Raw genomic sequence first — 115,343 nt, forward strand, 5'->3', positions numbered from 1 at the left:
TTTAAATAATAACCCTAAGTGATATAAATAGGCAAGCCTTTATCGTTAATTTTACAAATATGTTGCAATTTGGTGGTTTTTTTATGGTTTTTAGTTGTTTTTTATGAATTTTGGGTTTACGCGTAAAAATCTGTCTTGCATAATCATGAATACACCTTGCTCCATCATTGAACCATGCTATTCCTACCACTAAAAAACTGAAAACCAGGATACTTCAAGCTAAAAGACAAACGCTGTTTCAAGACAAAAGCACCCTGTCTTCTTCCTGCCAATATCCTTTTTTAATTATCAATACCACGCATGGCGTAATACCGCCACGTTCCTGCGGCGCAATATCCAATGCCTCAAAAGCTGAGCGCTGCTGATGCACGCCATGTACATGGTAAAAGCGATTATCACCCACAAACTGCACCACTGCTTTCATTCTTAACAGGGCTGCGCCGTATTTTTCTGCAATGGCATCCAATGCGGTAATAAAACGCCCTCTTTTGACCGCTTGCTCAAGGGTAAGGGTAATAACATCCACGTCGGTATGACTGGCCACTGGCTTTAACGCTGGCTTTAATGACGCAGAGACGGCGGTTTGCCAACGCACCCCAAATGCCGCCAGTTTTTGTTTACCCAACTGCTTCAAGTCTGCCAGAATACCAAAAAAATCTTCCGCCTCTTCAAGCTCCGGTTTACCAAGCACCGGCACACCCATGACAAGCAACTCAATCCGTTTTTTTAAAGCGGGCACCTTTTCAGGGCATATATCTTCTTTAGACAACAACACCACATCGGCCGCCAGCAATTGGCTAAGCCATTCGGGATTGGCTTGCTGTTGCTGTTCTGCATGGCAACTGTCCACCACACATAAGACACCGGCATTGTAAAAACGCTCGTTCAGAAAGAAATCATGCTTTAAGGTAAAAACAATGGAAGACGGATCAGCCAGGCCAGAAGTTTCAATAATAACGTGCCTGAATGCAGGAATTTTCTTTTGCATGGCCAGCATGAACAGCTCACGCAGCGTCTGGCTCAGGTCCGCATGCAGCTGACAGCACAGGCAACCGCCTTCAAGCACTGCAATCTGTGCACTTAAGTGCCGATATATAAGATGATCCAGCCCGACCTGACCAATTTCGTTAACGATAACGGCCATTTGCCCGGCATCAGGCTGCTTTAACAATTGCCTGATAAAATGACTCTTACCGCTTCCCAGGAAACCGGTAATCACTGTGACACCTATCCCCTGTTTATCCGTGTTGTTCTGACTCATTATGTCCCAAAAACTTCAAATTTCAATACTTGATTCACCCTCAGACCTAAAGGCTGACACCTGGCAGTCATTCTGCCAGAAAAACCCCTTCGCCAGTCCCGATTTCCTGCAAACGCTGCACACCAGCACCTGTGTTGCTCCCGAGTGCGGATGGTACGCACAGTACCTTTATTTGCAAGACGAACAGCAAACGCCCTTGGGACTGATGCCACTATATGTAAAAACCCACTCACGTGGTGAATTTGTTTTTGATATGGCATGGGCCAATGCCTTTGAGCGTCATGGTCTGGCGTATTATCCCAAACTGGTTTGCAGCATCCCATTTACCCCGGTTACCGGGCCACGGCTACTGGCCAACAATGCACAACACAAACGGATTCTGGCTGAGCAGGCCATTGAAATTGCCAAAAGAATGGGAGTTTCTTCCCTTCATATCCTGTTCCCCCACCACGACGATTTAAACATTCTGCGTGAGTGCGGTTATATGATCAGGGAAGATGTACAGTTTCATTGGCATAACCCGGGCTATGCCAGTTTTGAGGACTTCCTGAAGCAGCTCAATTACGACAAACGTAAAAAAATCCGTCAGGACCGAAAAAAGGTACTGGCTGCCGGCGTCAATTTCAGGCATTTGCGTGGGCGAGACATTGAACCGGAAACACTGGATTTTTTTATTTCCTGCTATCAAAACACCTATTACGAACGTGGTCGTGAACCCTATCTAAACCGGGAATTTTTCCATGCATACCTGCAAAAATGCCCCGAAAACGTCTTGCTGGTTCTTGCCCTGAAAAACAACCAGCCCATTGCCTGCGCCCTGAATATTATTGGTGATGATACCGTTTATGGTCGTTATTGGGGTGCGCATGAATTTATTCCAGGCCTGCATTTTGAGACCTGCTACATGCAAGGCATCGAATTTTGCATCGACAACAAATTCCGTTATTTTGAAGGAGGTGCCCAGGGTGAACATAAGCTGGCCCGTGGTTTGCTGCCAGTTACCACCTATTCAGCACATTGGATTGCCAGAAAAGATTTTGCCGCGGCCATTGAAGCGTTCCTGGACGCTGAGACTCGCCAGGTTGAAAAATATGTTGACATGCTGTCAACACATTCCCCATTCAGGCAAACAAACGGTTAAATGAGCCAAAGAGCCGGCAAACCTTATTTTTTCTCTTTATCTTGCGGTGCGACAAAAGGAAAAACCCCAAACATGTTTTGAGTCTGGTTTTGCATTTGTTCCTGCATTTGTACAAACAAATTCTTGGATTGTTCTACATAATTACTCATGGCATTATTCAGGACCGGCGCCTGAATACTCATGAATTGTGCCCAGGCGTCTGGATTGAACTGGGCACCATACATGTTCTTGGACTGATCGGCCAGGCGTTCCTGGATATCCACAAAAGCCTGCATGTTTTTTTCCAGGTATGTACCCATTACCCCCTGCATGGCATTGCCATAGAAACGGATAATATGCTCGAGCATGGTGGAGCTGAACATGGGTACCCCGCCCCCCTCAAGCTCAAGAATAATTTGCAGCAAAATACTTCGGGTAATGTCTTCACCGGTTTTGGCATCCAGCACTTGAAACTTGACATTATCAAGCACCAGTTTCCTGACATCGGCCAGGGTAATATAAGTACTGGATTCAGTGTCGTAAAGCCGGCGATTGGGGTATTTTTTAATAATGCGTGTTTGACCGGTTTCGGATGAATTTATCATAATAATTTATAGAAGGAAGTGTACAACCCCACCCCAAAGGGTGGGGCAAGGAATTACCCCATATGCAAGCCGCCATTCACCGAAAAGTCGGCGCCGGTACTGAAGCCGGCATCCTCAGAAGCCAGCCACGCCACCATTGAGGCGATTTCTTCAGGTGTACCCAAGCGACGAACAGGAATGGTACCCACAATTTGTTCCAGAATTTCGGGACGAATGGCACGAACCATTTCGGTACCGATGTAACCCGGAGAAACGGTGTTAACCGTTACACCGCGACTGGCCACTTCCTGGGCCAATGCCATGGTAAAGCCGTGAATACCCGCTTTGGCAGTCGAGTAGTTGGTTTGGCCAAACTGACCTTTCTGACCATTAACAGAACTGATGTTGATAATACGTCCCCAACGTTTTTCATACATGTGCTCAATCACCTGTTTGGTGACATTGAACAGACTGTTCAGGTTGGTATCCATGACCACTTTCCAGTCTTCAAGGCTCATTTTACGAAAAACACCATCACGGGTAATACCGGCGTTATTCACCAGCACATCTACCGGACCATGCTCTTTTTTGACTTTATCAAAAGCGGCAACCGTTGAATCCCAGTCGGCAACGTTACCTGTAGAAGCAAAAAACTTGTACCCCAATGCGGCTTGCTCGTCGATCCATTTCTGGGCATTTCGGTTAGGCCCGCAACCCGCAATAACCTTGAAACCTTCTTTGTATAAACGCTGGCATATGGAGGTTCCAATACCACCCATTCCACCTGTTACATATGCAATTTTCTGACTCATAAGATCTCCGGTTTTTTATTGACTCATTTACAAAAATTAATACTATACTGCCTTAACTTTTACATATTTTCCGGGCGCTGGCTCTAACTCAGGGTAAGTACCATTACCGGCTGTTTTCTTGGCTCGCACTTTTTTACCGGCATGGGAAGCCAGCCATTCAGACCAGTCTGGCCACCAGCTGCCCTGAACCTGTCTCGTATTGTCAAACCATTGACTGCTAACCGGAAACACCTGCTCCGTCTCGGCACTGGAAACCCAGTAATGACGTTTGTTTTTCGCGGGCGGGTTGATGACGCCAGCAATATGACCTGATGCCCCCAACACAAATCGTTTGGGGCCTTGCAGAATATGCGTGGACGCGTAAGCCGAGTCCCAGGGCACGATATGATCATCTTTGGACGCGTAAATGTACACCGGCATATCCAGCAGACCAAGATCTACAGGCGTGCCTGAAATACTGAGGTAATTGGGCTTTTTAAGATTGTTTTCCAGATAAGTGTTACGGAAATACCAGGTAAAGAAAGGACCCGGCAAATTGGTACCATCGGCATTCCAGTAAAGCAGGTCGAAGGCGGCAGGTGACTGCCCTTTCAGGTAGTTATTAACCACATAATTCCAGACCAGCTCATTAGGGCGCAAAAATGAAAATGTCGTTCCCAATTCAGCGGCTGTCAACAAACCGCCTTGTCCCAACTGCTGCTCACGCAACGAGGCATGTGCCTCATCCACAAATACATCCATGATTCCGGTATGTTCAAAATCAAGGAAAGTGGTTAACAGGGATAAGGCCGCCACTGGATCCTGGCCACGTTTGCGCGCAACGGCCAAGGCACACGCCAGCATGGTCCCACCGACACAAAAACCCAGCGCATTGATTTTTTCTTTACCTGAAATATCGGACACGACCGAGATGGCTTTTAAAACACCATTCTCAATGTAATCTTCCCAAGTGGCATTTTGAATGTCATCCTTGTCTTCCGGCAAGGGATTGCGCCAGGACACCAGAAATACGGTATGCCCTTGGGCAACGGTATACGCCACCATTGAGTTTTCTGGCTGAAGATCAAGAATATAGTATTTATTAATGCAAGGTGGCACCATCAATAAAGGGGTTTCATGTACGGTAGGAGTTTGCGGTTTGTATTGAATAAGCTGAAAGTACGGGTTCTCAAATACCACCGAGCCCTCGGTAATCGCCAGATTGCGTCCCACTTCAAAAACCGTTTCATCAGTTTGGGTAATACGCCCTTTTTGCAGGTCATGCATTAGGTTAGCCATACCTTTTTGCAACGACTCACCCTTGCTTTCCTGAAAAGCTTTCAGGGCATCAGGATTCAAGGCAAAAAAATTGGAGGGTGCAAAAGCGTCCAGCCATTGCGTGATCGAGAACCTTAAACGTTCGCGACTGGCATCGGGAATCTCCAGTTGCTCGACCCATTTGTTCATCGTGCTGGCTGAAAGCAGATAAAGATGGGCCAATGCGGAAAACTGCGGATTTTGCTGCCAGGCCTCACTGCTGAAACGACGGTCTTTGACAGGGGGCAGACTTCCCTGGGAGGCCTGCAACATGAGTTGCCTGAAGTTTTCAGTGAACTCCGTTTGCAATTGCTGGATATGCTCTGGATTGACCATTGGCATCATCCAGGGCATATTTTTTGTAAATTGATCATACTTCATCGTTTGCACCCCCTTTTTATTCCCGAAAAACGTGAACGCGTAAAAAGCGTAACAACGTTTTACTTGCATCAATACCTTTAAGATAAAGGAATAATCAAAGTTATTCAACTTCACAGGGAATAACCTTACCTGGGGTGGCGTTCAGATCTATGGTTTTATCTTCCACACAACAGTCACCATCCGTCCCGTCCGACCCTGTCTGCGATATGAAAAAAAACGTTCCCGATCCGAGAAAGTACAAAATTTGCTTTCCTCAACAGCACTTGCACCATTTTCACTTAAGCGATGCACGGCAAGCCCTGACAAATCGGCCAGCCATTTTCCCTTGTTTTGTGGATGTGGTCGAAAAAACAACGCCTGATTTTTATCACGATTAATAAAAGCGTCATAAACCTCTTGTCCCACCTCAAAAGCCTCAAATCCAATGGCCGGCCCAACCCATGCCCGAAAACATTTCCGATGGGTTTTGCGTTTCATTTTTTCCAAGGTCTTTTCGAGCACCCCATTAAGCAAACCGCGCCAACCGGCATGAGCGGCACCAATCACCTCACCATCCTCCGAAGCCATCACAACCGGCAGGCAATCAGCCGTCATAATGGCCAGTACCCGGTTGCGTTCTGTCGTCACCGCGGCATCAGCCGTTATGGGCCTGTCTTTTGCGTCAAACAGATCCGCATCATATACATCGGTACCATGCACCTGCTCAAGCCACACCACAGGACCTGGCAACATACACTGCAACCGGCTTCTATTTTGTTCCACAGCCTGCGGATCATCCCCCGTATGCATCCCCATATTCAGAGAGTCATAGGGCGACTGGCTGAATCCCCCCTGTCGAGTGGTACAGAAATACTGTACACCGGGCCATTGATGTCCAGTGACCGTTTTGACCAATGCCTGATTTTCATTACAGAACCCCACTTTCGCATCTGTCATTGTGAAGCCTCTTCCCATTGAATATTGGCAATAACCTGCTGCATGTCTTGCGCCAGCGCAGATTCAAATTCACGCATCGTTTCGGTCTCAGGATCAATGAATTGCAAACGCCGTGCATGCAACATTTGCCGTTGCGCCCCCGCCCATGGTTTTCCACCGTACAACTCATCGCCCAGAAGCGAATGCCCGATACTGGACAGGTGCACCCTGATTTGATGCGTCCGTCCGGTTTCCAGTTTGCATCGCACCCATGAAACAGCTTTATCTTCCACCATCCCCGATGCCAGCAAAGCGTAATGAGTACGAGCTTCTTTAGGCGCAATGGGATTATCGGTGGACATCCTTACCGGTACTTTACGGTCGCGCCCAATCGGGGCATCTATGGTTCCCTGTGGCATAACCTTGCCCATGACCAGGGCCACATATTCACGCCCCACTGTGCGGGCCTGCAATTGCCGAACCAGATGGGTTTGCGCCTGCTCTGTACGGGCAACCACCAAAAGACCCGACGTGTCTTTATCCAGCCGATGAACAATACCGGCACGAGGCACATGCACCAATTCGGGAAAACGGTAAAGCAAACCATTTAACAGGGTGCCATGCCAATTACCGGCACCCGGATGGGTAACCAACCCGGCAGGCTTTTCAACCACTATCCATTGACTGCTTTCCTCCAAAACGGTAAATTCAACCGGTTCTGGCGTAAACGCCAGGCTTTCTTCGGCAACGGGCTCACAGACAGTGATAATGTCACTGGCGCCTACAATCTGCCTGACTTTACCTGGCTTTTCGTTTACAGTTACATATCCCGACTCTATCCAGGATTGCAATCGGCTTCTTGAATGTTCGGGAATTAATTGTGCCAGTATCTTGTCAAGGCGATCGCCTTTTACCGAAACGGGCACCCTGAAAATTCGTGGTTCTGTGTCAATAAATTCATCTTGTTGGGAAATTGTGGTATCAGACATGGATTAATAATCATATAATGTTGTGTCGCAATGCTAACATTGTGTAAACCGTTTTGGCCTTTAACTTACTGTAACCCATCTAATTATGCAAAAAAGTATTATTCGTCACTCATTATTGGTGCTGTGTTCCCTGGCTTTGGTCGGGTGCAGTAGTGTGTTCAAAAGCCAGGAAGACAAAACACAAGGCTGGACTGCAGACCAGCTTTACCAAGAAGCCCGTGACAACGTACGCGCCTCTGAATGGAAAAGTGCCAGCCAGCATCTGAAGGCAGTGGAAACCCGTTTCCCATATAGCAGCCAGGCTCAACAGGCTCTTATTGACCAGGCGTATGTCTATTGGAAAGATGACGAACCCGAACAGGCAACAGCAGCCATTAACCGTTTCCTTGCATTGTACCCCAACCATCCCGGCACCGATTACATGCTGTACCTGAAAGGCTTGGTTACCTTTACCCCCCCAAGCGCATTCTTAAGCAGCTATACCGGCCAGGATCCCAGCGAACGTGACCCCAAAGGCCTGCGCCAATCTTATCAGGCCTTCAATGAACTGATAACCCGCTTCCCCGACAGCCGTTACGCTCACGATGCGCGTGCCCGCCTTACCTGGCTGGTCAGTACCATTGCTGAAAACGAAGTGAACGTTGCCGAATACTATTACAAGCGCGATGCCTATGTGGCGGCCATCAATCGCAGCCAGGCGGTCATTCGCGATTTCTCGGGCGTCCAGGCAGCCGAGCGCGCCCTGTATATCATGATGAAATCATATGAAAAACTGGGCCTGACCGAACAAGCCAACGATGCCAAACGTGTGCTTGATCAAAACTTCCCCGACAGTAAATATTATGCACAGGGTCTTGATGGTGACAAACACTGGACCGACATGTTCAAACCGGCCTCGTGGTTTAATAACTAAACCCCAAACCCCGTCACCGGCCAGACAAAACCCCGCAAAATGGCTTTTAAATGGCCAATTTGCCGGGGTTTTGTTTATGAAAAAATAAAAACAAAAAATTCAATACAACGTTGAACTTAGCCTTGGGGGGAAAAGCCCCCAAAAAGATGAAAAACATCCAGATTTTTTTAGGACCGATTCAATAACCTTGAGGTCATTCAGGTTTGAGCAGCTTCATCAACCAGTGGATCGGTCCTGTCAAAAAACTCCACTGCCTCTTCCAGATAACGGGTTCGACTAAAAGAAGGCAAACCCCGCCATAGCAATTTTCCATAAGGTTTTTCAACCAGCCTGCGGTCACCCACCATTAATACACCCCAGTCACTTTCAGTGCGGATAAGGCGGCCGGCTCCCTGCTTCAGGGCAATCGCCGCACCCGGAATCTGGTATTCAAAAAACGGGTTACCCCCTTGCTCACGACATGCCTTGATACGTGCTTCCAACACGGGATCATCAGGTGGGGCGAAAGGCAGTTTGTCAATCGCCACAAGCGTAAGAATATCCCCCGGAAAATCCACGCCTTCCCAAAAACTGGCACTACCCACCAGCACGGCATTGGCATGTTGCCTGAAACGCTGGATAAGTTGCCCGCGAGTGCTTTCCCCTTGCCTCATCACAGGACGGTCGATATCTTCCTGGTCAAACGCCTTGATCAGCAGATGAGCAAAATAATCAACTGCCCTAAGCGTGGTGCACAATACCAATACACCCCCTGGCGAGGCCTTGATCAGGGGCAGCAAGGTATCAACAAAAGCCTGGGCAAAATCAGGAGACTGGGTTTCAGGCAAATGATTGGGCACATATAACAAAGCCTTGTCTTTGTAATTGAAAGGCGATTCCCAGCGTTCGGTGCGGGCATTGTGCAAACCCAGCTGTCTGGTGAAATGGGAAAAATCCTTATAAACGGAAAGCGTGGCCGAGGTAAACACCCAGGCCTGATCCGGTTTTTTATAGTGGGCAAAGGTATGCACCGACAAGGGAGCCGAGTTCAACCGCAAATGATGCAGGCCAAATTCCACCCACCTTACAAGCTCTTCCTGCTGACGGGCTTTCTTGTTGACAAGCCCTGTTTTTTCATCCTGTTCAACCGCGTCAGGCTCCACCTCGGGCAAGGCACTGTGGGTCCAGCGATAAATTTTGGCCCGTAATTCGGCACCACTTTTGGCCGCGGCCATCAGGTCCGGATGCCGCTCTTGCACGGCCACCAGCATGCGAACCAGCCTGTCCAGCTCGTCCTCCAGATTGGCCAGCACCTCATTGAATTTTTCCGCTTCGGGGATTTGCTCACTGGTGGCTCTTTTACCCGGCATTTTATCGATACCGGCAGCTACCAGACGCAAATCCTTCACATAGTATTCAACTTTTTTGCACGCCTCACTCCAGCGCGCCGAATCACGTGCCTGGGCCAGGCAGGCGACTTCGGTTGTTTTCAAGAAATCCATGATTTGCGCGGTGGAAACCGTATCACCCATGAAACGGGTGGCCGTATCGGGCAACTGATGCGCCTCATCAAAAATGACGGTATCGGCGGCCGGCAGCAAGTCGGCAATACCCTCTTCTTTTAACACCAGGTCGGCAAAAAACAGGGCATGGTTGATAACCACCACATCGGCTTCCTGGGCATTGCGCCTTGCCTTGAGCAAAAAACAGTCTTTAACGAAGGGGCAATCCTGGTTCAGGCAGTTCTCGCGGGTGGAAGTGGCTCGACCCCAGATATCGGCGTCTTCGGGCACCTTGGCACAATCGGTCTTGTCGCCTGTATGACTGCGGTCGGCAAATTGCCGGATATGACGCAGCTGTACGACCTCTTCTTTTGAACGCAGGGAACGGTCGTCCTGCTCCATCCTGCTTAAATGATAGTGGCAGACATAATTGCTGCGCCCCTTAAGCAGGGCCACATGCACCGGCAGCGCCATGACTTTTTTCAGTCGCGGTACATCTTTGGCATACAGCTGGTCTTGCAAGGTACGGGTACCGGTTGACACAATTACCTTGCCACCCGATAAAAATGCCGGTACCAGATAGGCCCAGGTTTTGCCTGTACCGGTACCCGCTTCGGCCACCAGCACCGATTTGGCCTGAATGGTTTCATCTATGGCCTGTGCAAGCTGGATTTGTGCATCCCGCACTTTGTACCCCGGGATGGCACTGAAAAAAGGTCCCTCTTGCAGGAACCAATCGGATATATCAAAATCAAGAACTCGCACACGCTTTCCAAACAACAAAAAATGACGGCAACCTGCCCATACGCTATTTTAATGATGGTAACGAAGCTGCGGCACCAATCTGCCAAATGAGGACGAAATAATCCGGCACCATGCGGCAGGCAAGCATACAAATTAATAAATATTACCAAGCCCCTCACTACAAACCTGCCGCTTATGGCACAATTTACAGTTCGTTTTTAATTATTCTTAAGTAAACATGTCCGAAACACCAAGTACCGAAACTGCCACAGGCATTGATGAACAACGCATTATTACGCTACTGGCCCAGGAACTGGACGTACGTCCGGCACAAATTGCCGCTACCGTTTCCCTGCTTGATGAAGGCGCAACCGTTCCCTTTATAGCCCGTTACCGCAAAGAAGTCACCGGTGGTCTTGACGATACCGTTTTGCGTAATCTTGAAGTCCGCCTTTTGTATGTTCGGGAACTTGAAACCCGTCGCCTGGCCATTATCGAGTCTATCAGCCAGCAGGACAAACTGACTCCGGAACTGGAAGCCGCGATTGGCGCTGCCGATACCAAACAGCGCCTTGAAGACCTGTATGCACCCTTCAAGCCCAAGCGTCGCACCCGGGCCCAAATTGCCAAAGAGGCAGGCTTGGAACCTCTGGCTGATGAAATTCTGGACCATAAAAATGCGATACCTGCCGAATTGGCCGAACAGTACTTAAATCCTGAATTAAAAATCAACGATGCCAAAGCAGCACTTGACGGTGCCCGCGACATTCTGGCCGAGCGTTTTGCCGAAAACGCCGACCTGCTGGCCGACATGCGCGACCATTTATGGAACCAGGGTTGGCTCTACTCCAAAGTAGTGGAAGGCAAGGAAGCCGAGGGCGACAATTTCCGTGACTGGTTTGATTTCAAGGAGCCGGTCAAGACCCTGCCTTCACATCGCATTCTGGCGTTACTGCGTGGACGACAGCAGGGTATGCTTGATTTGCGTATTGGCCTGAATGAAGAACAGGACGCTCTGGTGCCCCACCCCTGTGTGGTTCGCATTAGCGATTTCCTGCAACTGGATGCCGATTACACGATTGATGCCAATGCACGTGGCAAATGGCTGGCCGAGGTTTCCCGCTGGACATGGCGGGTCAAGCTGTTGACCGCTTTTGAATCTGAAATGATGGGCAAGCTGCGCGAACAGGCCGAAGAAGAAGCCATCAAGGTGTTTGCCGCCAACCTGAAAGACCTGCTGCTGGCCGCCCCGGCCGGACCAAAATCGGTTCTGGGACTGGACCCGGGCATTCGTACCGGTGTAAAGGTTGCCGCCATTGATCCTACCGGAAAACTGCTGGATACCGCCACCATTTATCCCTTTGAACCACGTCGCGACCGCGAAGGGTCCATTCGCACCCTGGCCGCCCTAATTGCCCGTCACAAGATCCAGTTGATTGCCATTGGCAATGGCACCGCTTCACGCGAAACCGAAAAGCTGGTGGCAGACATGCTGCAGGCCTTCCCCAACCCCGATGTCAAGAAAATCGTGGTTTCCGAAGCCGGTGCATCGGTTTACTCTGCCTCTGAACTGGCCGCCAAAGAGTTTCCCGACCTGGATGTCAGCCTGCGCGGGGCCGTTTCCATTGCCCGTCGTCTGCAAGACCCGCTGGCCGAACTGGTTAAAATTGAACCCAAAGCGATTGGTGTTGGCCAATACCAGCACGATGTCAACCAACGTGAACTGGCCCGTTCACTGGATGCGGTTATTGAAGACTGCGTGAACGCGGTGGGTGTTGATGTAAATACCGCCTCTGCCCCCCTGCTGACCCGGGTTTCGGGGCTGAATGCCAGCCTGGCCAAAAACATTGTGGAATGGCGTGACCAGAATGGGGCCTTCCCCAACCGTTCGGCCCTTATGAATGTATCCCGTTTTGGTGCCAAAGCCTTTGAACAGGCCGCCGGTTTCCTGCGTATCCCCAACGGAGACAATCCTCTGGATGCGTCTGCGGTTCACCCTGAAGCCTACCCGGTCGTCGCGCGCATCCTGGATAAGATCCAGGCCGATGTCAAGTCCATCATTGGCAAAAAAGATGCCCTCAAGGGGGTTTCACCCGCCGATTTTATTGATGAGCGTTTCGGCTTGCCAACGGTCAGGGATATTTTCAGTGAACTTGAAAAACCGGGTCGTGATCCACGTCCCGAGTTCAAAACCGCCACGTTCAAGGAAGGCATTGAAACCATTAACGACCTGTTGCCTGGCATGATCCTGGAAGGCGTGGTCACCAACGTGGCCAACTTTGGGGCCTTTGTGGATATTGGCGTACATCAGGATGGCCTGGTGCATATTTCCGCCCTGGCTGACAAATTTGTCAAAGACCCGCGCGATGTCGTCAGGGTCGGACAAACGGTTCAGGTCAAGGTACAGGAAGTGGACGCGCAACGCAAACGGATTGCCCTGACCATGCGCATGAATGACGATGCCCTGCCGGCAAACCGTGGCAACGCCAGTGCCCCGGCTGGCAACCGTCCCCGCGGGCAAGGCCGTCAGCAACAGGCCGATAATAAACCACCCGCCAACAACGCCATGGCTGCTGCCTTTGCCAAGCTTAAGAAATAGGCAGGTATAACAAGAACAACGTGTGGTTCCCATGCGCCTGCATGGGAATCAGGCGAAGAATGAAATCAGGATTCAGACGCCTCTACTATTTCAGATGCCTGAAACTGCATGGCCCACATACGGGCATAAATGGCCTCTTTTTCCAGCAATTCGCTATGGGTGCCCTGCTCCATGATTCTGCCCTGATCCATCACGATAATCCGGTCGGCATCCACAATGGTGGAAAGCCGGTGGGCAATAATCAGGGTGGTGCGGTTTTTGGCAATCTGGAACAGTTCATCCTGAATCTTGCGCTCGGTTCGGGTATCCAGGGCACTGGTGGCCTCATCCAGCACCAGAATGGGCGGATCTTTCAAAATGGTGCGGGCAATGGCCACCCTTTGCTTTTCACCTCCCGACAGTTTCAGGCCCCGCTCACCCACCTGTGACTCATACCCGTCGGGCAGGCTGGTCACGAACTGGTGAATACTGGCCGATTTGGCGGCTTCGATGACCTCATCATGCGTGGCCGAGGGACGGCCGTAGGCAATATTGTAATAGATGGTATTGTTGAACAGCACCGTATCCTGAGGCACAATACCAATGTGCTGACGCAGACTTAATTGAGTGTAAGAACGGATATCCCTGCCATTGATCAGGATGCTTCCCGAACTGACATCATAAAAACGGAATAGCAAGCGAGACAGGGTGGACTTGCCCGCTCCTGACGTTCCCACCACGGCAACCGTTTCACCCGCCCCTATCTTGAAAGAGACATGATGCAATATCTGCCGTTCGCTTTCATAAGAAAAACACACATCCCGGAATTCAATCTCGGCATGACGGGTGTTCAATTCGATGGCACCGGGATCATCCTTGATTTCCTGCTGCTCGTCCATCAGACCGAACATGCGCTCCATATCAGACAATGAGTTCTTGATTTCACGGTAAATAAAACCCAAAAAATTCAGGGGGGCATACAGTTGCGTCAGGTAAGCTGAGACCAGCACCACATCACCCACCGTCATGCTGCCCTGTACCACCCGGTCGGCCGACATCCACAGCAAAATGGTAATCCCAAGGGTAATAATGACACCCTGGCCCGCATTCAGGAAATTCAGTGAAATCTGGTTCTTGACTGACGAATCCACCCACTTGCCCAGATTCTCGTCATAACGATTGATTTCATAGGCTTCATTATTGAAATACTTAACGGTTTCATAGTTGATGAGAGCATCAATCGCCTGCGTATTGGCCATGCTGTCCAGACTGTTCATGCGCCGGCGCATGACCATGCGTTTTTCAGTCACGGTAAAGGTAAACAGGATATAGGCAACAATGGTAAGCATCGTTACCCCCGCAAACCAGACATCGTAGCGCCACAGCAAAATACCCATTACCATCAATAACTCAAGCAGGGTGGGCAAAATATTGAACAGGGTAAAATTCAGGACAAAACCAATCCCCTTGGTACCCCGATCTATATCCCTGCTTAATCCACCCGTTTGACGCAGCAGATGGAACCGCATGGACAAGCCAAAAAGGTGTTCAAAAATGCGTTTGGCAATTTTCCTGATGGAACCCTGCGTTACTTTGGCAAACAGGGCATCCCTGAGCTCACCGAACAGACTGCTGGAAACGCGCGCCAAACCGTAGGCCAGCAAAGCGGCCACCGGCAAAACCAATGCATTGGTCGGCATGCTCAGCTGATCGACAATATCTTTCAGGAAAATAGGTAAGATCACGCTGGCCACTTTGGCCAACACCAGACACAATAGCGCAAGGCCTACGCGCCACTTGAATTGCCACACATACGGCAACAGGGATAATATAACGCCAAAATTTAATTTATTGGATGCCGCTTTCTGTGGATTCTGCTCTGATTGAATTCTCATATATATTCTTGTAACAACGGACCCATCTTATTGCCTGCTCCGCCCCAAGGCAACGCAAAGGCTGGGCAAGATGACAACCCTCTTCATCCCTGTAATGACAACGGTCATAAAAAAAACAACCACTGGGCAAATGACGGTTACCCGGCAATTCGGGCAAGTCTATTGACCCTGTCATGGTTTGGCTGCCGGCCATATCGGGGACGGCATCCAGCAAAAGTTCGGTATAGGGATGCGCCGGTTTTTGCAATACTTCAGACGTGGGACCCAACTCGACAATTTGCCCCAGATACATCACGGCAATCCTTTTGCTCATATGTTTTATGACTGAAACATTATGGGAAATCAGGATATAGCTTAAATTCCTGGCTTTTTGCAAATCATTCAGCAAATTCAGAATTTGTGCCTGAACCGAAATGTCCAGTGCCGAAGTGGGCTCATCCAGCACAATAATATCAGGATTTGGGGCAAGCGCGCGTGCAATGGCAATGCGCTGACGCTGTCCCCCCGAAAACTCATGTGGATAACGATCCATATATTCTTCACGCAAGCCCACCTGAACCGCCAGATCAGCCGCTATTTGACGCAATTGTGCACGTGAATGTCCCCCTTGAATATGGATGGGCTCGGTAATCACCTTCCAGACAGGCAAACGAGGATCCAGTGAAGACTGTGGGTCCTGGAATACAATCTGGATGTTGGGTTTGCCGCTGCCAGTATGCCAGGTAACCGTACCACGGGTAGGCGGCAGCAGCCCCATCAGAACCTGGGCAAGCGTACTTTTGCCACATCCCGACTCACCCACGATCCCCAGGGTTTCACCGGCATTAGCCTGCAAATTTATGCCGTTCAGGACATGCGCGGTTGACTTGACGTGTCCCAGCCAGTTTTTTTTCACAGGAAAATGAACCTGAATATCGTTCAGGGAAACAAGACAGTTATCGGGCATTTCGTTCATCCTCTTGCTGCACAATCCAGCAGGCCACTTTATGAGACGGGTCTGACGTCAAAGGCAATAAATCAGGTACCTTGCTGCAAATGTCTGCCTTGCGTTCACAACGGTTCATGAATGAGCAACAAACGGGCAACTGCGCCAGGTCGGGCACCTGCCCACCAATCGTTTTCAAAGGCGTACCCGGTTTTACATTTTCCGGCAAACCAGCCAGCAAGCCTTGCGTATAAGGGTGTCGGGGCTGCTTCATGACATCACGGGTGAAACCGTCTTCCACCACCGCCCCGGCGTACATGACATAGACCCGCTCACAAAACTGAGAAACCACCGCCATATCATGCGTAATCAATAAAATAGCAGCGCCGGTTTTACGGGCCCGCTCACGAAGCAAAAGCAAAACCTGTTTTTGCACCGTCACATCCAGCGCTGTTGTCGGCTCATCGGCAATCAACAACTTCGGTTCACAGGAAAATGCCAGGGCAATCATGATACGCTGACGCATGCCACCCGACAGCTCAAAGGGATAACTGTCAAAAACCCGCTCGGGGTCGGCAATATACATGTCCCGCAGCAAAGCCAGGGTTTTTTCTTTCGCCTTGGCCCGGCTGATGGATTGATGCTGCAAAATCACATTAATGATTTGCTTGCCCACTTTCATGACCGGGTTCAGGGCCGTCATGGGCTCCTGAAAAATCATCGAGACCTCACTACCCCGGATATCCCGCATTTGTTTTTCACTCAGTTTCAGAACATCCCTGCCCGACTGATGGATGCTGCCACTCGTGACCCGGTAACTGTCAGAAGGAATCAAGCGCATTCCCATCATGGCACACACCGATTTTCCCGAACCTGACTCTCCGACCAGACCCACAATCTCACCGGCAGCCACCCGCAGGTTAACCCCATTCAGGGCTTTGACCGCCCCTTTGTAAATGGGAAACTCAACACGCAAGTCTTCCACACTAAGCACCCATTCATTGACCTGGCCAGCTTGATTGTCTTGCATTACTTCACCTTCTGTTTGGGGTCCAGCATATCGCGCACCCCATCACCCAACAAGTTAAAGCCAATTGCCGTGATTAAGATGGCCAGACCGGGAAAAGTGGAGTACCACCACTGGTCAATCAGAAAATTACGGCCGGCGGAAACCATGGCCCCCCACTCGGCTGTGGGCTGTTGTGCTCCCAAACCGATGAACCCCAATGCCGCGGCCATTAATATGGCATTGCCAATATCCAGGGTAGTTTGCACAATAATGGGGGGCAAGGCATTTCTAATCACGTGCCATTGCACAATATGATGACGACTGGCACCAAACGTCTGCGCGGCTTTGACATACACCATTTCGCGAATACCCAGTGTTTGCCCGCGTGCCAGCCGGACATAATAAGGAACGCGCACCAGGGTAATGGCCAGCATGGCATTGAACAGGCTGGGCCCCAATGCCGCGGCCAGCGCCATGGTCAAGACCAAAGACGGTACCGACAGCATCACATCCATGATGCGCATAATAGTGGTGTCAACCCATTTGCCAAAAATACCTGAAAAACAGCCAATAATGGTTCCGATGAAACTGGCCACAAAGGCCACGAACAAACCCACACCGATGGATTGTTGCCCACCATACAGAACCCGGCTGAAAATATCGCGTCCGACTTCATCAGTGCCAAACCAATGGGCCATTGAGGGTGGCTGCAATCGCGCCCGCAAATTGATGACATCAGGGTTGTAAGGCGCCAATACAGGGGCCAGCAAGGCCGCCAGGCACATGAAAATAATAATACCCAGCCCCACCATGGTCATGGGACTGCGTCGCAATTGATACCAGAAATAGGAACCCCGGTGTTTAAGACCTGCAACCATCGCCATCATTAACCCACCTCTTTAATACGTGGATCAATCAGTAAATACAGCAAATCCACCAACAGATTCAACAACACATACACAAAAGAAACCAGCACGGCAAAACCCATGACTGCCGGAAAGTCCAGTGCCTGAATGGAATTGACGACATACAACCCCATGCCAGGCCAACTGAACACGGTTTCAGTCAGCACGGCCCCATATAGCAGGTCCCCCAAGGCCAGGCCCAGCACAGTAACTGAAGGAATCAGGGCATTGGGCAGGGCATGCCTGAGAATGACCTGCCATTTGGGCAGACCGTAGGCTTTGGCGGTACGGATATAGTCTTCGCTTAACTGCTCCAGCATGGAGGAACGGATCTGCCGTGAGACCACGCCCAGGTGCACAAAACTTAAAGTAAGCGCGGGTAACACAAGATGCCAGAGTGCATTATAAAAAGTCCGCATTTCTCCGGCCAGCAGCGAATCCACCAGATAAAAACCGGTCACAAACGGCGGAACGGGCACGCCTTGGCTAAGCCGACCACCGGCAGGGAACCACGAAAGGTTGCCATAAAAAATAATGATCAGCCCCATGCCAAGCCAAAAAGCCGGCATGGAAATACCCATGACAGAAACGGTTCTGGTTATTTGGTCAATCCACTTGTTTTTGTAAACTGCCGACAGTACGCCAAGCGGCACACCTATTAGAATGGCCAGTATCAGGGAGACCACCGCCAGTTCCATGGTAGCGGGAAAAAACGCCAGTAAATCCTGCAACACGGGGCGCCCCGTACGGATGGAGGTACCCAGATCACCCTGCAACAAACCCTTCAGGTACAGCCAGTACTGCTCATACAGGGGAAGATTCAACCCCAGTTTTTCACGAATCGCATCAACCATGGCTTCGCTGGCTCGGTCACCGGCAATAAGACGGGCCGGATCACCGGGAATCAGGTGAGAAACGATAAAGGTAATAACCGAAACGCCCAATACCACAAAAACAAGACCTACCAGACGTTTGGCAATAATTTGAAAAACCGGCATACCTGTTGTCCATCGGCAAAAACGTCCGTTAAAAGGGCGTTTTTGCCTGTTAATGTTTATTGATAATCCGATTATTCCTTGTTGATATCTTGCACGTTATAAACGTCATCAAGCATGGGATTATACGCAAAACCTTTCACATTATCACGCAAACCGATTTCCTCACTTTTCTGGAACAGATAGGCATAGGCGAAATCGTCCAATACCATTTTCTGAGCCTGCTGGTACAATTTGGTGCGCTCTTCCTGATCACTGATTTCAGCTGCCTTGCGAATCAGCTTGTCGACTTCGGGATTTGAGTAGAAAGAACGGTTACCAGGCAAGCCGCCTTTTTCAGAATCGAACCAGTAATTCATGAACATGTACGGATCGGCAAAATCGGGACTCCAGTTACCAATGGCAATATCAAACTCTCCTTTACCCAGGCGATCACGCATCGTTGCATTGGCAAGTTTTTCAAGTTTGACATTCACTCCCAGGGCAGCCAGGTTAGCCTGGGTCGTCAGGGCAATGGGCTCCCAGTTGGCATCACGATTTGAATAGAGCAGTATCAGATCCTGTTTGCCCAGATTTGCCTTGGCGAAACTGGCCTTGGCAGCATCAAGGTCCTGTTTGAAATCGGGGTTGGAATCATCATACGCCCACATGCCATCTGGAATGGGACCCTTGAGCTGTTTACCCTGATTATTCAGTACGCCCTCAACAATTCCTTCGTAATCAATCGCTTGCACAACGCCTTTACGGGCATCCAGGTTGGCCATCGGCCCGGTTTTATTGTTCAGGTACAGATAGGTAACCAACAAGGAGGGCACCTTCTCGAAATGAACACCGGGTTTGCCTTTCAAGGACTCAATCTGGTCAACCGGCAATTTGGCCACAATATCCAGATCGCCGTTTTGCAATTGCAGGCGCTGGGCCGATGCATCGGGAATGATTTTCAACAGAACCTTATCCAGTGCCGGTTTTTCACCACCATAGTGAGGATTCCGTTCAAGCTGGATGGCTTGGCCTTTCTCCCACTTTGTCATTTGGTAAGGACCTGAACCGGCCGTATTGCCCGCCAGGAAATTATCTGCCCCACCCTCGGCTTTTTCTACGGCCGGATTAATAATACCCGCCCCGTTATTGGCCAGAATGTAAAGGAAAGGCGCAAACGGTGTTTCAAGTTTGAACTCAACCGTTAGCGGATCTTTCACACTGGTTTGCATGGCAGGAAAAGGCTCGGAAGGCCCCTGTTTGATACGTAAAAGCCGATCAAAGGTATATTTGACCGCGTCAGCATTGACATCGCTGCCATCGGCAAACTTTTGCCCCGGTTTAAGTTTGAAAGTCCATGTCAGGTTATCATCGGAAGCGGTCCAGCTTTCGGCCAGATCGCCTTCCACCTCGGTAGAACCTTTTTTGTATTTAACCAGATGCTGATAACTGGGGTAAGTCACGGTCCAGTCGTTATTATCGATGGTCACAGCCGGATCAAGCGTTTGCGGATCGGCTGATTTGGCAATTACCAGCGTGTCTTTCGGTGTTGCCGCCATTGCACCCGGCATGGCTACTGAAAAACCAAGCGCCGAAGCAAAGACCGTAAGCAGTAATTTTCTGTAAATGCGATGTCCTGACATATGCGATTTCTCCCAATGAATATCGACCGGAACACAGGACATCTTATCAAAATAAATTTAATTCAGAAATAGTTGTTTACCCGATTGGTAAAAATAATTTCCTTTCGGAAAAAAAAGACAGAAAGACCCTCACACTTTTACAAGGTCACTGTCAATCATGGGGTATGCACGGCTATTGGGCAGTTCATAATGCCACCACTCGGAAGGGATGGAGATAAACCCGGCATGTAGCATGATACCCAGCAGCAACAGGCGGTTTTTTTGTACTTCGGATGGCAAGTCCTTGCGGTCATGATGAGACAGTTCCCGCATATCGTCAAAGCCGGTTCCCATATCCAGCTCCTGCCCACTTTCGTTTAACAGCGTGACATCAACAGCGACACCGCGCGAGTGATTGGAGCCTTGTGACGGATCAGAAACATACCGGGCGTCTGATAGAACCGACCAAAAAATTTCCTGGGCCTTGCCAGGACGATAAGCATCAAAAACCTTAAGTGTCAGGCCAGCCTGTAACGCATAGCCAGCCGCCTTGCGCAAACAGGCTTCCGCATCGGGATGAAGGGCACAAACAGCTTCCTGGTAAACCACTTTACCAGCCAGATTATCGGGTGTGGCGTATACCAGGTCAATTACCACGCCATGATCTTGTTCCGTAATTATTGTCAATGCTGTTTGGCCCACGTCACATCCTCTTTATGCTTTCATTGATTCAATCGCTTCATTTAGAAGCTTGATATTAGCATCAAGTTCCGATGAACTGGAAGTGGGAAAACCATTGGCCACTACCTGCCCGTCAAGCTTGACCTCAAAACTGCCACCCAGTTCGTTTTTCGTGATCAGCTCGAGAATGTTTGCAGTCTGCAGACGCTTGGTCACCAACCCGGCATCTTTCGGATTATCAAAAGGAATGGACAGCAGTAACTCCCGTCCGCTTGCCGCAATCAGGCGGAAACGAAAACGTCCGTTTTCATCGCGGAAGCTGACAAATCGGGCAACCTTGGTCGTTTTCTTCTGCTCTTTGGGCGTCGCTTTTACCGCCAAGGCATTGCGCAAGCCAACCGCCTGGCGAATTTCATTCATAAACGGCGTGGCTTCACGGCGCGCTTTTTGGGCGCCCTCCTGCAGGATTTCTTCAATCTGGTCAGGCCTGGACATGAGTTCGTTGTAACGCTCACGCATGGGTGCCAGCGTATTTTCTAGCAAATCACCCAGCGCCTGCTTGGCATCACCCCAGCCCATACCATCCAGTAGCTGCTGCCTGAAAGCCGCTACCTCTTCCTGGCCCGCAAAAGCACGGTAAATCGTGAATAAGTGGGACTCATCAGGATCTTTGGGCTCACCGGGCAGACGGGAGTCGGTCTGAATACGGGCAATAGCTGCTTTCAGCAACTTGCTGCCCCCCTCAAACAGGGGAATCGTGTTGTTATAGCTTTTGGACATTTTACGACCATCAAGCCCCGGCAGGGTTGCCACTTCTTCTTCGATGTGAACTTCAGGCAAAGTGAAATAATCGCGTCCTGCCCCATACTGATGATTAAAACGCTGGGCAATATCACGGGCCATTTCAAGGTGCTGAATCTGGTCACGACCAACCGGTACCTTATTGGCATTGAACATGAGAATATCGGCCGCCATCAGGATGGGGTATGAAAACAGACCCATATTGACGCCATCATCGGGCTCCACGTTCTTGGCCACATTCTGGTCTACCGAGGCTTTGTAGGCATGCGCACGATTCATTAAACCCTTGGGCGTCAGACAGGTGAGAATCCAGCTGAGCTCGGGTATCTCGGGAATATCCGACTGACGATAAAAAGTAACCTTGTCGGTATCAAGGCCGGCAGCCAGCCAGGTGGCGGCAATTTCCAGACGTGAACGTGCCACTCGCATGGGATCATCACATTTGATCAGGGCGTGATAGTCAGCCAGAAAAAAGAAGGCATCCACATTCTCTTCACGACTGGCATTAATGGCAGGCCGGATGGCCCCGGCATAATTGCCCAGATGTGGTGTTCCGGAGGTCGTGATCCCGGTTAGCACTCTTTTGTTTTTACTCATGAATTTTAATTCCCCATTTACAGACTGACCGATTCCCTTCGCTCAGACTCAAGATATTCTTTTGATTGCATTTCCATGATACGTGAAACCGTTCGATGGAACTCATTGGACAACGTGCCTTCGGTATATAACTCATCCGGCTCACATTCGGCAGACATGATGAGCTTGACCTTGTGGTCATATAAGACATCAATCAGCCAGGTAAAACGACGGGCTTCAGAGGCATGTTTGGGACGCATTCTGGGTACGTCAGATAAAATAATCGTATGAAAACGATTGGCCAGCTCAAGGTAATCATTTTGCGAACGAGGCCCGCCACACAAGGTGGCAAATGAAAACCACACCACAGACCCACCCACGGCTTCGGCACGGATTTCACGGTTCTCGATATGCAAGACCGGATCCTGAACAGCCGTATCCGAGAGCTGATCAAACGCCTGCTGCAATTCATGCCGGGTTTGTTCGGTCAGGGGGGTATGATACATTTTGACCTGTTCCAGCGTACGCAAACGGTAATCCACCCCAGTATCCACATTAAGCACATCCATCCGTTCCTGGATCAGCTTGATGGCCGGAAGGATGCGGTCACGGTGCAATCCGTCCGGATACAGGGTAGAAGGTTCGTAATTGGATGTCATCACAAATGAGGTGCCATACTCAAACAGTTTCAGCAACAGACGATACAGAATCATTGCATCGGCAATATCCGATACGTGAAACTCATCAAAACAGATCAAACGATATTTTTTTGCAATACGGCGCGCCACCTCATCAAGCGGATCCTGGGTACCCTTGATTTGCTGCAGTTGCAAATGCACGCCGCGCATGAACTCATGAAAATGAATCCGGGTTTTACGCTTTACCGGCACAGTCAGGTAAAAAGAATCCATGAGAAAACTTTTACCTCGCCCCACCCCACCCCACATGTAGACACCTTTGGGGATAGCCGGTCGGCTGAACAATTTTTTCAGCTTGTTCGAGCGCTGCTCCTTAAAGCCGATCCAATCATCATAATACTTCTGCAAGCGACGGATTGCCTGCTGCTGTGCCGCATCTGCCTTGTAGCCGCGTTCACCCAGCGCTTTTTCATAATACTGCAAAACATTCATGACGATAAATTCAAGTTTAAAAATTCATTATATTAAAAAGGCCTGCAGCCTGGCTGGCTGTTCAGGGAACACCAACCACGAGCCGCAGGCCTGCTATTTCAAGCAAAACTTAAAACAGTACCAACTTGATTAAAAGTTCAATGCACGTTTATCAACCGCAAGGGCTGCTTCTTTCATTGCTTCAGACAAAGTTGGGTGTGCATGGCAGATACGGGCAATGTCTTCAGCCGCACCTTTGAATTCCATGATCGTAACGGCTTCTGCAATCAGTTCTGACGCCATTGGGCCGATAATGTGAACGCCCAGGACTTCATCGCTCTTGGCATCGGCAATGATTTTCACAAAACCGGTCGTATCGCCCAATGCACGTGCACGACCATTGGCCAGGAAGGGGAAGCTGCCCACTTTGATTTCACGTTTTTCGGCCTTAAGCGCCTGCTCTGTTTTACCCACCCAGGCAATTTCAGGAGAGGTGTAAATAACAGAAGGAATCGTATCGAAGTTGACATGACCGTGCTGACCGGCAATACGCTCGGCAACCGCCACACCTTCTTCTTCTGCCTTGTGTGCCAGCATGGGGCCACGCACCACATCACCAACTGCCCATACGTTAGGCAAATTGGTTTTACAATCGGCATCAACCACAATGAAACCACGCTCATCCAGTTGCAGGCCAACGGCCTCTGCATTCAAACCGGTGGTGTAAGGAACACGACCGATAGATACGATCAGCTTGTCAACCACCAGGGACTGCTCCTCACCTTTGGCGGTGGTGTAAGGAATGGTAATTGCTTTCTCGGTTTGTTTGATTTCACCAATTTTCACGCCAGTTTCAATAACCAGGCCTTGTTTGGTGAAGGCTTTTTGCGCTTCTTTGGCAACTTGGGCATCGGCCACTGCCAGGAAATCAGGAGCGGCTTCAAGCACCACAACTTCGGCACCCAGACGACGCCATACGCTACCCAGTTCAAGACCAATTACACCCGCACCGATCACACCCAGTTTTTTAGGGACGGCAGGAATGCTTAAGGCTCCATCGTTGGACAGAACCTGTTTTTCGTCGAAAGCCAGGCCAGGCAAGGCACGGGGTTGTGAACCGGTTGCCACAATAACGTGTGAAGCGGTAATGGTTTCTTCTTTTTTACCACTGATTTTAATGTTGTAGCTGCCATCAGCCGCTTTACCGGCAAATTCGCCTTTGCCAGAAAAGAAAGTGACTTTGTTCTTTTTGAACAGGAACTGGATACCGTCATTGTTTTGCTTGACAACGGTATCTTTGCGACCGATCAGCGTGTCGAGTTTGAGTTTGACACTACCCACTTCAATACCGTGCTCGGCAAAGTGATGATTGGCCTGCTCGAAGTGTTCGGATGATTGCAACAGGGCTTTGGAAGGAATACAACCCACGTTGGTACATGTACCACCGGGTTTTGGATTACCGGCTTCGTCAGTCCAGGCATCGATACATGCCACTTTTTTGCCCAACTGCGCAGCACGGATAGCGGCAATATACCCACCAGGTCCGGCACCAATAACAACCACATCAAATTGAGTAGACATAATAATTCTCTTTAATTTAATTCATTCGCATGCACAATGGGTGCATATAAAGAACCACGCCCCGTAAGGGGGCGTGTGTAGACCATGTATTGATTACAGATCAAGCAACAGGCGTTGTGGATCTTCCAGCGCTTCTTTCATGGCAACCAGACCAAGTACGGCTTCGCGACCATCGATAATGCGGTGATCATAAGACATGGCAAAGAAGTTGATTGGGCGAATAACAACTTGACCGTTCTCGACAACAGCACGATCTTTCGTGGCGTGAATACCCAAAATGGCTGATTGTGGTGGGTTGATGATAGGTGTGGACAGCATGGAACCGAAAGTACCACCGTTGGAGATGGAGAAGGTACCACCTGTCAATTCGTCAAGCGTAAGCTTGCCATCACGTGCCTTGGCACCGAACTCGGCAATTTTTTTCTCGATGTCGGCAATAGACATTTGATCGGCATTGCGCAGGATAGGCACAACCAGGCCACGTGGGCTGCCAACCGCGATACCAATATCAAAGTAACCGTGGTAAACAATATCCTTGCCATCTACAGAAGCATTCAGGATGGGGTATTTTTTCAGGGCGGCAACAGCTGCCTTGACAAAGAAAGACATGAATCCCAGTTTGATACCGTGCTCTTTCTCGAATTTTTCTTTGTATTTGTTACGCAGATCAATAACCGCTTTCATGTTGACTTCGTTGAAAGTGGTCAGGATTGCATTTTCAGACTGGGACTGCAGCAGACGCTCAGCAACGCGGGCACGCAGACGTGTCATTGGCACGCGTTGTTCTGGACGACCGTCCAGGGAAACAGACAGCGGCGCAGCAGGCGCAGCCACTGATTTGGCAGGTGCAGAAGCAGCCACAGCATCAGCTTTGGTGACACGACCGTCACGACCGGAGCCAGCCACATCAGCAGCGCTGATGCCTTTTTCTGACAGGATTTTGCTGGCGGCAGGTGAAGCCACACCACTTACTGTTTTGCTTTCTGCCGCGGCAGGCGCAGCAACAGCCGGAGCAGCTTCAGCGGCTGCAGGAGCAGCTGCCACACCTACCGTTGCCTCGGTGTCAATTTTAGCCAGCAACTGTTCTGCAGTCACGGTGCTGCCATCGCCTTCTACAATTTCAACAATCACGCCTGATGCCGGTGCTGGCACTTCAAGAACCACTTTATCTGTTTCAACTTCGATCAGGGTTTCGTCTTGGGTAACCGCTTCACCTACTTTCTTTTTCCATTCGAGCAGGGTCGCTTCAGAAATTGATTCTGATAATTGGGGAACGATAACGTCAATAATAGCCATTTTTTTTAATCCGTAAAATATGTTAGTCCAATTACTTGGTTAGGATAAAACCTTTTAATTTCGGCGCAAATGCCTGTTCAATAAGCGCTTTTTGCTGCTCTACGTGTTTAGCCATGTAGCCAACCGCTGGAGAAGAAGAAGCATTGCGGCCTGCATAAGACAGTTTCTGACCGGCAGTCATGTTCTCATACAGATGATGCTGAATATAGAACCATGGTCCTTGGTTCTGAGGTTCATCCTGAACCCAAACAACTTCTGTGGCATTAGGATATTTTTTTATTTCCGCTTCAAATGCCTTGTGGGCAAACGGATACAACTGCTCAACACGAATAATGGCCACATCATTGGCTTCGCGTTCAGTACGGGCATTAACCAGATCGTAATAAACCTTACCTGAACAAACCAGAATACGCTTGACTTGCTCTGCCTTGATTTCCGTGTTGACTTCAGGAATGACCGTCTGGAATTCACCAGAGGACAAATCAGTTAACGGAGAAGTTGCATCTTTGTTACGCAGCAGTGATTTTGGTGTAAAGATGACCAAAGGCTTGCGGAACTGACGAATCATCTGGCGACGCAACAAATGGAAAATCTGGGCAGCATTGGTAGGCTGAACCACTTGCATGTTATTGTCGGCACACAGTTGCAGGAAGCGCTCGATACGGGCAGATGAGTGTTCTGGGCCCTGCCCTTCGTAACCGTGTGGCAGCATCATGGTCAGACCGCATTGACGGCCCCATTTTGCCTCACCGGAGGAAATGAACTGGTCAATGACAACCTGGGCACCGTTGACGAAGTCGCCAAACTGGGCTTCCCAGATAGTCAGTGTATTGGGTTCTGAACAGGCATAACCATATTCAAAGCCCAGCACCGCTTCTTCAGACAGCACAGAGTCGATAACGGTAAAGGGAGCCTGATTCTCGGTGACGTTCTGCAGGGGAATATATGTACCATCGTCCCAGCGCTCACGTTTTTGATCGTGCAATACCGCGTGACGGTGAGTAAATGTGCCACGACCTGAGTCCTGACCGGTAATACGCACGGCATAACCTGAAGCAACCAAAGTTGCAAATGCCAGGTGCTCACCCATACCCCAGTCGAGGTTTTGCTCGCCTTCAGCCATTTTGCGACGGTCGTTCAACAGTTTCTTGACCAGATTATGAGGTGTAAAGTTTTCTGGAATCGTGGTGATTTTTTCACCAATACGCTTGAGCTCTGCCAACGGAACGGCTGTATCGGCATGGTCTGTCCACTTGGCGCCCAGGAATGGGGTCCAGTCGATTGCGTATTTGTTTTTGTAGTCTGTCAATACAGGCTCAACGGTTTTCTGGCCGTCTTCCATTAACTGACGATACTCCTTGACCATTTGGTCGGGGCCGTCGGCATCAAGCACGCCTTGGGCAACCAGTTTGTCACCGTACAGTTTACGTGTACCGGGATGAACACTGATGCTTTTGTACATCAATGGCTGTGTCAATGCCGGGGTATCTTGCTCGTTATGACCCAGTTTGCGGAAGCAAATGATATCGATTACGACGTCATGACCGAACTCCATGCGATAGTCAACCGCCAGTTGGGAAACGAAAGCAACCGCTTCAGGATCATCACCGTTTACGTGGAAAACGGGCGCTTCAATCATTTTGACAACGTCTGTACAATACAGGGTTGAACGCACGTCGCGTGGATCAGAAGTGGTGAAGCCGATTTGGTTATTAATCACGATATGAATCGTGCCACCGGTGCCATAACCACGGGTTTGCGCAAGGTTAAGGGTTTCCATAACCACGCCCTGACCGGCAAACGCCGAGTCACCGTGCACCAGTACGGGCAGAACCTGCTGCTTGCCATTTTCACGGCGCTCTTGACGCGCACGTGCACTACCCTCTACGACCGGGTTGACAATTTCCAGGTGGGACGGGTTAAAGGCCAAAGACAGGTGAACCGGGCCGCTAGGGGTAGACAGGTCACTGGAGAAGCCGTTATGGTATTTCACGTCACCATCGGTCAGGCCTTCAGCATGCTTGCCTTCAAACTCGGCAAACAGGTCACCAGGCATTTTGCCCATGATATTGACCAGCATGTTAAGACGACCACGGTGAGCCATGCCTACTACGATTTCGTGCACGCCACGGGCGGCTGAGTGATTGACGATTTCATCCATGGAGGCGATAAAGCTTTCACCACCCTCAAGAGAGAATCGTTTTTGACCTACATACTTGGTATGCAGGAAACGCTCAAGACCTTCGGCTTCAGTCAGCTGCTGCAGAATACGTTTTTTCTGCTCTGCATCAAAATTGGGATTGCTTTGAATGGATTCCAGGCGTTCCTGGACCCAGCGCTTGGCGGCAGGATCGGACATATGCATGAATTCGGCACCAATGCTGCGGCAGTAAGTATCGCGCAGGGCATTGAGAATTTCACGCAGAGTCATGGTTGTTTTCTTGGTGAAGTAGGTATTCGTTGCAGAGTACACATCATCAAGGTCGGCTTCGGTCAGACCGTAAAAGGCTGGATCGAGCTCGCGGATTTCGGGGCGTTCACGACGTTTCAGGGGATCCAGGGTTGCCAGACGCACACCCAATGAACGGTAAGCAGCAATCAGAGACTGCACATGCAGTTGTTTGCTGGCCACTTCAAGGTTGGGAGGTGCAATTTGCTGAACGGCAAAAGCATTGGCTTTGGCACGCTGGGCAAATGAAGTAATGACAGAACTGTGATTTTGATCGCGGGTTCCCGTGGAGCCGTCGGTTGCGGGCAAATGCTGCAACTGATCAAAATAAGCACGCCATTCTTCTGGTGCTGAATCAGGATTGTCCAAGTAAGCTTCATAAAGCTCTTCGACATAGGTGGCATTGCTGCCAAATAAATAAGATGTGGATAATTTCTTTTCAATTTCCGTAGTCATAAACGCTTCACCGGTATGAGTGTTTCACCCTTTGGATGCAGGAATACCTTCCGCGTTACGGCTAGACCGAATAGCGGATAGCGGGGCAGAAGGCACGTACTAGCCTTAAAAGCCAATAACCTAAAAGTATACCCCCATTTAACAAGCTTTTCTCTATAAAGTTTTCAAAAACAAAAGATTATTAATGCTTACTGACTGGCAAATTGGTATATTTGTATAATTCGTTGCTTTATAAACACGATTAGTTTTAATTTATCAAACTAAAAATACAATAGGGTCTTCTCTACTATGAATCACGATTTCACTAAATTGGCACTGGACTATCACGCCCACCCTACTCCCGGCAAGATTTCAGTGACACCAACCAAGCCACTGGCCAACCAGGACGATCTTTCCCTGGCTTATTCTCCCGGTGTGGCTGCGGCCTGTATGGCCATCTTTAATGACGGTGACGAAGCGGCCTCTAAATACACGTCCCGCTCCAATCTGGTTGGCGTGATTACTAACGGTACGGCAGTACTTGGCCTGGGCAATATTGGCCCGCTTGCCGCCAAACCGGTCATGGAAGGAAAAGGATGCCTGTTCAAGAAGTTTGCCGGTGTGGATGTTTTTGACATCGAACTTGCCGAACACGACCCCGACAAACTGGTCGATATTATTGCCGCACTTGAGCCTACTTTGGGCGGGGTCAATCTGGAAGACATCAAAGCCCCCGAGTGTTTCTACATTGAGAAAAAATTGCGTGAGCGCATGCGCATCCCCGTGTTTCATGATGACCAGCACGGTACCGCCATCATTTCTTCAGCTGCTGTTCTGAATGGACTTAAAATTGTCAACAAGAATCCGGCAGACGTCAAACTGGTCTGCTCAGGCGCTGGTGCCGCTGCCATTGCCTGCCTCGACTTACTTGTCAAGGTCGGCATCAACAAAGAAAACATTTATGTTTGTGACTCCCGTGGCGTGATCTGGAAAGGACGCGATGAAAACATGGAAGAGAACAAGACTCGCTACGCCCAGGATACCGATGCGCGCACCCTGGCCGATGTCATTAAAAACGCCGATGTTTTCCTGGGTTGCTCCACTGCGGGTGTTCTTACCAAAGACATGGTCAAGTCCATGGGCAATCAACCCCTGATTCTGGCCCTTGCCAATCCCGACCCTGAAATTCTTCCCGAAGATGCCAAAGAAGCACGCCCCGACTGTATTATTGCCACCGGCCGTTCCGACTATCCCAACCAGGTCAACAACGTACTGTGCTTCCCATTCATTTTCCGCGGTGCGCTTGATGTTGGCGCCACCCGCATTACCGAAGAAATGAAACTGGCCTGCGTTACCGCCATTGCTGAATTGGCTCAAGCTGAACAAAATGATGAAGTCGCCTCGGTTTACCAGGATCAGGACCTGAATTTCGGCCCTGAATACATCATTCCCAAACCGTTTGACCCACGTCTTATTGTACAAATTGCACCCGCTATTGCACAGGCTGCCATGGACTCTGGCGTGGCCACACGCCCCATTGAGGACATGGATGCCTACCGCAGCCAGCTGATGAGTTTTATCTACCACTCCGGACAGTTGATGCGTCCTTTGTACAAACAGGCAAAATCAGCCCCCAAACGGGTTGTTTTCGCGGATGGCGAAGATGAGCGTGTCCTGCATGCCGCCCAAACCGTTATCGACGAAAAACTGGCTTACCCCATCCTGGTCGGCCGTCCTTCCGTCATCAACATGCGTATTGAAAAACTGGGCCTGCGCCTGATTAACGGGAAAAACATTGAGATTGTCAATCCGGAAGATGACGACCGTTTCAATGAAACCTGGCAAGCCTACTATAAACTGAAAGCACGGGATGGCGTTACTCCCAACATTGCCAAAGCCATGGTTCGCAAACACAATACGCTTATTGGTGTCATGCTTATGGAACGCGGTGATGCCGATGCCATGATTTGTGGCGTTTCAAGCAAGTTTGACAACCAGCTTAAATATGTCGAAGAGGTCATTGGCCTGAAACCCGGCGCCCAGACTTTTGCCGCCATGAACGTGCTCATGTTGCCTGATGAAACCCTGTTCATTTGCGATACACACGTTAATGAAAACCCAAGTGCCGAACAAATTGCCGACATTACCATTCAGGCTGCCGAAGAAATGATTCGCTTTGGCATCACACCCAAAATCGCGCTATTGTCCCACTCCAACTTTGGCAGCCGCCCAAGCGAATCATCCCGAAAAATGGCCCGCGCCCGTGAAATTATTGCCGAACGCGCACCATTACTGGAAGTGGACGGCGAAATGCATGCCGACTCTGCCCTGTCAGAAAAAATCCGGCTTAATGCTTTCCCCGACTCTACGCTCAAAGGACGTGCCAATCTGTTAATCATGCCAAACCTGGACACTGGCAATATTACCTATAACATGCTGAAAATGACGGGAAGCAATGGTATTGCGATGGGTCCTGTCCTGCTGGGCGCAGCAAAACCGGTACATATCCTTACCACCAGCGCAACCACACGCCGTATTGTCAATATGACCGCACTGGCCGTTGTTGACGCGCAGCAATCACAAGGAAACTAGGTTTTGTTGAAAAGCGATGATCTTGCCAAACTGCTGCTCAGACTTGGGGTGGGCTTTCTGATCCTGTTTCATGGTTTGATCAAAATCACGAACGGAATCGATCCGCTCATTGGCATGGTAACCGCCAAAGGCTTGCCCGCATTTATCGCCTATGGCGTTTATGCGGGCGAGGTCATTGCGCCAATCATGGTCATTATTGGCCTTTATACACGCCCTGCCGCCCTGGTCATTGCAGTGAATATGCTATTTGCCTTTTTCCTTGTCCATATGGGGCAACTGTCTTCATTCAGCCGCTCGGGCGGCTGGGTACCCGAATTACCCGCTCTTTTTCTGGTGGGTGCGCTGGTTATTTTTCTGGGTGGTGCAGGCAAATACTGCATAAATACGCCTTATAACAACTGATGCCTTATAACAACTGATCGTTTTTTTCCCAAATAAAAAGCCCTTCAGGAATTATCCTGAAGGGCTTTTTCAAACTGGCTGGAAATACCGGGCAAAAAATTAGCGCTTGGAAATTTCCACTACATCACGAGCAATCTCACCGGTAAACAGCTGACGGGGACGACCGATCTTGTATGCAGGATCAGAGATCATTTCGTTCCACTGCGCAACCCAGCCTACTGTACGTGCCAAAGCAAAAATTGCCGTGAACAAAGAAGTAGGAATACCGATTGCACGCTGAACAATACCAGAGTAGAAGTCAACGTTAGGATACAGTTTACGTTCAACGAAGTATGGATCCTCAAGAGCGATACGCTCCAGTTCCATGGCCAACTTGAACAGAGGATCATTCTCGAGACCCAGGGCAGTCAGGACTTCTTTACATGTTTCCTGCATTAATTTGGCACGTGGATCATAATTTTTGTACACACGGTGACCAAAGCCCATCAAGCGAACACCTGATTCCTTGTCTTTAACCTGCTCCATGAATTCGCCCACTTTCGCAATGCCACCATTGGCTTGAATTTGCTCAAGCATGTTCAGGCAAGCTTCATTGGCACCACCATGAGCTGGCCCCCACAAGCAGGCAACACCTGCAGCAATCGCTGCAAATGGGTTGGTACCTGAAGAGCCGCATAGACGCACAGTAGAAGTAGACGCATTTTGCTCGTGATCGGCATGCAAGATAAAGATGCGATCAAGAGCACGCTCAACAACGTCATTAACCTTGTAATCTTCACAAGGTGTTGCAAACATCATGCGCAGGAAATTACCTGTATATGACAAATCATTCTGAGGATAGATGAAAGGCTGACCCTGAGAATACTTATAGGTCATTGCCACCAATGTAGGCATTTTGGCCAACAGCCTAATGGCTGAAATGTGGCGATGCTCTGGATTGGTAATATCGGTAGAATCATGGTAGAAAGCAGCCATCGCACCTACCAGACCCGTCATGATGGCCATAGGGTGCGCATCACGGCGGAAGCCACGCAGGAAAAACTGCATTTGCTCGTTAACCATGGTGTGATAGGTAACCTGATGATTGAAATCGGCTTTTTGTTTCTCATTTGGCAACTCGCCATTCAACAGCAAGTAGCTGGTTTCCATGAAGTCGCAATTAACAGCCAACTGCTCGATTGGATAACCACGGTACAACAATTGACCTTTATCACCATCGATGTAGGTAATGGCAGACTCACATGATGCCGTAGACAGGAATCCTGGGTCATAGGTAAACATGCCTGTCTGACCGTACAACTTGCGAATGTCTATAACATCTGGACCCACTGTACCTTGGTACACTGGAAATTCAACGGGATTACTACCATCGGAAAAGCTGAGCGTAGCTTTTTTTTCAGACAATTTCATCTATATTCCTTATTAGTTTATACAACACGATAATTTTTTACTCACCTTACCCTGCACGCATCAGACCGATCAGACGGTTTATATTAGGCGTATCATAGTCACCTTCTGGCTCTGAACGCGCCAACAAAAGGTCGAGTAAATTGTTATCATCCAGCTCAAAAAGTTGAGTCAGGGACTTTACATCTTCGTTGGTTAACGAAGATTCATAACGATCCAAAAATTTGGTAATGATCAAATCGTTTTCTAGAAGTCCCCGACGAGCCCGCCAACGAAGGCGGGCCCGTTCCAATTCCGTTAATTTGTCCATAAACAAACTACTTAGATTGAACGGCGAACCAGCATTTCCTTGATCTTGCCGATTGCTTTTGTTGGGTTCAATCCTTTAGGACAAACATCAACACAATTCATGATTGTGTGACAACGGAATAAACGGTACGGATCTTCAAGATCGTCCAGACGCTCTGCAGTAGCCTGGTCACGACTGTCTGCAATAAAGCGATAAGCATTCAACAAGCCTGCAGGACCTACAAATTTATCTGGATTCCACCAGAAAGACGGACAGGAGGTAGAGCAGCATGCACAAAGAATACACTCATACAAACCATCCAGCTCCTCACGAGCCTCGGGAGTTTGCAGGCGCTCTTTTTCTGGTGGCGGTGTTTCGTTAATCAGATACGGACGAATTGAGTGATACTGATTGAAGAAGTGCGTCATATCCACGATCAGGTCACGAATAACCGGCAAACCAGGCAATGGACGAAGAACGATCGGCTCTTTCAGGTCACGCAGATTGGTGGTGCATGCCAAGCCGTTTTTACCGTTGATATTCATGGCATCTGAACCACAAACCCCTTCACGGCAAGAACGACGGATTGCAAGACTGTCATCAACGTCATTTTTAATGCGAACAATCGCATCAAGCAACATTTTGTCTGTAGGCTGAAGCTCGACGTCAAGCTTTTGCATGTAGGGACGCTCGTCCTTATCAGGATCGTAGCGGTAAATTTCAAATTTGACGATACGTTTAGTACTCATAATATCCTGCTTAGAAAGTGCGTGCTTTAGGTGGGAATGACTCAACAGTCAGTGGTTTCATGTGAACCGGTTTGTATTCCAGGCGGCCATCTGAAGAATGCCACAAGGTATGTTTCAACCAGTTTTCATCATCACGTTCCGGATGATCATTCAGTGCATGGGCACCACGGCTTTCAGTGCGATTGGCTGCTGATTTAATGGTTGCACGCGCTACTTCAATCATGTTCTCAACTTCAAGCGCCTCAACACGTGCCGTGTTGAACACTTTTGACTTGTCTTTGAAACTGATGCGTTTGACCTGCTCTGCCAGTTCGTCGATTTGACCCACACCTTCGTTCAGCAGTTTCAATGTACGGAATACACCACAGTGCTGCTGCATTGAAACACGAATGCTATTGGCAACGTCCTGTACTTTCTCACCGGAAGTCCGGGTTTCAAGAGCATTGACACGAGCCAGGGAAGCTTCTACAGACTCTTTAGCCAGAGGCTGGTGTTCACGTTGTTTTTCCGGATGAGAGTCAACAATGTGATTACCGGCTGCACGACCGAAAATAACCAGATCAAGTAAAGAATTGGTACCCAGGCGGTTAGCACCGTGTACCGATACGGCCGCACATTCACCAATGGCGTACAGACCGTTAACCACTTTTTCTTCGCCATTTTCCCAGGTAACAACCTGACCATGATAGTTGGCAGGAATACCACCCATTTGATAGTGAATGGTTGGCACAACAGGAATAGGCTCTTTAATGGGGTCGACGTTACCGAACTTGATCGCAATTTCACGAATGGATGGCAAACGTTTGTTAATGACGTCGGCACCCAAGTGATCCAGTTTCAACACAACGTAGTTGCCATCCGGACCACAGCCGCGACCTTCCTTGATTTCCTGGTCCATTGAGCGGGACACGAAGTCACGTGGAGCCAAGTCTTTAAGGGTAGGTGCATAACGCTCCATGAAGCGCTCACCGTCTTTATTGAGCAGGATACCCCCCTCACCGCGAACACCCTCAGTAATCAGCACGCCCGCACCGGCAACACCGGTTGGGTGGAATTGCCAGAATTCCATATCTTGCAGGCAGATGCCAGCGCGCGCCGCCATACCAAGACCGTCACCGGTATTGATGAATGCGTTGGTGGAAGCGGCCCAGATACGACCTGCACCACCTGTTGCCAGAATGGTTTTCTTGGCTTCAAGGATATAAATATCACCTGTTTCCATTTCCAGGGCAGTCACACCCAGAACATCACCGGCATCGTTACGGATCAGGTCAAGCGCCATCCATTCCACGAAGAAGTGGGTTTTGGCTGCAACGTTACGCTGATACAGTGTGTGCAACAAGGCATGACCGGTACGGTCAGCAGCGGCACAGGCGCGTTGCACAGGCTTTTCACCAAAATTGGCGGTATGACCACCAAATGGACGCTGGTAAATTGTGCCATCAGCATTACGGTCAAAAGGCATACCAAAGTGTTCAAGCTCGTAAACCGCTTCGGGAGCCTGACGACACATGAATTCGATAGCATCCTGGTCACCGAGCCAGTCGGAACCTTTGATGGTATCGTACATGTGCCAGTACCAGTTATCTTCGCTCATATTACCCAAAGATGCACCAATACCACCTTGAGCCGCTACAGTGTGCGAACGGGTTGGAAACACTTTGGATAAAACAGCAACTTTAAGACCAGCCTGCGCAAGCTGCAAGGAACAACGCATACCGGCCCCGCCGGCGCCCACAACCACCGCATCAAACTGGCGGCGTGGCAATGAAGAATTAATTGCGACCACGGCTTATAGACTCCAAACAATATTCGCGAAAAACAAGACTGAACCAATTAACCACAATACGGTTAATACATGCAGGGCCACACGAAGGCCTGCCGGTTTCACATAGTCCATCCAAATGTCACGTACACCTACCCAGGCATGCCAGGCCAGAGAGAAAAAAGCCAGCGTGGCTGAGATTTGACCCAAAGGCAAGCCAAAACAGGTAAAGGTGAAGAAACCTTTCCATGACTCATAGTTGATGGATGTGAACAGGGCACAGATCAGGAATAAAACAGAATAAACAGCCAGGATGACCGCAGTCATGCGCTGGACGAGAAAATCAAATGAGCCATAGTGTGCACCCACAACCAGGCGTTTCCTACCGATTTGTTCATGAGTTGCCATTACAGAGCTCCAAACAGTTTAATTGCAAAAATCAGGGTAAGGGCAATACTTGTACCCAAAACAATCGCTGCACTTTTCTGGGCGGATACTTTATCCATGCCGATATGCAAATCAAGGGTCAGGTACCGGATACCGGCACACAAGTGATGCATGAAGCCCCACAAAATAACCAGCAGAATGAGTTTCAGCAAGAAGCCACCAAACCCGCTTCCCAAAGCCTCAAAGCTTTCTGGTGATGCCACACTGGCAGCAAAAAGAGGTATCAGAATAATAGGTAAGCTTAAAAACAGAAGTGCGCCACTGATACGGTGCAAAATTGACACTTTACCGGCAGTGGGCAGGCGGTATTTAACTGCAATAAGCTCTAAATCGAGATTGCGAAATTCCCGACGTGGCTTTGACGTAGAGTCTGACATAACGGCCTCAAAATAATGAAACGATATATAACAAAAAACAAACCCGGCCAATATTACTTCTTTTGAACCGGCACTAACCAAAACGGCCTCTAGTTTAAACTATTTCTGTAATGATATTGATCGGTCAGATAAAATCCCCTGCGAATTTCCATGGGCCGATCTCCATAAGTATAAGAGACACGATCCACCTGCAACAAAGGAAAACCTTCAGAAACATTGAGAAAATCAGCTATTTGCGGACTTGCCGCAACAGCCCTTATCTTCTCCTCCGCCCGAACCATACTGACACCAAATTTTGTCTCAAACAAACCATAAAGCGGCCCTTTGTTATGAATCAGTATCTCGCTGGTAAGCCCTTTGAAGACATCGGCAGGCAACCAGATTTCATCGATAACGCTTGGCCGGTTACCCAAATTCATAATGCGCTTTATATATATAAGCGTATCTCCAGAACGAATTTCGAGCATGCGAGCCATTTCCTGTGTTGCCTTTTGCCGGCTACATTCAAGTATTGTACTTTGTGCACGCTGATTATTTTCGGGATTATCGGGAGTAAGCCGCAAAAAACGGTAGCGAACCTGGGCTTCATGGTGAGTGGCAACAAACGTGCCTTTACCCTGACGTCTGATCAACAGATTCTCGGCGGCCAGTTCATCAATTGCCTTGCGCACGGTTCCCTGACTGACCTGAAACCGGGAGGCAAGGTCTAGCTCACTGGGAATGCTTTCGCCGGGCTTCCATTCACCGGCATGCAAACTTTGTACAAGCAACGCTTTGATTTGCTTATACAAAGGACTGAAAGCGGCACCACTAATGGCGCCACCTTTGCCGGTTAAGGATGATGACACTGACATATTTACAGAATAATGAAAACCTGAATTAACGTGCGACATTATTTCATACCCAAGGGTTTATGTCTATTCTTATATAAGATATAAGTTATAAGACAATTTGACGAAAAACGGATTTTATTCTAAGATTATCGGCAATTATCAATAAGAGTTTTCATGAATAATCCGGTGCCAATATTGGGCTGCCGCATACGCTCTTAAGGCTCTTACCTCTTTACGTTCATACCTATTTTGGAGAAACATTTATGTCCAAGCCAGCCCTGCGCGTTGCCGTTACTGGTGCTGCCGGTCAAATCGGTTACGCATTGTTATTTCGTATTGCCTCAGGCGAAATGTTAGGCAAAGACCAGCCGGTCATTTTGCAATTGCTTGAAATCCCAGACGAAAAAGCACAAAAAGCGCTTAAAGGCGTCATGATGGAACTGGACGATTGCGCATTCCCACTTCTGCAGGAAATAACCGCTCACAGCGACCCCATGACCGCATTCAAAGATGCTGACATCGCTCTGTTGGTGGGTGCACGCCCCCGTGGCCCTGGCATGGAGCGTAAAGACCTGCTGCAAGTCAATGCGCAAATTTTCACCGCCCAGGGTAAGGCACTTAACGCTGTGGCGAGCCGTGATGTAAAAGTGCTGGTTGTTGGCAACCCCGCTAACACCAATGCCTATATTGCCATGAAATCCGCCCCCGACCTGCCTGCCAAAAACTTCACCGCCATGTTGCGTCTGGATCACAACCGCGCGCTTACCCAACTGGCCCAGAAATCTGGCAAAGCAGTTAAAGACATCGAAAACCTCATCGTTTGGGGCAACCACTCTCCAACCATGTACCCAGACACCCGTTTCGCTACTGTCAACGGTGAGTCCCTGGACAAGCTCATCAACGACGAAACATGGAACCGTGAAACCTTCATCCCTACCGTTGGCAAACGTGGCGCAGCAATTATCGAAGCACGCGGTCTGTCTTCTGCCGCATCTGCAGCCAATGCCGCCATTGACCACATCCGTGACTGGGTGTTGGGCTCAAACGGCAAATGGGTCACCATGGGCGTTCCCTCAGATGGCTCTTACGGTATCCCCGAAGGCATCATCTACGGTGTTCCTGTTACGACTGAAAATGGTGAATACAAACGTGTTGAAGGCCTGGAAATCGACGCATTCTCTCGTGAGCGCATGGATTTCACCCTTAAAGAATTGCTGGAAGAGCGTGACGGTGTAGCCGATCTGCTTAAATAATCCCAGTCAATGAATGAAAAATAGCCACCATCAGGTGGCTATTTTTTTCAGGTTTTCCGTATTGATCAAAAACAACAGAAAGTTTGTTTTGCATCAAAAGTCCGATCATACCCGGTACTTTTTCAAGCATCGGGACACAACTCCCCGGTCAACATTGAAAGCACTGTTTCCCCCTCTGTTTCCAACACATATCGACCCAATTTCCCTGCCCAGTAGGATTGAGTACCTGCTTCAGACTTGAACTCCCGCACGCGTCGGGTGTAAAAATGCAAGACATACTCTTCTGTGATGCCAATCGCGCCATGAATCGCATGGGAAATATCGGCGACCTGATCGGACACAAAACTGACCTGGTATTTAGCAATGGCCAATAAATTGGGATCTGGATGATGATTGTTGCTGTTACATGCAATTTGCGCTGCCATGCGTGCGGCCCATACTTGTTCTGCCAAGACGCTGATTTGATGCTGGATTGCCTGGAACTTGCTTAAAGGTCGGCCAAATTGCTGCCTTTGATTGGCATACTCCAGCGTCATTTCAAAAATCCGTTCCATAGCACCCACACTGGGCACCAATGCGGCCAAAGCAGCCAGATTACGCAAATCTTCCAAAGCTTGCGCAGACACCTCCAGCTCAATCGCCTCTTCCAGATGCCAGCTCACGCTGGCAAACAACCCTGCGTGGTAAACCTCATGAACCACGGCTTTTTCCTGGGCCAGTAAATAACATGACTGATTAACCAACACCAAAAACCTGGCTGCCTGGTGACCAAAAGGCAATTTATTAATCACTATCCGCCCCTGCCCTTCGGACACCTGTACCCCCATGGTGGCAATCACAATAGATCCATCAGGTACGGCCAACCCGTTGCTATCCAGCCAACTCCTGGCCAGCAGAGTACTGGAAAAAGGAACAGACAAGTTAAAATATCCTTCCTGCCTGAACAGGTTACCGGCCTCTTTCAGACTCAACCCTGCCCCTCCCTGTTCCTCAGGCAGCATCACATCCAAAAAACCAGAACCCGCTATTTCTGACCAGATCGTTTCATAATCTGTGCACGATAAATTCAGGCGGTTACCTGATTTCTCTGAAACATCGGCAAACAAACGGCCCACAGCCTCATCAAAAAGATTATTCATACTTGAATTGTCCATTTTTATCTCTTCTTATCGCAAGCCCAAGCCCCGGGCAATAATACCTCGCAATATCTCGCGAGTACCGCCACGCAAGGAATAGGAAGGACAAACCTGATCCACCAAAGCCAGGGTCTTGATCAGCTCAACGGAAGGCGTCCATTCGGGATGCCCACCCATGCAGTCAGCAATCAACTTGGAAATATCCTGTTCAAGTCCAGTACCGTAATCCTTAACCAGCGATGCCTCTACCGAAGGGTTTTCACCCTTGGCCAGTTTGCTGGTAATCGCCAATGACATGGTTCTCAATACGGCAAGTCGGGCAACAATGCCACCCAGCGTGACCTGCACTCGCTCAGACTGCCAGCCTTGTTGCCGGCACTCTTTCAGAAAACACTCCACCAGAGCCATACTGGAATAAATACGCTCAGGGCCACTGCGCTCAAAGGCCAGTTCAGCATTCACCTGCTCCCAACCATCGCCTTCATTGCCAATCAGGGCGTCATCAGCCAGCTGAACATCCGTAAAAAACACTTCAGAAAAATGTGCGTCACCGGCCACATCAACAATGGGGCGTACCGTAACACCAGGCAGGCTTAAGTCAATAATCACCTGAGACAACCCTTTATGCCGGTCACCCGCCTCTCCTGAAGTGCGCACCAAGGCAATCATATAATGTGACTGATGGGCATTGGTGGTCCATATCTTGCTGCCATTAAGCAGCCAGCCTTTGTCATTTTTTTGTGCCCTGGTTTTAATGCTGGCAAGATCAGAACCGGAGTCGGGTTCGCTCATGCCTATGCAGAAAAAAGCCTCCCCCTGACAAATCTTTGGCAAATAAAACTGTTTCTGCGCCTCTGTGCCATAACGCAGAATCAAAGGACCGCTCTGGCGGTCGGCAATCCAGTGAGCCGAAACCGGCGCCCCGGCACCCAACAGCTCTTCAGACAATACAAAACGGGAAAAATAACCTTTTTCCGCACCGCCATACTGCTTGGGCAAAGTAAGCCCCAACCAACCTTTGGCAGCCAGTTTTTTGCTGAACCCGGCATCAAAACCCATCCATGAACGGGCCCGTGCGTAAGCATCCATTTCCTGCGTGGTTTCTTTAATAAAAGCCCGCAATTCACCTCGAAATTGGTTTTCTTCTTGAGGAAGATAAGCCAGGTCAAGAACGTCAAGCATAACAAACCACCCACTTAATTTAAATTTAAAATTATTATTGGTAATGCTTCAAATTAACGTCCTGATAACATGCGAGTTACGTCATAACTAATCACCGTTATATCATCCTGGTTCTTGATATTAATATGTGTTGAAACCACGGCACGGTTAAGTTTGGAGGTTGGTCTTACCTTTGTGACCTCTACTTCGGCCCAAATCGTATCACCGGCAACCACAGGGGCCAGCATTTTTTTATGCACTTCCAGCAAAGCAAGGCCGGTTCCCTGAACCATAGTTTGCATCAACATGCCTTCGATAATGCTGTACGTGAGTGCACCGGGCACCGGACGTCCCTTAATGGCACCAGCATTAAAAGTCTTGTCAATAAAAATGGTTTCCAGCATGCCGGTAACGCTTATAAAATTAACAATATCGGTTTCTGTAATCGTACGTTTAAAGGTTTTGAATTTCTGTCCAACTTCCAGATCCTGCCAGTAAAAACCCTCGCCCAATAATTTTGCTTCCTGTGTCATGTTCCATCTCCTGTTTTATGTATTTTTCACCAGCGATTGCTGATGCATTCTTGTTCATATTTATAGCTACTGTACCGACCAGCGCTTGGCGTGTATCAAATAAAAAATAAAAGAATCATGGCAATATCAATACCCGCCTGATATAAATTAAAAATCCTATGATATTGAATGAATATCACCAAAAAAACAAGTCGCCCAACTTCGGTTAAAATCCTTCGTTAATTTATTATTTACAAGCCAACCCGAGATTTATTCCCTTTCTTATGATTGAATTGATATTGACCTATGCCATTGCAATACTCATGGCCTGTTTCCTGATTGCATCATTTTCCGGCCTCTACCTGATTTTCTTTTCCCTGAAACCCACCAATGAAATGCTGAAGCACCCGTATTTAAGCATGCAGCCTTTTCACCGGTTTTCCCTGTCCGTTCGCTGCTCGATTTTGCTGGACTATTTTTTCAGGCTGTTTTTCCCCAATGTGCAGTTCTGGCTGATTGGCCATGCCAATCGCATTTTGCCTCATGTCATTCCATCGCAAGTGCCCGTTAAAATCAAATGGCCCCTGCTTGGTCTGTGGGGTTGCTGTTTTATTGGCATTCTTTGCATGTGCGTGGTGTGGGGTATTTTACTCACCCGCTAAAACGGCATAAACCCTTGCGGCAGCAAGCACATATTGGCCTGCTGCCATATAAAGTATTATCATGATCATATTCTTATCCCCAGCCAAGGCAAGCCAATGAGTTTAACTATCCAGCACCTTCCCGAACAATCCCGTTTCCAGGCGGTAATTGATGGCCATACCTGCCTGATTGAGTACCGGCTTGATAACAATGTGATGCATGTTTTACATACCCTGGTTCCCAAAGAAGTGGGCGGACGTGGTATTGCGGCAGAAATGACCCGTTTTGCCCTGGAAACCGCCAGCAACAACAACTGGAGAGTCCACCCCGTCTGCTCATATACCGTTGCCTACCTCAAACGGCACCCTGAATACACCAATGTCATTTGAATATTTCTCTCGTGACCACAAAAAAAGCGTTCAGGATTGAACGCTTTTTTCATGCTGGCTTAAGATCGCACTATATATTAATTTTTCAATTCAATGTTCAGGTTTTGGAAAAGCTGATTGGCGTTAGCCACACCCGCGCCAGACAATAACTGAAAAACCGACATAAGCTCGAATGGAGGCGTTGGATTCATGGCAAATGAAAGGCTGTCTTTTTGATTGGTCACATACTTATAAATCGCATCACAAGAAGCCTCTGTTTTGTTGACACCAAAAACAATCGCCCCCTGCTTCATGCAGGCCTCTTTTTGCTGAAGCATTTTTGCCTCATAAGTCGCATTTTGTGCTGGCGTAGGTGCCTCACCCAAAGCTGCCCCTTTTTCTTTGGCAATCACTCTTTTCACAAGACCTTTGTCATCAATATTGAATGACAGGGAGTTAATACTGACAGGCGCCAGAAATGGAAGCACAGCCATGGGGTTTTGCTGTATCGCCTGTGAATTGGCACGCACCTGTTCAAGCAAGCCCCCAATTTTATTGGCATCAAGTTTGACACCAAAACTGACCAGCTCGGGTTGATCAATACTGATTTCATACATAGAACGATCTGTGCTGCTGTCAAAACTGACCTTCAGGCTGCCATTGACTTTGGGCAACTCGGTATAACCCAGATCGGCCAATCGATTGTCTGAAACTTTACCTATGGGACTTTTACCGGTTTCATCAGCAAAGCCCTCAAAAGAAATATCTATTTTCTGGACTTTCTCTGTATTCTCGAGATCATTCAGAATCACTTTGCTGAAAGTGAAATAATGCGCGGGATTTTGTTTGTCGACAAGTTTGACATTACTCATTGAGCCCGTACCGCTCACATTCGCATCAAGACTTTCCCAAAACACATTATCCTGCAAATCGTTTTTTACCAAAAAAGCCTTCAGCTCTTCCTCTACCTTGCCTTGAGCCAGTTTATTACCACCATACCAGGCTGCACCCGCAGCAACAACCAGAACCCCTGCCGTTGCAATAGCAAGCTTCTTCTTAGAAGACATACGTTTCCTTTTGCTTGTAATTAATTGAAAATGTAACGGCAACACTATACATGACGTTCACAACAGTGCAAATATAATTGACTATAAAAGTCATGAATAATGCCGCAAAAAGATAATTAAACCAATAGCCGGATTATAACCTGTTGAGCAGGGCAACAAGGTAGATGTGTCCGCTGATATCGGAACTTTCATGCACCGAAAGAAACAAAAAAAACAGACAGCCGTGTAAAATTCAACCTGAGCTTGCATTGCCTTCATTTTCCAAAAACCACCTGAATTTTTTCGGAAACAAAATGTTACGCTCATTTTTGGAAAATATGTTGCTGCAAGCAGTCAACTCTTATATAAGACATAAGACTTTTTTACGAAAAAGCCTTATAATGGTCATGTTGTCTCTAATATTTTTTAAGGTCACGTCATGTTGGAATCATATCGTCAACACGTTGCCGAGCGCGCTGCGCTGGGCATCCCTCCTCTGCCTTTGTCAGCCAAACAAACCGCTGATTTAATCGAACTGCTCAAAGCTCCTCCCGCCGGAGAAGAAAACTATCTGGTAGATCTGATTACCCACCGTGTACCAGCAGGTGTGGATGATGCCGCCAAAGTCAAGGCTTCTTACCTGGCCGCCGTTGCTTTCGGCACCGAAAAATGCCCCCTGATCACCCCTGAAAAAGCCACTGAATTGCTGGGCACCATGCTGGGTGGCTTCAACATCAGCCCGCTAATCGACTTGCTCGACAACCCAACACTGGGCACTATCGCTGCCGATGGCCTGAAAAAAACCCTGCTCATGTTTGACGCCTTCCATGATGTGAAGGAAAAAGCAGACAAAGGCAATGAAAACGCCAAAGCCGTTATTCAAAGCTGGGCCGATGCCGAATGGTTCACCAGCCGTCCTGAAGTACCAGAAAGCCTCACTGTCACGGTTTTCAAGGTCAGTGGCGAAACCAATACCGATGACCTGTCACCCGCTCCCGACGCCACAACACGTCCTGATATTCCTTTGCATGCCTTGGCAATGCTGAAAAACAAACGTGAAGGCGCGGCATTCGAACCCGAAGAAGACGGCAAGCGCGGTCCGGTTAAATTCATTGAGTCCCTGAAAGAAAAGGGCCATCTGGTTGCCTACGTCGGTGACGTTGTCGGCACCGGCTCTTCACGCAAATCCGCCACCAACTCCGTATTGTGGTTCACCGGTGAAGACATTCCTTTCGTACCCAACAAGCGCTACGGTGGTGTTTGTCTGGGTGGCAAAATTGCGCCTATCTTCTACAACACCATGGAAGACGCTGGTGCATTGCCTATCGAACTGGACGTTTCCAAAATGGAAATGGGCGATGTCATTGAACTGCGTCCATACGAAGGCAAAGCCCTGAAAAACGGTGAAGTCATTGCCGAATTCCAAGTCAAATCCGATGTCCTGTTCGACGAAGTACGCGCCGGTGGCCGTATCCCCCTGATCATCGGCCGTGGCCTTACCGCCAAAGCCCGTGAAGCACTGGGTCTGCCTGCATCAACCCTGTTCCGTCTGCCTGTTGAGCCTGTTGACTCAGGTAAAGGTTACACACTGGCACAGAAAATGGTGGGTCGCGCCTGTGGATTGCCAGAAGGCAAAGGTGTGCGTCCAGGCACTTACTGCGAACCCAAAATGACTTCTGTTGGCAGCCAGGATACCACTGGCCCAATGACCCGCGACGAACTGAAAGACCTGGCCTGCCTGGGCTTCTCTGCCGACCTGGTCATGCAGTCTTTCTGCCATACAGCGGCCTATCCAAAACCTGTCGACGTTAAAACCCACCACGAGCTGCCAGACTTCATCAGCACCCGCGGTGGTATTTCCCTGCGTCCTGGTGACGGCGTCATTCACTCATGGTTAAACCGCATGTTGCTGCCTGATACCGTTGGTACCGGTGGTGACTCCCATACCCGTTTCCCAATCGGCATCAGCTTCCCCGCCGGTTCAGGCCTGGTTGCTTTTGCAGCTGCGACCGGTGTAATGCCACTGGATATGCCAGAATCCGTTCTGGTTCGTTTCAAAGGTAAAATGCAGCCCGGTGTGACCCTGCGTGACCTGGTTAACGCCATTCCTTTGTACGCCATCAAAAAAGGCCTGTTAACTGTAGCCAAACAAGGCAAGAAAAACATTTTCTCCGGCCGCATCCTTGAAATTGAAGGTCTGCCCGATCTGAAAGTGGAGCAGGCATTTGAATTGTCTGATGCCTCTGCCGAGCGTTCAGCCGCCGGTTGTACCGTTCGCCTGAACAAAGAGCCCATCATCGAATACCTCAACAGTAACATTACCCTGTTGAAATGGATGATTGCCAACGGCTACGAAGACGAACGCTCACTGGCCCGACGCATCAAGGCCATGGAAGCCTGGCTGGCCGACCCGCAACTGCTTGAGCCCGACGCCGACGCCGAATACGCTGAAGTGATTGAAATTGACCTGGCCGACATCCACGAACCTATCGTGGCATGCCCGAACGACCCTGATGATGTTAAAACACTGTCTGAGGTTGCCGGTGAAAAAATCGATGAAGTGTTTATCGGTAGCTGCATGACCAACATCGGCCACTTCCGCGCCGCTTCCAAGCTGCTGGAAGGCAAACGCGACATCCCGGTCAAACTGTGGGTTGCTCCTCCAACCAAAATGGATCAAAAGCAACTTACCGAAGAAGGCCACTATGGCGTTCTGGGCGTAGCCGGTGCCCGCATGGAAATGCCAGGCTGCTCTTTGTGCATGGGTAACCAGGCACAGGTGCGTGAAGGTGCTACCGTCATGTCAACCAGCACCCGTAACTTCCCGAACCGTTTGGGTAAAAACACCAATGTTTACCTGGGTTCCGCAGAGCTGGCTGCCATCTGTTCCCGTCTGGGTCGCATCCCAACACGTGAAGAGTACATGGCTGACATTGGCATCATCGACCAAAACAGCGATAAAATCTATCGCTACATGAACTTTGACCAGATCGAAGACTTCAAGGAAATTGCAGATACTGTTGGTATCTAAATACTGAAGTCAACGCCGTTCCGTTCCATACGGAACGGCTTGGTTCAATGTTAAAACAGGCCTTGAAAAGGCCTGTTTTTTTTAATTTATCACTGCTGCCAATGCAAAATCATCCATGTATTGCACATTTGCTTAAATCCGGCAAGCAAACATCTTCCAGCTAGTGCTATCATTGGAAACAAACAATCAAAACAAGACCCATCCACCCCAATATTCTTTTGCCAATTAACTCAAACAGCGAGGTTGCCATGCCTTTTTCCAGCACTGTCAAAACACTCACGGTCAACAATAAAACCAGGAAATATTATTCCCTGCCCGCCCTGGGTAAAAAACTGGGCATCAAAATCAACAAACTGCCCGTTTCCATCCGCATCGTACTCGAATCGGTTTTGCGCAACTGTGATGGCAATAAGGTAACCGAAGAACATGTGCGCCAGTTGGCCAACTGGCAAGCCAACGCCAAACGTGAAGAGGAAATTCCTTTTGTGGTGGCCCGCGTCGTTTTGCAAGACTTTACCGGTGTTCCTTTATTAGCCGACCTGGCCGCCATGCGTTCGGTCGCCGATAAAATGGACAAAAACCCAAAAGCCATCGAGCCACTGGTCCCCGTTGACCTGGTGGTTGACCACTCTGTCATGATTGACTACTTCGGCACCAAAGATGCGCTGGACCTGAACATGAAGGTTGAGTTCCAACGCAACAAAGAGCGGTATCAATTCATGAAATGGGGCATGCAGGCTTTTGACACCTTTGGCGTTGTCCCTCCAGGCTTTGGTATTGTTCATCAGGTTAACCTGGAATATCTGGCACGTGGTGTTCACAAAGACGCCAACGATGTTTACTATCCCGACACACTGGTTGGCACTGACAGTCACACCACCATGATTAACGGCATTGGGGTTGTGGGCTGGGGCGTCGGAGGCATTGAAGCCGAAGCGGCCATGCTGGGGCAACCCTATTACATGCTGACCCCCGATGTGATTGGTGTTGAGATGACCGGCCAATTACGCGGTGGCGTGACCGCCACCGACCTGGTGCTAACCATTACCGAAATGCTGCGCAAGGAAAAAGTGGTTGGCAAATTTGTGGAATTCTGTGGTCCGGGCACTGCCAGCTTAAGTGTTACCGACCGTGCCACCATTTCCAACATGGCACCCGAATACGGTGCCACCATGGGTTTTTTCCCGGTTGATGAACACACGCTTGATTACTTCAGGGGCACCGGTCGTACCGATGAAGAAATTGAAGCGCTTGAAACCTATTTCAAGGCCCAGAAAATGTTTGGCATTCCCAAAGCCAAAGACATCAACTACACCAAAGTCCTGAAGCTGGACCTGAAAACCGTTTCTCCCTCACTGGCCGGCCCTAAACGTCCCCAGGACAGGATTGAGCTGGGCAATGTCAAAAAAACCTTTGCCAAGCTGTTTACCGCCCCCCCCGAGCAAAACGGCTTCAATCAGCCGGCAGAAAAATTCACGGCCGCTTATGAAACCCCCAGTGGTGTCACACTTGGAAACGGTGACATCCTGATCGCCGCGATCACCTCTTGCACCAACACTTCAAACCCAAGTGTCCTGCTGGCAGCCGGCCTGTTGGCCAAAAAAGCGGTCAAGGCGGGTTTAAGCGTACCCAAACACATCAAAACCTCACTGGCGCCCGGATCCAGGGTAGTGACCGAATATCTGGCCAAAACAGGCTTGCTGCCCTATCTTGAGCAACTGGGCTTTGATGTGGCTGCCTACGGCTGCACAACCTGTATCGGCAACGCCGGTGATTTGCTGCCCGAGTTCAATGAAGCGATTGTCAAAAACGATCTGGTTTGCGCTGCCGTCCTGTCAGGCAACCGCAACTTCGAAGCCCGCATTCACCCCAACATCAAAGCCAACTTTCTCGCCTCCCCCCCCTTGGTCGTGGCCTATGCACTGGCAGGCACATTGAATATTGATTTAATGACCCAACCGGTTGGCAAAGGCAAAAAAGGAGATGTTTGGCTAGGCGATATCTGGCCAAGCGATGAAGAGGTTGAAAAACTGCTGGGTAAAGCCATGAATCCAAAGGCCTACCGCAACAACTATGCCCAGGTCAAATCCAATCCTGGCGATTTGTGGAAAAAAATCAAGGGTGTATCCGGTGACGTTTACAATTGGCCAACCTCCACCTATATTGCCGAGCCGCCTTTCTTTAACGACTTCAGCATGACACCGGCTGCCCTCCAGCCGATCAAACAGGCACGCGCGCTGGGCATTTTTGGTGACTCGGTCACCACCGACCATATTTCACCGGCCGGCTCTATCAAGGAAACCTCACCGGCAGGCAAATGGCTGCTGGCCCACGATGTCATGAAACCCGACTTCAACAGCTATGGCTCACGCCGTGGCAATCATGAGGTCATGATGCGTGGCACCTTTGCCAACGTTCGTATCAAAAACCTTATGATTCCCGCCCTGCCCAATGGCAGCCGCTTTGAAGGAGGTGAAACCATTCACAAACCCAGTCAAGAGCAAATGCCCATTTACGATGCCGCCATGCAATATATTGCCAGTGGTACACCAACAATCGTCTTTGGGGGTGAAGAATACGGCACAGGCTCTTCCCGTGACTGGGCGGCCAAAGGCACCCAGCTATTGGGTGTAAAAGCGGTAATTGCCCGCAGTTTTGAGCGCATTCACCGAAGCAATCTGGTGGGCATGGGTGTCCTGCCCCTGCAATTCAAAGGAGATGACTCGGTGCAGTCCCTGGGGATTACCGGTGATGAAACCTACGACATCAGCGGCCTGGAAGAAGGTATCAAGCCACAACAGGATGTCGTGTTAACCGTGCAGCGCCCCGATGGCAGCAAACAGGACATCCCTTTGCTGCTACGCATAGATACACCTGTCGAAGTAGAATACTACCAGCACGGCGGTATTCTTCCCTTCGTTCTTCGACAACTTCTTTCTTAATTAAAAAACCTGGCTCCTTTCATCATCGTCCGTGAAAGGAGCCAAACAAAATATGAGTAAAACCGCATTCACGAAGTTAAGCAAGGCAAGCCAGGTTCTTATTGACGCCTGTAAAGCCTTAAAACAGTCCGGCTGCATTATTGAAGACCGCTACTGGGAAAACCTGATCGATCAAAAAGTGGTCGATATTTTCAACAGCAATAAAAAAAACCAGGTCGACCGTGCACTTGATTTTCTGGCCTCTACCGATACCGAAACCCATGATATCTTGCTGGAACATGCGGAAACCATGTCCGAGTCCTGCACGCTGGAAAAAGATGGCGTGTATTTTGACTGCCTGTTCATTGTGATTCCTGTGGTGGCCTGGACCCGATTCCACATCCCATCACCCACCCTTAATCTGAAAACACAAACCGCGCTTGTCAATCTGCTAAAAAAACATATCAGTGCCACAGCGGTGGAAATAGCCATTCATCCGCAACTGTGTTCAGTTGACCAAATGCCAAAATCCTTTGATCAAACCCATCTATGGTGCGATACGCTGGCCAGGCAGGCACTGAATCTGCCTGTTAACCCGCTTTCCAGTCCCAAGCCGCCCGCCGAAGACGCCCATATGCTGGCCGATACCCGCTATATCATGGCTGCTTTCTGTGTCATCCAAAACCAGCCTATTTTCAAATGGCAACAGGCCAGCGAACACTTTGCCGAACAACGACAACGCTGTCTGCAAGACTGGCAAGAAGAAGCCCTGCCCTTGTTCAGGGAACTGTTACCCGCCTGTGGCCTCGAACTTCCCCTACCCGATGCGTTTTATATCGCCAATCGCGAAGCTGATAAACGAATCCGTTTCGCCGCGCTGAGCGCTTCGGTGCAATGGTTGCAAAACACCCTGAATATCCCTGCCCAATCCTTCCGCGCCACGATTGCCGGCATCGGAGAAGACCAAATCAAGGAATATCGAATCGGCTTTACCTTCCTGGACTCCCATCAGGTTATTTATGGCTGCATGTGGCCTCTTTTCAGTGAGGAACAGGAAGAAACCATCCCTGAAACCATTACCGAATCGCCACAGGTTCTTAATATCATTGAGCAACTGCAGGCCAATGGCATCAAACATATCATTTGTATCAATGAAATGCTCAAACCCGGCCTTCATGAAGAAACCGATGAGCCACTTTTTCCCAACCCTGCCGGAGAACTGACGTATATCAGTGCGCCCGATGATTTTGATGATGTAGACACTTCCAGTGAACAGTTCCATTAAACCCGCTTACCCCAAAAGCATTGATATTTTCTGCAAAGTCATAGATAACTACGGAGACATTGGCGTGTGCTGGCGCCTTGCCCGTGATTTGAAAACACAAAGCCAGGCCACCATCCGCCTGTGGGTTGATGATCTGCGCAGCTTTGGGAAAATCGCCCCTGAACTGGATCCCATGCTTAACGAGCAAATCGTTCAGGGCATCCATGTCCGTCATTGGGTAAACGATCAGGCTTTCACTGAACAACCGGCTGAAATAGTGATTGAAGCCTTTGCCTGTGACCCGCCACCCGATTTTGTACAAGCCATGAAAGGCAATACACGTTTATGGCTGAACCTGGAATACCTGTCAGCCGAACCCTGGGTGGAAAGCTTTCATGCCCAACCCTCGCTACAGCCCAATGGCATGGTAAAACTGTTCTTTTTCCCCGGGTTTACCGCCAAAACAGGGGGGTTGCTGCGTGAAGAACACCTGCTGTCAGAGCGTGACCAGTGGCAAAATGACCGGCAGGCACAAGAAAAATTCCTGGCTCCGTTTTTAAATGCCCAACAACTGGCACTTTGGCAACAGGGTGCCCCCATCATTAATTTATTTTGTTATCCGAGCGCCCCGGTGCATGAACTGGCCCAGGCTCTTGTCAAGGCCAATCAGCCGGTTCTGTTGTTGGTTCCGGAAGGCGTGGCCCCCTCATTGGAAGAAGAAATTACCCGGCTGGAGGCGGTTGCTCCCGCCCCGTCCCCGCTGCACATTATCCGCCTGCCTTTCATAGACCAGCGCGACTATGACCGCCTGCTTTGGCTAGGCTCGCTGAATTTTATTCGTGGTGAAGACAGTTTTGTCAGGGCCATCTGGGCAGCCAGACCATTCATATGGCAAATTTATGAGCAAGAGGAAAATACACACCTGATTAAGCTGGATGCCTGGCTTGCCAGCAGCCAAACCTGCCCTTCTGTTGCCAGCATAATACGAGCCTGGAACAACGCCGCAGCTCCCGGTTCATTTACCAGTCTTTTTCAGGATATTTTCTTCAATCCCGACAAATGCGCCCAATGGAAACAGCAAACGCGCGAATATTGCCAAAATCTTTCTGAAAACAAGACTTTATCTTCATCCATTTTTGATATTCATTATAAAATGTCGCAAAAAGTATAAAATATGCGTTTTCCGATTTTTATCGGTTAAATTACTGTAGATATACACTACCCATTATTCCTGGAGTTATTATTAATGAAGACCGCACAAGAACTGCGCGTAGGCAATGTAGTCATGGTTGGCTCAGAACCCTTGGTTGTACAAAAAGCCGATTACAATAAATCTGGCCGAAACGCTGCTGTTGTCAAACTGAAATTCAAGAATCTGTTAACAGGCTCCGGCAGTGAATTGGTTTACAAAGCCGACGAAAAATTTGAAGTGGTCATGCTCGACAAAAAAGAATGCACCTATTCTTACTTTGCCGACCCCATGTATGTATTCATGGATGAAGAATACAACCAGCACGAAGTTGAAGCCGACAGCATGGGTGATGCGCTGCACTACCTGGAAGAAGGCATGACTGTTGAAGTGGTTTTCTACGAAGGCCGTGCCATTTCTGTCGAACTTCCAACCATCATTGTCCGTGAAATCACCTATACCGAACCCGCAGTTAAAGGCGACACCTCCGGTAAAGTGTTGAAACCCGCCAAAATCAATACCGGTTTTGAAATTGCAGTTCCCCTATTCTGCAACATTGGTGACAAAATTGAAATTGACACACGTACTCACGAATACCGCAGCCGTGTTATGTAATTCCAATGGTCTCCAACCATAGAAAACAAAAAAACCTGAAGCAATAGCTTCAGGTTTTTTTTCAAGTGCTGGTTTTGCAGGGTGACTTTACTTACCTTTTAACCAGGGAATATTTAAATGTCCCGACCGCTGTTGCCAGCAGCAAATCATCATCAAGCCACACCTCGGAACGGGCAAAAAATATGCTACGTCCTTTTTTTTCCACAAAACCCCTGGCCTTTAACATGGCACCATCACCCGCACCAATGAAATTGGTGGTCAACGACAAGGTGAGGGCCTTTAATTCGGGATCTCCGGGTGCTGAATAAATACCACTGTAACCGGCGACCGAATCAAGCAAGGTACACAACACTCCGCCCTGCACACGACCCGTACGATTGCCCAGATTGGGACCCATGGGCAAATGCATTTGTGCATACCCTTCAGACCAGTCACTTAAAGTAATGCCCATCCATTCCAGGAACGGATTATTGATGGGATGAACCGATACACAAGCATCCACGATTTAGTCCCTGAAATTATTAAAAGCCAGCGGTGCGTCTGCCACCTCTTTTTTCAGCAAGGCAATGACATCTTGCAATGTGTCCCGTTTTGCACCACTCACCCGCACGGTGTCGCCCTGTATGCTGGCCTGTACCTTGAGCTTGCTGTCTTTAATGGTTTTAACGATTTTTTTGGCCAGATCTCCGGTAATCCCTTTGCGAATAGTGGCATATTGCTTGAGTTTGTCCCCAGACATCTTTTCTTTTTTACCATATTCAAGAAAACGCAAATCCACTCCACGCTTGGCCAGTTTGTTAATCAGCACATCCTGAACCTGCCCCACCTTGAATTCGTCATCGGCAAAAATAGTCAGTTCCAGTTCTTTTTGTTCGATCCGGGCATCCGAGCCCTTAAAGTCAAAACGGGTTGAAATTTCTTTATTGGCCTGCTCAACCGCATTCCTGACTTCAACCATGTCCGCTTCACTCACGACATCAAATGATGGCATATTTTCTCTTTCCTTTTAATAGTCATATAAATATCCACGTCAAGATTAGCATATTTTAACCGCTCTGGCTGAAGCGCAGACATGCATAAGGCCTGTCTTAAGTTAAGACAAGCCTTATATGCCCATTTTGCCAGATACAGTCCAGAACATGAACAGGCATCCCTGGTTGACCAACAGGGATGAACGTTTTTTATCTGAAACGGTTAGGGGAAATCAGTGCCGGATCGACTTTTTCTTTAAGCAATGTATCCGACAGGGGCTGGTTCAGGATTAATGCGCAGGCCAGCTCGGACACACCGGCAGATGATTGAATCCCGTAACCGCCTTGCCCCGCCAGCCAGAAAAACCCTTCGGCAGTCTGGTCAAATCCCACTACCAGGTCCCCATCTTTGACGAATGAACGCAAACCGGCCCAAACATGATTGGGGCGACGAATTTTGAAAGTGGTGGCCTCTTCAATATAGTAAATCCCGGTGGCCACGTCCAGTTCCTCGGCCACTACATCCTGTGCTTCTACCGGATCAGCATTGGCCGGTGAGCCCAGCACCTGACCGGCATCGGGTTTGAAATAATATTGTTCACTAACGTCCACAACCATGGGCAAAGTCGTCAGATCAAGCCCTTCAGGCGCATCAAAGGTAAAAGCGGTACGACGGCAGGGTTGCAATCCCACTGGGGCAACGTTGCTTGCACGCGCAATGTGATCAGCCCAGGCACCGGCTGCATTCACCAATGTTTTACATTGAAAACTTTCTCCGCTGGCCAGCTTAACCTGCCACTTGTCTTCAAGACGCTGGCATTGAACAACTTCGGCATTGTTTTTCAGTTCCACTCCATTTTTTCTCATTCCCTTCAGATACCCCTGGTGCAAAACATCCACATCGATATCTTCAGCATGACGCTCAAGCATCCCGCCATACAGCTGTTCTTTTTTCATGCACGGCGCCATTTCAACAATGGAGTCCGGATCAATAAACTCAACATTGGGCGATAGGGCCAACGCTTCGGCAAGCATGTTATCCAGTTCTTCTTTCTGATCTGGCCGTGCCACGTAAATGCAACCACGAGGATGCAAAACAGGCTGCTCGGTAAATCCGCTTGACTGGGCCTGCTCAAAAAAACCACGTCCGGCACGGGTTAATGCCTGGATCTGGGGTGTGCCATAGGTTTCCATAAACATGGCAGCAGAACGACCGGTTGAATGATAACCGGGCTGTGATTCCCGTTCAAGCACCAACACGCGTACGTGTGGGGACAGACGATACGCAACCGAAGCACCGGCTATACCGGCACCGATAACAATGACATCAAATTCATTTTCACTACTCATGCTTTGAGCTCCAGAACAGGAAGGGTTATTATCAATATCGGTTTATTGATTCTGTTTTTCATTATACCTATACGAAATTTTATACCGTATAGGAAAAACACTTATTGAAGCTGATTATCATCCAGAAAGTCCGGAATTGGCAACACTTCAATCCCCTCTTCCCGCAAAGCCTGTCGTTGCTCAGGCGTGGCGTTGCCACGAATCGCCCTGTCCTTCGCCTCGCCATAATGAATACGTCTTGCCTCTGAGGTGAATTGATCACCCACATCTTCGGTTTGTTTAACATAGGCCCGCAATTGTTGCATGACAGTGGCCTGTATTTTGGCCAGATCCTTGTCGGTAAGGCTTGCCGCTGCTTCTGTCACAGGCACCGGTGAGACCGTTTTCGCCTGCTTTGCTTTTTTAAGATGGGAAACATTCAGATGCGGGGCCGACAACATTTTACTGATTTTGGCGTTACCGCAGACAGGGCAGGTCAAAAGCCCCTTTTCCTGCTGTGAATCATAATCCTCGTGGGATGAGAACCAGCCCTCAAAGATATGTTGTGCCTCACATTGAAGATCAAAAACTTTCAAAGCCATAATTACCCGGTTAAAAATAAACTTGCTTGCATACCTGTCATGATAACGCTTATTTTGAAAACACGTACCACGCCTGGGCGCCAGAAGCCATGCGCAGGATCACTGAAGAAAGCCGTTTTCCCTATAACCAGCCTGATTTTTTAAAACGCCAGTACAGATAAGCACAGACACCAAACATCAGCACCAGCACAAAAGGATAACCCAAAGACCAATCCAGTTCAGGCATATCCTTGAAGTTCATGCCGTAAATACCGGCAATTGCCGTAGGTACCGCCAAAATGGCAGCCCAGGCAGCCAGCCTTTTGGCAATATCAGTTTGGTTGTTTTGTCCAATCATCATGCCCGCCTCAAAAGCAAACGCCAGGGCTTCACGCAAGGAGTTGATCTGCTCCACCAAACGTGCCACACGATCTGAAACGATACTGAAATTTGAACGGGAATCCATTTCCACCACATCGATCCGTACCAATGACAGTTTACGGCAAATTTCTATCATGGGAGAAATGGCCGTATGAACCCTTAGCAAATCGCGTCGCTGTTTATACAATTTGCGAATATCACTTTCCTTAAGCCCTTGCAGCAGCATTTGATGCTCTGACTGCTCAACTTCATATTCCAGTCTGGTGGTTAAGTGAGTATAGCTGTCAGCCAGCACATCCAGAATTTCAGCCGCCACATAATCACTTCCCCGGGCAATCAAGTCGGGCCATCCTTCCAGCCTTTCCCGAAGAGAACTATTGGACAGGGCATCGCCACGCCGGACCGTTAGCAGAAAACCAACCCCGAAAATAATCTGCATTTCGCCAAAAACCGGTTTTTTACTGTTTTCTTTAGTCACCGTCATAGCCACAATCTGGATATATTCCCCATAATCAATCATTTTGGGACGCCCATGTTTTTTAATAATTTCTTCCGTGGCGTCCGCACTTAGTGACAGCTGCCTGCAAATATGCTGCAACTCGTCATTAGTGGGATTTTTCAGGCCAACCCACAACAGGCGGCTGGGGTCTTTGACATAACCCGAAATCTGGTCTATGGTCATCTCACCAAGACGCCTGCCATGCTCATATTCAACTGAAGCAACGACAGATGCCGCCGATGATTTTTCAGCAGATTTTGGATCAGGTTTCACTGCAGACTTTGAATTGGCTTTAACGCCCGGCACCCCTGCAACAGGTTTTGTTGACGCATTCACTGTTTCTTCAACTGTCATGATTCCCTCCTGTGACATTCAGGAGGGATCATACCATTAGCCCAGATACTTAACCCTGGTAATCAACCAGGCTGCGGGCAATCAGCATGCGCTGGATCTCGCTGGTACCTTCATAAATTTGCGTAATACGGGCATCACGGTAATAACGCTGAACCGGATAATCTTCCAGATAACCGTAACCACCATGTATCTGAATGGCCATTGAGCAGACTTTCTCCGCCATTTCAGAGGCCATCAATTTGGCCTGGGCCGCTTCGTTAAGGCATGGGATACCTCGATCTTTAAGGGAAGCCGCATTAAGAACCATCAAGCGGGCAGCATTGATTTGGGTATGCATATCTGCCAGCATATTGGCAATACTTTGATGCGCCAGCAGGTTTTTGCCAAACTGCTCACGTTCCTGCGCATATTTAAGAGCGGCCTCAAACGCGGCACGGGCAATGCCTACTGCCTGGGCACCTATGCCAATCCGGCCATTTTCAAGATTGGACAGGGCAATCGACAGGCCCTTGCCCCTTTCACCCAACAAATGATTTTCTGGAATGGTGCAGTTTTCAAGGGTAATGGCACAGGTATCTGATGCCCGAATACCCATTTTATGCTCCACCCGACTGACACTGAAACCGGCGGTATCGGTGGGCACCAGAAAGGCGGAAAGCCCTTTCTTGCCCAGATCGGGATCAGTCACGGCAAAAATAATGGCGATCCTGGCACGCTTGCCGTTGGTCACGAATTGCTTGGCGCCATTCAGTATCCATTTCCCATCTTGCAGGATGGCACGGGTTTTCAGGTTATGAGCCTCCGAACCGGCCTGCGGTTCGGTAAGACAAAAACTGCCGATCGCCCGGCCCGAGGCCATGTCTGGCAACCACTGCCTTTTCTGCTCATCGTTACCCGCATTCAACAAGGTGCCACAACCCACTGAATTATGCACACTCATCATGGTACCGGTTGCCGCATCTGCTGCAGAAATTTCCTCAATCGCCAACGCATAGGAAACGTAATCGGACAGTGAACCTCCCCACTCTTCGGGTACCACCATCCCCATCAGGCCCAAGTCCCCCATTTTTTCAATGATGGCATCGTCTATCCAGCCCTCTTTTTCCCACTGTTCTGCCCTGGGGGCTATTTCATTTTGCGCAAAATCGCGAGCCATGTCACGAATCATGCTTTGTTCTTCGCTTAATGCGGTATTAAACATTCCCATTCATTCCTTACTGTTACCCTGTCATTACCGTTTCTGAGCCAACCCAGACAGCGGTTCTGTTTACTGATTGGAAAAAAGCTTGATAATGCCTGAAAAATCCAGTTTCCCATGCCCTTGGGAACTGAATGTTTGATACAACTGCTGGGCGGCAGCGCCCATGACCACAGGAACTTTGGCAGCACGGGCCGCCTCGGTGGCAAGCCCCAGATCCTTCAGCATTAAGTCTGCACCAAATCCACCCGCATAACCCTTTGAAGCAGGCGCCGTTTCCACGACACCCGGATAAGGGTTGTAAACCTCGGTGCTCCAGCAACGGCCCGAAGAGGTATTGATGATACCTGCCAGCACTTTAGGGTCCATGCCCAGGGAGACCCCCAGATTCATGGCTTCGGCGGCACCAATCATGGAGATGCCCAACAACATGTTATTGGCCACCTTGGCCACCTGACCATTACCGGCGCCACCGCAGTACACAATATTTTTACCCATGGCCTGCAACACGGGCCGTGCCTTTTCAAACACGGCTTCATCGCCGCCCACCATGAAAGTCAAGGTACCGGCCTGCGCCCCTCCCGTGCCACCGGAAACCGGGGCATCCAGCATGTCATTGCCTTGGGCGGCCGCCTGGGCAGCCACTTCACGGGCGGTTTGCGGATCTATGGTGGAAGAGTCTATGAGCAACACCTGTTTGCCAACGGCTGCCAGTACCCCTTCATCACCCAGATAAACCTGTTTTACATGAACCGAAGCGGGCAACATGGTTATTAATATATCGATTTCCTGCCTGGCTACCTGTGCAGGCGAACTTTCACGGCTGGCTCCTGCCGCTTCCAGCATTTGCACCGCCGACTCAACCAAGTCATAAACATAAACATGATGACCCGCTTTCAGCAAATTAAGCGCCATGGGGGCACCCATGTTGCCCAGACCAATAAATCCGATATTCATGTAAGTCTCCGTGTATTACTGTTTTATTTTTGAATAAATGAAGTATGACAACCATACTGAGAATATGCGTTACAGACTGTCATTTTAAAGACGTTTTTCCATCATTTCGGGAAACCTGACTGCTTGCGGGAAAGCACCAATACCGACACCGGTTCCCATGCGAAGCATGGGAACGTGGATTTTTTTTTACTTAAACTTTCCAGCCTGCACTTTCCACACACCCAATCACACCACTCTGCTCAGCATCTTCCCATCATGAAAAAAACCATCCAGATTATCAATCACCCGTTGCGACATGCGTGCACGGGTTTCCACCGTGGCACTGCCCACATGCGGCATCAGCACGACATTGTCCATCTTCAGCAAAGCCTCGGGAACATAGGGCTCGTTTTCAAAAACATCCAATGCGGCAGCGCCCAGACGCCCTTCCTGCAAGGCCTTGATCATCGCCACCTCATCAATGACCGTTCCGCGTGAAACGTTAATCAGCAAACCTTTCGGTCCCAGGGCGCTCATGATTTCATCGTTGATCAGGTGATGGGTGCTTGGCCCGCCAATACAGATGATGATTAAAAAATCACTCCATTGTGCCAATGCTTTCAATGACGGCTCATAGCGATAAGGCACGCCCTGCTTTTCAGAGCGGTTATGGTAACGAATCTCGCAATCGAACCCGCTTAAACGTTTGGCAATGACCTGACCGATATTGCCCAGGCCAACAATACCCGCTTTTTTACCCGATACACTATGGGTCAGCGGAAAGTCTTCTGTTGTCCAGCGGCCTTCACGCACAAAACGATCAGCCCGAACCAGACCGCGCGCCGCCCCCAATAAGAGTGTCATGGCGGTATCTGCCACGCAATCATTCAGGACATCCGGTGTATTGCCCAGTTGAATGCCGCGTCGTTTCAGCTCGACGGCATCAATCGAGTCATAACCCACCCCAAAACTGCTAACCACTTTTAGTTGAGGCAAGTAATCCAGCCACTCATTCCTGAAACCATATTTGGCTGAGGTAACGGCAGCCACGCATCCCTGCCCGTGTGCTTTCAGGGCTTCAATGGCGTTTTCCTGCTCCCACAACCTGAGGACATCATAATTATTCTCAAGATGCTGACTAACCAGCAATGGTGCTGGCCCAACCTGTAACACACGATGTTTGGTCATTATTTCTGTCTCCTCACGGTGGCGGCACCCCAGGTAAACGCACCGATAATATCCAACGTTGCCAATAATAAAGCACTCATTTTAAAAAAAATATAACAATTCATCTAACTCGTTGTAGAATATCAGGTTTTAGGCTCAATTCAGGGCAAACTTACTTCAATCATCAAGATGTCTCTATTCGTCCATAAATACGGTGGCACCTCCATGGGTTCCATCGAACGCATTCAAAATGTTGCGAAACGTGTCGCCAAATGGCATGCAGAAGGCCATCAGGTAGTTGTGGTTCCTTCAGCCATGTCAGGCGAAACCAACCGTTTGCTTGGCCTGGCCAAGGAACTGTCAGAAACCCCCGATCCTCGTGAAGTCGATATGCTTGCCTCAACAGGCGAGCAAGCCAGCAGCGCCCTGCTGGCCATGGCATTGCTGGCACAGGGCGTTCCTGCACGCAGCTACACCGGCTGGCAGGTTCCTGTCAAAACAGACAGCGCTTTCGGCAAGGCCCGTATCACCTCTATCGATGACCAGCGCGTTCGCGCAGACCTGGACGCAGGCAAAGTGGTTATTGTGACCGGCTTTCAGGGCATAGACCCCGATGGTCATATTACAACGCTCGGACGTGGTGGCTCAGACACCTCGGCCGTTGCCATGGCTGCTGCCCTGAAAGCCGATGAATGCCTGATTTTCACGGACGTGGATGGTGTTTATACAACAGATCCACGTGTTGTTCCCGAAGCGCGCCGCATGAATGTGGTGTCATTCGAAGAAATGCTTGAAATGGCATCACTGGGCTCAAAAGTACTCCAGATCCGCTCTGTCGAGTTCGCCGGTAAATATAAAGTTCCGGTTCGTGTCCTGTCATCGTTAACCGACCCCTTAATTTCGCTCGAAGAAGAAAAAAATTCGGGAACCCTTATTACTTTCGAGGAAGATTCAAAAATGGAAGCAGCAGTAGTTTCTGGTATCGCCTTCAGCCGCGATGAAGCAAAAATCACGCTTTTGGGCGTACCTGATAAACCAGGCGTTGCCTTTGCCATTCTGGGCCCTGTTGCCGATGCCAACATCGACATCGACATGATCATCCAGAATCAGTCTGTTGATGGCACCACAGACTTCTCTTTCACTGTCAATCGCAACGACTTCAAACGCACCCTGGACGTTATTCAAAAAACCATCGTGCCCAATACCGGTGCCCGCGAAGTCATCACCGATGAAAAAGTCTGCAAGGTATCCATCGTTGGTATTGGCATGCGCTCACACGCCGGTGTCGCCAGCCTGATGTTCCGCACCCTGGCCGAGGAAGGCGTTAACATCCAGATGATCAGCACCAGTGAAATCAAGACTTCCGTACTGATTCAGGACAAATACATGGAACTGGCCGTTCGTGCCCTGCACAAGGCATTTGGCCTGGATGGCAACCCAGCCGAAACCGCTGTTGAAGAGTAAATGGAGAAAAATGCTGTTTTTTAGCTAAAAAACAGCATTTCCAATACAAACAGTTGACAGAAGTAAACTATATTAGTTAGAATCCTTTTTTCTTTGGAGATGTGGCCGAGAGGTTGAAGGTACTCCCCTGCTAAGGGAGCATGCGGCTTATACCCGCATCGAGGGTTCGAATCCCTCCATCTCCGCCAAAGATACTGAAAAGCCCTTGAATTTATTTCAAGGGCTTTTTTTATTATCTGCAGCACGGGATGGAAAGGAACCATCCCAAAACCTTCAACTAATCCAGACGCTGTACTATCGTTGCCGTTGCCATACCATGACCGATACACATTACTTGCAGACCAAGCTCTCCGTCAACATGACGCAATCCTGATAACATCTTGGCCATCAAACCCGCGCCTGTCCCGCCTAAAGGATGACCATGCGCTATGGCACCACCCCAAGGGTTAAGAATCGCTGTATCGGGCTTAAATTCACGCTCAAAAGCAAGTGCCACACTGGCAAATGCTTCGTTGACTTCTATCCAGTCCAAATCATTAATTGTTAAACCGGCTTTTACAAGTGCCTGGCGTGTAGCTGGAATAATCCCGGTGAGCTGCATGACAGGATCGGAACCGAGCACAACGCGTGCCAGAAATTTCGCCTTGGGCTTAAATCCCAGCTCAATGGCGGCACCATAACGCCCCACCAATACCGCCGCTGCACCGTCAGACATCTGGCTTGCATTGGCTGCGGTCACTTTACCCGTTTCCGCAGACCTGAAAACAGGCGCCATCGCATCCATACGGACTCTATCAATCACCTCCCTGATGCCTTCATCGCGATCCAGTGTGATGGTATTACCTTCCTTATCAACACCTGGTAAAGGGATGATTTCAGCGTGTAAGCCTGCATCACGTGCAGCCTTGGCGCGTGCGTGACTTTCGACCGCGTAATCATCCAACTGTGAACGCGTTAAGGACCAATGGTCAGCAATAAGTTCGGCACTTTCTACCTGATGCGGAATAGCAAAACGTTTGACCAGGTCCGGATGCAAATTATCAAAGCCGGTAAAGTCATGCTGCCCTAAAGTCATATCCAGAAACATCGGAACCCGACTCATGCTTTCCACACCACACGCAATGGCAAAATCCATGTCTTGCACACCGACAGCCTGAACCGCTGCATGAAGCGCATACTGACTGGAACCACACATACGGTTCATCGTAACCCCAGGCACACTTTCAGGAAAACCGGCAACCAATAAAGCCTGGCGTGAGATATTTCCGCCCTGCTCACCTGCCTGGCTAACGCAGCCTGCCAATACATCACCTACCATGGAAGTCTGCACACCAGAGCGACTGACAAGTGCTTCAAGTGCGGTGGCAAGCAACGTATCGGGGCGCGTATTTCTTAATGCACCACCACGACGACCAAACGCCGTACGCACAGCTTCAAGAATCACCGCTTCATTAGAATCTATCTTATTCATATGTTTAACCTTTATATGATGAATTAAATCAACTCACTCGCGATGATATTGCGTTGTATTTCTGAAGTGCCTTCATAAATTTGCAGTACCTTCGCATCACGGAAAAGCTTTTCTGCAGGGTACTCGGTTGAATAACCCATACCGCCAAATATTTGTATGGTTTCAGTGGCCGCCCACATCGCCGAGTCCGCCGCATTCACTTTAGCCATCGACGCTTCTAACGTATTATTCAGCCCACAATCCAGGCGCCATGCTGATTGATAAGTCAGCAAACGTGCCGCCTCCAGGCGCAAACGCATATCGGCCAGTTTATGGGCAATGGCCTGATGGCTCATCAAGGACTTGCCCATAGACTGACGCTGGCTGGCATAGGCAAGCGATTCGTCAAAACAACGCTGTATCAAGCCAACACCAAAAGCCGCAACCATTGGCCTGGTGCGGTCAAACACTTTCATGGCGATTGAAAACCCACTGCCTTCTTCACCTAAAAGCTGACTATCGGGCACAAATACCCCATCCAGAAACACTTCACACGTTGGTGCAGCCTTTTGTCCCATCTTGGGAAGTGGCGTACCCACAGATAATCCCTCACTATCCGCCTCCACAATGAAAGCGGATAAGCCCTTATGGCCTGCCTGGGCATCCGTTTTGGCAAACACCACAAAAAATTCCGCCATATTAGCGTTGGAAATCCATATTTTGCCACCTGTTAATCGATAGCCGCCCGATACCTTTTCCGCCTTGGTTTTAATGGAGGCAACATCCGAACCCGCTGAAGGCTCTGTCAGTGCGAAACTTGCCATCGCTCCCGAGGTGAGACGTTTAAGGTATTTTTCTTTTTGTTCGTGCGTTCCAGCTATAACGATAGGTTCTGCGGCCAAGGTATTGATACATAAAGCAGCACCAATGCCCAAACAAGCATGGCAAAGCGCCTCTGTTATCAGCACCAACTCCATGCAACCAAGACCGGCACCACCATATTGTTGTGGCAATACTGAATTTAGCAGCCCCAAGGAAAATGCATCGCTATAAATATGCATGGGAAATTGTGCAGCCTTATCTGCCTGACTCGCTATGCCTTGTATTTCCTTCTTCGAAAACTGTTGCGCCAAGGCCTGTATTTGCTTCTGCTCTTCAGTCAATTCAAATTGCATCTTATTACTCCTGAATACTGGCGCATGTCACAAAACGCAAGCAACAGACACCCTTACAGCCATGTTTTGGCTGCTATTAATCATAAAAAACCCAAAGACCTAAACGGCGTGAAAAACTAGGCGTACAGAGCTTCTATTTCTGTCTCGTAAGCCTTATGAATGCTGCTACGCTTTACTTTCATGGTTGCAGTTACCTCACCATCATCATGATCAAGTTCCTTCGTCAATAAATGAAAGCGTCTGATGTTTGCAACGGGTGCCAACAGGGCGTTGCCTTTAGCGACCTCGGACTCGATGAGTTCTTTTACCTCATCAAGCTCTGTAAGCGAGCGAAAATGCGTAAAAGCTATTTGACGTGTTTCCGCCCACTTTGACACGGTTTCCAAGTCAATTTCTATCAATGCAGAAACAAACCGGCGACCGTCCGCAATAACGATACACTCTTTGATGTAAGGGCTGCCCTTCATCGTATTTTCTATTTCTGATGGCGTGATGTTTTTGCCACCCGCGGTAATCATGATGTCCTTCATGCGATCAACGATATAAAGCTGACCGTTGCGCTCGTTAACAACGTCCCCCGTATGCAACCATCCATCAACAATGGTTTTAGCCGTTTCAGTTTCATTTTTATAATAACCGGCAAAGACCATCGGCCCACGTAACAATAATTCACCCGTATCCGGCTCTATCTTGTACTCGGCACCATAAGTAACCTTGCCTACAGAGGCAGGATGGGGGTCATCAAGAGGTTGCCCTGTTACCATTCCCGTGGACTCTGTCAGACCATACACTTCTACAATAGGCACACCTATGGTACGAAAAAACCTGACGACAGCAGGTGGTACGGGCGCTGCCCCCGTCAAGGCCACCCGGCAATTACGCAAGCCGATAAAGTTTTGCAAGGCACGCAGAATAATCCAGTACCAAAACCCGTAAATCACATTTTCTTTTAGACTGCGGGCACTTTTTGGTTTGTATCTGAATGGTTCACACGCCGCGATGGCTTTATTAAACAACCACCGGCGAAAGCGTCCGGTTTCAGTGATTTTGATCGCGATGGATGAATAGAGTTTTTCCCAAATACGTGGCACACCCAAAAACAGGGTAGGCGCCAGCTCACGCAAGTCTTCCTGGACAGTACGTATGGATTCACCAAAACAAACCACCGACCCCAGATAAATGGGAACAAAAGTGGTCAGCATTTGCTCGGCCACATGACACAAAGGCAAATAAGATAAATGGTTTGAGTCAGGTTGCAGCTTCAGGCGTTCTATGATGCCTGGTGTCACGCCATGTATGTTGGCGTAACTGATCATCGCCCCCTTGGGCTTACCCGTAGAGCCGGAGGTATAAATGACAAGCCCTATGTCTTGCATCGTTTGTTTGGCCAATACCTCATCAACAAGCCCGGAATGCGTCTTTTCATACGCTTTGCCGGCTTGCTCAACATCACTATACAGTACGGCAATATCGGCAATACGTTCGTCAGTATTACGAAAACCATCAGGCTCGATAATAATGACATGCTTAAGCTGCGGCAGTTCATGCAAAGACTCAGCAACTTTGTCGGCCTGCTCCTGATCTTCACACACGACGATTTCAGAGTCAGAATGGTTCAAGATATAAGCAACCTCGGGGGCGGGGCTGGTTGGGTAAACACCAACGGTGACCACGCCCACCATGCCACAGCCTAATTGTGCCAACACCCATTCTGAACGGTTTTCAGAAATTATTCCAACATGGCCGTTGTCAGAAAGGCCCAGTGACTTCATGCCCAAGCCAAACCATACAGCACGTTGGTAATAAGTAGCCCACGTCAGGGGCTGCCATATACCGTAATCTTTTTGGTGCAAGGCAACTTTATCAGGCTCTTGTTGCGCGCGCTGACGCAGCATTTGCGGCAACGTTAATTGTGAAATGAAATGATGACTCATAATTATGACAACCAGCGTTTACGGCGTTTGTAATGTTTAATGTTCTTGAAGCTTTTGGCCTCACCCCCACTACCAACACCTAAATAGAATTCACGAACGTCCGGGTCATTCGCTAAAAACCCGGCCGACCCATCGGTAACTATTTTGCCCATCTCCATGATGTAACCATAATGAGAGATGGCTAAGGCAATCGATGCATTTTGCTCGACGAGCAACATAGACACCCCCTGTTCAGCATTAATCCTGGCGATAATCTGAAAGATGTTTTCCACCAGCAAAGGTGCCAAACCCAGCGAAGGTTCATCCAATAAAATAAGCTTTGGTTTCGCAATTAAGGCCCGTCCAATAGCCAACATTTGCTGTTCGCCACCAGACAAATAACCGGCCAAACCATGACGACGCTCATAAAGCCGTGGAAAGTACTCATACACCAGTTCAAAGTCCGGTTTCAGCCCTTGACGACCATTCAGTGCATAAGTCGCCGCCACGAGATTTTCTTCTACCGTCAAGTCTTCAAACACACGGCGGCCTTCCATGACATGAAACAAGCCGGCACGGACTAATTCATGCGGTCGCTTTTGTGATACCGGCTTGCCGTCAAAGCGAATGCGTCCATCCGTAAGCTCACCATTTTCCAGCGCCAACAACGCTGATATGGCTTTAAGCGTAGTGCTTTTACCTGCCCCGTTGGATCCCAGCAAAGCCACGATTTGGCCTTGCTCAACGCGCAGCGACAGCCCACGTAGAGCCTGAACACTCTTATTGTAAAAAACCTCAATATTATTTAGTTCCAGTACGGAAGCTGTCGCTTGCATAACATTACTCCAAAACGATCCAGTCAGATACAGGTACCATTTGCCCCTTGCTTGCGTCAGCCTGATAAATACGGCCAACAGGTATAGAGTTGCCACTGATGGTGATAGGAACACCGATAAGGCCTCCTGTATCAAAATCCTTAATGGTATTCAGTGCCGCTTTCATATTTTCCGCCGTTAACTCTTTACCTTCGGCTAACACCCGACGGGCTGATTCGGTATAAAGCATGGCAGATAAAAAGCCCTGTATATAAGGTACGTTTTGATACTCGGGACGCATTTCACGAATCTTTTCCAACATGGGCGCAGGCGCAGACTCGTCATAGTAGTAACGGTATGGCATAACCCCCATAAACCCGTCTCCGACTTCGCCCATTTGCATAACGGTAGAATTATCCATGGTCCAGAACGTACCCATGAATTTTGTATCCAACCCCATTTTTCGAGCCTGTTCAATAAACTCCGGAATGGGGGCCAGGATATAACCGTGGAAAATGGTGTAGTCTGGTTTGGCGCGGCGCATTTTTGCCGTTTCCGTAGATACATCAACACTACCGGGTGGTGTCATCAGCTCTAGCGCCACTTTCAAGCCAAGATCTTCTGCCACCTTGCGGCTGGCTTCAATCGGGTCACGACCAAACTCCGTATCTGAGTATACAAAGGCAACCTTGGCGCCTGGTTTTTCCTGGGCGATATAGCGCAGCAAAATACTAAACATTTCGGTATAGTCCGGGCCCGCTAAAAATTGGTACGGGTATTTTTCCGGATCATTAAGTTCAGTGGCAAATGAGGCCCCGGACATTAGTATGGAATCCATACGATTTAATTCAGGGTTAATTGTTTTACTGAAACCCGTCGAGTCACCGTAATAAAAATCAACTTTATTCTGGCTGGTTATTTTTTTAAATGCCGCTACAGAGACATCCACTTTATAACCGCTGTCCTCTGGCACATATCTAAGCTTGTATCCCTCGATGCCCCCCGAATCATTAATGATTTTTACGTAATCCTGTATACCCGCGTGAATACCTATACCAGCGAAGGAGAACACGCCACTCATTGGTATAGAACCACCGATTACAATTTCTTTATCATTGGCTTGGGCAATACCAGCCACTCCTAACAGGCTGGCAACAACAGAACCCGCAAGCCAGTTTTTCACAGTTTTAATTTTCATGATGTCTCCTGCTGTTATAACGTTTATGATTTAAAAGGCCATAAGTGAAAAAAACGTCGTATCCGCTGCCAGATTTCCTGAAGACCCAGCGGTTCTAAAATTAAAAACCCTATAATTAACAGACCAAATACGATCGTACGTACGGGCGATAAAATAAGGGTTGCATCTGCCGAGATAGGCAACCACCCTACGATGAGCTTGAGGGCCTCGGGTATCATCGTCACAAAAACAGCCCCCAGAATACTTCCCAGGATAGAACCCATACCTCCCACAATAATGGCGGTTAAAAAGAAGATGGACATACTTAAAGGAAAACTCTCGGGAGTAACGATACGAAAGAAATACGCCCATAAGCCACCCGCCACACCCGCATAGAAAGAAGACAGGCCAAATGACAAAAGCTTATAACGTAACAATGGTATGCCAAGCACCTCTGCTGAAATATCACGATCACGAATTGCGATAAATGCCCTGCCGATGCGTGTGCGAAACAGATTCGCTGCACCCAATAACATCACCACCATAACGGGCACCACCATCCAATAAAACAGGAAAGAGGTGTTCAGGGAAAAACCAAACAGCACCGGTGGCGCTACCGTTAGACCTGCCGTACCCCCCGTGACAGAACTCCAATTGGCAAAAATAAAATGCAATATCATTGATGCGGCAATCGTCGCAATGGCAAGGTAAAGGCCTTTTACCCTTAACGATGGAATGCCAACCACAACCCCGCCCAACATCGTGATGCCACCTGCCATCAATAAATTAAAGATAACGGGTGTACCAAGATGGTTATCCATATAGGCAACCGCATACGCACCAATACCCATAAACGCCGCCTGCCCCAGACTGACCAGGCCTGTGTAGCCGGTAAGGATATTCAGGCCCGTGGCGCTAACGATATTAATCATCACCAAACACGCCAGGTATAGCCAATACTCATTGGCAATGAAGGGAAATACAACCAGGCTGCAAGCCAATACCAACAACCACGCATATTGTGTACGACTGTCAAATAAAGCTTCGTCATGTTTATAACTAAATTTTGCCGTTCCTATACGCATTACAACCTCTCGATTTCACGGGTACCAAACAGGCCATAAGGTCTGATCATCAGTACAATTATTAGTATCAGGAAAGTGACAACAACTTTATACTCACCTCCTAAAAAACCGCTTGCCCACGCCTCTATAAGCCCGATGGCCATCCCAGCGACTAAGGCCCCAAGCACGCTATCAAGGCCACCCGCAATCACAACCACCAGTACTGACAAACCAAAGATGCCCATAGAAGGTGAGATACCGCCAATAGCGCCGACAATCACGCCGGCCACGGTCGCAATCATGGCCCCAATAACCCAGGAAAGCGAAAAAACGCGAGGCACATTAATACCCATTGAGTAAGCAGCCCCCTGGTCAAAAGCGGTCGCCCGTAACGCCACACCACCACGCCAAAATCTAAACACAAGTAACCCTAAAGAGATCAGGATGAGGGTCACAAAAAAACCATAAAACACTTTAGACGAAACAAACGCCTCTCCGATAAATATGGCTTCATCGGGCATAATGGGTGGCATACGTCGTTGATCTGCCGTCCAAACCAGCTCAACGGCCCCCACAAGTACAGAGGCCAAACCCACGGTAATCATAAAGGTTGAGATAGGTGATTCTCCCACCATGGGCCTAATCGCCAATCGTTCTATCACCCCACCCGCCAGGCCACTGCCAAGGACGCCAACGATGATTGCCAGCCAAATTGGCAGACCGAAACCGGTGGCCAGCCCATAAACCAAATAAGCGCCAACCATCAACATTTCGCCAATCGCCAGGTTAACCACACCCGTGCTTTTAAAAATAATGACAAAGGCCAGGGCAGTTAGCGCATAAAGGCCACCAGTACCAAGCCCGCCCAAACTGATTTCCACAAAAAAGAGCCAATCAAAATCCATTGTTCCACCTACTGTGTGATGGGTTGGCGCAAACGCTGACGCAAATCGGCTACATCGCCCGATCCGAGATAGGCACGTATGACTTCCGGGTTTTGCTGTACTTCTTCAGGTGTGCCATCCGCAATCACCTGACCGAAATTAAGCACCACCACATGGTCGGATAAATCCATAACCATACCCATATCGTGTTCGACCATTAACACGGTAATACCCCACTCTTGGCGCACATCTAAAATAAAACGCGCCATGTCTTCAGTTTCTTCGCGGTTCATACCCGCAACGGGCTCATCCAGCATAAGAATCTTGGGCTGGATGGCCAGTGCCCTTGCCATTTCCACGCGTTTTTGTAAACCGTAGGACAGGGCTGAAACAGGGTGATGCCTTATATGATCAATCTCAAGGAAGTCGATGATGCGCTCCTCAACCTCACGGCGCAGCTCTAATTCTTCACGTCTTGCACGACCTACATAGAGAAAAGAATCTAAAACATTGGTGCGCAAATGCGCATGGCGTCCCAACTTGATATTGTCCAATACGGTCATGCCGCGAAACAGGGCAATATTCTGGAAGCTTCGTGCCAAACCTAAACGTGCACGCTCTGGTGCGGGGGTCGAGGTGATGTTCTTGCCTTCAAAGAATATTTCACCTGCCTGTGGTTTATAAAAACCGGAAATAGTATTGAACAACGAGGTTTTACCGGCACCATTAGGACCAATCACTGTCGTAATGGTATTTGGTACAACGTTAAAACCCACATCAGTTAATGCTTTTACACCGCCAAAGGCGAGCGTAATATTGCCAAGCGTTAGCAACGGCTCAATAACAGTTTGCTTCACGATGTCTCCTCTCGTAACCGTTATATGTTTTTTTAATACCGACTTATTCTATTTTTTTGTCTGAATTTATTTCTTATCTGACTCAGTTATGTGATTCATTTTAGGACAGTAATTTATATTTTCAAATGACAGAAAAAGACTAAAACTATGCAAAAGCTGCCACCTTCCAGCCCCCCTATGTGTTTACCCTAAGTATTTAGCATCTAAAGTGGACCCGGTCACCTGGTCGTGTATTCTATTCATTATCTACCCCATGTTTGTCTCTCAACCCGTAGAAACCGCGTCAATCAAGGTGATAATTCATGGAAGTTCAAACCATTTCAATCCATTTTGTTAATGCTTTATTAACGGGGGCATCAAAGCATTCTACCTATAATAAAAAATGGATTACCAAAACAGGACTATCCCCCACTCTTTTAGCGCTTGAAGGAACACGTATAACCATGAGCAAATTTGCTCAACTATATCGTGTTTTGGCAATCGAGCTTAACGATGAAACGCCTGGTCTTTTCTCACGCCCACTGCGTAATGGAACGCTTAAATATTTATGTATGATTATGCTGGACGCCCCAGACCTTGGTGTGGCGCTTAACAGATTCCGTAATTTTTTCCACTTGGTCAATGACGATGTTGAATACAAAGTCAGAACGTGCCCAAACGGTCTCATTAAAATAGAGCTGGAAGAAAAGAATAATTTAGGACCTACGCGCACATGGGCGCTTGAGCTGCTACTGATGCTTGTACAAGGAGTCTCATCCTGGCTTATAAGACGCAAAATACCCTTCGTATCCATCGCCTTTCCCTTTAGCAAACCCGGTCATGCTGCTGAATACGAACAGCTCTATCCTGGTCCGGTAACATTCAATCAAAATGAAACGGCCCTGTATATGGATCCTATTTATTTGCATGAGCCCATTCGTCAAGATCAATCTGAGCTAAATGAGTTCATCCGTAACGCACCCCTTAACTGGTTTTATTTTTCACCCAATGACAGACCCTATACCCACCAACTACGTCACTACTTGCAAAACCGGTTACATGAAAATGTAACCATCAATGATGTCGCCCTGATTCAGCATATTTCGCCCCGTACGCTTGCAAGGCATCTTGCCTCTGAAGGCACGACCTTTCAGAAAACCAAGGACAAACTACGACGGGATATCGCCATCGATTTATTAAATAAAACCGATACACCCATTGCCACTATTGGTAATAAGCTGGGCTTTGAGGATCCTGCCGCCTTCAATCGCGCTTTTAAAATGTGGACAGGCAGTACACCTGGTGCCTATCGCAAACAGACCATTTTGCAAATTTAGTCTTTGAATATATATCAACTTAATTGAAAACGCCTTCACTGGAAAAAACGTATTTTGCCAGTGCACATCAAGATCAGATCAAACCTTTTCTGGAGATAAAATGGGCACCTTAGACCTTAACAACAATCATCATTCGGATATTAAAGCACTTCATTTTAGTATTAATGCCGGTATTGCCACCATTACGCTAAACAGGGAAGATCATGGGAATGCGCTCAACCTTGACATGGTTACATTATTTGCTGATGCAATAAATGAAATTTTGAATACTGCGTCGGTAAGGGCCATTTTACTGACCGGCGCCGGGAAAAATTTTTGTGTGGGCGGTGATATACGTGCATTTATAGAAGAACAGGCAAATCTGCCTGCCTATGTTGATTCGCTCGTTACACCCTTGAATAATACGATTTTGAAACTAACGGACTCTGGCATTCCTATTGTATCTACCCTGAATGGCGCTGTGGGTGGTGCGGGTATCGGCTTAGCCCTGCTGGCTGATTTTGTACTGGCAGCAGAGTCGATGAAATTGCGTTGTGGCTATACGGCTATTGGATTATCACCCGATGCAGGCAGTTCCTGGTTATTGGCTAATCGTGTGGGTGTATATAAAGCCAAACAATTGTTTATCTCAAATACAACCTTGGATGCTCAAATGTGCTTACGTCTGGGAATCGTTGATGAAATATACCCAGACTCTGAATTAATGACACAAGCGCATGCCTTGCTCAAGATGCTACAGAACGGTCCATCAAAAGCAATATCAAGGGTAAAGCGCTTACTCGATCACACTTTTACCCAAAGAACATTGGAAAATCATTTAGCACAGGAACGTCGCTTCATTATTGAGAGTGCGGGTGAGGAGGATGTACAAGAAGGTATTTTTGCTTTCACACAAAAACGCAAAGCGTCTTTTTCCTAATGATTGACTGTGACATGAGATTTTAAGCCTTATCCACGAGAAGCAATGATGAAGAGCACCATCTGCGCCAGAGATACTGAAAAGCCCTTGAATTTATTTCAAGGGCTTTTTTTATGCTATATTTTTTATGCTATAAATCCCTATCCAACAGCGTTCCTGGACAATGTGGCGCCCAATAACATGATGTAGTCTCAAACAAAGGAAAAACATGAGCAAGAAAAACACGCCCGATCCGGACGAAGTGGCACTCATTGAATGGTGTATTGAAGTGGAAGGCTTTTTGGTAAAGGCGGGAGCAACCCCGCGCGAAGCTCAGGACTACATCGAAGAGAATGCCGAGTGGTTTACAGACCAATTCTACGAAGGATTAACACCAGAAGAAGCGGCCAATGAAGCGCTAAATTAATAGATATACTTTTTACCCTGGTGGGATAACTTGCATCCCAGCCCTGCCCCTGCCTTCAGTAACGAAAATATCTTCCGAGTATTATTCTTCCGGGTATTAATTTATCCATAGGGGAGTAATAACCATAAGTTCAGGGCTTTATGTTAATTTCAATAATTATTAAAAGCTTATATATAATTTCAGAATTCTATTTCCTGGAAAAAAAATGGGCATACTTAATTTGAACTTTTCAGAAGATATTCTCATCCAGTATGCTGTTGGTGCTGTGTTGGCACTTGTCTGCCTGCTGCTTTCCATCGGCCTGCGTTTTTACTCCCATCGTCATCGCCAATTAAAACGCAGCATCATTTTTCACCTGATGCAGGTTGCTGTGCGGTGCGCCTTCGTACTAGTCGTGAAACAATACACACAAATGGCTATTGCGGAATTTCACTGGAAGTATGTTTCCACCAAGGATGTGGAGTTTTTGGCAACCCTGATGATTGTACTGATTATTATGCGGGAACTATTCTTGCTGATTAATCGCCTTGAGCACAACCAGATCCAGAAGGGCAAGAATCAGACTTCATCACGGATGGTATCGCGAGTATTAAAGCTGACGACTTTCGTTGTCATCATGTTGCTGTTTGGTGAACATTTCGGCATGAGCATGTCTGGCCTTATGGCCTTTGGCGGTATCGGTGGCCTTGCCATTGGCCTGGCGGGCAAAGATATCTTAAGCAATTTTTTCTCAGGCATCATGCTGTACTTTGACCGGCCATTCAATATTGGCGACTGGGTATGCTCGCCTGACAGGAGCATCGAAGGCACGGTAGCCGAGATCGGATGGAGACTGACTAAAATTATTACTTTCGATAATCGGCCCCTGTACGTGCCGAATTCGGTTTTTTCCACAATCATTGTAGAAAACCCGGGGCGCATGACCAATCGCCGCATCGAGACAGAAATTGGTCTGCGTTATGAAGATGCCAATAAGGTAGCTGTCATTGTTAACGATATCCGGACTATGCTGCAACAGCACGACGGAATCGACAACAGCCAGACGCTGCTGGTGAATTTCAACCAGTTTGACAGCTCTTCGTTGAATATCATGGTGTATTGCTTCACCAAAACGGTTAAATGGGCTGAGTGGCTGGACATTCAAGAAGACGTTTACTTGAAAATCGTCGATATTGTCCATGGGCACGGCTGCGACTTTGCCTTCCCGTCCCGTACCATTTATATCAAAAAAGAGGCCAGTTGATACGGCCAAAGAGGGGGCTCACCTTTTTAATATCCAACCCAAGCCCCGAAAACACTGAATTAAACCAGCTCGATCAATTAAATCGGCTCAATCAACTCAATCAAATAATCATCCGGATCCAACACAAACGCAATAATGCGTTGCCCATGATTCATTTTTTTGGGTGGCGTCTTGATTCTGACACCGGAGTGAGCCAGTTTGTCCACGGCTTCATGAATATCATTCACCATCAATGCCAGGTGCCCAAAAGCCTGACCCTTTTCATAAGGATCTTTCTGATCCCAGTTATACGTCAACTCAAGACTGGACTCGGTATTCTCATTAAAACTTAAAAAAACATTGGTGAATCTGCCCGATTCATAGTCGGTATGGCGCAGCACTTTCAGGCCAGGAGCAGAGACCAGCTCTCCTTCCATGTTATAGACCCAGGCATGCAAAGGACAGCTGATCCGACGTGCATTGCCAGCGCCTTCCAAGAGCAGCATATTGCGATGACGGCACACGTTTGACAACACGTTGATCTTGCCTTCACGGGTACGGATGGCAAACAGCGCATCATCGCCCACCTCAAAGGTAAAGAAATCACCGGCCTTGGGAATATCACTGGCCCGCCCCACACAGAACCACTGCTTTTTCCATACCGCATTCATTTCAAACTGAAAAAACGCTTCCGAGGTGAAGCAGGCAGGCGGCAAAGCATACACTTCATCCGTCTCATGCTGGAAATAGCTTTGATCAAACTCTTCAATAGCAATGGGTGAACGTACGGCAGTATTCATCTTTGTGTCTCCTTTAAATTCATGTAAACACCATTCAATGGTTTTTTTATTCAATTGACAGTAATCATGCGACAGATATGCAATCTTGAAAATTGAGCAAATTTGATGGATAGATGAATTTTTTTAAAGATGGGTACTTTACCTGAGAGCCAATATGCAGCCTCTGACGCCAAAATGATGCCATTTAATTTCGGGTAGCAGACGACAGAAAAAACAAAAACGCCTGCAAAATGGCAGGCGTAAAGTCATGAAAAAATCTGGTGTGAGGATATCTTCACGTTATCGCGATCGAGGCCACCCAATCAATGAATTCCCGCTCCTGGCGACTTAAATTGGCCTTTGTGGGATAGGCCAGAAAATAGGCGTACTCATCCAGATACACGTCAAACAACTGGACAATTTCTTTTTTCTCCATTAATGGACGCAACAACACAGGACAGCCCAGCATTATTCCCTGACCATTCAACACCGCATTCATGCGTACATTCGTGTCATCAATATGAAACCCCTTAATGGCCGTCATTTCCTTTCCGGTTGCTTTTAAAAACCATTGCTGCCAACCCAAATGGTTTTCTTCATGAATCAGGATATGCCGGTTTAAATCAATCGCCGTCTCGATATTGCCATGTTCCTGTAAATAAGAAGGAGAACACACCGGCGTAAGATTACCGGGAATGATCCGCAAGGTATTTAAATGAGGCCAATCTGCCTGCTTGCCCCACACAATGGCAAAGTTAATGTTGTCACGAAAAAAATCCGGTGCCTGCAAACTGTGTATCAGATTGATTTCAATCTCTGGATGTTTCAACCACAAATCACTTAATTGCCGGGTAAACCACATACTGGAGACAAATGGCCGCAAAGACAGATTGATACGGCTTTTACCATGCGGCATGCGCAATTCGCTTAAAGCCTGGTTAATCTCATAAAACGGTCTCCTGATCCTGAATTCTGACTTCAGAAAATTAATCATTATCTTCGCAACAGAATATACCCGACAATGCCACCTGTCATCACAAGCGCACACATCAGGAAAACCGAGGCAAAGACATCCAGGCCATTAATGTTCAAAATGGAATGCGCATTACCTGACAGGGACTGCATGAATGACACCCCTAAAAAGAAGGCACTGTTGCCCAAGGCCAGGGCCCTGCCCTGCATTTCCTTGGGATAGATATCACGGATATCAGCCACCTGCCAGACACTGCAGCTGTTGACAATGGCAATCACAACGGTACAGGCCACACTCATCCACAGCGAAGTGCTGAAAGCCAGCACGACAAAGCCAATGACCATGATCCATGGAATAAAGCACAGGAACCGGTAACGATTACCTGTACCCGGATCAAGACGCCCAAAAAGCGAAGGACTGAACAATGACAGAATTGACAGCGCCAGTGCCAGGTTTCCGGCAAATACCAGACTTTGCCCGAAACGCTCTACCAGCAAAGGCCCCAGCCACAAGCCACGCAGGGTAAGAAAAGCGGCATAACAAACAAACAGCAATGAAAAAATACCCCAGGTGTGCCTCATTTTAAACAGCACTTTATAGCCAGAGACAGCCTGCCACGCATTCAGCATTTTTTGTTTAAAGCTCAAAGAAAAGTCAATATTGTCGTCAATATCCCTGACCGTAAAATAAATAAGCAGCCACGACAGGAAACTGCCAGCCGCCAACACATAAAAACAGGCACGCCAGCCAAACGCCTCACTAATCATGGCTACAGGGGTAGAGGTAAATATCAACCCGAGACTGCCCAAGCCGAGTGCAATACCATACATGGGTGCAAATTTCTGGGCCGGAAAATTTCTGGAAATAAGCACAATACAAACCAAAAATGCCGGCGCACAGCCCAGACCCAGCAAAATCTGTCCCAGCAGCAGCATCCCGGGGGAGGTGGCCATGCCAGACAAGATGGCACCAATAACGGTGAAGGGAGCAAAAGAAAGAATCGTTCTGCGAATACCAAAGCAGTCAACCCAAATACCAATCAGCAATTGCAGGCTGCCAAAAGTAACGTGAAATGAACCGACTATACTGCTCAGGGTTTCATTATCAAGCTGAAATTCGTTTTTAAGGGGAACTGAAAGCACACCACCAATGGTTCGATATGCCTGACTGAGAATGAAACCGGTTAACAGAAAAGCCAGCATCAATCTTAATTGTTTCAAGGGAAGGGTTTGCATTACTATTGAATTGTTGGATTAAATTTTGAGATGGCACAACGAGATTTTGTGCATTGCAATAGCTGTCATTGTATGTGTCACCCGTGACATTGACAAGAATACCCGGCAAAACAGGACGGAAACGCTATTAAGCACTATTGATAGGCAAATTCACCAATTTCCAGTCACGTACCGTTTTTTTTAATTCGTTGTAAAAATAAAACAAAAAGAAGCCCTCTCATACAAAAAAGCATCATTTCCCCTATTATTTCTTATTCCCCACATAAATTGCTTGCCTAATCTTTAGATATTAGTCATAATAGCTTTCTTTAAAGATGCGCCCGTAGCTCAGTTGGATTAGAGTACTTGGCTACGAACCAAGGGGTCGTGGGTTCAAATCCTGCCGGGCGCGCCAACAATCTTTAAGTAAATGCGCCCGTAGCTCAGTTGGATTAGAGTACTTGGCTACGAACCAAGGGGTCGTGGGTTCAAATCCTGCCGGGCGCGCCAGTTTTTCTAAAAAGCCACTTCATTTGAAGTGGCTTTTTTTATTGCCTGATTTTTCTTCCAGGGCATTCTCAAGCTGCAGACAATGCAAACACCTGCTTCTCCCGCCATAAATTACAAAGCAATATCAAGCGCACACACAAATAATAGTCGGTTCGCAAACAATGGATTACACTTCTTTTATCTGAAACAACCCAAAAAGAGACATCATGCGAACAGAACGGATTTTATTAAGCCTGGTTTTGGCAAGTGCAACAGCATTGGTCGGCTGTGACAAAAAAGCTGAATTTACGCCCTACCCCGAGGAAGTCAAGGCCAATATGACCAATGAATGTATCAGGAGCTATGCATCGTCAAGCACAACGCAATACTCCGAAGAGCAAGGCCGTACTATTTGTGAATGCTTCACCAAAGAAACCGAGAAAGCACTGCCCCTGGAAAAAATGAAGCTTTACGAAGAAATGATTGCCAAGAATGATCAAAGTCCGGAACGCAAAAAACTGGATGAGGTTTTTACAAAAATCAGCCAGCAATGTCTGAAAAACTGATTTGAACTCAGGCCGGTTTCAAAAACACCTGTGGCAGGACAGTACCAGGAAATCGCTTGCTTGTCCTGACACAGGACGTCTCATAAGGGCTTCAAAGTCGTCAAATCCAGCAAGGTCATGCCATGCTCCCTGTCCAGCAGGAAAGCACCGGTTTCGATGTAGTAGGTATTGCCCATGATCTGCATGCCTTCAACCACGTTATGCCCAACCACCAAGGCACGCACGCCCTGTATGGGAGTTTCATCCCGTTCTTTAAAGCGCCTTCTGGACCAGCACAGCTTTTCTTCCAGATGCAAGGCATCCTGCTTGCCTTCTTTCAGCAGAAAAATCATGTCATCCCAGGAGTCCAACGGGCACTCGGCATGAACCAGACCAACCTTTCCGGCCAGCGTTTGCACCTGGATTGCCAAAGGCAAAGCATCAAAAACCTGCCGAATCCTGGCCTGTTCTTTTGGGGGTTTATCCATTAACCAGGCACCACCGATTCTTAACATCAAATCCATATAATCCGGATCTGTCGCCGAACGTATCGCGATATCTTCATGATTACCCTTGATGGCATGAAACCAGGGTTGTTCCAGAAAAGACATGACACGGGACGATTCCGGGCCCCGGTTCACCAGGTCACCCACCGAAAACAGGCGATCTTTTTGTGGATTGAAATTAACAGCTGCCAGTTTTTGTTCCAGCAGGCTATACATGCCGTGGATATCACCTACCGCAAAATCACGACCAAGGGTATTTAAAGGAAAAGACTTGAACGAAGAGAATGGCATGAAACTTGACGACCGTATTTATATTAACGAAAAGCCAGGTTTCATTTTAATCCTTTGACTGGCCAGGAACCATGACAACCCGGCCATTAAGCACACGTACCTCATAATTGCCATGTTTTAACCGCAGGTTACGATCAGACCCCATTTGGTGAAGCTGACGCAGCTGCTTTATCCACTCGCCGAGCCGTGCTTCGGTTGGCATGGCGATATTTTGCAGATCAAGCCAATAACGTAGCAAATTAGCTTGTCGATGCTCGGGCAACTCACGCCATTTTCTTAAAGAAAAACTGCGATTATCACTATCGGCATCCAGCATTGCATAATCATATTGCGCCAGATCCTTTAACAACAAGGTGTTTTCCGCCATTAAGCGACTGTGCCGGGCCAGATTTTTACGCCATCCTGGCCAGCGCTCATCAAGCGCGGGCACCAGCATTTCACGCACGGCGGCACGGGTATATTTAGGGTCCAGATTGGTAGGGTCGTGCACGGCCTGCCAGCCGGTTTCCAAGGCAAATTGTTCGGCCGCGTCCAGAATGTTCTGACGACTCACTTCCAGCCAGGGGCGATAAAAATGCAACGCCCCCCTTTGCGTATGTGCACCCATAGCCGCCATCCCCTGCACACCGGCGCCCCGCAACAAACGAAGCAAAACAGTTTCCGTCTGGTCATAAAGATGGTGAGCCAACAAAAAATGACGGATACCGGTTCTGGCCGAAAAGTCCTCATAAGCCCGGTAGCGTGCATTTCTGGCTGCGGCTTCTGTACCCAGGCCTGATGCCGCATCTACCCTGACATATTCAATGCTGCAATCCACCTCTAGCATTTTAGCCAGCGCCCGCGTATGCAAGACCCATTGATCGGCAATCGCCTGCAAACCATGGTGTACGTGCACCCCCTGAACCTTTACCTGATATTGGCGGGCAATATGTGCGGCATAAACCAGCAACATGGCCGAATCGGGCCCGCCACTGACGCCCACCGCCACTACCGGTATGTGCTGGCGTTTGGCCATACGAAAAAAGGCATGCAGAGGGGGCGATAAAAAAGCGTCTTTAAGAAAAGACGCTTTTGACTGACCGGGCTGTTTATTCTTGAATCCGGCCATATGACAACAAACGTTCCAGGCGCTTATTAATGAGTTCCTGGGGATCTACATTGGCAACCTGACGCAATGCCTCGCTTAAGGCACGACGCAGGGTTCGTGACATGGCAGTGACATCACGGTGCGCCCCCCCCACGGGCTCGGGCACAATCCGGTCGATCAGGCCCAGTTCAAGCAAACGGTTGGCCGTGATGGACAGGGCCTCGGCGGCAACAGGAGCCTTATCAGCACTGCGCCATAAAATGGATGCACAACCTTCGGGAGAAATAACACTATAGGTGGAATACTGCAGCATTTGCACCACATCACCCACGGCAATGGCCAAAGCACCGCCTGAACCGCCCTCACCAATAATAGTGGCAATAATAGGCACTTTCAGTTCGGCCATGGCATACAGGTTATGTCCAATGGCCTCTGACTGACCACGTTCTTCGGCATCAATACCGGGATAAGCACCCGGGGTATCCACAAAAGTAAAAACAGGCAAATTGAATTTTTCAGCCAGACGCATCAAACGCAATGCCTTGCGATAGCCCTCAGGACGCGGCATGCCAAAGTTACGCCTTGCCCGCTCTTTGGTGTCACGCCCTTTCTGGTGACCGATCACCATGCAGGCTTCGCCATTAAAACGTGCCAAACCACCCACAATGGCCTGGTCATCCTTGAACATGCGATCACCATGCAGTTCATGAAAATCGGTAAAGATTTCACGGATATAGTCAAACGTATAAGGGCGTTGTGGATGACGTGCCACCATGGCCGTCTGCCAAGGGGTGAGCTTGGCATAAATATTAGTGGTCAGCGCTTCGCTTTTTTGCTGCAAACGTCCAATTTCTTCAGAAATATCTACAGCTGAATCTGAAGAGACATGACGCAGTTGTTCAATTTTCTGCTCAAGCTCGGCAATGGGTTTTTCAAAGTCTAAAAAAGTAAATTTCATGGTTTTTGATTTTAATATGAATCTGGCTGGAAGTGGGCTTATTCGGCAACGGATTCCTGGCTACGCCATAAATACCAGGTTGCCACTGTTCGCCAGGGTTGCCACGTTTGCGCCACCTCTCTGGCTTCATAGCGGGATACCGGCTCTCCGCTAAAGTAATGCATTGAGATTGCTTTTAACAGCCTTGGGTCATCCAAAGGTAAAACATCCGGCCTATGCAGGTTGAATATTAAAAACATTTCTGCCGTCCAGCGACCTATGCCACGAATGCTGCACAGCTCATCAACAATTTCCTCATCGCTCATTTTAGACCATTTTGCCGGATGCACCTTCTTTTCATTGAAGTGCATGGCTAAATCCAGAATGTACTCCGATTTTCTTTTTGCCAGACCGGCAGCCCGAAGCTGCTCGACATCATATTCCAAAACCTTGGCCGGTGCAGGACGACTGCCGCACAAGGCGGTAAATTTTTTCCAGGTCGCTTCAGCGGTATTGACAGATACCTGTTGGCCCACAATGGCACGCGCCAATGTAACAAAAGGCGTTTTATTGCTGGCCAGCCAGACTCCGTCATGATCGGGAATGATCTTGCGCAAAATGCGATCCCGTTTCATTAAATAGTTAACCGCCTCATCCCAGTAATCAGGTTTGCAGGCCTGCCCGGGTATTGCTTGTGTCATTTTTTGCCCCTATACCCTGCGCCATTGTGTGAGTCCGCCCGGTTTATCTTCCAGTTCCACGCCAGCTTCTTTAAGCGTGTTACGAATCTGGTCGGCCAGGGCAAAGTCCTTGTCTTTTTTGGCCTGCAGGCGTTGTTCAACCATGGCGTTGATCTGGTCTTCACCAAGCACGTCAATATCGGCTGACCCAGGATTTTTACGGGTATAGCGGGTTACCGAACGCAGATAGGTTTCAGGATCATGTGACAACAAACCCAGAACGCCCCCCAATGCCTTGATCTGACCCGCCAGCTCTTTGGACTTCAGGCGATTGGCCTCGGTGGCCATTTCAAACAGCACAGAAACCGCCACTGCCGTATTGAAGTCATCATCCATGGCAGCCTTGAAAGCGGCTGCGTAACTGGAAGACCAGTCTATACCTGCTTCCTGCACGCCCACATTGTTCAGCGTCTGGTAAATGCGATCAATGGCAGCCTGGGCATCGAACAGGTTATCAGGCGTAAAGTTTTGCGGACTGCGGTAATGATTGCGCACAATAAAAAAGCGCAACATTTCGGCTTCACGCAAATTCCACTCGTAATCCGCCGACTCGCTGGCCTCTTCCCGGACACCCACGGTTTGACGAATGGTACGGAAATTGCCCAAAGACTTCGACATTTTGTCGTTATCCACCATTAAAGGACCGCAATGCATCCAGAAATTGGCCAGATTGCCGCCATAAGCACCTTCGGTCTGGGCTATCTCATTTTCATGGTGAGGAAATTTCAGGTCGGGACCACCCCCATGGATATCCAGGGGCAAGCCCAGCAATTCTTTACTCATGGCCGAGCATTCAATATGCCAGCCTGGACGTCCGAACCCATAAGGCGATGCCCATTTGGAGTCATCGGGTTCATCTTCCTTGGCTGATTTCCACAGGACAAAATCAAGCGGATCCTGCTTGCTGGAGGAAACCGCCACCCGCTCACCCGCGCGCATATCGTCCAGTGAACGGCCTGACAATTTGCCATAACCGTCAAATTTACGGACAGCAAAATTGACATCACCATCATCAGATTGATAGGCCAGACCCTTGTCTTGCAAACGCTGGATGATTTCAAGCATGCCTGGCACGTGCAAAGTGGCACGAGGCTCGTGATCGGGCGACTGGACACCCAGGGCCCGCTCATCGGCATGCATGGCATCGGTATAAAAACCGGTCACTTCAGCCAGGGTTTTATTGGTGGCCACCGCTTTGCGAATGATTTTATCGTCAATATCCGTAATGTTACGCACATAGGTAACTTCGTATCCCTTTTCCCGCAACCAGCGCTGCACGACATCAAAGCTGACCAGCATCCGGGCATGCCCCAGATGGCAATAGTCATACACCGTCATCCCGCATACATACATGCGCACCTTATTGGGTTCAACCGTCCTGAACGGCTCTTTCGTACGGGATAAAGAGTTATAGATATGCATAGAAAAAAGAAACAGAAAATCATCCGGCAAACATGACGGATGCAGTTAATCGAAGAATTTAATCAGGTTCAGTGAGAGTTTAATACGTTCTAATCTGAACTGAGGCTAAAATACGCAATAACGGAAGTATAGCAATTCCATCTGCATATCTGCACCTGGTTTAATTTATGGATCAATTATTTTTTGGATGATCAGTGAGACAACGATTAATTTTTTTCAAATGGGCCGGTATCGCTGCAATTTCACTCTTCATGCATGGGGCAATTGCACAGGAACCCTCGGCCATCAAACCCGATGGTGGCTGGCAGGCGCTGGCCGATGTGCTGAAAAAGCTTGAACCCTCGGTTGACACCTCGCTTCCTGAAACACCGGTGCAGGCCAGCCTTCGCATCAACCAACTCATTGCCAGCGGAAAATTCCAGCAGGCCCTGAATGAAATTGAAAAAAAACAGCCAACGGTTTCTTATATGGAACAACCCGGCACCGATGTGCAGCTGCGTTTCTTGCGCGCGCGTGCCCTGACCGGTCTTGGAAGAACCACCGAGGCCATTAACGTTTACCTGGACATGACCGGCAAATATCCTGAGCTTGCCGAGCCCTGGAACAATATGGCCACCCTGCAACTGCAAGCGGGTTTACTGGATCAGGCTTATCAATCCCTGAAAATGGCCGTTGGCATCAACCCCAAATATGGTATCGCCCATCGCAACCTGGGGCTGGTTCAGCTCATCATGGCCAACCACTCTTTTGACCAGGCCGTACAAAACGGGGTTGCCGGTGCCGCGAAACAGGCCGCGGCAACCAAACAAATCATCAACGGAAACTAAGCATGCATTTATTTTCCAGGGCAAGCCTGCTTGCCCGTTCACTAGTATTGCTCAGTGGGCTGGCAATTATGCCTGTTTCACTGGCTGCTGAAACCTCACTATCAACAAAGGAATCAACAATGAGCACACTACCCCGTGTCAAACTGGAAACCAATCACGGCGATATCGTTATTGAACTGAATACCGAAAAAGCCCCCGTGACTGCCGAAAACTTTCTGGGCTATGTCAAGGAAGGCTTTTATGACAACGTTATTTTTCACCGCGTCATTAAAAACTTCATGATCCAGGGCGGTGGCATGCAACCGGGCATGAAAGAGAAAAACACCCGTGACCCCATCAAAAACGAAGCCGACAACGGTCTGAAAAACGACAAATACACCATTGCCATGGCACGCACCCAAGACCCTCATTCTGCCTCGGCCCAGTTTTTCATCAACTCCCGTGATAACGACTTCCTGAATTTCACCGCTCCCACCACCCAAGGCTGGGGCTATGCCGTTTTCGGTAAAGTCGTGGAAGGCACTGAAGTCGTTGACCAGATTGAAAACGTGAAAACCGGCAACCGTGGTTTCCACCAGGACGTCCCTGTCGATGACGTGGTTATCCAGAAAGCCAGCATCGTTGAATAAACTTTCGCTTGACGGAACCCTCTGGCTCGCCTCGGATATTCATCTGGGCGAGCATATTCCCAGGACCAGACAGGCTTTTTATGCTTTCCTGGACAGTGCGCGGGCCCAGGCCAATGCACTGATACTGGTCGGGGATATTTTTGATTTCTGGGCCGGTGACGACATCGCCCTGAAATCACCCGAGCCCTGGCTGCAAGAGGCCCTTGGCCAACTCGAAAAAACAGCCACCCGGATTCCCCTGTATTTAATGCATGGCAACCGCGATTTTCTTATCCGGCACAAACTGGCCCAACAGATAAACGCGACCCTCCTGGCAGACATGGTTGTCATAGAATCGGCAGCCGGCCCTATCCGTCTCAGTCACGGAGATGAATACTGTACCGATGACCCGGGCTACCTACGATTCAGAAAAATCGTGCACAACCGCTTTATCCAGGCCACATTCCTTGCCCTACCCCGCCGTTTGCGTCATCGTATAGCCAACCACATTCGCAACAAAAGCAAAAACTCGCATCAATATAAAAACAACGCCATGATGGACGTCTCTGCTGCCGCGATAGAACAGGCCTTCCTTGAAAACACCCAGGTTCATACCCTGATCCATGGCCACACCCATAAGCCGGGCCATCACACAAGCACACTTCATGGCAACATAGTTGAACGCTGGGTGTTGCCCGACTGGGAATATGACCGCGAACCGGTTCGCGGTGGCTATATAGAGATAAAAAAAAACGGTGTTTGTTTACACCGCTTTGACTGGCCTGCCAGCCCCTAAGGTCGGGGCAATGAACAAAGACTAGGTGCCCCGAAACACAGGAGGCCGTTTTTCAAGAAAAGCCACGGAACCCTCCCGATAATCTTCGGTTGCTCCCATTTCCCGCTGCAATTCGGTTTCCAGGTCAAGCTGCTGTTCCAGTGAGTTTTCACTGCTGGCATAAATCGCCTGTTTGGTGGCTGCCAAAGCTTTGGTGGCCCCACTCAACAGGGTTTGATGCATTTGCGCAATTTCATCCTGCAAGGACTCATCTGGAATGCATTTCCAGATCATTCCCCACGCCTGGGCCTGTTCGGCAGAAATCGGCTGGGCCAGCATGGAAGCGGCCATGGCGCGTTGCGTACCAATAAGACGCGGCAGGAAGTGGGTTGAGCCGGCATCGGGAATCAAACCGATTTTGGCAAACGCCTGAATGAATTTGGCTGATTGTACGGCATAAATAATATCACAGGCCAATACCAGGCTAAACCCGGCACCCGCCGCTACCCCATTGACAAAACACACCACGGGTACTGGCAAGGCACGCAAACGCAAAACCAGTGGCTTGTAATTATTCTCAAGGCTTTCACCCAAATCACGCACTTCACCCGGTTGCAGGGGCTTACGCTCACTTAAATCCTGACCGGCACAAAACCCCCGCCCGGCACCGGTCAAAATAACGCCTCGCAAATCCACCCGGGACTCCAGCAGGGAAAGGACATCCTTAAGCTCATCATGCATTTTTGCCGTAAAACTGTTCAAGCGCTCGGGACGGTTAAGGGTAATGTAAGCCACGCCTTCGCGATAAGCAAACAGAATGGTTTCATATAATTTGGCAATCATTCCAGGGCCTCCAGCTGTTTCAGATGATATTGGGTATCACCCAGTAAATAATCAATAAATATCAGACGTTTGAAATAATCGCCCACCTCAAGCTCATGGGTCATGCCCATACCGCCATGCAACTGCACGGCACTCTCACCAATAAAACGACCGGCCATCGCCACCTTGATCTTGGCCGAAGACAGCATGCGACGCTTTTTATCCTGGTCAGGCTCACCTGCCCCGGCCGCTGCCACATAGGCCATGGACAAGGCCACTTCTTTCTGGATGTACATATCAGCCAGACGGTGTTGCAGCACCTGGAACTGGGCCAGTGGTTTGCCAAATTGCTGACGGGTTTTAAGATACTCAACCGTGATCTGCAACAGATGATCCATGGCACCGGCGGCATGAGCACACAAGGCAACAATACCGTCATCCAGCCCCTGGTTCAGCAATTGCAAGGCAGCCTCACCGTTTGCCAGCAAAGCAGATTCATCAAGCCGCACGCCAGCAAAATCCACATTGCCACAACGGCTGCCATCCATGGTGGGGTAGTCGTTAATGACAATCCCTTCCACGCCTGCAGGCACAACCAGCAAAGCCAGTTCATTATTGAGCAAAGCGCTCACGACAAATGCATGGGCAGCACCGGCATGCCATACTGCCTGCTTCTGCCCAGACAACACCAACTGGCCATCCTGGAGGACGACCTGTGTGTCAATGTTTGCCAGATTGTCGCTACGCTGGCTTTCCTGATACGCCAGGCTGAAAATGGTTTGTCCACTGGCAATCGCACTCAAGTATTGCTGCTTGAGCGCTTCGTGATCGCTGTTGGCCAGAATTCTGGCACAAATAACCGCGCTGGGCACAACCGGCTCGGAAACCAGACCACGCCCCAATTCCTGATGAATGGCCAGCAAGGAAGACGCAGACTCACCAAAACCGTCATACTCGGCCGGTACGCTCAGACCCAGCACCCCCAGCTCGGCCAGGGTGTTCCAGCTGTTGCTGTCCAGTTCATTGTTCTGCTGGCGCTGGCGCCGTTTTTCAAAACTCCAATCTTCTTTAACTACCCTGCCCAGGCTTTCCGCCAGCATTTGCTGTTCTTGACTATATGCAAAATCCATTATTTTCTCCAAAATCCCTTAGTTCTTTGTTCTACGTTCAACAACCCTTCATACATCCAGAATCTGCTTGGCAATAATGGATTTCTGAACTTCTGTCGTACCACCGTAAATCGTGGTTTTGCGCATATCAAAATAATTGGCCGATGCGGCTGCCGCAAACGGGTGTCCCGGTCCAAACACATCCTCTCCGGCTTCCAGCCAGGACGGGCTATAAGGCCAGCTGTTCAAGCCCATGACTTCAAGCTGCAGGCGTGCCAGATCCTGCTGGATTTCCGAACCACGGATTTTCAGGACGGACGCCTGTGGGCCCGGACCTTGCGTACTGTCTGCCGCCACGCGCAACAACATCATTTCAAGGGAAAGAATATCCGCCTCAATCAGGGAAATCCGGTCTTTCATGCGAACATCCTGGTTGGCCGGCTTGCCATTCCACTGTACTTCAGCGGCCAGGTTTTTAAGGATCTGCAACTCGCGATAACATAAACCGATACCGGCAATACCGGTACGCTCATGACCCAGCAGATATTTGGCATAAGTCCAGCCTTCGTTTTCGTTACCCACCAGGTTTTCATAAGGCACTTTGACATTTTCCAGCCAAACCTCATTCACGTCATGGCCGCCATCCAGCGTTTTAATGGGGCGCACCGTCACGCCAGGCTGTCGCATATCAATCAACAGCATGGAAATACCGCGTTGTGGCTTGGCATCAGGATCGGTACGAACCAGGCAGAACATCCAGTCGGCATACTGACCAAGCGTGGTCCAGGTTTTTTGCCCGTTCACCACATAACCTTCAGGGGTTTTCTCGGCACGGGTTTTCAGTGAAGCCAGGTCAGAGCCCGAACCCGGTTCGGAATAACCCTGGCACCACCAATCTTCAATTCTTAACATGCGAGGCAAAAAGCGCTGCTGCATTTCAGGACTGGCATATTTCATCAAGACAGGACCAATCATGCTTAGGCCAAACGGCAGCAGGCGAGGGGCCCCACCCTTAAAGCTTTCAATTTCAAAAATCAGTTTTTGCAATGCACTCCAGCCGGTCCCACCGAACTCGACCGGCCAGCTGGGTGCACCCCAACCATGATCATCCAGCACACGATGCCAACGGATGTAATCATTGTTATCCAGCCTTTGGTGTTTGAACACCTTGTCTTTAATGTCCTGGGGCAAGGACGTTGCCACAAACTGCCTGACCTCTTCCCGAAATGCAATATCTTCCTGCGTTAAATTCAGATCCATAATGTCCTCCATTTTTTAATTCATGCTATGACACTACAAAAAACAGGGTTTCACAATTTACTTTTTTGGAACCCCCCATTCAAGAAAGGCTGAAGCGAAAAACATATCAGTATCCCGTCGTATTAGTAGAAACCATAATTAAATCCGTCTTAAGACAGACTTCATAAAAACAAGATTGTCTTAAATTTCATATAGAGGAATACTGTAGCCCACTATGAATACGTTTATTATCACTTTACGAGAATTTTCATGACGCAAAATAAATCTCTAAGCGTGGGTGCCGAAAAGCATTACCACGATCAACTTGCCCAGGGAAACTTCCTGATTCAACGCTGCAGCGATTGCAGCAAAAGTATTTTCTTTCCACGCATGGTCTGCCCAAACTGTGGTTCGGATGAACTTGAATGGTACGCACCCTCAGGTAAGGGAACCGTTTACTCCACCACTGTTATCCGCCGCAAACCGGACGCAGGTGGTGACTATAACGTTGCCCTGATCGACCTGGATGAAGGTCCGCGCATGATGGCGCATGTGGAAGGCATTGCACCCGATGAGGTGAAAATCGGCCAGAAAGTCCAGGCAGGCATTCGCCAGTCTGGCGACCAGAACATCGTTATTTTCACACCAGCAGGAGCATAAAAATGATTGACAAAAAACTAAGGGGTGCTGCCGCTGTTGTCGGTGTAGGGCAAGCAGGTCTGGGTATGGCAACCGGTTACACCGAAATGGAAATCCTGATCCAGGCGGCCAAGCGTGCCGTTGATGATGCAGGCCTGACCATGCAGGATATTGATGGCATTGCCACCGCCAGCGTAGCTTCCACCATGTGGGTCATGCCGGTTATCGAACACCTGGGTATTCGTCCCACCTTTATTGACAGCACCATGATTGGCGGCTCCAGCTTTGTAGCTCATTTAATGCCGGCGATCCAGGCACTGGAATCCGGTCAATGCAATGCCGTACTGGTCTGCTATGGCAGCACACAGCGCACCTCTACGCTTAGCCGCAGCGCCATCGGCAATATGCGCAAGCAAATGGATCCACAGCCTTATGAAAATCCGTACAACCCGCTGAGTCCGCTCAGCTCCTACGCTTTGGCTGCAGCACGTCACATGCATCAGTACGGCACCACCCGTGAAAACCTGGCTGAAGTGGCCGTTGCAGCACGTAAATGGGCACAAATGAACCCGGAAGCCACCATGCGTGATCCACTCACGATTGAAGACGTCCTGTCCTCAAAAATGGTTTCCGACCCACTCACCGTTCGTGACTGCTGTCTGGTCACCGATGGAGCCGGTGCATTCGTGCTGGTACGTGCCGACCGCGCCAAAAACATGAAACAAAAACCAGTGTATGTCCTGGGTAACTCAACCGCCTGCTGGAACCGCCAGATTTCCTCCATGCAAGACCTGACCGTTACCGCGGCACAACAATCAGGCAAGATCGCCTTTGAAATGGCCGGCGTAAAACCGTCTGATATTGATGTGGTCGAAGTATATGACGCCTTTACCATTAACACGATCCTGTTCCTGGAAGACCTGGGTTTCTGCAAAAAAGGCGAAGGCGGTGCATTCGTGAGCAATGGCAATATTGCCCCAGGCGGCATCTTGCCAGTCAACACCAACGGCGGTGGCCTGTCCTGCGTTCACCCCGGCATGTATGGCATTTTCATCCTGATCGAAGCAGTACGTCAATTGCGTGGCAGCTGTGGCGAGCGCCAGGTGAACGGTGCTCAACTGGCAGTTGTCCATGGCAATGGCGGTACGCTGTCAAGCCAGTCAACCGCTATTCTGGGCACCGCTGAAACACTTTAAGTGTTAATAAAAAACTTAAATTCACCCAACCGGCCCTTTCCAGAAAAGGGCCGGCAAACCCATAACCATAAGACCGGAGACATTATGAAACGTATTAAATCAGTACTGGCCCTTTCGCTTGGCATTTTGTTCAGCACCTCTGCCATGGCTGAATGGCCAGAACAAAATATCACGATTATTGTGCCCGCCGCGCCTGGTGGTACCACGGATATTGCGGCCCGTATCCTCAGTGAAAAAATGGGCAAGGAACTGGGTCAAAGCGTTGTGGTTGAAAACAAGGCGGGTGCCGCTGGCATTATCGGTACCCAGGCACTGGTACGATCCAAACCCGATGGTTATACCTTGATCATGGGTAACATTGGCCCCAATGCCATTAACTACAGCCTGTACGATTCACTTCCCTATAAAAAAGAAGATTTCGCCCCCATCTCCCTGGTTATTTCAGTACCCAATGTACTGGTTGTCAATGAGCAAACACCTGTCAATACGGTTGACGAACTGATCAAGTACGTTTCCGAGAACAAGCAGCACCAAACGTTTGGTTCATCTGGCAAAGGCCAGTCTCCGCATATGTCGGCAGAAATGTTCATGCAACGCGCCAACCTGAAAGCCGAGCATATTCCCTATAAAGGCGCTGGCCCTGCCGTCAGCGCCCTGCTTGGCAATCAATACACCTTCATGATTGACAACCTGCCCAGCTCACTGCCTTCCATCAAGTCTGGCAAGTTCAAGGCACTGGCAGTGACCAGCGATGAACGGGTTGCCGAACTGCCCGACGTGCCCACCATGAAAGAAGCCGGTATTGACAACATGGTGGTGACCGCATGGTTTGGCCTGCTGGCACCGGCCGGCACCCCCGATGATGTGGTTAACAAGCTTCATAAAGCCGCCAAAAATGCCCTGGAAAGCGAGGACGTAAAAGCCCGTTTTGCCGCCATGGGCGGCCAGCCGGGTGGCAACACGCCCGCAGAGTTTGCCAAATTCATTGAAGACCAGCAAGCCTTGTGGGCCGATACCGTTAAAGCGGCCAATCTGAAAATGGACTAACACTTAGCATGATCAATAAAATCGTTTCATCCCATCTTGAAGCGCTGGAACAAATCCCCAACGGTGCCTCCGTCATCGTTGGCGGTTTTGGGGATGCCGGCATTCCTTTCGAGCTGCTGGCCAGCCTTCAGAAGATCGGCACCAAAGACCTGACGATCATCAGCAATAACGCGGGTACCCGCGAAATCGGCATAGCCGGCCTGATCAAAAACGGACAGGTTCGCAAGATCATCTGTTCGCACCCACGCCCGCCTTTATCGGATGTGTTTGCCCAAGCCTACCGTGCCGGCAAAGTGGAGCTTGAATGCATGCCCCAAGGCACACTGGCCGAGCGCCTGCGCGCAGCCGGTGCCGGTCTGGGCCCCTTCTTTACACCCACCGGTTATGGCACCCGTGTTGCCGAAGGCAAAGAACAACGTGTTGTTGATGGCGTAGGCTATATTCTTGAACAACCCCTGCACGGTGATTTCGCCCTGATCAAAGCCCATTTGGGGGATCGCTGGGGGAACCTGACTTATCGCTGGGCCGCCCGCAATTTCAATCCCGTTATGAGTACGGCAGCCAAAAACACGATCGCCCAGGTTGACCGGATTGTAGAACTGGGGGAAATTCACCCCGAACACGTCATGACACCTGGTATTTTTGTCAAATCAATTGTTCTGGCAGGAGCTGGCAATGTCTAGTATTACTTCATTGAACCGGGCCCAGATTGCCAAACTTGTCGCCCAAACCCTGCCCGATGGCGTCTACGTGAACCTGGGCATTGGCATGCCAACCCTGGTTGCCGATTATCTGCCCGAAGACCGGGAAATCATTCTTCACAGCGAAAACGGCATTTTAGGGATGGGTCGCACGGCCATTGATCATGAAATTGATTACGACATCATCAATGCCAGCCGCACACCCATCACGCTTCTGGAAGGCGCTTCCATCACCGAGCACACCAATTCTTTTGCCATGATGCGAGGCGGTCACCTGGACTATTCCATTCTGGGTGGCTTTCAGGTAGCCGTAAACGGAGACCTGGCCAACTGGATTACCGATGCACCTGATGCCATCGCAGCCATTGGCGGTGCCATGGACCTGGCTGTTGGCGCCAAAAATGTCATTGTCATGCTGGATCATACCACCCGGGACGGACAGCCCAAATTGCTGAATGCCTGCACTTATCCGCTTACCGGTATCAGCGTGGTTGATTGGGTCTATACCGACTTGGCCGTGATTGAAGTGAAAGACAATGCCTTTCACGTACATGCCATGGTAGACGGTTTAAGCCTTGAAGACCTGCAGGCAAAAACCGAAGGCAAGCTGGTGGCGGAAACACCACCCAAAAAAATCCTTCTGGACAAGAACCAGCAACCTTATTACAGCAACTAAGCGGTTCCAAAAAATAAATCGAGGAGACATAAAATGAAAGCATCAAAAACGATCGTTGCAAAATTATTGGCAGGCATGGGAACCGTATTATTTTGTGGCGGATTGACGGTTGCCCACGCACAAGCCGACAATTTCCCAACCAAGCCAGTCACCTTGCTTATTCCTTACCCTCCTGGTGGCAGTGCCGACATGCTGGCTCGCCCGGTTGCCGCGCAAATGCAAAAAGCCCTGGGCCAGCCCATTGTGATTGAATACAAGCCGGGTGCTGGCGGCAGCATTGCCACTTCCCAACTGGCAAGATCAAAGCCTGATGGTTATACCGTCCTGATGGTACTGGCTGCGCATGCCATCAATCCAAGCATGTACGCCTCATTGCCTTACAACACTGAAGAGGATTTTGCACCGGTATCCCTGTTGGCCACCCTGCCCATGCTTGTTGCTGCGCCCCACAAGACACCGGCTAACAATATCAGTGAACTCATCGACTACGCCAAAAAGAATCCGGGGGCCCTTACCTTTGCCTCGGCAGGCAATGGCAACACCAGCCACCTGGCCGCAGAACTGTTCAAGGCAGCCACCGACACCGATATGATTCATGTTCCTTACAAGGGCAGTGGCCCGGCAGTCGTCGCCTTGTTGGGCGGGGAAGTCTCCCTGATGTTTGACAGCATTTCCACTTCCATGCCACACGTTAAAAGCGGCAAGCTAAAAAGCCTGGCCGTAACCGGGAAAAACCGTTCAAACGTATTGCCCGATGTCCCTACCGTTAGCGAATCTGGCCTGCCCGACTTTACGGTTGACGGCTGGTACGGAATTATTGCCCCGGCCAAAACACCTGATGCGATTGTCGAGAAACTGAACAAGGCATTTGTTGATGCGGCCAATGATCCTGAAATTAAAAAACAACTCAACAGTTACGGCTACGAAATCACCGGTTCAACACCGGATGAATTTAAACAACATATCAGCAGCGAAATCCAGAAATGGAAAGTGGCCGTTGAAAAATCAGGTGCCAAAGTTCAATAACTTTTGGCACATCTAAAATTTTAATTTTGAACTTTTTTAAGGCATTTGCCTTAAGATTGTATCTTCTGGAGACCCTATGTTAGTCAAGAAACTATTGGTGGCAGCAACTGCCCTTACTGCCCTGTCCGCTTCAATGTCTGCCTTTGCGGCAGAATGGCCGGATCGTCCCATCAAACTGCTGGTTGGTTATGCGGCAGGCGGACCGGTTGATACCGCAGCCCGTTCATTTGCGAAATTCCTGTCCGATGAACTCAAGCAATCCGTCGTGATTGAAAACAAAACCGGTGCCAGTGGCATGATTGCCGCCGAAACCGTCATTCGTTCCAAACCCGATGGCTATACCCTGTATTTTATTGCCAGCCCTACCCCCACCATCACGCCACATATCCAGAAATCAGCCAACCTCAATCTTGACAAAGACTTTACCTATATTGGCAATATTGTTGACTACACCAACGTTCTGGTCGCCAACAAGGACCTGCCCATCAAATCCGTCAAGGAACTGGTTGAATACGCCAAGGCCAACCCCAACGCCATTTCTTTCGGTTCTGCCGGTATTGGTTCTTCCAACCAGCTGTCTGCCGAGTTAATGAAGCAAAAAACGGGTACGGAAATGCTGCATGTACCTTACCGCGGCAATGCCCCCGCCATGGTTGACGTGATGAGCGGCAAGATTTCTTTCATGTTTGACATTAGCGGCACCGCCATTTCTTATATCAACGGCGATAAAGTCCGCCCGCTGGCCGTCACATCAGCCACTCGCAACAAGGCACTGCCCGATGTACCGACCATGATCGAAGCCGGTATTGAAGACTATGCCGTAACCGGATGGTATGCCCTGGTTGGCCCCGCAGGCTTGCCGGAAAATGTTGTAAAGCGTCTTGAAGTGGCCCTGCAAAACATTGACCAAAACCCCGAGTTTGACAAACTGATGGAAACCGGTGGCTACACCCGAACATTCAGTAACGGCGCTGACCTGAAAGCCAAAGTGGATCGTGAGTACAAGCTTTGGGAAGCAGTGATTGAGAAAGCGGGTATCCAGCCAAATCAATAATCCGGCGAACCTGTTCCATATAAAAAAATCCGGCCATATGGCCGGATTTTTTATCGGGTGGCAAAACTCAAACTTTAACCCTGAACTTTAATGTTGGCATTCTGGATCGTATCGCGCCACTTCTTGATTTCAACATCCAGGAACTGGCCAAACTCTTCAGGCGTTGTAGGCATGGGCTCAGAGCCGGAACCGTTCATTTTTTCAATAATCTCGGGCGTATTCAGGCTTTCATTCATGTCTGCATTCAGCTTTTTAATAACATCAGCCGGTGTGCCTTTGGGGGCAAACAGACCACTCCAGGAATAAGCCTCATAGCCAGGCAAACCGGATTCAGCAATGGTGGGGACATCAGGTGCCAAGGCAGAGCGCTCTTTATTGCCCACACCCAACGGGATCACCTTACCGCTTTTAATAAAGGGCAAGGCAGAAGTGGCATCGGCAAACATTAACTGTACCTGCCCACCCACCAGATCCTGTACCGCAGGTGCACTGCCTTTGTAAGGAATGTGCTGCAACTGGACATCCGCCATACTGGCAAACAATTCGCCTGCCAGGTGCGTACCGCCACCCGTACCTGATGAACTGTAAGAAATGGTATTGGGCTTTTCTTTGGCCAGGTCAATCAATTCCTGGACCGACTTCACATTCAGCGAAGGATGGGCCACCAGAATTAACGGAAAACGCGCAACACCCCCGACAGGCTCAAAATCTTTCTGGGCATCGTAACCCAGATTGTCGTTCAGACTGGGCAAAATGGCATGATGAATAGCTGTAAAGAAATAGTTGTAACCATCGGGTTTGGCCTTGGCGGAATATCGGGCACCCACAATACCACCTGCTCCCGCCTTGTTATCAATCACGATGGGCTGCTTCCATTTATCATTCAAGGGTGCAGTCACAATGCGGGCTGCCGTATCAACCGGACCGCCTGGTGCAAATGGCACCACAAAATTAACCGCCTGCTCTGGCCACTTGTCGGCATCCGCCCAACTGGCGCCAAAAGGCAAACCTGACACCACTACGGCTGCCAATGTTTTAATAACTGCTCTGCGATGTTTGAATAAGACCGGCATGATTAACGTCTCCTTTATTTACTTAACCGCCAATTATGCCGTTTCTTTTTATCTTTTAACCCTTTTCTTTTTAAAAGACATCCCTCATGAAATTGAAAGCCATGCTTATTGCCGCTTGATGTTACCGGCAATTTTCATCACGTGTTCGATGAACTTCTCGGCAAAGGCAGGAATATCCTTGCCCCCCGGGCGACAGATGAAGCGCTCGCGATTGGCCCAATCATTGCTGATGCGCACAATATTCAAACGCTCTGACTTGCTGTAATTACGGGCACATTCTATAGGCACGATTGCCAGGCCAATCTTGGCGTCAACCATGCGGCAGACCGTTTCAAAACTCCCCACATACACACGCTGATGAATGCGCTTGCCCAATTTGTATGCTTTTTCTTCCAGGAATGACTGAATGACGCTTTCTGGGTGAATCCCGACAAACTGATATTTTTCGATCAAATCCTCAAACCTGATTTCTTCAACATCTTTTAATTCATGTTCAAGATCGGTAATAACCACCAGTTCGTCCTTGAAAAGGGGAACAATATCCAACCCATCCAGATTGATGCTGCCAGATGCAATACCCAAGTCGGCAGACCCGGCCCGAATGGCGGAAACGATGTCTTTGGTCAGTTTTTCTTCCAACTCGATATCAACATCGGGGTTTTCAAGCAGGAAAGAAGAAAGGGCTTCAGATAAAAAAGAATGGGTGGCAGTCATGTTGGCAAGAATTCTCAGCTTGCCTTTGATGCCGGTTGAAAAAGGCTGCAGTTCGGAATGCAGACAATCGAGCTGCTGAAAAACCCCTTTGGCATATTTAAGCAGGATCTCACCAGCGGGGGTCATTTTTACCCCGGTCACCTGACGGATCAATAATCGCACCTTCAACGACTCTTCAAGATTCTTGATTCGAGCACTGGCCGCTGGTAAAGAAAGAAAGGTCTTTTCGGCAGCACGGGTCAGATTCGATGTCTCACCAATATTGATAAATAATTTTAAATCCGTTAAATCGTAGCGCATCTTAAATAAATTGAAAGGGGGTAGTTAAAAAATATGAATAAGTAAAATTCATTTTATGGCCTACTATACTCCAACCATATGTGTAAACCATGAACACATCGTGTTTTTATGGTTGCATTCTTATTTATATCCTAAAAAAACCTCGGAGATCAAAAATGAGCGGAATTGCAGAAGGAAAAGTAGTTGTTGTAACCGGTGCCGGTGGCGGTATTGGCCGTGATATTGCCCTGGCTTATGCCAAAGCAGGTGCCAAAGTTGTCGTTAATGACATTGGCGTTTCCCTGACCGGTGAAGGCGGTGGCGACGGCCCGGCCAAAACAGTTGCTGATGAAATCATCAAGGCCGGTGGTCAGGCAGTTCCCAACCTGGATAGCGTTGCCAGCTACGAAGGTGCCAACAATATCATCCAGACCGCGATTGACAGTTTCGGCAAAATTGACATTATCGTGAATAACGCCGGTAACCTGCGTGACCGTCTGTTCCACAAAATGAGCGAAGAAGAGTGGCGCCAGGTGATTGATGTTCACCTGCATGGTTCATTCTTCGTCAGCCGTGCCGCTGCGCCTTACTTCCGCGAACAGGAATCCGGTGCTTTCGTACACATGACCTCTACTTCCGGCCTGATCGGCAACTTTGGCCAGTCCAACTACTCTGCCGCCAAAATGGGCATTGTTGGCCTATCCAAGTCTATTGCGCTTGACATGGCCCGCTACAACGTACGTTCAAACTGTATTGCTCCGTTTGCCTGGAGCCGCATGACCAGCTCCATTCCAGCCGAAACACCCGAAGAAAAAGCACGCGTTGCAAAATTGCAAAAAATGGAAGCCAATAAAATCGCGCCAATGGCCGTTTATCTGGGCAGTGACGCCGCTTCTGAAGTAACCGGCCAGATCTTTGGTGTACGTGCCAACGAAATCATGCTGTTCAGCCAGCCTCGTCCTATCCGTTCAGTTCACATGTCTACCGGCTGGACCCCTGAACTGATTGCCGAAGTGGCCGCACCTGCACTGAAAGGCAGCTTCTTCAAACTTGAGCGCTCTCCCGAAGTCATCAACTGGGATCCTATTTAATTCCTGTTGATCAACAAGGAGACAAGAATGGCTTTAGACTATAACCTTATTAAAAACTGGACTTTCCCCGATGTCGTGCAGGAATATACCGTTAAAGACAGTATCCTGTACGCGCTGGGCATTGGCCTGGGGCAAAACCCTCTTGATGAAAACCAGCTTCAGTTCGTTTACGAAAAAAACATCAAGGCCTTCCCCACCATGGCGGTTGTTCTGGGTTACCCCGGCTTCTGGATGCAAGATCCGGCCGCCGGCATTACCTGGGTAAAACTGGTTCACGGCGAGCAACGCACCACGATTCATCAACCGCTGCCTGCCAGCGGAAAAATCACCGGTAAAATCAGGGTATCCCACGTAATTGACAAGGGTGCCGACAAAGGCGCCCTGGTGATTACCGAGCGCAAGCTTTACGATGAGGCAGGTACCTTGCTGGCCACCATCGAACAAACCACCTTCTGCCGTGCAGATGGTGGCTTTGGTGTTAGTGATGAACCGCCCCCAGCCCTGCCCAAGGTCCCCGATACGGCACCGGATCAGGTCTGTGAATTACCCATCCTGCCGCAGGCGGCCATTTTGTATCGTCTCAATGCCGACCCGAATCCCCTGCATATCGATCCGGCCGTTGCCAGTGCAGCTGGTTATCCACAACCCATTTTGCACGGCCTGTGCACCTATGGCGTAGCGGCTCATGCTATCATGAAGACCTTCTGCGACTATGATCCTGCGCGTCTGGTTCGTTTTGATACCCGTTTTTCAGCACCTGTTTATCCGGGTGAAACGCTGGTATGTGAAATGTGGAAACGCAATGAGCACGAAATCCAGTTCCAGGCTAAAGTCAAAGAAAGAAATATTATTGTATTAAGCAATGGCTTTGCCGAGATTAAATAAATGACTAAACGTGGATTACCATTAGAAGGCATCAAGGTGCTTGACCTGTCGCGTGTGCTGGCAGGCCCCTGGTGCTCACAAAACCTGGCCGACCTGGGTGCCGATATCATCAAGGTTGAACGCCCCGAAACGGGCGACGATACCCGTGCCTGGGGGCCTCCATACCTGAAAGATGCGCAAGGTAACGACACCAGTGAAGCGGCCTACTATTTAAGTGCCAACCGCAACAAGCGCTCTATCGCCATAGATATTGCCAGTGAAGAAGGCAGCAATCTGGTTCGTGAACTGGCCAAATCATGCGATATTCTGGTTGAAAACTTCAAGGTCGGTGGCCTGAAAAAATACGGCCTTGATTACGATAGCATCAAGGAAATCAACCCCAGGCTGATTTATTGCTCCATTACCGGCTTTGGCCAGACTGGCCCCATGGCCAAGGAGCCCGGCTATGATTTCATCATCCAGGGAATGGGCGGCCTGATGAGCATTACCGGTGAACGCGACGACTTGCCTGGCGGTGGCCCGCAAAAGGCAGGCGTGGCGGTTACCGATCTCATGACGGGTATGTATGCCACTATTGGTATCCTGGGCGCCTTGCAAGAACGCAACAAAAGCGGGCTTGGCCAGCACATTGATGTTGCCTTGCTGGACTGCCATATTGCCATGCTGGCCAACCAGAACCTGAACTACATGACCTCGGGTGTTGCCCCCAAACGGGCAGGTAATGCTCACCAGAACGTCGTGCCCTATCAGGTTTTCGCTTCCAGCGACGGGCATTTGATTGTCGCTGTCGGCAACGACCGTCAATTTGCAGCATACAGCAAAGCCATTGGCCGCCCTGATCTGGCAGAAAATCCGGATTACACAACCAATAGCAGTCGCCTGAAAAACCGCAAGGAATTGATTGCCATTCTGGAGCCCATCATGCGTACCGATACCCGGGACAATTGGCTGGACAAACTGAAAGCGGCAGGCGTGCCTTGTGGCCCTATCAATACCATTGACCAGGTTTTTGAAATGCCACAAGTCAAGGCAAGAAATATCTGGAAAACGGTTGAGCACCCGATTGCCGGAGTTGCGCCTACCACGGCCAACCCGATTAACTATTCAGCAACGCCCATTCAATATCGCATGGCCCCGCCTTTATTGGGGGAGCATACTGAAGAAATCCTGCGCGAATTCAATCTGGATAAGCAGTATAAGCTGAACAAATAATCGCCCTTCTGCTGGTTCCCACGCTCCCGCGTACTCGTTCCCACGCTCCCGCGTGGGAATGCAAACCGGAGCGGTTCCCACGCGGAAGCGTGGGAACCAGAAAGCGTGGAAACCAGAAAAAAATCCCCCTGAAACCAGGTTTCAGGGGGATTTTTTCACTGCCGCTTCCTTATTAACAGAACCCCGGGAGTCGCAGAGAACCTTAAGCGGCTGCCGACCACACCCAGAGGCCGACAATCAGGCCCAGCACAATACGATACCAGCCAAACGGCCGATAAGAATAAACGCTGATAAACTTAAGCAAAGCACGAACCAGCAACAGGGCACTGACAAAAGCTGCGATAAAACCGATCACCACGGCCAGCATATTGCTGTCGCTAAGCTCGCCACCGTATTTATACATACTTAAGACCGTTGCTCCCAGCATGGTAGGCATGGCCAGGAAAAATGAAAACTCGGTCGCGGTTTTACGGTGTATGCCCGCCATCATGCCGGCAATAATCGTGGCACCGGAACGGGACGTACCGGGAATCATGGCCAGGCACTGGGCAAAACCCACCACCAGCGCCTGTTTCCAGGTAATATCTTCCAGACGTTTCACCTTGGCATTTTGAGCATCAGAATCGGCTGGTGCATGCTTGGCCATATCGGGGCGGCGTTCAACCCACAACATCAGAATACCACCCAGTACCAGGGTAAAGGCATAAACAATAAACTTGCCATCAAGCAGCTGGGCAATCTGCTTGATCAGAATAAGCCCAATAACCGCAGCCGGCAAAAATGCGAGGATCAGGTTACGCGTAAACAGCAGCTCGGTACGGTCACCGGTAAACGTACCCCGTATGACCTGCCACAGACGAAACCTGAAAATCCACATAACCGCCAGAATGGAACCCAGCTGAATGACAATCTCATAAACCTTGAAATCACCCGAATCAAAGTTGATCCAGTCACCAAGAATTAACAAATGCGCCGTACTTGAAATAGGCAAAAACTCGGTCAGGCCTTCCACCACACCCAGGAAGGCCGCCTTCAGTAAATAAATAAACTGTTCCATTCACGTTTTCTTGGCGTTATTCTTGCAAAGCAGCAATCATTTGAGTAAATACTTTGGGACTACCTGCCAGCAAATTGCCGGTTTTCATCCAGGTTTGCTCACCTTCAAAGTCACCAATCAGGCCACCGGCTTCCAGAACCAGCAGACTGCCTGCCGCGATATCCCAGGGTTTCAGGTTGACACCGCAGAAACCATCAAGACGCCCGCAAGCCACATAGGCCAATTCAAGCACCGTGGCACCCAAACGGCGAAAACCCGTACTTTCATCAATCAGGGGATAAAAACGCTCGGCCCCTTTACGGTTGGAGCTGGTCACGGAAGGGAAGCGGCCAGCCAGCATGGCGTCGGAAAAACGGGTACGGTTGGCAACGCGGACACGACGGTCGTTCAAAAAGGCGCCACCACCACGGGTAGAGGTAAACATTTCATTACGGGCCGGATCATAAATAACGGCCTGTGTAATAACGCCACGATGCGCCAGGGCAATGGAAACCGCGTAGTTGGGCAAGCCATGAATGAAATTTTTGGTGCCATCCAGTGGGTCGATAATCCATTGATACTCAGGTGCAACACTTGTGTCGCCTTCCTGTGCGGATACAAAACCGGACTCTTCCCCCAGGAAAGCGTGATCAGGATAAGCCTCACGCAACACATCAATAATCGCCTCTTCGGCCGCATGATCAATGTCGGTCACATAATCATTATGGCCTTTACGGGCGATTTGAACTTTATCAATATCAAGACTGCCGCGATTGATGATTGCGCCGGCACGTCTTGCTGCCTTGATGGCAATGGTGAGCATTGGATGCATATTTGTTCTGTTTTAGTCGAGTTGGGTAAAATAGGCATTTTAAATGACAACCGCCACAAGTTCTAGCCAAACACCTGTTTTTCACTAGAATATATGGTTTTTGAAGGAATATCATGCTTCCCAGCTTTGCCCATACCCGTTTTATCATGGTGGCACCCAGTCATCCCGGCAATGTCGGTGCCGCCGCCAGGGCCATCAAAACCATGGGCTTTAACGAGCTGGTACTGGTGTCTCCCAAAGACCCGGACATCAAAAACAACCCCGAAGCCATTGCCCTGTCCAGTGGCGCAACCGATGTCCTGCACAATGCCCACCTTGTTTCAACCCTGGATGAAGCCCTGGCCCCGGTCACGCTGTCATTCGCGCTGACCGCACGTAGCCGGGACATGGGCCCGCCAGCCCTGGACATCCGCCAAAGCGCCCAATTAAGCGCCCGTCATTTGGCCAGCGCCCCCGAAAACCGCGTGGCAGTGGTATTGGGTACGGAAAGAACCGGCCTTGAAAATGAGGAAATCAGCCGCTGCCACCGGATCTGTCACATTCCGGCCAATCCGGCCTACAGCTCCCTGAATGTATCCCAGGCACTGCAACTGGCCGCCTGGGAACTGCGTTACGCCCTGATGGAAAACAATCCGGCGGCCACCCAGGCCAATGAAACCCAAAATGCAATCGCGTATGCTCCCAGTGAAAAAGTGGAAGCCCTGCTTAAACACTGGGAACAGGCCCTGGTCACCATTGATTTCCTGAACCCGGCACACCCGAAAAAACTGATGCCCCGCATGCGCTACCTGTTCACCCGCATTCATATGAACCAGGAAGAAGTGGACATGATGCGCGGTGTCTGCACCAACATTATCAAACACGCCAGCAAAAAATAATGGGGGTGCTGTCATTGTCATAATATGCCGCTATACTGTCTGGAAAGAAAAACCCCTTGAATTCCAATAACAAAATACGACAATGACATATACGCATCTTACCCCCAAAGCCATCTCCACACCCGAGCATATTGCTTTTATGGCTTTTGACAATGCCGAAAAGGCCTATGAGCAGCTGGTGTATATATATCAACGCAATACCCGGTTTATTCGCACGGCTTTCTACGATTTCATCAACAATGAAAACCCGCCCGAATACAGCGTGCGGGCATTTTATCCGGCCATCCGCCTGCGTGTTACCGATCACCGGGAAATTGACTCGCGCCTTTCCTACGGTTATGCCACCGAACCGGGTATCTACGCCACCACTATTACCCAGCCCGAGCTGTACAAATCCTATTTACTGGAACAAATCAGCCTGCTCATCAAAAACCATGGGGTGGCGGTTGAGATTGGCGAATCCAAAACCCCCATTCCCCTGCATTTTTCTTTTACGGGCAGCCAGTATGTGGAAAGGGTCTATGACGATACCAACAACCTGACCCTGCGCAATTATTTTGATGTGCCCGACCTGGCGATCATGGATGACGCCATCGTTAACGGCACCCTGAAAACCGACACCAATATGCCAGAACCACTGGCCCCCTTTACCGCGCCGCGCATTGATTATTCCCTGCACCGCCTGCAGCATTATACGGCAACCGCCCCTGAACACTTTCAGGGTTTTGTCCTGTTCACCAACTACCAGTTTTATGTAGATGCCTTCTGCAACAAGGCCCGCGAACTGGTCCGTGACCCCGACAGCGGTTATAGTGAACTGGTTGAGCCAGGCAATCTGGTTACCACCGCCACCCACACCCCCGAAACCGGCAGTCAACCGGTGCGCCTGCCGCAAATGCCGGCCTATCACCTTAAACGCCCTGACGGGCTGGGCATTACCCTGGTCAATATGGGCGTAGGACCGTCCAATGCCAAAACCATTACCGATCATATTGCCGTGCTGCGCCCCTCTGCCTGGATCATGCTGGGCCACTGCGCAGGCCTGCGCAACACCCAAAGACTGGGCGACTACGTACTGGCACACGGTTATGTGCGCGATGATCACGTACTGGATGCCGACCTGCCTTTATGGGTACCCATCCCCCCCCTGGCTGAAGTCCAGGTTGCCCTTGAAGAAGCCGTCGCCCAGGTATCCGGCCTGGATGGCTGGGAACTCAAACGCATTATGCGCACCGGCACTGTCGCCAGCATCGACAACCGCAACTGGGAATTGCGCGACCACGATGAACCGGTTCAACGCCTGTCGCAATCGCGTGCCATCGGGCTGGATATGGAATCGGCCACCATTGCCGCCAACGGTTTTCGCTTCAGGGTACCGTATGGCACCTTGCTATGCGTGTCAGACAAACCCCTGCATGGTGAACTGAAGCTGCCCGGCATGGCCACCGATTTTTACCGCACCCAGGTAAACCAGCATTTATACATTGGCATGCGCGCATTGGAAATTTTGCGTGAAATGCCACGCGAACGCCTGCAATCGCGTAAACTACGCAGCTTTATAGAAACCGCTTTCAAATAACAAAGGAATTTTCAGCTTGACGGCTGTTGTCAATGCGGTAATACCGATTTTTGCCCTGATCCTGATCGGTTACCTGGCTGCAAAAAAGAAAATACTCAGTCATGAGGCCACCCACCACCTGAATCTTTACGTGGTGTGGCTGGCCCTGCCTGCGCTGCTGTTCCAGGCAATGGCAACCACCCCCTGGCAAGACCTGTACCAGCCAGGATTTATTGCGGCCTCTATGGGCGCCATGCTGATCGTCTTTCTTGTCTATCTGGTCTGGCAGAAAAAAACAACGCCACTGGCCGACCGGAGTGTTAACAGCCTAAGCGCCGCCTACAGCAATACCGGTTATATGGGCCTTCCTTTATGCACCCTTGTGTTTGGGCCGGAAGGACTGATACCGGCGATCATTTCCATGATCCTGACCGCCTGCGTACTGTTTGCAATGGCCATTATTTTTATCGAGTTTGGCGTGCAGTCTTCGCCCAAATTAAGTGAGACCCTGCGCAAAACCGCACTTTCCCTGGCTAAAAATCCACTGATTGCCGCACCGGTTCTGGGTGGTTTGATGGCGGCAAGCCCTGTCAGCATGCCAGTACCACTGCTGGAATTTACCCGTTTGCTGGGTGCCTCGGCAAGCCCCTGTGCCCTGGTTACCATTGGCCTGTTTCTGGCACAAACCCCCAATAAGGATCTGCAAACCCGCACGGTAACCGTACTTACCCTGAAGCTGTTGCTCCTGCCCGCCTTTACGGCGCTTCTGGTGTTTTACGTTTTTGATATGCCGCCGGTTTACCGGCAAGCCGCCATCCTGCTGGCCGCCCTGCCAACCGGCACGGGTCCTTTCATGCTGGCCACCCTGTACAAGCGCAATTCACAGCTGGTTTCCCAAAGCATTTTCCTGTCTACCGTCATCTCGGTCCTGACCATTTCATTGCTTATTTCCTGGTTCGAACCGCTACAATAACCCCCTATGAGTACAAAATCCCCCTCTTCCAAAGCAGAAACGGCCAGCAACCGTTTTGCCGGCCACACGCCCATGATGCAGCAATACCTTGCCCTTAAAGAAGAAGCAGGCTCAATATTGCTGTTTTACCGCATGGGCGATTTTTACGAAATGTTCTATGACGATGCCATTAAAACGGCACGACTGCTGAACCTGACCCTCACCAAGCGCGGCACCTCCAATGGCGAGCCGATTCCCATGGCCGGTGTACCCATGCATGCCATGGAGCAATACCTGGCACGTCTGGTGGCCATGGGCGAATCAGTCGCCATTTGTGAACAGGTGGGTGACCCGGCTGCCAGCAAAGGCCCGGTTGAGCGCAAGATTGTACGTATTGTCACCCCCGGCACCCTGACCGATGAAACCCTGTTGCCATCCAAGTCCGACCGTCCTTTAATGGCCATTTACCTGCCCCATAAAGGTCGCCAGCCCAAATATGGCCTGGCTTGGCTGAACCTGGCCAGTGGCGAGTTCCGCCTGACCGAATGCGATGCGGCCTCGCTGGACTCCGAGATCCACCGCATTGCTCCGGCTGAAATCGTGCATGCCGACTCTTTCCAGCCGGAAACCAGCTGGCAAGGCACCTTAAGCACCACCGCAGACTGGCACTTTGACCAGAACGAAGCCAATGCCTTGCTGTGTCAGCATTTTGGTGTTGATTCCCTGGCCAGTTTTGGTATTCACGACATGCCTTCGGCAGTGACCGCAGCCGGCGCCCTGCTGCGTTACACGGAAAGAACACAAACCCAGTCGCTGTCCCATGTGCAAGGCATTAGCATTGACCAGGCCAGCGATTACCTGGTGTTGGATCCGGTAACCCGCAAAAATCTGGAAATTACCGAAACCATTAGTGGCGAAGAAAGCCCCACCCTGTTCTCTTTGCTGGACGCCTGCGAAACCCCCATGGGCAGTCGTCTGCTGCGCCGCTGGCTGCACCACCCGCTACGCGCCAATGAGCCGATTGCCGACAGACAGGCCTGCGTTCATGCCTTCCTGACGGGCAAATCAGACAGCCCCTTGCACCCGGCTATTGTGCTGGAAAAAATCAACCAGCTGTTCAAATCCTTCCCCGACCTGGAGCGCATTGCCACCCGTATCGCCCTGCAGTCGGTGCGCCCTCGCGAACTGGCCAGCCTGCGCGATGCCCTGGCCCGCCTGCCCGATTTGTATCAGTTGCTTAACGAACACATTGCCTCTACCCCCCGCATGGAAACGCTGTTTGCGTCCCTGACCATAGACCCTGCCCTGCAGCACCGCCTGCACCAGGCCATTGATGAGGAACCTGCTGCGCTTATCCGTGAAGGTGGCGTGATTGCCCCGGGTTTTGATGCCGAACTGGATGAACTGCGTACCCTGGCCAGTGATAATGGCGCCTTCCTGCTGGAGCTGGAAGCCCGGGAACGCACCCGCACCGATATTGCCAACCTGCGGGTTGAATACAACCGGGTACATGGTTTCTTTATTGAGGTATCCAAAGGGCAAATTGACAAAGTCCCCGATGATTACCGCCGGCGCCAAACCCTTAAAAATGTTGAACGCTACATCACACCCGAACTGAAAGCCTGGGAAGACAAGATCCTGTCGGCCAAGGACCGCTCATTAAGCCGGGAAAAATGGCTTTATGAGCAGTTGGTGGAAGAGCTGACCCAGTCCGTCCCAGCATTACAGCAATGCGCCCAAGCCGTTTCTGAAATTGACGTGTATTTATCGCTGGCGCAACATGCCCGCAACAATGAGTGGGTGGCCCCTGAATTGTGCGAGGCCCCCATTATTGAGATTGAGGCGGGCCGCCATCCGGTGGTTGAACGCAGCATAGAACGCTTCACCCCCAACAGCTGCCAAATGAACCCCAACCGACGCATGTTGCTGATTACCGGCCCCAATATGGGGGGTAAATCCACGTACATGCGGCAAATTGCCCTGATTGTTTTGCTGGCTCGCATGGGCAGTTTCGTACCGGCCCAGTCTGCCCGCATTGGCATGATAGACCGTATTTTCACCCGCATTGGCGCTGCCGATGACCTGGCCGGCGGCCGCTCCACCTTCATGATGGAAATGACCGAAGCCGCTGCGATCCTGGCCGCCAGCACGCCACACAGTCTGGTACTGATGGATGAAATCGGGCGCGGCACCTCGACCTATGACGGCCTGTCATTGGCCTGGTCAATTGCCTGCCGCCTGTTAACCCACAACCAGGCACTGACACTGTTTGCGACCCATTATTTTGAAATTACGCGCCTGCCCGAGCAAAACGAGGCTGCCGTTAACGTTCATCTGGCCGCGGCCGAATCACCCGGTGGCATTGTGTTTTTACATGAGGTCCAGGAAGGCCCCGCCAGTCGCAGCTACGGGATCCAGGTTGCCCAGCGGGCCGGCATTCCCGCTGCGGTTATCCGCCAGGCCAAGCGTGAATTGGAACGCCTTGAAAACCAGGCCAGCAACACCGCACAACTGGATTTATTTGCCGAAACCGCCCCGGCCAATGACCAGGCCAGCGATGACCAGCTTGAACTGCAGGCCCTGCGGGAAGCCATTAACGATCTTGACCCTGACAGCATGAGCCCACGGGAGGCTTTGGATGCCCTGTATAAACTGCGTAATCTTTTTGGGCAGAAGGAGTAGGCATTCCCACGCAGGAGCGTGGGAACGAGTCAGCATGTGAACGAGGCCAGGTTTCGTTCTGGCTCCCATGCTCCTGCGTGGGAGCAAATCATCCACTAATACGCATCTTCTGAACAAAAAACCCGTTTTGCTGCCACCAGCATTCAAAACAAGTGAGTTATTTTCAACGATCTATAAAAATCCATCACTTGCCGCTCAACATGAACTTTGCTTATCATAAGCAAAGACATTTACTATACTGAAATCGTGGCGGCAAACAAAACAATATAAACTGCATAATGCCTATGCGAATTTGAAAACATTATAAATAAGCATTACAAAGGATGAGACATGCAACCGGCTACCCTTCATGAGCCCCGGCACACGCACGGCCAACTATTAAACCAAATACTGGAAGAACACCAACACAAAGAGGGAAACCTCTTGCCCATCTTGCATGCCGTACAAGACCAGCTTGGCTACATTCCAGAAGATTTGATCGCCCCCATAGCGCAGGCGATCAATCGTTCCAGTGCCGAGATCTTTGGGGTGATCAGTTTTTACAAACACTTCAGGACGCAAGCCTGTGGCGATATTCATATTGAATTTTGCCAGGCTGAAGCCTGTCAGGCCCGCGGTTCAAAAAAGGTAGAACAAGAAGTCAAGCATTTGCTTAACGCCCATTGGCCCGATGCCACGGTTGAACCCGTCTATTGCCTTGGTTTATGCGCCCAAGGTCCTGCCGCCATGATTAATCAACAACCGCTTGCCCGTGTCACGCCCAGCAGGATCAAGGCAAAAATTGAAGGGGTGGTCACATGCAAAGCATAAAAATATATATTCCCATGGACTCAGCAGCCGTTGCAATGGGTGCCAACGAATTAGTCGCCCCCATTCAGGAAATGGCGTTGGCACAAAATATTAACGTTGAAATTATCCGTAATGGCAGCAGAGGCCTGTTATGGCTAGAGCCCCTGGTTGAAATTGAAACCCCGCAGGGCCGAATAGGCTATGGCCCAGTCACCCTTGAAGACCTGCCCGACTTATTCAACGCTGGGTGGCTCTCTGGCCACGATCACCCCTTGTCACAAGGCATAACCGATGATATTCCTTACCTTAAAAACCAGGAACGGCTAACCTTTAAACGAGTGGGCATCATTGACCCATTAAACATTCAAGATTATGCCAACCATGGCGGCTGGCAAGGCTTATTGAAGGCCCTGACCCTTAACGATGAAGCCATCACCAACATGGTTACGCAATCAGGTCTGCGGGGGCGTGGTGGCGCCGCCTTTCCAACCGGCATCAAGTGGAATACCGTCAGGCAGGCGCAAGGCCGGCAAAAATATATCGTTGCCAATGCCGATGAAGGCGACTCGGGCACTTTCTCGGACAGAATCCTCATGGAGGGTGATCCTTTCAGCTTGATTGAAGGCATGATCATTGCCGGCCTGGCGGTCAATGCCAACAAAGGCTATATCTATGTGCGCTCAGAATACCCCATCGCCATTGACACCTTGCAAAAAGCCATTGCCATTGCCACCAAGCACCACTATTTGGGATCCAACATTTTAGGCTCGGGTTTCTCATTTGCACTGGAAGTCAGAAAAGGCGCCGGTGCTTATATCTGCGGCGAGGAAACCTCACTGCTTGAAAGCCTGGAAGGCAAACGTGGCGTGATCCGATACAAGCCGCCCTTGCCTGCCATCAAAGGTTTTATGGGCATGCCAACTGTTGTCAATAACGTAGTATCGCTGGCCACCGTTCCTGTCATTCTCGCCAACGGCGCAGACTTTTATAAAATTTTTGGCAGCGGCAAATCGTACGGAACCCTGGCTTTCCAGCTGGCTGGCAATATCAAACGCGGCGGCCTGGTTGAAAAAGCCTTTGGAGTGAGCCTGAAAGAATTACTCTACGATTACGGCGGTGGAAGCGAAGACGGCCTGGCCCTGAAGGCTGTCCAGGTTGGCGGGCCACTGGGGGCTTATTTATCTGAAAAAGAATGGGACATTCCCCTGGATTATGAGGCCTATTCACAAATTGGTGCCATGGTTGGTCATGGCGGTATTGTGGCCTTCAGCGAAAATACGGATATGGCTGAAATGGCCGAATATGCCATGGCATTCTGTGCCCATGAGTCCTGTGGAAAATGCACACCCTGCCGGATTGGGTCAAAGCGAGGCGTGGAAACCATTGTCAAAATCCGCCAGGGCATTCAAACACAAGAAAACCTGGCGCTCTTGGAAGAGTTATGTGACACCATGATTGCCGGTTCTTTATGTGCCTTGGGCGGTATGGCCCCGTACCCGGTCATGTCGGCCGTCAACAAATACCCGCAAGACTTCCGAAAAGAAAAAGTACAACTTTAAAATATAAAAAAACACAAGTTTCCAGGAGACAGAAAATGTTAGAAACGGTTCTCAGGCGCGAGCAGGATTTTGGTACCCCGGCCATCACCGGTAATCTCAAAGAAGTCAGCCTTCAAATAGATGGACAAACCATTCAGGTTCCGGAAGGCACCTCCATTATGCGCGCGGCCTCGATGCTAGGGCTGGCTATCCCCAAATTATGCGCCACCGATTCTTTGGAACCTTTCGGCTCCTGCCGACTGTGTCTTGTCCAGATCGAAGGACGCCGGGGATACCCTGCCTCATGCACCACCCTGGTTGAGGAAGGCATGGTGGTGACAACAGAAAACAAGCGCCTTGCCGACCTGCGCCGCAATGTCATGGAGCTTTATATTTCAGAACACCCGCTGGATTGCCTGACCTGTTCGGCAAACGGCGATTGCGAACTGCAGGACACCGCAGGGCAAGTGGGACTCAGGCAGGTCCGCTTCGATGGCTACGATAAAAAACAGGCCAATAAAACCAGTGACAATTCAAACCCCTACTTTACCTTTAATCCCGATTTATGCATTGTCTGCAATCGCTGCGTCAGATCCTGTGAAGAAACACAAGGCACGTTTGCCTTAACGGTTGACGGCAGGGGTTTTGAATCTCAAATCAGCACAGGTTTAAACACCAACTTCAAAGACAGCGACTGCGTCTCTTGCGGTGCCTGTGTCACGGCCTGCCCAACGGGTGCACTCATGGATAATAGTGTGATACAAATGGGTCAGCCCAATCATGCGGTCATCACCACCTGTGCTTATTGTGGGGTTGGCTGCGGCCTTAAGGCAGAGCTTAAAGGTGAGGAACTGGTTAGAATGACACCCTGGAAAAACGGTAAAGCCAACGAAGGCCATGCCTGTGTCAAGGGCCGCTTTGCCTGGGGATATGCCACACACCCGGACCGCATTACCACGCCAATGATCCGTGCGTCAATCAACGAACCCTGGCGCAAGGTATCCTGGGAAGAGGCCATCAATTATGCGGCCGGCGAAATAAAACGCATCCAGGCCAAATACGGAAAAATTTCGGTGGGCGCCATTTCTTCATCCCGTTGCTCAAACGAAGAAGTCTATCTGGTGCAGAAAACCGTGCGGGCGGCATTGGGCAATAACAATATAGACACCTGTGCCCGGGTTTGCCATTCACCCACCGGATTCGGTTTAAAACAAACGCTGGGTGAGTCTGCAGGTACGCAAACATTTGAATCCGTCGCAGACAGCGATGTGATACTGGTCATGGGCGCCAACCCCACCGATGCTCATCCGGTGTTCGGATCGCGTTTGAAGAAACGTTTACGCCAGGGTGCTAAACTGATTGTCATCGACCCAAGAACCATCTCCCTGGTGTCCACGGCGCATGCCAGGGCCGATTTTCACCTGCCCCTGAAACCCGGCACCAATGTGGCCATGCTTAATGCCTTTGCGCATACCATCATTTCAGAAGGCCTTCAAGACAAGGCGTTTATCACCGGACGTTGCGATTCGGACACCTTCAAAGAGTGGCTTGAGTTTATCCTGCTTGATGAAAACTCACCCGAATCAGCCGCCACCATAACCGGGGTTCCTGCCCAAACCATCCGTGCAGCGGCACGCCTGTTTGCCACGGGTGGCAAAGCCGCGATTTATTATGGCCTGGGTGTCACCGAACACAGCCAGGGCTCAACCGCTGTCATGGCCATTGCCAACCTGGCCATGATCACCGGCAATATTGGCCTGAGTGGCGTTGGCGTCAATCCGTTACGGGGCCAGAATAACGTCCAGGGATCTTGTGACATGGGCTCATTTCCCCATGAGTTTCCCGGTTACCGCCACGTATCCGATGCGGCAACCCGCAAGCAGCTGGAACAGGCCTGGCAAGTCAAGCTTGACGAAAATCCGGGCCTGCGCATTCCCAATATGTTCAATGCAGCCATTAGTGGCACATTCAAGGGACTGTATTGCCAGGGAGAAGACATTTTGCAGTCCGACCCCAATACACAGCATGTCGAAGCTGCTTTAACCAACCTGGAATGCCTGATTGTCCAGGATCTGTTCCTGAATGAAACGGCCAAATATGCCCATGTTTTTTTACCCGGTGCATCTTTTCTGGAAAAAGACGGGACATTTACCAATGCCGAGCGCCGTATTTCGCGCATCAGAAAAGTCATGCGTCCCAAATCGGGAATGGCAGACTGGGAAATCACCCAGGCCCTGTCCAACGCCCTGGGCTACCCCATGCAATACGAAAATCCAAGCGAAATCATGGATGAGATTGCGCGTCTGACTCCCACCTTCGCCTCGGTCAACTATGCCCATATCGATAAAATGGGGGGTAGCGTTCAATGGCCCTGCAACCCCCAGAACCCCGAAGGAACACCGATCATGCATATCGACAGCTTCCCTCATGGAAAAGGAACCTTTGTACCCACCCAATATATCCCCACCAGCGAGCGCACCAATAAACGCTTTCCGCTTATTCTTACCACGGGCCGTATTCTTACCCAATACAATGTGGGGGCACAAACGCGTCGAACCGGCAATACCGCCTGGCATGAAGAAGACCTGCTGGAAATCCATCCTCATGACGCCTCAGACAGGGGGATTGAAAATGGCGACATTGTGCAAATTGCCAGCAGGGTCGGACAAATTGCCATGAAAGCCAAAGTGTCCACACGCGTACAGCCGGGTGTGGTTTATACCACTTTCCATCACCCAGTCTCCGGCTCGAATGTCATTACCACCGACAATGCCGATTGGGCCACAAGCTGCCCCGAATACAAGGTAACGGCAGTTCAAATCAGCAAGGTGGAAAACCATGCTTCAGAATGGCAAGATCACTGGGCCAGCACCGATAAGAAACAGCATGATTTTTTGAAATCGGCAGAATCGGGCACACATGAACACACATGAACAGGCCAGTTGGTTATCCAGGCACAAATAGCCATTAAACCCGGAGTCCCCTAAAATCCGTAATCAGGACCCGTTAAGGGACTTGATTGCGGTTTTTGCATGCCTGCTTTGTTTTTATCAATACGGCAGGAATCTTTTTTGCCCTTTGAAGCAGAGCATCAAAGGCTTTTAGTTGGCAATTTATTATTATATAAGTCACTAGCGCAAAAAAAAGACGAAAAAAAACCGCACCAGGCGGTTTAATTTTTTTGGGGTGACCGATGGGGCTCGAACCCACGACAACCGGAATCACAATCCGGGACTCTACCAACTGAGCTACGGTCACCACTGAATAAAGATAGAACTATAGCAAGACCTTTCAGATTTTGCAAGCACGCTTTACAATAAAGTACATTACTGTTGTTTATTTGTTGGATTTTTATCTATGACCGCTTTGTGGGCTTTTCTGCTTGAATACCAAACACACCTGTTATTTGGAGTAGGTTTACTTGTTGGCTTACTGGCCACCATTCATGCAGCAATGACCAAACGCGATGTAAGGGCAGCCATTGCCTGGGTGGGTGTGGTGATTCTATCGCCATTTTTTGGGGCTTTCTTATATTTCCTGGTAGGTATCAACCGCATCAACCGCAGCAGACGCCTGCAACACAATGAATATTTGCTTCAAGAACAAGTCAACGGCAAACACCAGGTAACCACCAATATTGCCGAGATATCCGGGTCCCAGTTCGAGTCCCTGAAAAAAGCCGGCAACCAGCTAAGCCGCTTTCCCATCTGGAG

At 49.5% G+C, this 115,343-nt stretch carries 102 protein-coding genes and 4 tRNA genes (1 of these 106 cut by a window edge); 43 read left to right on the plus strand and 63 right to left on the minus strand.

The genetic code is table 11. The annotated features are described in order from the left end of the window. Window positions 1-238 precede the first annotated feature (238 nt). Window positions 239-1,261 carry a GTP-binding protein gene (locus HCX92_RS11565; protein WP_169295121.1) on the minus strand — a complete coding sequence of 341 codons (1,023 nt, stop codon included), beginning with the start codon at window positions 1,259-1,261 and terminating at the stop codon, window positions 239-241. Between the two features lies 1 nt (window position 1,262). Between HCX92_RS11565 and HCX92_RS11570 the strand changes: the two genes are divergently transcribed. Next, on the plus strand, window positions 1,263-2,402 hold the full coding sequence (locus HCX92_RS11570) for a GNAT family N-acetyltransferase (RefSeq protein ID WP_169295122.1): 1,140 nt from the start codon (window positions 1,263-1,265) through the stop codon (window positions 2,400-2,402). Window positions 2,403-2,425: 23 nt separating this feature from the next. On the opposite strand, the gene phaR is transcribed toward HCX92_RS11570, so the two are convergent. The 5 genes from phaR to HCX92_RS11595 all read right to left on the minus strand — a co-directional run bounded on the left by phaR (window position 2,426) and on the right by HCX92_RS11595 (window position 7,358). After that, entirely contained in the window at window positions 2,426-2,986 is a 561-nt protein-coding gene (gene phaR, locus HCX92_RS11575; protein WP_211182381.1) for a polyhydroxyalkanoate synthesis repressor PhaR, read from the minus strand. A 53-nt stretch (window positions 2,987-3,039) separates the two neighbouring features. Continuing rightward, a complete protein-coding gene (gene phbB / locus HCX92_RS11580) occupies window positions 3,040-3,777 on the minus strand; it encodes an acetoacetyl-CoA reductase (protein ID WP_169295123.1) in 738 nt (245 codons plus the stop codon). Window positions 3,778-3,819: 42 nt separating this feature from the next. After that, window positions 3,820-5,454: an alpha/beta hydrolase gene (locus tag HCX92_RS11585; protein WP_246587359.1), complete on the minus strand. Its 1,635-nt coding sequence runs from the start codon at window positions 5,452-5,454 to the stop codon at window positions 3,820-3,822. A 147-nt stretch (window positions 5,455-5,601) separates the two neighbouring features. After that, entirely contained in the window at window positions 5,602-6,390 is a 789-nt protein-coding gene (gene pgeF / locus HCX92_RS11590; protein WP_169295124.1) for a peptidoglycan editing factor PgeF, read from the minus strand. Next, on the minus strand, window positions 6,387-7,358 hold the full coding sequence (locus HCX92_RS11595) for an RluA family pseudouridine synthase (protein WP_169295125.1): 972 nt from the start codon (window positions 7,356-7,358) through the stop codon (window positions 6,387-6,389). Before HCX92_RS11595 ends, pgeF begins: the two co-directional genes overlap by 4 nt. A gap of 85 nt (window positions 7,359-7,443) precedes the next feature. On the opposite strand from HCX92_RS11595, the gene HCX92_RS11600 reads away from it, so the two are divergent. Beyond that, a complete protein-coding gene (locus HCX92_RS11600; RefSeq protein ID WP_169295126.1) occupies window positions 7,444-8,271 on the plus strand; it encodes an outer membrane protein assembly factor BamD in 828 nt (275 codons plus the stop codon). A 197-nt stretch (window positions 8,272-8,468) separates the two neighbouring features. On the opposite strand, the gene HCX92_RS11605 is transcribed toward HCX92_RS11600, so the two are convergent. Beyond that, window positions 8,469-10,517: an ATP-dependent DNA helicase gene (locus HCX92_RS11605; protein WP_169295127.1), complete on the minus strand. Its 2,049-nt coding sequence runs from the start codon at window positions 10,515-10,517 to the stop codon at window positions 8,469-8,471. 217 nt (window positions 10,518-10,734) lie between these two features. Between HCX92_RS11605 and HCX92_RS11610 the strand changes: the two genes are divergently transcribed. After that, on the plus strand, window positions 10,735-13,095 hold the full coding sequence (locus tag HCX92_RS11610) for a Tex family protein (RefSeq protein WP_169295128.1): 2,361 nt from the start codon (window positions 10,735-10,737) through the stop codon (window positions 13,093-13,095). Window positions 13,096-13,160: 65 nt separating this feature from the next. On the opposite strand, the gene HCX92_RS11615 is transcribed toward HCX92_RS11610, so the two are convergent. The 12 genes from HCX92_RS11615 to HCX92_RS11670 all read right to left on the minus strand — a co-directional run bounded on the left by HCX92_RS11615 (window position 13,161) and on the right by HCX92_RS11670 (window position 29,353). Further along, window positions 13,161-14,969 carry an ABC transporter ATP-binding protein/permease gene (locus tag HCX92_RS11615; RefSeq protein ID WP_169295129.1) on the minus strand — a complete coding sequence of 603 codons (1,809 nt, stop codon included), beginning with the start codon at window positions 14,967-14,969 and terminating at the stop codon, window positions 13,161-13,163. Beyond that, window positions 14,923-15,915 (minus strand): oligopeptide/dipeptide ABC transporter ATP-binding protein, encoded by a 993-nt coding sequence (locus HCX92_RS11620; protein ID WP_169295130.1) that lies wholly within the window; start codon window positions 15,913-15,915, stop codon window positions 14,923-14,925. The genes HCX92_RS11615 and HCX92_RS11620 overlap by 47 nt, the downstream gene beginning before the upstream one ends. Next, a complete protein-coding gene (locus HCX92_RS11625) occupies window positions 15,905-16,924 on the minus strand; it encodes an ABC transporter ATP-binding protein (protein ID WP_169295131.1) in 1,020 nt (339 codons plus the stop codon). The genes HCX92_RS11620 and HCX92_RS11625 overlap by 11 nt, the downstream gene beginning before the upstream one ends. After that, entirely contained in the window at window positions 16,924-17,790 is an 867-nt protein-coding gene (ddpC, locus tag HCX92_RS11630) for a D,D-dipeptide ABC transporter permease (RefSeq protein WP_169295132.1), read from the minus strand. The genes HCX92_RS11625 and ddpC overlap by 1 nt, the downstream gene beginning before the upstream one ends. After that, window positions 17,790-18,806, minus strand: coding sequence for an ABC transporter permease (locus tag HCX92_RS11635; protein WP_169295133.1), 1,017 nt, complete (start codon window positions 18,804-18,806; stop codon window positions 17,790-17,792). Before HCX92_RS11635 ends, ddpC begins: the two co-directional genes overlap by 1 nt. A 71-nt stretch (window positions 18,807-18,877) precedes the next feature. After that, window positions 18,878-20,425, minus strand: coding sequence for an ABC transporter substrate-binding protein (locus tag HCX92_RS11640; RefSeq protein ID WP_169295134.1), 1,548 nt, complete (start codon window positions 20,423-20,425; stop codon window positions 18,878-18,880). Window positions 20,426-20,554: 129 nt separating this feature from the next. Next, on the minus strand, window positions 20,555-21,091 hold the full coding sequence (ddpX, locus tag HCX92_RS11645) for a D-alanyl-D-alanine dipeptidase (protein ID WP_211182382.1): 537 nt from the start codon (window positions 21,089-21,091) through the stop codon (window positions 20,555-20,557). 27 nt (window positions 21,092-21,118) lie between these two features. Continuing rightward, on the minus strand, window positions 21,119-22,483 hold the full coding sequence (locus HCX92_RS11650) for a tryptophan--tRNA ligase (protein WP_169295136.1): 1,365 nt from the start codon (window positions 22,481-22,483) through the stop codon (window positions 21,119-21,121). 17 nt (window positions 22,484-22,500) lie between these two features. Then, window positions 22,501-23,592, minus strand: a complete 1,092-nt coding sequence (gene zapE, locus HCX92_RS11655) for a cell division protein ZapE (RefSeq protein WP_169295137.1) — start codon at window positions 23,590-23,592, stop codon at window positions 22,501-22,503. Between the two features lie 129 nt (window positions 23,593-23,721). Beyond that, window positions 23,722-25,152 (minus strand): dihydrolipoyl dehydrogenase, encoded by a 1,431-nt coding sequence (gene lpdA / locus HCX92_RS11660; protein ID WP_169295138.1) that lies wholly within the window; start codon window positions 25,150-25,152, stop codon window positions 23,722-23,724. A gap of 93 nt (window positions 25,153-25,245) precedes the next feature. Continuing rightward, window positions 25,246-26,448, minus strand: a complete 1,203-nt coding sequence (odhB, locus tag HCX92_RS11665) for a 2-oxoglutarate dehydrogenase complex dihydrolipoyllysine-residue succinyltransferase (protein ID WP_169295139.1) — start codon at window positions 26,446-26,448, stop codon at window positions 25,246-25,248. Window positions 26,449-26,479: 31 nt separating this feature from the next. Continuing rightward, window positions 26,480-29,353, minus strand: a complete 2,874-nt coding sequence (locus HCX92_RS11670) for a 2-oxoglutarate dehydrogenase E1 component (protein WP_169295140.1) — start codon at window positions 29,351-29,353, stop codon at window positions 26,480-26,482. A 288-nt stretch (window positions 29,354-29,641) separates the two neighbouring features. Here HCX92_RS11670 and HCX92_RS11675 point away from each other — a divergent pair, with 288 nt between their 5' ends. Continuing rightward, window positions 29,642-31,924 carry an NADP-dependent malic enzyme gene (locus HCX92_RS11675; RefSeq protein WP_169295141.1) on the plus strand — a complete coding sequence of 761 codons (2,283 nt, stop codon included), beginning with the start codon at window positions 29,642-29,644 and terminating at the stop codon, window positions 31,922-31,924. 3 nt (window positions 31,925-31,927) lie between these two features. Next, window positions 31,928-32,326: a DoxX family protein gene (locus HCX92_RS11680; protein ID WP_169295142.1), complete on the plus strand. Its 399-nt coding sequence runs from the start codon at window positions 31,928-31,930 to the stop codon at window positions 32,324-32,326. A gap of 99 nt (window positions 32,327-32,425) precedes the next feature. Here HCX92_RS11680 and HCX92_RS11685 read toward each other — a convergent pair whose 3' ends face one another. The 7 genes from HCX92_RS11685 to HCX92_RS11715 form a co-directional block, all read right to left on the minus strand. After that, window positions 32,426-33,736, minus strand: a complete 1,311-nt coding sequence (locus tag HCX92_RS11685) for a citrate synthase (protein ID WP_169295143.1) — start codon at window positions 33,734-33,736, stop codon at window positions 32,426-32,428. Between the two features lie 46 nt (window positions 33,737-33,782). Next, window positions 33,783-34,043, minus strand: a complete 261-nt coding sequence (locus HCX92_RS11690) for a succinate dehydrogenase assembly factor 2 (RefSeq protein WP_169295144.1) — start codon at window positions 34,041-34,043, stop codon at window positions 33,783-33,785. Between the two features lie 11 nt (window positions 34,044-34,054). Further along, entirely contained in the window at window positions 34,055-34,771 is a 717-nt protein-coding gene (locus tag HCX92_RS11695; protein WP_169295145.1) for a succinate dehydrogenase iron-sulfur subunit, read from the minus strand. A 10-nt stretch (window positions 34,772-34,781) separates the two neighbouring features. Next, complete coding sequence (gene sdhA / locus HCX92_RS11700) at window positions 34,782-36,560, minus strand: succinate dehydrogenase flavoprotein subunit (RefSeq protein WP_169295146.1); 1,779 nt, start codon at window positions 36,558-36,560, stop codon at window positions 34,782-34,784. A 3-nt stretch (window positions 36,561-36,563) separates the two neighbouring features. Then, on the minus strand, window positions 36,564-36,944 hold the full coding sequence (gene sdhD, locus HCX92_RS11705) for a succinate dehydrogenase, hydrophobic membrane anchor protein (protein WP_169295147.1): 381 nt from the start codon (window positions 36,942-36,944) through the stop codon (window positions 36,564-36,566). Continuing rightward, window positions 36,944-37,360, minus strand: a complete 417-nt coding sequence (sdhC, locus tag HCX92_RS11710) for a succinate dehydrogenase, cytochrome b556 subunit (protein WP_169295148.1) — start codon at window positions 37,358-37,360, stop codon at window positions 36,944-36,946. Before sdhC ends, sdhD begins: the two co-directional genes overlap by 1 nt. Window positions 37,361-37,449: 89 nt before the next feature. Next, window positions 37,450-38,214, minus strand: coding sequence for a GntR family transcriptional regulator (locus tag HCX92_RS11715; protein WP_169295149.1), 765 nt, complete (start codon window positions 38,212-38,214; stop codon window positions 37,450-37,452). A gap of 242 nt (window positions 38,215-38,456) precedes the next feature. Between HCX92_RS11715 and HCX92_RS11720 the strand changes: the two genes are divergently transcribed. Continuing rightward, entirely contained in the window at window positions 38,457-39,446 is a 990-nt protein-coding gene (locus tag HCX92_RS11720; protein WP_169295150.1) for a malate dehydrogenase, read from the plus strand. On the opposite strand, the gene HCX92_RS11725 is transcribed toward HCX92_RS11720, so the two are convergent. The 4 genes from HCX92_RS11725 to HCX92_RS11740 are packed head-to-tail and all read right to left on the minus strand — an operon-like array spanning window position 39,439 to window position 42,276. Then, window positions 39,439-39,576 carry a hypothetical protein gene (locus HCX92_RS11725; RefSeq protein WP_169295151.1) on the minus strand — a complete coding sequence of 46 codons (138 nt, stop codon included), beginning with the start codon at window positions 39,574-39,576 and terminating at the stop codon, window positions 39,439-39,441. The two genes, HCX92_RS11720 and HCX92_RS11725, sit on opposite strands and share 8 nt — an antisense overlap. After that, window positions 39,569-40,600 carry an acyl-CoA dehydrogenase family protein gene (locus HCX92_RS11730; RefSeq protein ID WP_169295152.1) on the minus strand — a complete coding sequence of 344 codons (1,032 nt, stop codon included), beginning with the start codon at window positions 40,598-40,600 and terminating at the stop codon, window positions 39,569-39,571. Before HCX92_RS11730 ends, HCX92_RS11725 begins: the two co-directional genes overlap by 8 nt. A gap of 12 nt (window positions 40,601-40,612) precedes the next feature. Further along, entirely contained in the window at window positions 40,613-41,764 is a 1,152-nt protein-coding gene (locus HCX92_RS11735) for an acyl-CoA dehydrogenase family protein (RefSeq protein WP_169295153.1), read from the minus strand. 53 nt (window positions 41,765-41,817) lie between these two features. Beyond that, the gene (locus tag HCX92_RS11740) at window positions 41,818-42,276 is read right to left on the minus strand and encodes a MaoC/PaaZ C-terminal domain-containing protein (protein ID WP_169295154.1); all 459 of its coding nucleotides are present in this window, start codon (window positions 42,274-42,276) and stop codon (window positions 41,818-41,820) included. A gap of 263 nt (window positions 42,277-42,539) precedes the next feature. Here HCX92_RS11740 and HCX92_RS11745 point away from each other — a divergent pair, with 263 nt between their 5' ends. Beyond that, window positions 42,540-42,917 (plus strand): hypothetical protein, encoded by a 378-nt coding sequence (locus HCX92_RS11745; RefSeq protein WP_169295155.1) that lies wholly within the window; start codon window positions 42,540-42,542, stop codon window positions 42,915-42,917. 96 nt (window positions 42,918-43,013) lie between these two features. Next, window positions 43,014-43,286, plus strand: a complete 273-nt coding sequence (locus tag HCX92_RS11750; RefSeq protein ID WP_169295156.1) for a GNAT family N-acetyltransferase — start codon at window positions 43,014-43,016, stop codon at window positions 43,284-43,286. 77 nt (window positions 43,287-43,363) lie between these two features. On the opposite strand, the gene HCX92_RS11755 is transcribed toward HCX92_RS11750, so the two are convergent. Continuing rightward, the gene (locus HCX92_RS11755) at window positions 43,364-44,332 is read right to left on the minus strand and encodes a hypothetical protein (protein ID WP_169295157.1); all 969 of its coding nucleotides are present in this window, start codon (window positions 44,330-44,332) and stop codon (window positions 43,364-43,366) included. 418 nt (window positions 44,333-44,750) lie between these two features. Here HCX92_RS11755 and acnB point away from each other — a divergent pair, with 418 nt between their 5' ends. The 5 genes from acnB to efp all read left to right on the plus strand — a co-directional run bounded on the left by acnB (window position 44,751) and on the right by efp (window position 53,331). Next, complete coding sequence (gene acnB, locus HCX92_RS11760) at window positions 44,751-47,342, plus strand: bifunctional aconitate hydratase 2/2-methylisocitrate dehydratase (RefSeq protein WP_169295158.1); 2,592 nt, start codon at window positions 44,751-44,753, stop codon at window positions 47,340-47,342. A gap of 248 nt (window positions 47,343-47,590) precedes the next feature. After that, window positions 47,591-50,284, plus strand: a complete 2,694-nt coding sequence (gene acnA, locus HCX92_RS11765; RefSeq protein ID WP_169295159.1) for an aconitate hydratase AcnA — start codon at window positions 47,591-47,593, stop codon at window positions 50,282-50,284. A 52-nt stretch (window positions 50,285-50,336) separates the two neighbouring features. Next, on the plus strand, window positions 50,337-51,548 hold the full coding sequence (locus HCX92_RS11770) for a DUF2863 family protein (RefSeq protein ID WP_169295160.1): 1,212 nt from the start codon (window positions 50,337-50,339) through the stop codon (window positions 51,546-51,548). Further along, window positions 51,532-52,698: an elongation factor P maturation arginine rhamnosyltransferase EarP gene (gene earP, locus HCX92_RS11775; protein ID WP_169295161.1), complete on the plus strand. Its 1,167-nt coding sequence runs from the start codon at window positions 51,532-51,534 to the stop codon at window positions 52,696-52,698. The genes HCX92_RS11770 and earP overlap by 17 nt, the downstream gene beginning before the upstream one ends. A 75-nt stretch (window positions 52,699-52,773) precedes the next feature. Further along, the gene (gene efp / locus HCX92_RS11780; protein WP_169295162.1) at window positions 52,774-53,331 is read left to right on the plus strand and encodes an elongation factor P; all 558 of its coding nucleotides are present in this window, start codon (window positions 52,774-52,776) and stop codon (window positions 53,329-53,331) included. A 91-nt stretch (window positions 53,332-53,422) separates the two neighbouring features. Here efp and HCX92_RS11785 read toward each other — a convergent pair whose 3' ends face one another. The 8 genes from HCX92_RS11785 to HCX92_RS11820 form a co-directional block, all read right to left on the minus strand. Further along, the gene (locus HCX92_RS11785) at window positions 53,423-53,833 is read right to left on the minus strand and encodes a PaaI family thioesterase (protein ID WP_371808420.1); all 411 of its coding nucleotides are present in this window, start codon (window positions 53,831-53,833) and stop codon (window positions 53,423-53,425) included. Between the two features lie 3 nt (window positions 53,834-53,836). Continuing rightward, the gene (locus tag HCX92_RS11790) at window positions 53,837-54,322 is read right to left on the minus strand and encodes a YajQ family cyclic di-GMP-binding protein (RefSeq protein ID WP_169295163.1); all 486 of its coding nucleotides are present in this window, start codon (window positions 54,320-54,322) and stop codon (window positions 53,837-53,839) included. 190 nt (window positions 54,323-54,512) lie between these two features. Further along, window positions 54,513-55,652: an FAD-binding oxidoreductase gene (locus HCX92_RS11795; RefSeq protein ID WP_169295164.1), complete on the minus strand. Its 1,140-nt coding sequence runs from the start codon at window positions 55,650-55,652 to the stop codon at window positions 54,513-54,515. 101 nt (window positions 55,653-55,753) lie between these two features. Then, on the minus strand, window positions 55,754-56,233 hold the full coding sequence (locus HCX92_RS11800; RefSeq protein WP_169295165.1) for a DUF1178 family protein: 480 nt from the start codon (window positions 56,231-56,233) through the stop codon (window positions 55,754-55,756). A gap of 121 nt (window positions 56,234-56,354) precedes the next feature. Then, window positions 56,355-57,446 carry a magnesium and cobalt transport protein CorA gene (locus tag HCX92_RS11805; RefSeq protein WP_169295166.1) on the minus strand — a complete coding sequence of 364 codons (1,092 nt, stop codon included), beginning with the start codon at window positions 57,444-57,446 and terminating at the stop codon, window positions 56,355-56,357. A gap of 49 nt (window positions 57,447-57,495) precedes the next feature. Further along, window positions 57,496-58,647 carry an acyl-CoA dehydrogenase family protein gene (locus tag HCX92_RS11810; protein WP_169295167.1) on the minus strand — a complete coding sequence of 384 codons (1,152 nt, stop codon included), beginning with the start codon at window positions 58,645-58,647 and terminating at the stop codon, window positions 57,496-57,498. Window positions 58,648-58,713: 66 nt separating this feature from the next. Further along, the gene (gene mmsB, locus HCX92_RS11815; RefSeq protein ID WP_169295168.1) at window positions 58,714-59,601 is read right to left on the minus strand and encodes a 3-hydroxyisobutyrate dehydrogenase; all 888 of its coding nucleotides are present in this window, start codon (window positions 59,599-59,601) and stop codon (window positions 58,714-58,716) included. Window positions 59,602-59,826: 225 nt separating this feature from the next. Beyond that, the gene (locus HCX92_RS11820) at window positions 59,827-60,771 is read right to left on the minus strand and encodes a 2-hydroxyacid dehydrogenase (protein ID WP_287810676.1); all 945 of its coding nucleotides are present in this window, start codon (window positions 60,769-60,771) and stop codon (window positions 59,827-59,829) included. Between the two features lie 165 nt (window positions 60,772-60,936). Between HCX92_RS11820 and HCX92_RS11825 the strand changes: the two genes are divergently transcribed. After that, window positions 60,937-62,211, plus strand: a complete 1,275-nt coding sequence (locus tag HCX92_RS11825; RefSeq protein WP_169295170.1) for an aspartate kinase — start codon at window positions 60,937-60,939, stop codon at window positions 62,209-62,211. Window positions 62,212-62,306: 95 nt separating this feature from the next. Beyond that, a tRNA-Ser gene (locus HCX92_RS11830) sits at window positions 62,307-62,399 on the plus strand. 89 nt (window positions 62,400-62,488) lie between these two features. On the opposite strand, the gene HCX92_RS11835 is transcribed toward HCX92_RS11830, so the two are convergent. The 8 genes from HCX92_RS11835 to HCX92_RS11870 all read right to left on the minus strand — a co-directional run bounded on the left by HCX92_RS11835 (window position 62,489) and on the right by HCX92_RS11870 (window position 71,546). Beyond that, window positions 62,489-63,682, minus strand: a complete 1,194-nt coding sequence (locus HCX92_RS11835; protein ID WP_169295171.1) for a thiolase family protein — start codon at window positions 63,680-63,682, stop codon at window positions 62,489-62,491. Between the two features lie 23 nt (window positions 63,683-63,705). Further along, window positions 63,706-64,836, minus strand: coding sequence for an acyl-CoA dehydrogenase family protein (locus HCX92_RS11840; protein WP_169295172.1), 1,131 nt, complete (start codon window positions 64,834-64,836; stop codon window positions 63,706-63,708). Window positions 64,837-64,952: 116 nt separating this feature from the next. Then, entirely contained in the window at window positions 64,953-66,770 is a 1,818-nt protein-coding gene (locus tag HCX92_RS11845) for a long-chain fatty acid--CoA ligase (RefSeq protein ID WP_169295173.1), read from the minus strand. Between the two features lie 2 nt (window positions 66,771-66,772). After that, a complete protein-coding gene (locus tag HCX92_RS11850) occupies window positions 66,773-67,585 on the minus strand; it encodes an ABC transporter ATP-binding protein (RefSeq protein WP_169295174.1) in 813 nt (270 codons plus the stop codon). A 4-nt stretch (window positions 67,586-67,589) separates the two neighbouring features. Beyond that, window positions 67,590-68,762, minus strand: coding sequence for an ABC transporter substrate-binding protein (locus tag HCX92_RS11855; RefSeq protein ID WP_169295175.1), 1,173 nt, complete (start codon window positions 68,760-68,762; stop codon window positions 67,590-67,592). A gap of 23 nt (window positions 68,763-68,785) precedes the next feature. After that, window positions 68,786-69,826, minus strand: coding sequence for a branched-chain amino acid ABC transporter permease (locus tag HCX92_RS11860; protein ID WP_169295176.1), 1,041 nt, complete (start codon window positions 69,824-69,826; stop codon window positions 68,786-68,788). Then, window positions 69,826-70,710 carry a branched-chain amino acid ABC transporter permease gene (locus tag HCX92_RS11865; protein ID WP_169295177.1) on the minus strand — a complete coding sequence of 295 codons (885 nt, stop codon included), beginning with the start codon at window positions 70,708-70,710 and terminating at the stop codon, window positions 69,826-69,828. The genes HCX92_RS11860 and HCX92_RS11865 overlap by 1 nt, the downstream gene beginning before the upstream one ends. 8 nt (window positions 70,711-70,718) lie before the next feature. Next, the gene (locus HCX92_RS11870) at window positions 70,719-71,546 is read right to left on the minus strand and encodes an ABC transporter ATP-binding protein (RefSeq protein ID WP_169295178.1); all 828 of its coding nucleotides are present in this window, start codon (window positions 71,544-71,546) and stop codon (window positions 70,719-70,721) included. 302 nt (window positions 71,547-71,848) lie between these two features. Between HCX92_RS11870 and HCX92_RS11875 the strand changes: the two genes are divergently transcribed. The 4 genes from HCX92_RS11875 (at window position 71,849) to HCX92_RS11890 (ending at window position 75,430) form a co-directional block, all read left to right on the plus strand. Then, entirely contained in the window at window positions 71,849-72,862 is a 1,014-nt protein-coding gene (locus tag HCX92_RS11875) for an AraC family transcriptional regulator (RefSeq protein ID WP_169295179.1), read from the plus strand. Window positions 72,863-72,962: 100 nt separating this feature from the next. Then, entirely contained in the window at window positions 72,963-73,781 is an 819-nt protein-coding gene (locus HCX92_RS11880; protein ID WP_169295180.1) for an enoyl-CoA hydratase/isomerase family protein, read from the plus strand. Window positions 73,782-73,989: 208 nt separating this feature from the next. Continuing rightward, complete coding sequence (locus tag HCX92_RS11885; RefSeq protein ID WP_169295181.1) at window positions 73,990-74,187, plus strand: hypothetical protein; 198 nt, start codon at window positions 73,990-73,992, stop codon at window positions 74,185-74,187. A gap of 205 nt (window positions 74,188-74,392) precedes the next feature. Beyond that, on the plus strand, window positions 74,393-75,430 hold the full coding sequence (locus tag HCX92_RS11890; protein WP_169295182.1) for a mechanosensitive ion channel family protein: 1,038 nt from the start codon (window positions 74,393-74,395) through the stop codon (window positions 75,428-75,430). A 77-nt stretch (window positions 75,431-75,507) separates the two neighbouring features. Here the strand turns inward: HCX92_RS11890 and HCX92_RS14920 are convergent, their stop codons facing one another. From HCX92_RS14920 to HCX92_RS11905, 3 genes are all read right to left on the minus strand, one after another. Further along, a complete protein-coding gene (locus HCX92_RS14920) occupies window positions 75,508-76,209 on the minus strand; it encodes a Rieske 2Fe-2S domain-containing protein (protein WP_169295183.1) in 702 nt (233 codons plus the stop codon). Between the two features lie 274 nt (window positions 76,210-76,483). Next, window positions 76,484-77,182 carry a LysR substrate-binding domain-containing protein gene (locus HCX92_RS11900; protein ID WP_248290049.1) on the minus strand — a complete coding sequence of 233 codons (699 nt, stop codon included), beginning with the start codon at window positions 77,180-77,182 and terminating at the stop codon, window positions 76,484-76,486. Further along, the gene (locus tag HCX92_RS11905) at window positions 77,182-78,396 is read right to left on the minus strand and encodes a nitrate/nitrite transporter (protein WP_169295184.1); all 1,215 of its coding nucleotides are present in this window, start codon (window positions 78,394-78,396) and stop codon (window positions 77,182-77,184) included. Before HCX92_RS11905 ends, HCX92_RS11900 begins: the two co-directional genes overlap by 1 nt. Window positions 78,397-78,712: 316 nt before the next feature. Here HCX92_RS11905 and HCX92_RS11910 point away from each other — a divergent pair. The 3 genes from HCX92_RS11910 to HCX92_RS11920 all read left to right on the plus strand — a co-directional run bounded on the left by HCX92_RS11910 (window position 78,713) and on the right by HCX92_RS11920 (window position 79,430). After that, a tRNA-Arg gene (locus HCX92_RS11910) sits at window positions 78,713-78,790 on the plus strand. A gap of 17 nt (window positions 78,791-78,807) precedes the next feature. Then, a tRNA-Arg gene (locus HCX92_RS11915) sits at window positions 78,808-78,885 on the plus strand. 206 nt (window positions 78,886-79,091) lie between these two features. Further along, the gene (locus tag HCX92_RS11920) at window positions 79,092-79,430 is read left to right on the plus strand and encodes a hypothetical protein (protein ID WP_169295185.1); all 339 of its coding nucleotides are present in this window, start codon (window positions 79,092-79,094) and stop codon (window positions 79,428-79,430) included. A gap of 80 nt (window positions 79,431-79,510) precedes the next feature. Here HCX92_RS11920 and HCX92_RS11925 read toward each other — a convergent pair whose 3' ends face one another. From HCX92_RS11925 to cysS, 5 genes are read right to left on the minus strand one after another with little or no spacing between them, the layout of a single operon-like run. Further along, window positions 79,511-80,206 carry a metallophosphoesterase gene (locus HCX92_RS11925; protein WP_169295186.1) on the minus strand — a complete coding sequence of 232 codons (696 nt, stop codon included), beginning with the start codon at window positions 80,204-80,206 and terminating at the stop codon, window positions 79,511-79,513. Between the two features lie 46 nt (window positions 80,207-80,252). Next, window positions 80,253-81,314 carry a tRNA lysidine(34) synthetase TilS gene (gene tilS, locus HCX92_RS11930; RefSeq protein ID WP_246587363.1) on the minus strand — a complete coding sequence of 354 codons (1,062 nt, stop codon included), beginning with the start codon at window positions 81,312-81,314 and terminating at the stop codon, window positions 80,253-80,255. Continuing rightward, the gene (locus tag HCX92_RS11935; protein ID WP_169295187.1) at window positions 81,295-82,251 is read right to left on the minus strand and encodes an acetyl-CoA carboxylase carboxyltransferase subunit alpha; all 957 of its coding nucleotides are present in this window, start codon (window positions 82,249-82,251) and stop codon (window positions 81,295-81,297) included. Before HCX92_RS11935 ends, tilS begins: the two co-directional genes overlap by 20 nt. A gap of 38 nt (window positions 82,252-82,289) precedes the next feature. Next, window positions 82,290-82,931 (minus strand): DNA-3-methyladenine glycosylase, encoded by a 642-nt coding sequence (locus HCX92_RS11940; RefSeq protein WP_169295188.1) that lies wholly within the window; start codon window positions 82,929-82,931, stop codon window positions 82,290-82,292. A 9-nt stretch (window positions 82,932-82,940) separates the two neighbouring features. Next, a complete protein-coding gene (cysS, locus tag HCX92_RS11945; RefSeq protein ID WP_169295189.1) occupies window positions 82,941-84,392 on the minus strand; it encodes a cysteine--tRNA ligase in 1,452 nt (483 codons plus the stop codon). Window positions 84,393-84,586: 194 nt separating this feature from the next. On the opposite strand from cysS, the gene HCX92_RS11950 reads away from it, so the two are divergent. The 3 genes from HCX92_RS11950 (at window position 84,587) to HCX92_RS11960 (ending at window position 86,623) form a co-directional block, all read left to right on the plus strand. Next, a complete protein-coding gene (locus tag HCX92_RS11950; RefSeq protein ID WP_169295190.1) occupies window positions 84,587-85,219 on the plus strand; it encodes a tetratricopeptide repeat protein in 633 nt (210 codons plus the stop codon). A gap of 119 nt (window positions 85,220-85,338) precedes the next feature. Then, a complete protein-coding gene (locus HCX92_RS11955; protein WP_211182384.1) occupies window positions 85,339-85,848 on the plus strand; it encodes a peptidylprolyl isomerase in 510 nt (169 codons plus the stop codon). Beyond that, a complete protein-coding gene (locus HCX92_RS11960; protein WP_169295192.1) occupies window positions 85,841-86,623 on the plus strand; it encodes a UDP-2,3-diacylglucosamine diphosphatase in 783 nt (260 codons plus the stop codon). The genes HCX92_RS11955 and HCX92_RS11960 overlap by 8 nt, the downstream gene beginning before the upstream one ends. Before the next feature lie 21 nt (window positions 86,624-86,644). On the opposite strand, the gene paaG is transcribed toward HCX92_RS11960, so the two are convergent. Genes paaG through HCX92_RS11975 form a run of 3 tightly spaced genes read right to left on the minus strand, consistent with a single transcriptional unit; the run spans window position 86,645 to window position 89,793 of the window. Continuing rightward, complete coding sequence (gene paaG, locus HCX92_RS11965) at window positions 86,645-87,445, minus strand: 2-(1,2-epoxy-1,2-dihydrophenyl)acetyl-CoA isomerase PaaG (RefSeq protein ID WP_169295193.1); 801 nt, start codon at window positions 87,443-87,445, stop codon at window positions 86,645-86,647. Continuing rightward, window positions 87,442-88,554 (minus strand): acyl-CoA dehydrogenase family protein, encoded by a 1,113-nt coding sequence (locus HCX92_RS11970; RefSeq protein ID WP_169295194.1) that lies wholly within the window; start codon window positions 88,552-88,554, stop codon window positions 87,442-87,444. Before HCX92_RS11970 ends, paaG begins: the two co-directional genes overlap by 4 nt. 48 nt (window positions 88,555-88,602) lie before the next feature. Beyond that, window positions 88,603-89,793, minus strand: coding sequence for an acyl-CoA dehydrogenase family protein (locus HCX92_RS11975; protein ID WP_169295195.1), 1,191 nt, complete (start codon window positions 89,791-89,793; stop codon window positions 88,603-88,605). 249 nt (window positions 89,794-90,042) lie between these two features. Between HCX92_RS11975 and HCX92_RS11980 the strand changes: the two genes are divergently transcribed. The 7 genes from HCX92_RS11980 (at window position 90,043) to HCX92_RS12010 (ending at window position 96,111) form a co-directional block, all read left to right on the plus strand. Beyond that, window positions 90,043-90,432: a Zn-ribbon domain-containing OB-fold protein gene (locus tag HCX92_RS11980; RefSeq protein WP_169295196.1), complete on the plus strand. Its 390-nt coding sequence runs from the start codon at window positions 90,043-90,045 to the stop codon at window positions 90,430-90,432. Window positions 90,433-90,434: 2 nt separating this feature from the next. Beyond that, window positions 90,435-91,607 carry a thiolase gene (locus HCX92_RS11985; RefSeq protein ID WP_169295197.1) on the plus strand — a complete coding sequence of 391 codons (1,173 nt, stop codon included), beginning with the start codon at window positions 90,435-90,437 and terminating at the stop codon, window positions 91,605-91,607. Between the two features lie 84 nt (window positions 91,608-91,691). Beyond that, the gene (locus HCX92_RS11990; protein ID WP_169295198.1) at window positions 91,692-92,654 is read left to right on the plus strand and encodes a tripartite tricarboxylate transporter substrate binding protein; all 963 of its coding nucleotides are present in this window, start codon (window positions 91,692-91,694) and stop codon (window positions 92,652-92,654) included. A gap of 8 nt (window positions 92,655-92,662) precedes the next feature. Further along, complete coding sequence (locus HCX92_RS11995) at window positions 92,663-93,337, plus strand: 3-oxoacid CoA-transferase subunit A (protein ID WP_169295199.1); 675 nt, start codon at window positions 92,663-92,665, stop codon at window positions 93,335-93,337. Further along, window positions 93,330-94,031, plus strand: a complete 702-nt coding sequence (locus tag HCX92_RS12000; RefSeq protein ID WP_169295200.1) for a 3-oxoacid CoA-transferase subunit B — start codon at window positions 93,330-93,332, stop codon at window positions 94,029-94,031. The genes HCX92_RS11995 and HCX92_RS12000 overlap by 8 nt, the downstream gene beginning before the upstream one ends. Before the next feature lie 33 nt (window positions 94,032-94,064). Continuing rightward, window positions 94,065-95,057: a tripartite tricarboxylate transporter substrate binding protein gene (locus HCX92_RS12005; protein ID WP_169295201.1), complete on the plus strand. Its 993-nt coding sequence runs from the start codon at window positions 94,065-94,067 to the stop codon at window positions 95,055-95,057. A gap of 76 nt (window positions 95,058-95,133) precedes the next feature. Beyond that, a complete protein-coding gene (locus tag HCX92_RS12010) occupies window positions 95,134-96,111 on the plus strand; it encodes a tripartite tricarboxylate transporter substrate binding protein (RefSeq protein ID WP_169295202.1) in 978 nt (325 codons plus the stop codon). 74 nt (window positions 96,112-96,185) lie between these two features. Here HCX92_RS12010 and HCX92_RS12015 read toward each other — a convergent pair whose 3' ends face one another. Then, window positions 96,186-97,184, minus strand: coding sequence for a tripartite tricarboxylate transporter substrate binding protein (locus HCX92_RS12015; RefSeq protein ID WP_169295203.1), 999 nt, complete (start codon window positions 97,182-97,184; stop codon window positions 96,186-96,188). Window positions 97,185-97,289: 105 nt separating this feature from the next. Further along, complete coding sequence (locus HCX92_RS12020) at window positions 97,290-98,198, minus strand: LysR substrate-binding domain-containing protein (RefSeq protein ID WP_169295204.1); 909 nt, start codon at window positions 98,196-98,198, stop codon at window positions 97,290-97,292. 155 nt (window positions 98,199-98,353) lie between these two features. Between HCX92_RS12020 and HCX92_RS12025 the strand changes: the two genes are divergently transcribed. The 3 genes from HCX92_RS12025 to HCX92_RS12035 are packed head-to-tail and all read left to right on the plus strand — an operon-like array spanning window position 98,354 to window position 101,365. Next, on the plus strand, window positions 98,354-99,268 hold the full coding sequence (locus HCX92_RS12025) for an SDR family NAD(P)-dependent oxidoreductase (protein WP_169295205.1): 915 nt from the start codon (window positions 98,354-98,356) through the stop codon (window positions 99,266-99,268). A gap of 27 nt (window positions 99,269-99,295) precedes the next feature. Continuing rightward, entirely contained in the window at window positions 99,296-100,153 is an 858-nt protein-coding gene (locus HCX92_RS12030) for a MaoC/PaaZ C-terminal domain-containing protein (protein WP_169295206.1), read from the plus strand. Next, a complete protein-coding gene (locus HCX92_RS12035; RefSeq protein WP_169295207.1) occupies window positions 100,154-101,365 on the plus strand; it encodes a CaiB/BaiF CoA-transferase family protein in 1,212 nt (403 codons plus the stop codon). It begins immediately after the preceding gene. A gap of 202 nt (window positions 101,366-101,567) precedes the next feature. On the opposite strand, the gene HCX92_RS12040 is transcribed toward HCX92_RS12035, so the two are convergent. Beyond that, window positions 101,568-102,422, minus strand: coding sequence for an undecaprenyl-diphosphate phosphatase (locus HCX92_RS12040; protein ID WP_169295208.1), 855 nt, complete (start codon window positions 102,420-102,422; stop codon window positions 101,568-101,570). 16 nt (window positions 102,423-102,438) lie between these two features. Then, window positions 102,439-103,233 carry an inositol monophosphatase family protein gene (locus tag HCX92_RS12045; protein ID WP_169295209.1) on the minus strand — a complete coding sequence of 265 codons (795 nt, stop codon included), beginning with the start codon at window positions 103,231-103,233 and terminating at the stop codon, window positions 102,439-102,441. Between the two features lie 113 nt (window positions 103,234-103,346). Here HCX92_RS12045 and HCX92_RS12050 point away from each other — a divergent pair, with 113 nt between their 5' ends. The 7 genes from HCX92_RS12050 (at window position 103,347) to fdhF (ending at window position 114,563) form a co-directional block, all read left to right on the plus strand. Continuing rightward, window positions 103,347-104,111 (plus strand): RNA methyltransferase, encoded by a 765-nt coding sequence (locus tag HCX92_RS12050; RefSeq protein ID WP_211182385.1) that lies wholly within the window; start codon window positions 103,347-103,349, stop codon window positions 104,109-104,111. A gap of 82 nt (window positions 104,112-104,193) precedes the next feature. Next, window positions 104,194-105,690: an AMP nucleosidase gene (locus HCX92_RS12055; RefSeq protein WP_169295210.1), complete on the plus strand. Its 1,497-nt coding sequence runs from the start codon at window positions 104,194-104,196 to the stop codon at window positions 105,688-105,690. A gap of 16 nt (window positions 105,691-105,706) precedes the next feature. After that, entirely contained in the window at window positions 105,707-106,642 is a 936-nt protein-coding gene (locus tag HCX92_RS12060) for an AEC family transporter (RefSeq protein ID WP_169295211.1), read from the plus strand. A 6-nt stretch (window positions 106,643-106,648) separates the two neighbouring features. Next, entirely contained in the window at window positions 106,649-109,303 is a 2,655-nt protein-coding gene (gene mutS / locus HCX92_RS12065; RefSeq protein WP_169295212.1) for a DNA mismatch repair protein MutS, read from the plus strand. Window positions 109,304-109,633: 330 nt separating this feature from the next. Continuing rightward, complete coding sequence (locus HCX92_RS12070; protein ID WP_169295213.1) at window positions 109,634-110,113, plus strand: NAD(P)H-dependent oxidoreductase subunit E; 480 nt, start codon at window positions 109,634-109,636, stop codon at window positions 110,111-110,113. Beyond that, window positions 110,101-111,651 carry an NADH-quinone oxidoreductase subunit NuoF gene (locus tag HCX92_RS12075; protein ID WP_169295214.1) on the plus strand — a complete coding sequence of 517 codons (1,551 nt, stop codon included), beginning with the start codon at window positions 110,101-110,103 and terminating at the stop codon, window positions 111,649-111,651. Before HCX92_RS12070 ends, HCX92_RS12075 begins: the two co-directional genes overlap by 13 nt. 35 nt (window positions 111,652-111,686) lie before the next feature. Beyond that, entirely contained in the window at window positions 111,687-114,563 is a 2,877-nt protein-coding gene (gene fdhF / locus HCX92_RS12080) for a formate dehydrogenase subunit alpha (protein WP_169295215.1), read from the plus strand. A 249-nt stretch (window positions 114,564-114,812) separates the two neighbouring features. Here the strand turns inward: fdhF and HCX92_RS12085 are convergent. Next, window positions 114,813-114,888: transfer RNA gene (locus tag HCX92_RS12085), tRNA-His, on the minus strand. 99 nt (window positions 114,889-114,987) lie between these two features. Between HCX92_RS12085 and cls the strand changes: the two genes are divergently transcribed. Continuing rightward, a protein-coding gene (cls, locus tag HCX92_RS12090; RefSeq protein WP_169295216.1) for a cardiolipin synthase crosses the window boundary here: on the plus strand, window positions 114,988-115,343 show its 5' end (the start). Its footprint extends 1,099 nt past the window's final position; only the first 356 of its 1,455 coding nucleotides appear in the window; the start codon lies at window positions 114,988-114,990; its stop codon lies off the right edge, out of view.

The organism is Advenella sp. EE-W14, from assembly GCF_012923605.1.
In the GTDB taxonomy this organism is placed as follows: Bacteria; Pseudomonadota; Gammaproteobacteria; order Burkholderiales; family Burkholderiaceae_B; genus Advenella; species Advenella alkanexedens.

Bases quoted from the DNA above. Each gene is read 5' to 3' on its own strand.
- HCX92_RS11885 (WP_169295181.1), top strand. From the start codon at position 73,990: ATGAGCAAGAAAAACACGCCCGATCCGGACGAAGTGGCACTCATTGAA.
- HCX92_RS11840 (WP_169295172.1), bottom strand. From the start codon at position 64,836: ATGCAATTTGAATTGACTGAAGAGCAGAAGCAAATACAGGCCTTGGCG.
- HCX92_RS11625 (WP_169295131.1), bottom strand. From the start codon at position 16,924: ATGCAAGACAATCAAGCTGGCCAGGTCAATGAATGGGTGCTTAGTGTG.
- HCX92_RS11865 (WP_169295177.1), bottom strand. From the start codon at position 70,710: ATGGATTTTGATTGGCTCTTTTTTGTGGAAATCAGTTTGGGCGGGCTT.
- HCX92_RS12040 (WP_169295208.1), bottom strand. From the start codon at position 102,422: ATGGAACAGTTTATTTATTTACTGAAGGCGGCCTTCCTGGGTGTGGTG.
- HCX92_RS11980 (WP_169295196.1), top strand. From the start codon at position 90,043: ATGACGCAAAATAAATCTCTAAGCGTGGGTGCCGAAAAGCATTACCAC.
- HCX92_RS12045 (WP_169295209.1), bottom strand. From the start codon at position 103,233: ATGCATCCAATGCTCACCATTGCCATCAAGGCAGCAAGACGTGCCGGC.
- HCX92_RS11745 (WP_169295155.1), top strand. From the start codon at position 42,540: ATGATTGAATTGATATTGACCTATGCCATTGCAATACTCATGGCCTGT.
- acnB (WP_169295158.1), top strand. From the start codon at position 44,751: ATGTTGGAATCATATCGTCAACACGTTGCCGAGCGCGCTGCGCTGGGC.
- HCX92_RS12070 (WP_169295213.1), top strand. From the start codon at position 109,634: ATGCAACCGGCTACCCTTCATGAGCCCCGGCACACGCACGGCCAACTA.
- HCX92_RS12000 (WP_169295200.1), top strand. From the start codon at position 93,330: ATGTCTAGTATTACTTCATTGAACCGGGCCCAGATTGCCAAACTTGTC.
- ddpC (WP_169295132.1), bottom strand. From the start codon at position 17,790: ATGATGGCGATGGTTGCAGGTCTTAAACACCGGGGTTCCTATTTCTGG.
- HCX92_RS11585 (WP_246587359.1), bottom strand. From the start codon at position 5,454: ATGAAGTATGATCAATTTACAAAAAATATGCCCTGGATGATGCCAATG.
- HCX92_RS12020 (WP_169295204.1), bottom strand. From the start codon at position 98,198: ATGCGCTACGATTTAACGGATTTAAAATTATTTATCAATATTGGTGAG.
- HCX92_RS11925 (WP_169295186.1), bottom strand. From the start codon at position 80,206: ATGCCATTCTCTTCGTTCAAGTCTTTTCCTTTAAATACCCTTGGTCGT.
- HCX92_RS11875 (WP_169295179.1), top strand. From the start codon at position 71,849: ATGGAAGTTCAAACCATTTCAATCCATTTTGTTAATGCTTTATTAACG.
- HCX92_RS11675 (WP_169295141.1), top strand. From the start codon at position 29,642: ATGAATCACGATTTCACTAAATTGGCACTGGACTATCACGCCCACCCT.
- HCX92_RS11725 (WP_169295151.1), bottom strand. From the start codon at position 39,576: ATGCTTGAAAAAGTACCGGGTATGATCGGACTTTTGATGCAAAACAAA.
- HCX92_RS11685 (WP_169295143.1), bottom strand. From the start codon at position 33,736: ATGAAATTGTCTGAAAAAAAAGCTACGCTCAGCTTTTCCGATGGTAGT.
- mutS (WP_169295212.1), top strand. From the start codon at position 106,649: ATGAGTACAAAATCCCCCTCTTCCAAAGCAGAAACGGCCAGCAACCGT.
- HCX92_RS11805 (WP_169295166.1), bottom strand. From the start codon at position 57,446: ATGACAGTTGAAGAAACAGTGAATGCGTCAACAAAACCTGTTGCAGGG.
- HCX92_RS11730 (WP_169295152.1), bottom strand. From the start codon at position 40,600: ATGGACAATTCAAGTATGAATAATCTTTTTGATGAGGCTGTGGGCCGT.
- mmsB (WP_169295168.1), bottom strand. From the start codon at position 59,601: ATGAATATCGGATTTATTGGTCTGGGCAACATGGGTGCCCCCATGGCG.
- HCX92_RS11715 (WP_169295149.1), bottom strand. From the start codon at position 38,214: ATGTCAGTGTCATCATCCTTAACCGGCAAAGGTGGCGCCATTAGTGGT.
- HCX92_RS11755 (WP_169295157.1), bottom strand. From the start codon at position 44,332: ATGTCTTCTAAGAAGAAGCTTGCTATTGCAACGGCAGGGGTTCTGGTT.
- phaR (WP_211182381.1), bottom strand. From the start codon at position 2,986: ATGATAAATTCATCCGAAACCGGTCAAACACGCATTATTAAAAAATAC.
- HCX92_RS11880 (WP_169295180.1), top strand. From the start codon at position 72,963: ATGGGCACCTTAGACCTTAACAACAATCATCATTCGGATATTAAAGCA.
- pgeF (WP_169295124.1), bottom strand. From the start codon at position 6,390: ATGACAGATGCGAAAGTGGGGTTCTGTAATGAAAATCAGGCATTGGTC.
- HCX92_RS11795 (WP_169295164.1), bottom strand. From the start codon at position 55,652: ATGAGTAGTGAAAATGAATTTGATGTCATTGTTATCGGTGCCGGTATA.
- HCX92_RS11845 (WP_169295173.1), bottom strand. From the start codon at position 66,770: ATGAGTCATCATTTCATTTCACAATTAACGTTGCCGCAAATGCTGCGT.
- HCX92_RS11995 (WP_169295199.1), top strand. From the start codon at position 92,663: ATGATCAATAAAATCGTTTCATCCCATCTTGAAGCGCTGGAACAAATC.
- HCX92_RS12005 (WP_169295201.1), top strand. From the start codon at position 94,065: ATGAAAGCATCAAAAACGATCGTTGCAAAATTATTGGCAGGCATGGGA.
- HCX92_RS11975 (WP_169295195.1), bottom strand. From the start codon at position 89,793: ATGGATCTGAATTTAACGCAGGAAGATATTGCATTTCGGGAAGAGGTC.
- efp (WP_169295162.1), top strand. From the start codon at position 52,774: ATGAAGACCGCACAAGAACTGCGCGTAGGCAATGTAGTCATGGTTGGC.
- HCX92_RS11565 (WP_169295121.1), bottom strand. From the start codon at position 1,261: ATGAGTCAGAACAACACGGATAAACAGGGGATAGGTGTCACAGTGATT.
- HCX92_RS11850 (WP_169295174.1), bottom strand. From the start codon at position 67,585: ATGCAAGCGACAGCTTCCGTACTGGAACTAAATAATATTGAGGTTTTT.
- cysS (WP_169295189.1), bottom strand. From the start codon at position 84,392: ATGCATATCTATAACTCTTTATCCCGTACGAAAGAGCCGTTCAGGACG.
- HCX92_RS12075 (WP_169295214.1), top strand. From the start codon at position 110,101: ATGCAAAGCATAAAAATATATATTCCCATGGACTCAGCAGCCGTTGCA.
- HCX92_RS11890 (WP_169295182.1), top strand. From the start codon at position 74,393: ATGGGCATACTTAATTTGAACTTTTCAGAAGATATTCTCATCCAGTAT.
- tilS (WP_246587363.1), bottom strand. From the start codon at position 81,314: ATGGCCGGATTCAAGAATAAACAGCCCGGTCAGTCAAAAGCGTCTTTT.
- HCX92_RS11935 (WP_169295187.1), bottom strand. From the start codon at position 82,251: ATGAAATTTACTTTTTTAGACTTTGAAAAACCCATTGCCGAGCTTGAG.
- HCX92_RS11595 (WP_169295125.1), bottom strand. From the start codon at position 7,358: ATGTCTGATACCACAATTTCCCAACAAGATGAATTTATTGACACAGAA.
- HCX92_RS12025 (WP_169295205.1), top strand. From the start codon at position 98,354: ATGAGCGGAATTGCAGAAGGAAAAGTAGTTGTTGTAACCGGTGCCGGT.
- HCX92_RS11985 (WP_169295197.1), top strand. From the start codon at position 90,435: ATGATTGACAAAAAACTAAGGGGTGCTGCCGCTGTTGTCGGTGTAGGG.
- HCX92_RS12055 (WP_169295210.1), top strand. From the start codon at position 104,194: ATGACATATACGCATCTTACCCCCAAAGCCATCTCCACACCCGAGCAT.
- HCX92_RS11670 (WP_169295140.1), bottom strand. From the start codon at position 29,353: ATGACTACGGAAATTGAAAAGAAATTATCCACATCTTATTTATTTGGC.
- HCX92_RS11905 (WP_169295184.1), bottom strand. From the start codon at position 78,396: ATGCAAACCCTTCCCTTGAAACAATTAAGATTGATGCTGGCTTTTCTG.
- HCX92_RS11570 (WP_169295122.1), top strand. From the start codon at position 1,263: ATGTCCCAAAAACTTCAAATTTCAATACTTGATTCACCCTCAGACCTA.
- HCX92_RS11695 (WP_169295145.1), bottom strand. From the start codon at position 34,771: ATGAGTACTAAACGTATCGTCAAATTTGAAATTTACCGCTACGATCCT.
- HCX92_RS11970 (WP_169295194.1), bottom strand. From the start codon at position 88,554: ATGGATTTTGCATATAGTCAAGAACAGCAAATGCTGGCGGAAAGCCTG.
- HCX92_RS12030 (WP_169295206.1), top strand. From the start codon at position 99,296: ATGGCTTTAGACTATAACCTTATTAAAAACTGGACTTTCCCCGATGTC.
- HCX92_RS11920 (WP_169295185.1), top strand. From the start codon at position 79,092: ATGCGAACAGAACGGATTTTATTAAGCCTGGTTTTGGCAAGTGCAACA.
- HCX92_RS11635 (WP_169295133.1), bottom strand. From the start codon at position 18,806: ATGCCGGTTTTTCAAATTATTGCCAAACGTCTGGTAGGTCTTGTTTTT.
- zapE (WP_169295137.1), bottom strand. From the start codon at position 23,592: ATGAATGTTTTGCAGTATTATGAAAAAGCGCTGGGTGAACGCGGCTAC.
- fdhF (WP_169295215.1), top strand. From the start codon at position 111,687: ATGTTAGAAACGGTTCTCAGGCGCGAGCAGGATTTTGGTACCCCGGCC.
- HCX92_RS11620 (WP_169295130.1), bottom strand. From the start codon at position 15,915: ATGCCCGATAACTGTCTTGTTTCCCTGAACGATATTCAGGTTCATTTT.
- paaG (WP_169295193.1), bottom strand. From the start codon at position 87,445: ATGATTGCCAAATTATATGAAACCATTCTGTTTGCTTATCGCGAAGGC.
- HCX92_RS11610 (WP_169295128.1), top strand. From the start codon at position 10,735: ATGTCCGAAACACCAAGTACCGAAACTGCCACAGGCATTGATGAACAA.
- sdhD (WP_169295147.1), bottom strand. From the start codon at position 36,944: ATGGCAACTCATGAACAAATCGGTAGGAAACGCCTGGTTGTGGGTGCA.
- HCX92_RS12035 (WP_169295207.1), top strand. From the start codon at position 100,154: ATGACTAAACGTGGATTACCATTAGAAGGCATCAAGGTGCTTGACCTG.
- HCX92_RS11940 (WP_169295188.1), bottom strand. From the start codon at position 82,931: ATGACACAAGCAATACCCGGGCAGGCCTGCAAACCTGATTACTGGGAT.
- HCX92_RS11835 (WP_169295171.1), bottom strand. From the start codon at position 63,682: ATGAATAAGATAGATTCTAATGAAGCGGTGATTCTTGAAGCTGTGCGT.
- HCX92_RS11650 (WP_169295136.1), bottom strand. From the start codon at position 22,483: ATGAGTAAAAACAAAAGAGTGCTAACCGGGATCACGACCTCCGGAACA.
- HCX92_RS11690 (WP_169295144.1), bottom strand. From the start codon at position 34,043: ATGGACAAATTAACGGAATTGGAACGGGCCCGCCTTCGTTGGCGGGCT.
- HCX92_RS11990 (WP_169295198.1), top strand. From the start codon at position 91,692: ATGAAACGTATTAAATCAGTACTGGCCCTTTCGCTTGGCATTTTGTTC.
- HCX92_RS11735 (WP_169295153.1), bottom strand. From the start codon at position 41,764: ATGCTTGACGTTCTTGACCTGGCTTATCTTCCTCAAGAAGAAAACCAA.
- HCX92_RS11825 (WP_169295170.1), top strand. From the start codon at position 60,937: ATGTCTCTATTCGTCCATAAATACGGTGGCACCTCCATGGGTTCCATC.
- phbB (WP_169295123.1), bottom strand. From the start codon at position 3,777: ATGAGTCAGAAAATTGCATATGTAACAGGTGGAATGGGTGGTATTGGA.
- HCX92_RS11770 (WP_169295160.1), top strand. From the start codon at position 50,337: ATGAGTAAAACCGCATTCACGAAGTTAAGCAAGGCAAGCCAGGTTCTT.
- HCX92_RS11720 (WP_169295150.1), top strand. From the start codon at position 38,457: ATGTCCAAGCCAGCCCTGCGCGTTGCCGTTACTGGTGCTGCCGGTCAA.
- HCX92_RS11955 (WP_211182384.1), top strand. From the start codon at position 85,339: ATGAGCACACTACCCCGTGTCAAACTGGAAACCAATCACGGCGATATC.
- acnA (WP_169295159.1), top strand. From the start codon at position 47,591: ATGCCTTTTTCCAGCACTGTCAAAACACTCACGGTCAACAATAAAACC.
- HCX92_RS11860 (WP_169295176.1), bottom strand. From the start codon at position 69,826: ATGCGTATAGGAACGGCAAAATTTAGTTATAAACATGACGAAGCTTTA.
- HCX92_RS12010 (WP_169295202.1), top strand. From the start codon at position 95,134: ATGTTAGTCAAGAAACTATTGGTGGCAGCAACTGCCCTTACTGCCCTG.
- HCX92_RS12050 (WP_211182385.1), top strand. From the start codon at position 103,347: ATGCTTCCCAGCTTTGCCCATACCCGTTTTATCATGGTGGCACCCAGT.
- HCX92_RS11615 (WP_169295129.1), bottom strand. From the start codon at position 14,969: ATGAGAATTCAATCAGAGCAGAATCCACAGAAAGCGGCATCCAATAAA.
- HCX92_RS11640 (WP_169295134.1), bottom strand. From the start codon at position 20,425: ATGTCAGGACATCGCATTTACAGAAAATTACTGCTTACGGTCTTTGCT.
- HCX92_RS11855 (WP_169295175.1), bottom strand. From the start codon at position 68,762: ATGAAAATTAAAACTGTGAAAAACTGGCTTGCGGGTTCTGTTGTTGCC.
- HCX92_RS12015 (WP_169295203.1), bottom strand. From the start codon at position 97,184: ATGCCGGTCTTATTCAAACATCGCAGAGCAGTTATTAAAACATTGGCA.
- HCX92_RS11800 (WP_169295165.1), bottom strand. From the start codon at position 56,233: ATGGCTTTGAAAGTTTTTGATCTTCAATGTGAGGCACAACATATCTTT.
- HCX92_RS11740 (WP_169295154.1), bottom strand. From the start codon at position 42,276: ATGACACAGGAAGCAAAATTATTGGGCGAGGGTTTTTACTGGCAGGAT.
- HCX92_RS11900 (WP_248290049.1), bottom strand. From the start codon at position 77,182: ATGATTAATTTTCTGAAGTCAGAATTCAGGATCAGGAGACCGTTTTAT.
- odhB (WP_169295139.1), bottom strand. From the start codon at position 26,448: ATGGCTATTATTGACGTTATCGTTCCCCAATTATCAGAATCAATTTCT.
- lpdA (WP_169295138.1), bottom strand. From the start codon at position 25,152: ATGTCTACTCAATTTGATGTGGTTGTTATTGGTGCCGGACCTGGTGGG.
- HCX92_RS14920 (WP_169295183.1), bottom strand. From the start codon at position 76,209: ATGAATACTGCCGTACGTTCACCCATTGCTATTGAAGAGTTTGATCAA.
- HCX92_RS11810 (WP_169295167.1), bottom strand. From the start codon at position 58,647: ATGTTTAATACCGCATTAAGCGAAGAACAAAGCATGATTCGTGACATG.
- HCX92_RS11600 (WP_169295126.1), top strand. From the start codon at position 7,444: ATGCAAAAAAGTATTATTCGTCACTCATTATTGGTGCTGTGTTCCCTG.
- HCX92_RS11750 (WP_169295156.1), top strand. From the start codon at position 43,014: ATGAGTTTAACTATCCAGCACCTTCCCGAACAATCCCGTTTCCAGGCG.
- HCX92_RS11790 (WP_169295163.1), bottom strand. From the start codon at position 54,322: ATGCCATCATTTGATGTCGTGAGTGAAGCGGACATGGTTGAAGTCAGG.
- sdhC (WP_169295148.1), bottom strand. From the start codon at position 37,360: ATGTCAGACTCTACGTCAAAGCCACGTCGGGAATTTCGCAATCTCGAT.